A 115343-nucleotide genomic window follows, 5' to 3' on the forward strand; every position below is an offset into this window, starting at 1 on the left:
CGACAAGTTTGTAAATGACGAAATAGAATTAAAAATTGTAGTGAAAGCTAAAAAAGCATAGATTGATAGCTAACTAACCGTAACTTTATTGTTACACAATCTTGAAAAGCATTCACATTTGTGGATGCTTTTTTTTTGTGCGCTTCGATCCCAATAGCTATCGGAATTAAAACTTGAATGTATATCTAAAATTGTCGAACTTCGTTTGGTATTCAAATTGACATCCAAATAAAAATATTAAAAACATCAATACTACAGAAACTCATATCGTTCCTAAATTGCTTACTCCTATTCGACTACAAGAATATGGTGTAGGAATTTTTAAAGCTGCGATAACCAAATCTGCATTAAAAAAAGCACTAAAAAAACAATTCGTAACAGTTAATGATGTTATAGCATCTACTGCAACTTACATCAAAGGTGGAGAATGCATTAGTTTATCTATTTCCGAAGAATATATTCCGAAGAAAAAATTTATCCTTCAACTTAATGTATTATTTGAAGATGATTATTTAGCAGTGATTCATAAACCTGCTGGAATTGTGGTGAGTGGCAATAGATTTAAAACGATTACTAATGCTTTGGTTAGAAATATTAAAAAAAGCAAACATCCTGATGCTACAAAACCACAACCTGTTCACAGATTAGATTTTGCGACCACAGGAATTTTATTAGCTGGAAAAACAAGTAGTAGCATTCGTGCTTTGAATAAATTGTTTGAAGACAAAGCCATTGAAAAAACTTATTATGCTATTACTATTGGCAAAATGGATTCTCAAGGTGTTATTACTCATGATATTGATGACAAGCCATCACAGTCTCATTATAAAGTTTGTGACACTGTGTCTTCTAAACGATTTGGCACTCTTAATTTGATACAATTAGAACCTCAAACAGGACGACGACATCAATTACGAAAACATCTCTCACAGATTGGACACCCAATTTTAGGAGATAAAGATTACGGAATTCAACATCTCATCTTAAATGGAAAAGGAATGTATTTACATGCGTACTCATTAAAATTTGTGCATCCTTTTACAAATGAAGACTTGTTTATAAAAGATGAATTACCAAAGCGTTTCAGAAAAATTTTCTCTCAAATAGACTAAATAAACGTAGTTAACCAAAGTCACGACTTTATAAAACTCAGAGAATTTCATAAACTTGAATTTGTCATAAAAATAGTCGAACTTCGTCTCACTATAATTTTTCAGCATTAAAACTGACTCAATTTAAGCATCTCTTATATTCAATTAACAATAAAAATATGAATAAAAAAACCATCACATCACAAGCATTACCTTTAATCTTTGGTATGTTATTAATACTAAGTAGTTGTAATGATACAAAGACAAAAACGAATACGTCAACTTCAAATAGTACTGATTTAACAGACACTCAAAAACCTGTTTATGCAAGTGATGTCATTCCGTTTTTTGATGATTGGAAATTGATTTTAGGTGATGGCTCAAATGCTGGTATTGCAAATAATTTTGAGAACAAAGATTACTTTTATACAGTAAATGATGATAACAATGATTGGATTGTTTTTAAATCACCAAATGGTGGAGACACGCATGGTACTTCTAACAATACAAGAACAGAGTTGGCTCAAATAAAAAAATGGTATCCAGCAACTGCTGATGATAAATTAACCGCTACATTAAAAGTTATGAATGTATCTACAACTGGAGATGCTCGAGTTGCTGCATCTTACGCTGTAGTTGTTGGTCAAATTCACAGTGCTGATAAGCATGAAAACGAACCACTTAAAATATTCTACAAAAAATTTCCTGGTCATACTAAAGGTTCAGTTTTTTGGCATTATGAGATAAACACTGCAGGTGATGACAATTCTGGAAGATGGGATTTTTCTTCAGCTGTTTGGGGTAATGACTTTTCTGTTGTTGGTACAGATGAAAGTTCATATCCTGAAGAACCTAAAGATGGCATAGCATTGGGTGAAGCGTTTAGTTATGAAATCGTTGTTAAGGATGGTATTATGAATTTAAAATTTACAAGTGAAGGACATGACACTAAAACATTCACTAAAAACTTACTCAAATCTGAATATACTACAACCGCAGATATCCCTGAGCAAACACAAAAATTATTTGTACCAATTGGTCAGGATGGTGTTGAACGTGAAAATGCTTACACTGGAGAAGGTTGTTTTTTTAAGTTAGGTTGTTACAATCAAACTAACGGAAAATCGCCTGAAGTCAATAAAAATTGGTGTTCTGGAGCAGAAACACATGATGGTGATCTTAAAAAACAATATGCAGATGGAAACTATGCCGAAGTTTGGTTTAAAACCGCAAGTATAACTGTGAGTGAAGATGCTGTTTCAAATGAAGGCTATTTCACTAAAAATGATTAAGTAGGTCTCATTTTATTTTCAATAAAACAATTGACATCCTAGTGCATTACACTTTATTTATAGCACTCGAAACGTAAAACATTTAGGTTTAATGCTGATTTTATTCTAGGGAATATTCTGCAACTAATTTCACAAAATCTAAAGAACTAATCATTCCTTTTATTTCGCCTTCATCCATAACAACTATATGATGTACCTTATGTCTTAACATCATTTTGGCGGCTGATTGAGCGCTTGAGTCTACATGTACAACATGAACACTTGATGTAGTCATTACATCATTTAAAGTTGTGTTTTCATTCACATCTTTGCTTAAATCTGTAGCAGTAACAATACCACGAATTGTCATTTCATCGTTTTGTGCATCTTTAGAATATGACACAATTGGAATAGCATTAATTCCTTTGACCTTCATGACTGTTTTAATGTCTTGTACATTATCTTCACCTACTCCTGTAATTACTGGAGTTGACATAAAATCTTTTACTTGTATTCTCATAGACTAGTATTTTTGGTTAGTGATATTCTAAATAAATTTTTAATTTTTAAGAACAAAGTTGATAGGAATACTATAAGGAACATTTACAGGTCTACCACGTTGTTTACCAGGTATCATTTGAGGCAATAAGCCAATAATACGTTCTGCTTCTTCTTCTAATAATTTATCTGGACCTCTACTTTTAATTTTTGCTACATGTCCTGTATTATCAATTACGAATAACACAAACACCTTACCATATCTCCCCAATTCTAGGGCTTCTTCAGGATAATTGAAATTCTTTCTAACATGATTATTTATTGATTTTTTAAAACATGCCAACTGCTCTTCTTTGTCCATATTTTCGCAACCTGGAAATACTGGAATATTTTCAATGACAGAAAAAGGGACTTCAATATCTTCATCGACTTCTTCAACATCTACATCTTCTACTTTAACAATATCAGCGATAATATCTGTTTGATTAGTTTCACTACTTTCTATGATAGTTTCTTCAATTTCAACAATATCTTCAACAACTTTAATGTCCTCAGTAATTGCCGCTAAAGGAGGTGGTGGTGGAGGTGGTGGAGGCGTATTTATATTTATAATTTCTATATCTTCATCAATATAGTCATCAATATTTAGTTTCTCTACAACTAAATCCTCTGTTTTATATGTTTTATGCTCAAACAATAAGTACGTTGATAATAACATTAAATTTAAACCAATAGCAAAATATAAACTGCTGTTTCTACTCACATCTACCTCTGGGTTTTTCTTGACTTGCATAACTTAATTATTTATGATTTACTCTAAGTTATTTAATAACTGTCAATAAAAGAATGACAATTATCATGTAGATAATCATTGAACAGATAGTCAACTCTATCATTATTTATTGCGTATCGTTAAAAAAGTTAGACTTCATTTAAATCAACCAATAAATAATGATAAAATTCTTTAGTAAAATCAGACAAAAATGCTGTCTGAAAATAAGTTCAGTAAATATTTAATTTATACAATAGGAGAAATTACGCTTGTAGTTATCGGCATACTTATAGCTTTGCAAATCAAAAATTTAAATCAATTAAAACAAGATCAAAGTCAATTGAAGGCTTCACTTAAATTTGTAAAACAAAATCTGAAATAAGTTCGTCTAAAAAAGCAATCACCAACGGCACAAAACTGATTAATAAAATTGATAATTATTTAATTGAAAACAACACCCAACACTTTTACAAATTATCCAATTGATTATCACTACCATCCTCACTAATCGTCCAAAAGAAACCTACGAAGAAAAATTGATCTGCTGCTGGTTGTAAAGAGCGTCTCGCAAAATTACCATTAACATCTGGTGTGTTTGCATATTGGTAACCGTTGATGTTTTTAAATGCTAAGGCGTTATTTACAGAGAGGTATAAAATTTGTTGTGGCGAAATTAAATACGCCCAATTTAAACTCACACTATTGTAGCTTTTTGTCATATCTCCTAAAAACTCGCTCGTATTTGGATTTGTAAAAGGACGTCCAGAAGCAAAGGTGTAACTAAATCCTACTTGACTTTTCCAATCTTCTATCCAGTATTTAGCTACAGCGGAAAAGTTATGTGTATTTGCAAAGCTTGGCTGTGCTTGGGTAGGATAGTTTTGGTAATCACGTTCTGTGTCTAAATATGAGTAACTCAACCAATAATCTACGTTTTTAATACTTTTATTATCTCTCCAAAAGATGTCTAAACCTTGCGCAAAACCAGAACCTGAGTTATCAAAATTACTATCAAAACTTTCAAAATCGGTATCATATTTCACCAAGTTATCGTAATCTTTTCTGTAAAGTTCTGCACGAAATAAGCGTCCATCGTTTACAAATTGATAGTTCATGATATAATGATTGGTACTTTGTGATTTAATATCTTGATCAAATTTCAATGCATTACTAGTTGCATTTTGGTAAAAACTACCATAAGCAAGAGATAATTGTCCGTTAGTTGATGTTTTATAAGCTATAGAGGTTCTTGGAGCGATTTTAAATTCATTAGACAATTTATAGTTGTCTGCTCTCACTCCTACTTTAGCAGCGAATTTTTTGCTGAATATAATATCTGACTCGACAAAAAGCGCAGTATTATTACTCGTAAAGCCATAGTTTACAGGTGAGACGATTTCCGAAGAAAACCCTTCATCAAACTTAGTCGTAAAATGCTCTGCTCCAAAATAAAGTTTGAATCTGCTATTAAATCGTTTCTTAAATTTCAATTTGATATGTGCAGAATTCTCGTCATTTTTAATATCATTATCGTCAAACTCTAAATCGGTTTTTGCAATGGTATAACTCAATCCAGTGTTCATTGACCAACCTTTTCCTAAAACACCTTGATATGAGGTGTTAGCATAAAAATTCCTGTTGTTGAGTTTAACTCTAACACCTTCTGCAACATTGATATCCTCTTGAGTGATATCAAAATTAGATGTATCAAATGCTGCATAGAACTTAAGCATTCCATTATTAAATTTTTGACGAAAAACAGCTTCACCTTGAGCACCTTCATAAGGTTTATCCCAAGTATTACGATCTGGAAACAGTCCATTATAAGGTGCCAAATTTATATATGACGCATTGACACTTACAGAGGTTTTATCCCATTTTTCGGTACGACCTAAAGCACCTCCAACGGTCATGATACCAATTTCGGTTTTTTCTTGATCAGGCTCGTCAATAGTATTTAGCAGTAAAACACTTGAGAGAGCGTTACCATATTCTGCTGAATAACCACCAGTAGAAAATGTGATACCATCAAAAAGAAAAGGCGAATAGCGACCACGTGTAGGCACATTATTTGGTGATGGAGAATATGGTGTAAATACACGAATGCCATCAATAAAAATTTGAGTTTCGTTAGCATCTCCTCCTCTAACAAAAAGTCGACCGTCTTCAGATACTGTGGAGGTTCCTGGTAATGTTTGTAATGCTCCAACAAAATCACCCAAAGCACTTGCTGTCGTTACAACATCTAATGGTTTTAGTACTGAAACCTTGGAGTTATCACTAGCTTCAAAAGTACCTGCAGAAATCACAACAGCATCTAAAGACTCCATATCTTCTCGTAAGATAATTTTAAGATCTTTAAATGTAGACACATCTGCAGTGATGGTTTTAGTTTCGTATGATAAAAATGAAACGGTTAAAATTTGTGTTCCGGTTTCTTCGGTTGTGAAAGTGAAATTTCCGTTTTCATCAGAGGTTGCTCCATCGTAAGTTCCGTCTAGATAGACGTTGGCACCAAAAACAGGTTGATTTTTCGTGTCGGTTACTTTTCCGGAGATTGTAATTTGCGCAAACGTCAATGATGAAATGAAGATTGCAATAAAAGTGATTAATTTTTGCATGGTTGATGATTTAAACTGTTCGTTTTTTTTTGCTGAAATGTGCTACAACAAATATTGATAGGTCAAAAATGCAACAGTTAGAGCGTTTTATAAATTTACAGTTACCCAATTGTCAAATATCATTACCGAAATGCATATTTTTGAGAAACCAATAGTTTATGCTTACATTTTCGGGAAAGAAATTTAGTGTTGTTTATAGTTTAATTGTTATTGCAGAGTTAATTACTGGCTCTTCAGAAAGCTTGATGTCATGGCATTACATTTTCAAACCTGCAATCGTTATATCACTATTGATTTTCTTTTTGCTGAAATGTAAAACGCTCAATAAAAAATTGAGATTGATTATAGCTTCTGCTCTTCTATTTTCTTTAGCGGGAGATATTCTCCTCATGTTTGTAAATCAATCTCCAAACTACTTCTTATTTGGCTTGGTTGCTTTTTTATTAGCCCATGTCATGTATGTGATTGCGTTTTTAAAACACAGAAACAAAAATTTAAATCCGTTAGGGTTTATTGCATTTTTAATTATTTATGCTGCAGGCTTGTTTTACCTTTTAAAAGACGGATTAAATGATATGCTTATTCCTGTCATTATTTATATGCTTGTTATTTTAAGTATGTCTACATCTGCTTTTTTACGAAAAGGAAATGTGCCAAAAATGAGTTACACATTGGTATTTTTAGGTGCGCTGTTTTTTATGATGTCTGACAGCATTTTAGCTTTAAATAAGTTTTATGAGCCATTAGCTTTCTCAAACATAAGCATTATGCTTACCTATGCTTTGGCACAATATTTAATTATCATTGGGATTTTGAAGTTAGACCAAGCTTCGCGTTAAGCCTGCCTGTCGGCATACAGGAATGGAAACGACATCCTTTTGTTTTTTTTACAAAAGATATAGTGTAGAGCCTGACCAACCAAAGCTTAAGCGAAGGTTGGGAAGCTGACTACCGTCAGGCAGGTGCGCAAAATCTACTTTTTAAAAGGTCTAATAATCAATCGTGCTGCTTTATCAAAATTGATGTAGTTATACGTCCAATTAAAAAAGACGATCACTCGATTTCTAAAACCAACAAGCGACATTAAATGGATAAACATCCAAATAAACCAAGCAAAGAAACCGCCAAACTTATAGTGTTTTAAATCCACCACAGCTTTGTTTCGACCAATTGTTGCCATAGAACCTTTATCATTATACACAAATGGTTTTAGTGTTTGCTTCTTAATTAATCGCAATAGATTTTTACCAAGAAGTTTGCCTTGTTGAATTGCAGGTTGGGCAACTTGCGGATGTCCTTTTGGATAATTCTCAGTACTCATAGAAGCGATATCGCCAAGGGCAAAAATATTGTCGTAGCCTTCAATTTGATTAAACCTATTTACTTTATAGCGATTTGCTTTGTCTATCATAGACTCAGCCTTAAGTCCTTTAATTGGAGCACCTGTTACACCTGCAGCCCAAATTAAAGTTTGTGTGTTCAGTTTTAAATCTGAATTGGTGGCAACAATTTTGCCATCATAATCTTTTACAATAGCATTAGTGTGCACATGAACTCCTAATTTTACTAGAAATTCTTCTGCTTTTTTTGAAGCATGTTCACTCATTGGAGGCAATACTCTAGTTGCGCCTTCTAGTAGGTGAATTTGCATATCGCTACTATTTAAATCATGATAATCTTTAGGGAGAATATGATTTTTGAGTTCGGCTATTGCTCCAGCCAGTTCAACACCTGTAGGTCCTCCTCCAACGATAACAAAATTTAAATAGGCTTCTCGGTCGCTTTTTGAACTTGCAATGGCTGCTTTTTCAAAATTTTGAAGAATTAAACTTCTAATGTTGAGTGCCTGCGGAATACTTTTCATTGGCATGCTATGCTCTTGAATTGCTTTATTACCAAAATAATTAGTTTTAGTTCCTGTAGCAATAACTAAATAATCAAAATGAAGCGTACCTATAGATGTAATGATTTCATTATTATTTGCATCGATATGCTCTACCTCAGCGAACCTAAAAAATGAATTTCTATGTTTTTTTATAATTTTTCTTAATGGGTAAGCAATAGAATCTGGTTCTAACCCAGAACTTGATACTTGATATAGTAATGGTTGAAATGTATGGTAGTTATGTTTGTCTATTAAAACAACTTGCAAGGCTTTGTTTGCTAGTGATTTTACCAAATTAACACCAGCAAAACCACCACCTATGATTACAATTCTCGGGAACTTTGATTGCGGAATATTCATGTAAAAATTCACTTAAAATGTGAGATTCAAAGATACAATTTATGCGAGTTAAAACCTTATTTTTGAATTAATGTTTAATCACCTGTAACATTTTAAATATTATTACTACTTATAGGTAACTAACTAATGACAATTGAATATAGAACTCGAAAATAATTTTGTAGAATTACTTGAGAAGCATCAAAATATTGTGCACAAAGTATGCAGATTATATACTAATAATCAAGATGCTCACAATGATTTGTTTCAAGAGATAACGATACAATTATGGAAAGCATATCCAAAATTTCGAGGAGATGCAAAGTTTAGTACTTGGATGTATCGTGTTGGGTTAAATACCGCTATTACGTTATACCGAAAGTCGAAACGCACCATCAAAACTCAAGAGTTTGAACGCGTTTCTTTTAAGATAAAAGCAGTAGAATATGATGATACAGAAGAACAGCAACTCAAATTATTATATCAAGCAGTACATCAATTAAATGATATTGAAAAGGCCTTAGTCTTTTTGTATTTAGAAGATAAAAAATATAATGAAATAAGCGAAACCCTTGGTATTAGTGAAGTTAATGCTCGTGTAAAAATGAATAGGGTGAAGAAAAAATTAAAAACAATACTTAATCCGTGATCTTATGGATGAATTAGAATTATTAAAAAAAGATTGGCAAGCAAACAGTTCGCAAGCTGATCAACAAGTATCAGCTGAAGCTATTTACCCGATGATGCAAAAAAAATCATCCTCAATTGTAAAAACACTTTTCTACATCAGTATTGCAGAATTAGTTTTCTGGATCATCCTAAATAGTTACCCTTATTTTGCTTCGGAAGCCTATCGTGCAGAATTAGTTGCCATGTATGGTGGTAACAACAATGTGCTTTTAGCTATAACGATTTTTAGTTACGTCATAATTTTAGGATTTGTCTATTTACTTTATAAAGCACATAAATCCATCTCTGTGACTGACAATGCAAAAAAACTGATGGAGACCATTTTAAAAACTAGAAAAGTCATTAAATACTATGTGATTTATAATTTAGTGGTCGCTTTTTTATCTATGTCCTTTGGCCTGTACTATTCTGTTTACAATAATCCAGAGATTTCCCAACAATTTGCAAAATTCTCTGACAAACAAATGTTTGTAGCAACCTTAATAATGATTCTGTTCACAGCATTATTTATTTTAGTTATTTGGGTGTTTTATCGTCTTATCTACGGAATTTTACTCAAAAGACTCAATAGAAACTATAAAGAACTTAAAAAGCTAGAAGTCTAATTATGAAACCTGTTACATTCCATATTGAAAATAAAGAAATCCAATTTGAAGTGAATTTGATGGGTCGTGAGACTTTAAAAATAGATGGACATCTTGTTTCAAAAAAATGGTCATTTCCAAATACAAAACATACATTTGTATTAGATGTTTATGGTAAAACAGAACCTTTTTACATACAAACCAAACAAGCATTTTCAACAGGAGCCATAACTGTACAATTGTTTCATAACAATGTGCTTATTGATGAAGGTCTCATTGAATTTGATTTTCCTTTAACAAACCATATCAGAAGTAAATCTAATAATGAGATGTTCACTACAGGTTTAATCTTTGTAGTTTTTTCTATGGTTTTTGGTTGGTCTAAATTTTTCTTATTTATTGGGTTGATTATTTTATTTAGTTCATTTTTTGAAGGGTCTAATAAAAAGGAAACCAATAAAGAATCTAGTTCGATACATCCTGATGAATAGCCAAATTAAAAATGGAACTATATTCAGGTATTTTATATTATCCTATTGGTTGGATCTACTTGTGGATTAGATATCGAAATAAAGAAAAAATCAAATCTATTCTTGCCGAAAAATATGAAGACAGCTATCATAATGCTGGAGCACAACTCGTTCTATCTACATTTGGCAAATTGCTTTTCGCACTTTTATTATTGATGTTATTGACAGTAATTGGACGAGCTATATATGAGGTTTTTACTTAATGACATCCTTAACTTCATCCTACCATTGAACACTGCTCACTAAATCTACCAATCTCGCAACTCACGATTTAATCGCTCTTTTTCTTCTAATTCTTCCTGCGGAATTACTTTTAAAAATGAAGGATGTTGCTCAATTGCATATTCAATCTTTTCTACAATAGAATCTACAGATTCATTTTCATAATCTATATCTAATGGCTCTTTAATTTCAAAAGTTTGAAACACATTTTTCTTCTTTACACGCAATCCTTTTTTATCAAACGAACGTCTAAAACCATCAATAACAATTGGTACAACGATAGGCTTATAACGTCTTATAATATGAGCTGTTCCTTTTCTAATAGGTTTAAATGGTGTTGTTGTTCCCTGCGGAAATGTAATAACCCAACCATCTTCTAAAGCTTTTCCAATACTAGAAATATCACTCATTTTAACTTGGCGATTGACATCTTTACCTTCAGATCTCCAAGTACGTTCAATACTTATAGAGCCAACATACGCCAAAATCTTTGGCAATAAACCAGACTTCATAGTTTCTTTGGCTGCAACATAATAAATGTTGAGTTTAGGATTCCAGAGGTATCCAATATTTTTTATAGAATCTTCACGATTACTTAAACTCGCATTAAACACATGAAACATTGAAATCACATCTGCGAAATAGGTTTGATGATTAGAAATAAAAAGCACGTTATTATCCGGAAGGTTTTTGATAATTTCTGAACCTTCAATCTGAAGCTCATTGAAGCCTCTAAATCTACGATGTGTTAGAGCACCCAAGATTCTGATTAACCATTTCTTTACAAAAAGTATATGCCCAAAAGGGTTTCTTTTAAATAATCCCATTCATTTTTATTTGTTAAGCGAAAAACAAACTTACAAAAAACAATATTTTATAGTACCAATTTTAACAAGTCTTTTAATTCACTTAGCATCATCGCTGTCGCTCCCCAAACCACATGACCATTAAGTGTAAATGCCGGCACTTCTAATTCTACTTGCATTGAGGTCATTAGACCTACTTCGACTTCATTAGAGTCATCTAAAAAATGAGATAGTGACACTTCTATCAGGTCTTCAACTTCTTCATCTTGTTTAATAAAATGTGGTGTTTTATTAGTTATTCCAATGTATGGAGAGACTGTAAAATTACTTGGCGGAATATATAATTTTGTCATCGCCTTTAATACTTCAACATCTTTAATTGGCACACCAACCTCTTCATATGTTTCACGCAATGCTGTATATTCCAAATCTGGATCATCAATTTCAAATCGTCCACCAGGAAAACCAACTTGAGCAGAATGCACACCTTTGTACGTTTTTCTCAAAATTAAAATTAAATAGGTTTCTCCAGCTTTATTAGGATAAAACAAAGCCATAACACCAGCTTGTTTGGCATGTTTCATCTTTGCTTTATTAGCCTCAATAAGCTCTTCTCGAAAAGGAGGTGACATTTTAAATTGCGAGTCTTCTCCAGGAAGCTTAATATTTTTTATTTTTGATGCAGATTTTATGAACGTTTCAAAATTCATTCCTTTATGCGGATTTTTATAGTATTGGTAATATGCTTAGTAGTTTTCAATTGTGAAGATAAACAATCTCAAAAGAAAACACCTACGCAAACTATAGATTCTACTCAGGTTAATAAAGATGTTGATATTAAGGAAGTTGATACAATTTCCGAAGTCAATAAAGAAGAATTCCTATTAAACGACAAAAATGTAATGGAGTTTTTTCTCCAATATGACAAAGAACATAAAGAGAAAAAGGTTCGTATTGTCACCGATTTTGGAAACATTGATATTGAGTTGTTTGAGGAAACAAAATTCCATCGCTCTAACTTCATTTACCTCGCAAAAAAAGGGTATTTCAATGACACACAGTTTTATAGAGTGATAGAAAATTATATCATTCAAGGTGGAAGTACAGACAATCGAGACGTGATGAAAAAACGACGTTATATAGGCAAATACCTATTACCAACAGACACAAAACGTGGGTTTCATCATGATCGTGGTGTGATTTCTATGCCAAGTAGCGATATAGAAAACCCATATAAACTCGCCTCTCCTTATGAGTTTTTCATCATGCTAAAAGATGTGCACGAACTGGATGGCGATTATACAATCTTCGGAAAAGTAACTAGCGGTTTAGATGTCGCTGATAAAATTGCAAACGTCGAAACCGATGATGCAGATTGGCCTTTGAAGAATGTGTACATCCGTCGTGTTGAGATTCTTGATTAGTGTTGGGACTTTAGCTTTTGGTTCTTCTGTCTTCTGTCTTCTGTCTTCTTTCTTCTGTCTTCTGTCAAATAAATTAACAAAACCACAACAGCCAACTCCATCATTTTTAACTATATTGAAACTCACAAAATCAATACAAAAATTCAATGATTTCAAAATCCCTAAAAGCTGTATTTGTTTGCAGCATCGTTCTATTTTCTAGTTGTAAGGACGATAAAAATTCCGAAGAAAAAATAGCTATGACTGATACCGAAAATGTATTACTCCAAGAATGGACTGGTCCATACCAAGGACTTCCTGCATTTGACAAAATGAAAGTAAGCGATATTAAAGAAGCTGTCGAAATTGGAATGGAACTTGGTCTCAAAGACATTGATAACATTGCAAATATTAAAGAAGCACCAACTTTTGAAAACACAATTGTGCCTTTAGAAGCTTCGGCAGATAAATTAAATCATGTGTTTACATACTACGGAATTTTAAGTAGTAATATGTCGTCACCAGAATTTAGAGAAATTCAAGGGGAATTAGCACCAAAATTATCAGACTACAGTTCAAAAATATCGCAAAACGAAAAATTATTTCAACGTGTGAAAGCGGTTTATGAGGCATCACAAAAAAATCCGTTACCAGCAGATCAACAACGTGTTCTAGAACTAACTTACAAAGGCTTTGAGATGAATGGTGCTAATCTTTCCGAAGAAAAAAAAGAACGCTACGCAGCCATCAACAAAGAACTATCATCCCTATACACCGATTTTTCTAACAACGTGCTTCATGATGAAGAGAATTATGTAACCTATTTAAATAAAAACCAATTAGGTGGTTTATCTGAGTCTTTTATTAAATCTGCTGCCAAAATTGCGACAGATAAAGGACAAGATGGTAAATATGCGATTACAAATTCGAGATCATCAATGGATCCTTTTCTAACCTATTCTACTGAACGTGCACTTAGAAAAATTGTGTGGACTAATTATTATTCTAGAGGTGATAATGGAGACGAATATGATAATAACCAGATTATTGCAGACATATTAAAACTGCGTAAAGAACGTGTAGGTTTAATGGGTTATGATAATTATGCACAATGGAGACTCCAAGATCGTATGGCAAAAACTCCAGAAAATGCCATGGATTTAATGATGGCTGTTTGGCCTGCTGCTATTGCAAGAGTGGATGAGGAAGTAGCAGATATGCAAGCTATTGCTGATGCTAATAAAGACAAAATTAAAATTGAACCTTGGGATTATCGCTACTATGCCGAAAAAGTGCGTCAAAAAAAATATGATTTAGATAGTGATGAAGTTAAACAATATTTACAATTAGATAAATTAACTGAAGCCATGTTTTATGTCGCTGGTCGTTTATTTAATTACAAATTTACTCCTGTTGAAAAAGAAAATATTCCAGTATTTCATGAAGATGTAAAAGTTTGGGAAGTATCTGATAAAGATTCTGGAAAACACATCGGACTTTGGTATTTAGATCCTTATGCGCGAGAAGGTAAACGTTCTGGTGCTTGGGCTACAACGTACAGAAGTTACACATCATATAAAGGTGAAACCAATGTATTGGCTTCAAACAATTCTAATTTTGTAAAGCCTGCTCCTGGAGAATCAGTTTTAGTCTCTTGGGATGATGCGACCACATTTTTTCATGAATTTGGTCATGCACTACATTTCTTTTCTAGTAACGTAAAATATCCAACTTTAAATGGAGGCGTGAGAGATTATACAGAGTTCCAATCGCAATTATTAGAACGTTGGCTATCTACAGATGAAGTGATTAATCAATTTTTAGTACATCATGAAACAGGTGAGCCAATTCCTGCAACATTAGTAGAAAAAATCAAAAAAGCATCAACATTTAATCAAGGTTTTGGCACTACAGAATATTTAGCATCTGCACTAATGGATATGAAATTGCATCTTGCAGATCCTACAAATATTGATATCGACAAATTTGAGCGTGAAACTTTAGCCGAATTAAAAATGCCTAGCGAATTACCAATGCGTCATAGAACACCACAATTTGGTCATGTATTTTCTGGAGAAGGTTACGCAACTGCATATTACGGTTATATGTGGGCAGATGTGTTGACAAGTGATGCTTCTGAAGCATTTAAAGAAGCTCCAGGTGGATTTTACGATAAAGACGTTGCAGATAAATTAGTGAAATATTTATTTGCGCCTAGAAACTCTATGGATCCTGCAGAAGCGTATCGCCTTTTTAGAGGTCGTGATGCTAAAATAGAAGCATTAATGCGTGATCGTGGGTTTCCTGTTCCTACAGAAAAGTAAATCTTAATTATTATTCTATTTAAAACCTCTTAGCTATAGATGTCTATAATTAAGAGGTTTTTTCTTATTTTTATTTCTGAAATTTTAAACACCCAAAACCTACATCCATGAAAAATACTTTAGTCGTAATACTTTTTTTATTCAGTTTTACACTTTTCGCTCAAGCCGACAGAGGTTCAATACTGAAAGAAAAAGACAAAGCTGCAAATTTCACTGTAGACATGTTAGATGGAACATCAATTACATTATCTGATTTAAAAGGAAAAGTGGTACTCGTCAATTTTTGGGCAACATGGTGTGGACCATGTTTAATGGAGTTCAAAGAAATTCCGAAGGAAATATTAGAGCGTTTTGCAGATGATGATTTTGTTTTTATCCCTATATCTAGAGGAGAAAACAAGTTTTTAGTTGAACAAAAAATGGAAAACCTTAAGAAAAAAGGTATTGATTTTAATGTTGGACTTGATCCTACAAAAGAAATTTGGGATCAATTTGCTACAAAATACATCCCTAAAAATTACTTAATTGATAAAGATGGTGTGATTAGATATATTTCTACAGGCTATTCTGAGGATAGTATGGAGACGCTTGTCAAGGAGATTAAGAAATTATTGTAAGTTTTAGCTTGACCTGAATTATGCTATATTAATTAGTCTAGGTTTGTCATTCTTGCGAAAGCAAGAATCTTAATTGAATAAATCTATGGATTCCTGCCTTCGTAGGAATGACAGTTTATACAATTATTGCTTAATTAAATTAATACTAAATCACTCAACTTCCTTTTTATACAAACTGGGCAAGCTAATCTTAAACTTAACTGCAATCAATCGTATTACAATCACGACGATAATAGCAATGACAAAGATTAAATTGGTATCTGCCATAAATTTCCGAAGTAAAAAATAGGTCAAACCTCCAAGAATACAAGCAGTTGCATATACTTCTTTTCTGAAAATCACAGGGATTTCATTACATAAAATATCACGAATCACACCTCCAAAACAGGCTGTCATAGTTCCAAGTGCAATGCAAATTATTGGGTGAAGACCTGCAACTAAACCGGTTTCTATTCCTACAACAGTGTATAATCCAATCCCAATAGTATCAAACAAAAAGAGAGAAGTTCTTAAATAGTTTATTTTTTTCCGAAGTATAATTGTGAAAATAGTTGTTCCAATGATAACATATACATACGTCATGTTTCGCATCCAAGATACTGGTTCAACTCCTATCATTACGTCTCTCAACGTACCTCCTCCTACTGCAGTTACAAAAGCAATAATGAGCACACCAAAAGGATCCATCCTTTTATTGAGAGCTACTAAAACTCCAGAAATAGCAAAAGCAATAGTTCCTAAAATATCTATGATTTGAAAAAACATGAGATGTTTACTTTTTTGGCAAAGGTAATCTTCAAAATTGGGATATCATACAGCAAAATCAGTATTTATTGACCTAGAAAAAATAGGCTAAATTTAAAACGTCTTGGTATCAAAACTACCTTGCGTATAATAGTTGTAATCCTTTAAAATAGTATCAATAAACTCCAAATCGCTACCATTAAAATCTTTGATTTCAACAACCTGAACGATTTTAGTCCGTAATTTAATAAGCGTTTCATAGTCTCTCGCAGCTTTTGCTCTAACAAATGTATCTTTAATGATACGTGCATCATTATCTGATAATTTAATCACATTAGGATAGGTTGGTTTGTAGCTGTCTTCTAATTCTTCTAAAATAGTATGACTAATATTCACATTATTTTTAAGCGTAATTACAGATGTTCCTGCTGTCATATCTCCCAAACGCTGACTTTTTTTACTTGTCACAATAGCAATTAATGCAACAATACCAGACATCATATTTAAATCTATAATTCTAAAAAACCAACGTACTAAGTAATCTGCGAGAGCTGCTTGATAACCATCAATTTTAACCACTTTAATTTTCATGATACGTTTACCAATAGTTTGACCATCAAGAAAGGTTTCAAAAATTAGTGAGTAAAATACAACAGGTAAATAAAAAGATACAATAATGGCAATTCTAGACCAATCATCCATACCATCAATAAGATCGTCAATGTTAAACAAATTAAACATTATTTGGTAGGTCACGACAGCATAAGCAATTTTTATAATCAAATCAATTATGTATGCCAAGATACGTTCACCAACACTTGCTGCGATGAAATTTATATTGACGTTTTGTGTCGTATTTATTTGTAACTCTACCATTAATTGCTTTAATTTGAATACCTATGAGAGAAGTTGCTTTTATTAAACAAAATAAAGAAAAATGGCTCAATTTTGAAAAAGCTATTTTTGGGAAAACCCTAAAAAATCCTGATGAATTAGCATCACTTTATATTCAGTTAGTAAATGATCTCTCATATGCTCAAACTTACTATCCCAAAAGTAAAACAATTCTTTATTTAAACAACTTAGCAGCCAAAGCATTTCAAAAAATTTATAAAACTAAGAGAGAAGACACGAATAGATTTCTTCATTTTTGGAAGATTGAAGTGCCTTTAATCGTCTATGAATACAGACGTTACGTGCTTTATGCATTTATCATTTTTTTAAGTTTTGTTGGGATTGGCGCACTATCAGCAGCTCATGATGATTCATTTGTGAGATTGATTTTAGGAGACGAATACGTTAACATGAGTTTAGAAAACATAGAAGCAGGTGATCCTGTTGCTGTTTATAAAAGCGGAAGTAATTGGGGAAGTTTCATTGGCATTACACTCAACAACCTTTATGTTGGCATTAAATCCTTTATTTATGGTGTTTTTGGCGGACTAGGAACTGGATTAGTCATGTTATATAATGGTATTATGGTTGGAGCATTTCAATACTTTTTCTACAAAGAAGGTGTTCTTTGGGAAAGTGTTCGAGGGATTTGGATTCATGGATCTATGGAAATCTTCGCGATAGTTATTGAAGGTGCTGCTGGACTCATATTAGGTGCTAGTATTTTATTTCCTAAAACATATTCTAGAATGACCTCTTTTAAAATGGGAGTGAAAAATGGCGTGAAAATTTTAATAAGCACGTTCCCTTTCACTATTGCTGCAGGATTTTTAGAAGGTTATGTGACGAGATATTCTAATTCAATGCCTAATTGGCTATCTGTTGGGATAATTTTAGTAACACTTAGCCTTATTTCATATTATTATTTAATTTACCCATTTATACTAAACAGAAAATTAAAAAACCTACATGCAGTTATATAAATCTAGAGACTTTGGAGAATACTTCCAAGATACGTTTGCTTTTTTAAAGCAAAACGGAAAACACTTGTTTAAGCACTTTTTTATTATCAACGGAATTTTCCTGTTAATACTCATCGTCATAGGTTACTTCTTTAGTAAGTTTTATACAGATATTATTTTTGGTGGTATGATGAATGGTAACACTTCTGTTATTGACGACTACATGAATCAAAATTCTGGTGTCTTTATATTACTAATTTTCGTATTTATAATAATAGGCTTATTAGCTGCAATGATATCGTATTCTTATGTTCCCATTTATTTGAAACTTTACAATCAACACGATGGTAAAGATTTCACAGCAACAGATATTATAAACAGTTACAAAGCCAATATTGGCAAAATTTTAATCTTTTTACTTTGTGGTATCGTTGTCTTTTTCCCAGTAGCAATAGGAGCTGGTGTTCTACTTTTTGTACTCGCTATTACAATTATTGGTATTCTTGGCTGGCCTTTGGTTATTGGTGCTTTTAGTTTATTTTATCAAGGCACACTTATAGAATATCTTGACGGAAAACGTGGTATTTGGGAAAGTTTTGGATATTCTTGGAAAATGATGGGTTCTAAATTTTGGGCAGCAATAGGATGTGTTGGTCTCTTCTTCTTGATGAGTTATATCGCACAAAATGTCATAGCAATGATTCCTTATATTTTTGGTATGGTTGATATTTTTACAAGCATAGAAACCAATACTTCTCCAGACCCAATGGCAATTCAAAAAACGATGACTGTGATGATGATCGCCATTTTTCTATTAACATTTTTAGTGAGTAGCATTCTAAATGTCATCCTACAACTCAATCAAGGTGTCGTGTATTACAGTCTTAAAGAAGACAATGAAAATATCAATACAAAGAGTGATATTGATCTAATTGGATCTAGTGAGTAGATTGTTATACTTACATATCGTCCTTTTTTTCTTCGGAATATCATTACATGCAAACGCAATAAATATTGATGTTACAACATCTTTGCAAACCATGCAAGATTCTGTGTATGTCGATGTAGAACCTATTGATAATCGAGAATTTGAAAACCTCAAAGACAAATATGATAGTAGTGAATTTGTCTATGAACGTACTGTAGAAAATTCTGGATGGTGGACACGTTTTAAACAATGGTTATCAGATTTGTTTAATGATTTGTTTGATTTCAATAGCGATGCAAAAGCTGCAAACTTCACAGATATTGCTTTAAAGATTTTTTATGTGGTCATTTTCCTGCTGGTCGTTTTCTTTATAGTGAAGGCCATTATAAATAAAGAAGGTAATTGGGTCTTCGGAAAATCTAGCGATAAGTCTATTATTCCTGTTACAGATATTGAGAATAATATTTACGAAACCGATTTTAAATCACTCATCGCAGAAGCCGAAAAAGAAAACAACTACAGACTAGCAATCAGATATTATTATTTGTGGTTATTGAAGACGCTTTCCGAAGCCGAAATCATAGATTATGATGTAGAAAAAACCAACAGTGATTACTATTTAGAAATCAAAAACAAAGACACAAAAGAAGAATTTTCATATACCTCATACCTTTATAATTACATCTGGTATGGTGAGTTTGATATTGATGACACTCAATTTGAAAAGGCTAAAAAAGCATTTACTCAATTTTTAAACACAGTTAAGAAATGAGTAGAACATTAAAAATATATGTCGGAATTTTAATACTGCTTTTTGTTGGAATAATCGCCATAGAGTTCTCTACACCTGCTCCTGTAAACTGGCAAAAGACCTACAACGAAACACATAAAACACCTTACGGAACATTTATTTTTTACAATGAGCTAACTAATTTGTTCCCAGACAGTGAAGTACATGAAATTAAAGTAACACCTTACGAGTATTTTGACGAATATTACTCTTGGGAAGATAGCACATACACAACCACTGGAACATATGTTGTAATTGATGAATACCCACATTTAGACAACACATCTGCTCAAGAATTATTAGATTTCGCATCTCATGGAAACGATATATTTATATCAAGTAATTACTTTCCAGATCGTCTTTTAGACTCTTTAGGCTTTAACACAAAAAATGAATATACATTTAAAGGCAAAGCACAATTTTCATTTACAAATCCTGTTTTTGAACGTGATTCTATTTCCGTAGAAAAAGGATTAAACAATATATATTTCTCTGAAATTGATACCTTAAACACAACGGTTTTAGGACATCAAAAATTTGATGATGTGACCTATACTAATTTTATAGAAGTACCTTGGGGAAGTGGATATTTTTACTTGCATTTACAACCTGTAGCTTTCACAAACTATCACATGCTTAAAAAAGATAACCACAAATATGCGTCTAGTGTGATGTCTTATCTTATGGATGATACGATCTTTTTTGACTCTAGAAACAAATCTGTCAAAGAATTAGGAAGCTCACCAATGCGATTTGTTTTAAGTCAGCCAGCACTTCGTTGGGCTTGGTATTTAGCATTGATTACAATTGTATTGTTCATGATTTTTAATGCTAAACGAAGACAACGTATCGTTGAAATTAAAGAGCCATTAAAAAACACAACAGTAGATTTCACCAAAACAATTGGTAATTTGTATTACGAAACAAAAGACCACAACAATTTAATAGAGAAAAAAATTACGTATTTCCTAGAGTATATAAGACGTGTCTATTATTTAGACACTCAAATACTAGATGAAAAATTTGTAAAAAATCTGTCTTTAAAATCTGGAAAAGACAAAGATGATGTTAAAAAATTAATTAACCAGATTGTACATTTAAAAGCCAAAACACATTGTAATGAAGGTGATTTATTACGATTAAACAAAGCGATTGAAGATTTTTATACCACATAAATTATGGAACATTTAGACGACAACAAAAACGAAGATTTAACTCCAAAGACAGATCAGTTTGATGAGTCATTATTAGGAGACACTAATGCAACAGATACTCCTGAAGCTTTACCAAATTTAGACACTACAGTTAGTGATCTCAGTTTTACAAACCGAATAGACTTAAGTGAACTTCAAGAAGGTATCGCGTTAATAAAAAACGAGATTAGTAAAGTTATTGTAGGTCAAAAAGGAATGATAGATATGCTCATCGCATCTATTCTTGCAAATGGTCATTCACTTATTGAAGGTGTTCCTGGAGTTGCTAAAACAATATCTGCTAAGTTGCTTGCTAAATCATTAGATGTTGGTTTTAGTAGAATTCAATTTACTCCAGATTTAATGCCTAGTGATATTTTGGGTACGTCTGTATTTAATATGAAAAACTCAGAGTTTGACTTTAAACAAGGTCCGATTTTTTCAAACATGATTCTTATTGATGAGATCAACAGAGCTCCTGCAAAAACGCAAGCTGCTTTATTTGAGGTCATGGAAGAACGCCAAGTCACTATAGATGGTGGTAAGTATAAAATGGAGTTGCCTTTTATAGTGCTTGCAACTCAAAACCCTGTCGAACAAGAAGGTACATATCGTTTGCCAGAAGCACAATTAGACCGTTTCTTGTTTAAAATAGATATCGATTACCCAAATATTGATGAGGAAGTAGAGATCTTAAATCGAGAACAAAATTTACAAGGAAAAGGCAAAACAGATCAAGTTACTGCGCATTTAAGTGCTGAGAAGATTAACAAATTTCAAACTTTAGTTGAGCAAATCAAAATCGAATCACATCTCATCAAATACATTGCAGATATGATTGTGAATACTCGTAACAATCCGTTTTTATATTTAGGTGCTTCTCCAAGAGCATCGATTGCCATATTAAAAGCAAGTAAAGCATTTGCTGCAATGGACGGACGAGATTTTGTGACTCCAGAAGACATTAAACGCTCTGCAATACCAGTGTTACAACATCGTGTGATTGTGACACCAGAACGCGAAATGGAAGGTGTGACAACCAAACAAATTATTAAGCAGATTATTGAAGCTGTTGAGATTCCTAGGTAAATTAATTTCAGTCGCAGTCGCAGTTAATAGTAGATTTGGCATACTAGAAATATAGATAGATTAAAATTGAATTAACAGAACAGTTCAACAGTAAACAAAGACACAAATACACATTTTTTGAAACGAATAAAACCATTTTTTCTCCAAAACAGATTCTTCTATGCTTGCATAGCCATTATGGTATTGTTTGTTTTGAGTTTTATTTTCCCAAGAGGGTTTGCGATTGTTAAATTGCTTGTTTTGTTGTTGGTTACGCTTACGGTTTTAGATACTATCATTCTGTTTGTTGCCAAAAACGGAGCTAAAGGTCAGCGAGTGTTGCCAGAGAAATTCTCAAATGGTGATGAAAATCCGGTGAATCTAATCATCAAAAATTACTACACTTTCAATGTAAATGTGACGATTATTGATGAAATACCAGAGCAGTTTCAAGTTAGAGATTTTAGTATAGAACGAAAACTAGAGGCTTCAAGTTCTTCGGAAATAGAATACAAATTACGTCCTGTAGAACGTGGTGAGTATCACTTCGGAAAGTTGAACATCTATGTGACTTCTGTCTTCGGACTTATTTCGAGACGGTTCATTTCCGAAGATAATGCAATGGTACCAACCTACCCTAGTTTTATGCAATTGCGTAAATATGATTTGATGGCTATTAGTAATAATTTGCATCAATATGGGATTAAGAAAATCCGAAAAATTGGTCATACCATGGAGTTTGAGCAAATTAAAGATTACGTATTGGGTGATGATTTACGAACGATAAACTGGAAAGCAACTGCAAAGCGAAACCAATTGATGGTGAATCAGTTTCAGGATGAAAAATCACAACCTGTCTACTCTATCATTGATAAAGGTCGTGTAATGAAAATGCCTTTTGACGGATTAACACTACTCGATTATGCCATCAATGCATCGTTAGTGATATCTAATGTGGCTTTAAAAAAACAAGATAAAGCTGGTATTCTAGCGTTCTCTAAGAAAGTAGAAAATATTGTTGTTGCAGAGCGTCGCACCTCTCAAATGAACCTCATTTTAGAAACGCTCTATAATGTGAGTACTGATTTTTATGAAAGTGATTACAGTAGGCTTTACGCAGATGTAAAGCGTAATATCACACAACGTAGTTTAATGCTTCTTTATACTAATTTTGAAACTTTAGACAGCTTGCATAGACAATTGCCTTACTTAAAAGGAATTGCAAAAAGTCACTTGCTCGTTGTGATTTTCTTTAAAAATACAGAGCTTAATAACCTCATCACCGAAAAAGCCGAAACCGTACAGCAAGCCTACGATAAAGTTATTGCAGAGAAATTTGCTTTCGAGAAACGACTGATTGTCAACGAACTTCAAAAATATGGCATCCAATCGATTTTGACGTCGCCTCAAGATTTAACTATTGATACCATCAATAAATACTTAGAAATTAAGGCTAGAGGATTGTTGTAAACACTTTTACTCTCAAGCCAGACAACACAACACTATCTTTTTCAGACAACGGTATATAAGGTTGTCACAATGATACCTTTACTATCATCTAGAGTAATTGAAGATAGAATGCTTTCTTTTTTAATCTTAAAGTTAAATGGTGAAGCCAAAATTTGAATACCACTTTGTTTTTTTAATCTAATGCCTTGCCCAGAAATAATATCAATATTGGGTATAAAATCTCCAACTGGCAAGTGCTCTGTGAGTATCACATATTTAAAATTAAATAGCTTACTTAAAATGTTTTGTGTTTCAGAATTAGAGAGATGCTGTAACACTTGTCTCAATAATACACAATCTCCAATTGGCAAATCATCTACAGCTATATCCAAACATTTAAACTCTAAATTATCTCCAATGAATTTTTCTGTATTATGCGTTATGAGGTTTGGAACGATATCTACAGCAATATATTTCTTAGTGTGTTTTACCAACGTTTTACCTACATTAAAATCTCCACAACCCAAATCACAAACCACGAGTGGGCTTTTAAATGAGGTTAAAAAAGATGTAACAGCCTCTAAATATGGATTTACAATCTTAGGATGATGAGATCCTTCACCAGAATAAAACGGAGTACTATTTTCTCCCCAAAGCTTCCTATCGTAAACCTGTTCCATCGCCTTTTTTGTTGGCCATGGTGTTTTTTTGGTTTTCGATTCTCTTTTTGTGTTACTCATAAATAGGCAGTAAATGTTTGGCATAACGGCTCCGTATATGAAAAGTAACGCCAAAAATAAGCGGTTTCTTTTCGGATAAACACAAGCCGAATTTTTAAATTTTACTTTTATTTTTTATTGGAAATCGTCAAATTTAAAAATTTGGCGACATTCCAAAAATGCCTAAACCAATGTGATAGCAATGACTTACGCTATTTTTCATATACATTGTTGGCAACTTGGCTGTCATTCAATTCCGTATTTTTTAATTATCTCAATTCGTGTTTTTTCATCTGCAATTTTAACACCTGCTTGAGAACCAAAGATTTGATATTCATATTTCTCCCAGCATACTCTGTCAATAAGCATTTTAAGTGTTGTCATACTTATTTCATTATTTTTAACCGCCTCTTGGATAACTGGCAAATATTTTTCCATCATCTCCACGTTTGAATGTTGAATTACTTTCCACATAACATTATTTAGCTTTTTGCCAGTCGCAGAGGTGCCTAGATATGACTTATATTTATTGTAAAGCGAGTCAATGATTTTTTGATTTTTCTTATCAAGTTCTGATTGTTTTGATATATTATTTGCATAATCAGAATTACGGAATTTTTTATCGTCTAGATCAACTTGATTAATAAGTTGAATCAATTTTAAATCATATCCGTATTTATTAGAATAAACAATAGGGTTTAAAGGTTCTACAGTGTCTAATTTTTTCATACACTTTTGTTCCTCTTTTTTATAAAGATCAGGTATGTCCTCACTAAAATGATTTGGAACGTCTTTAAAAGATTTGAAATATTCACATACACCTTTAGATTTAGTGGCTTTCTTAAAAACTATTTCAATATTTTCTTTACTTTCATTTAATGTGCTAAACGCTGTTGCAATATTCCAATAGTGGGTTACGTTGTAATTTTTAATGTCATTTTTCAATTTTTTTCTTGTCTGAGATAATATCATTTCTGCATAATCAAAGTTTTCTTTTGATACTATATCTTTTTGAATAGCTTCATATTTTAGAAATTCAGTGTCAAAGTTCATTTCTGTTAATACTATTTTATTCGATTGCGCTCCAGCGTTAAAAGTCAAAAGAGCTAAAATTATAAAGAATAAGTTCTTCATCTGTGTGTTTTTTATGTTTGTTGCCTACTATCAAATATAATCAATCGGATTAATATAACTTATGGTGAGAGTTTCTTCGGAAATATCTACTGAGTTCATTTTGTTTTATTAATTTAGATGTCATCAGATACGATACAACAACTATTAAAAGCTCAATTACAACTAACAATACAACACAATCATGATTCACCTTATCGTAGGAAACACAGGGTCTGGAAAAACCACTTACGCTAACCAATTAAAAGAAAAAACGAACGGAATTATTTTTTCAATTGATACTTGGAATAACACCTTATTTCTTCCTGATAAAAAACCAACAGATGGTCTTGATTGGTTTCTAGAAAGAATTGACAGAGCTGAAAGCATCATTTTAAATTTAGTTAAGCAGTTAGAACACTCAAAGACAGATGCTATTCTGGATTTAGGGCTTTCAAAATTTGAACATCGCGAGAAATTTAGACGGTTTGCCAAACTGAATGATTTTGAGCTACAACTTCATTTTTTAGATATTTCAAAAGAAACACGCTTTAATAGAGTGATGAAAAGAAATGAAAATAAAGGTGAGACTTTTGAATTTGAAGTTAGTAAAGACAACTTTGATTTTATGGAAACTTGGTTTGAGACACCTACAATAGAAGAGATGAAAGAAGGGATCTTAATCACTAAATAATGCTATAATAAATACAATGTCTGATTTTTTAAGGTTGAAAAATATGTCTTTTTTACATTTCAGTCATAAAAAAATACAATTGGGTAACTCTCTTTTCATAATGGTGTGGTTTCGTTGGATATTTGAATCATCAATAACAAACAAACCATTAAAACCACATATTATGAAATCAACGATTCACGAACTCAAAAAGGAAAATAGAAAAAGTTTGAGTAAAACTTTATTCTTAACAATCGCATTAACAATCATCTCAACTTTAGGATTTGCACAAGAGACAAAAGGTCAAACTATTACAGTAACTATTGAAAACGCAAAAAGCGACGATGGTAAAATAGTTTTAGCTTTAAATACTGAAGATACTTTTATGAAAAAGCAACCCATACAAAGTGCTTCGGCAGATATTAAAGATGGAAAAGCAACTGTAACTTTTGAAAATATTAAGCCAGGAGACTACGCTATTATTGCTTTACATGACTTAAATGGAAACCAAAGCATGGATTTTGAAGCTAATGGAATGCCTAAAGAATCTTTTGGAACATCAAACAACCCAAGAAGTTTTGGACCTCCAAATTATGAAGATGCTAAATTTAATGTCGCTAAAGAAGACTTAGAATTATCAATACGCTTCTAATCTTCCTTTACTATATAAAAATTATAGAAACACATCAATCAATCAAAAAAAAAAGAGCCTCATAACGAGGTTCTTTTTTTATTAAATATCTACCAATACAATCTAAACATGAGATTAGGCGTAAAGCCGATTGAAAATTTATCAATGGTTTCTATATCGCCATTAATATCATTATTACCACGATATTCTCTACTAATAAAATTAGTTTTATTGTACACATTTCGAATTGACAAACCAACTTTAGCTCTCAGCTTTCTATCTTTTGAAAACTTAAATTTATACGTACTAGAGAGATCTAATCTGTGATAATCTGGCAATCGTTTTGTGTTTATCCCATCATTAAACTCTAAACCATCGTCTCCAGATGTAGATTCTGTATAAGGTTTTCCTGTTTGCCATCTCCAACCTAATGCTACTTGAAAATTTGATAACTTATAACTCAATGAGGTAGAAAATGCATGTCTCACATTAGACCTAGACGTAAAATAATCATCATCATTGATATTGTCATATTTGCTTTTAGAATTATTAAACGAATAACTCAACCACGTATTAAAACCATTAAAACGTTTTCTCAAAAACAAATCTACACCATAAATATGCTGCTCTCCTAAATTAAAATTGCTGTTTTCTGGATTTAAAAAACCTAATGACAAGGCAGTAATATGATCTAATTTTTTATAGTAATTATCTATATCAATCGTCCAACCCTTATTTGTATAAATAAATCCTGCGGAAATTTGCTTACTATTAATTATTGGGAATTCTTCACCATTTGCTAAACGCCAAACTCTATTTTCTAATGATAAATCGCTAATTATAGTTTCATCAATTTCACTAATAATTTGATTTTTTACTTCTGCGGAAATTTGAAGTTTCACATGTTTAAAGAGGTTTTTGTAGAGTAATAATCGAGGTTCAAATCTAAACGCTTCTAATTCTTGAAAATACGTAGCTCTTCCTCCTACTTCAACATCAAACAGTTTTGGGTTTTTGTATCCATAATTTGCATACACACTATGTGTTTGAACTACCGTTTTGTCTTCATCTAAAACAAACTGAAGATTCGTTGTATTCAAAAACGCAAAAGCAACATCCTTTAAAACGTACTGATAACCAAAGGTTGCTCTGTTTTTCTTGTTTATTTCCAAATCAAATTCCGTAGATATACCAGAATCAAAAATGATGTTACGCTTTTCAAAATCTGACGTTTGATCACCACCTTCCGAAGTCAAAAAATTATAATTGAGTTTATATTCTGAAAAATATGCAGAGGTATATTGTTTTAAATTAATGTTCCATTTTTTTGTCCAACCCAATCCATAACCTGTATTATTAATAGACATGCGATCATTAAAAGTCGTTAAGGTTTCTGAATCGTTAACCGTATAGTCCAATGTATTATCAATAGAAATTATACTAGCAAACATGGTGTTATTTGCATTTGGTTTATAATTCATTTTAATGTTATAATCCAAAAAGCTAAAGTCATTATTAGGGTTGTCTCCATTTTTAATCTTAGTGCTTTCAAATACTTTGTCTGCCAGTTTGTTGAAGGTAAACGATTGATATGTATTTGCATAACTTGACCTAATAGATGCTTGTATAGCTAACTTATTTTCAATTATTGGCGCTTCAAAATAGGCATCAACGTTTATACCATTAAAACCTAATTGTGCTTTAAATTCATCGTCTATTTTGGTAGTAGTTGTCATAGAAATTACGCTTGACACACGTTCTCCATATCTTGGATTTGAACCCTTATTTATAAAATTGACTTTTTTTGTAGCGTTAGGATTAAAAGGTGAAATCATCCCAAAGAGATGACCTTTGTGATACATATTAATACCATCCCAAATTAATCTATTCTGGTCCATCTTACCACCTCTAACTAAAAAACCAGAGGCTGTTTCATTTGGACTAACAACTCCTGGTAGTAATTGAATACTTTCTAAAATATCTGGTTCTGTGAGTCCAGGTAAAATCCCTAAACTTGCTGGACTAATTTGATAGGATGCATCTTTATTTTTAGTAATACCTTTTGTGAGGTAGCTATTTATAATTATTTTTTCTAACTCTTGAATATTAGAATTAAGCTTTGATGCATTGACCACGATATACCGATTTGCAATAACATCAAAATCTAATTTAGTTTTCTTTTTTATAGCATCTAACAACTCTTGTAATGATCTCTTTTCTTTATTTAACGTGATTTTTATTCCTACTATATTATCATCCTGAAAAGAAAATCTAACATTGTAAACATCTTCAATTTTTTCAAAAGCAATATCTAGATTAGTATCATTGAAAGACATATAATATTTAGCCTCTTCTTGCGAAAAGGCCAAAAACGGTAGAATTAACAAAATGTTGATAATCAATTTCTTCACTTCGTGCTCAAATAGATGTTTCCTTTTTCTTTTTCAATGTATCGTATTTGTAAAGAGTTAAACACTGTTTTTAATGCAATATTTAAATCCTTATGAGTAAAACTACCAGTATATATTAAGTTGCTATTAATCTCTTTAGCTTCAATTGTAATATTGTATTGTGATTCTAATTTTGCAATTACATATTTTAATGGCACACTTTTAAATGTGCTTTCACCATGTATCCATGAAGGGTTAGTATCTGCTGTATCCCATTGCTCTGCTTCATAACCATTAATTCTTCTAACAGAATTTGTAGGTAATAATATATATGTTTCTTTATTTGTTGTGACACTCACTTTACCCTCAAAACAGCTTACTGCAAATAAATCGCTATATGAGTTGACATTAAATTGTGTCCCTAAAACGGTTACGTTACCATTATCTGTTACTACAGTGAATGTGCTGCCTTTTTTAACTTTAAAATACCCTTCGCCTTTAAGACTAAGTGTTCTATTAGTTTCCCAGTTATCTTTATCATAAGTTAAGGTAGATTTGGAGTTTAAGATAACTTCAGAACCATCTAAAAGCGCAATTGTTTTTTGTTCTCCATAATTGGTTTCTATAGTAACTATATCATCTCCAAGGATAAAAAACAATCCAAACAACAAAACAACAGATGCAGCAATACTTAATAACCAACTATTTGAATTTAACTGTCGCACCTTACCTTTTTCTTGTCTTTTGCTTTTAGATATATGATCCTGTATTTTCACAAAAGAAGCATCTGTTGATGATTCTAAAACGTCATACATATCAATACCTTTTCTGATTTTTAAAAACGCGTTATAATCAGCTTCAGACACAAGTGCTCTAAGCTCATCGTCAGAGAGTTCTGCCTCTAACCATTTTGCTAAAAACGTATCATTATTGTTATGTGATTTTTCTTCTTTCATGATTTTCTACTATTAATACAACTACATTACATAAAACCCTACCTCTATTTTTTGAATACATTAAATATTTCCAATTTTTTCTCTTAAAACAACCAAAGCTAAGTGCATTCTCTTTTCTACAGCTTTAACAGAAATATCTAATTGTACTGCAATCTCTTTATACTTCTTTTTCTCAATTCTATTTAATAAAAACACTTCTTTTTGCTTTTCCGGTAATGAGTTTATGGTTCGTTCTAATTTATCCATGAATTCCTTTTCCAGCATTACAAACTCTGGTGATTCTATGTTTTTTTTAATTACTAATGTGTTTTGATGTTTCCTAACAACTTTGTCATGTTTAATTGTATTTAAAAACGTATTAGTCGCTATTGTGTATAAATAACTTTTTACACTCTCATAGTTTACTTTACCACAATTATCCCAAAGTTTAATAAAGGTTTCTTGTAAAATGTCTTCTGCCCTATCTAGATCTTGAGTCTTAAATAAGATAAAACGTCTTAATTCTTTTGAATACTGTTTGTACACAGTTTCAAAAGTTTTCTCCTGACATATTTTTTGTTGATCTTTAGACACTAGTTGGCTTATAATTATAAGTCAAAACTAATTAAAAAATAGTTAGAGAAAAAAGTAGGGTATTTTAAAAGTGTGTTGTCTTAGTTATGATTAATCGCTAAAAAATTGAAATACTAACTCAAAAAAAGAAATTATGAAAAATTTAAAATTAGCCATTATAAGTGTCCTATTTATTGCTTGTTGCTTTACATCGTGTACAAATAATGAGCCTGTAGTAGAAGAACAAAATATCCAAGAAAGCACATCTATCACAACATCCTTAGCGCAACTTAGAACACAATTTGATAGTCAAGGTGATGTTCTCACAGCTAACAATTTAACAGGAAATATAGTATTAGATTTCTGTTTTGATTTCGTATATCCATTAAATTTATCTTACAATAATGGAGTTAGCGTTACGGTTAACAATCTAGATGACTTAATTGAAGTTATGATTAACTCAACAAATAATTTATATATAGATGGAATAGAATTCCCTTTTAATGTTGAAGTTTATAGTGAAACTGAAAATGCAATAGTAGTGACTACAATAAATAACGAAGAAGAATTCATGTCACTTGTTGAGTCTTGTGATTTTGACAATAATACTTCGTGTGAATGTTATGAAGTTTACGATCCTGTTTGTGTCGATATAACAGCACCAGATGGAGTAACATTTTTAGTTACTTACCCAAATGCTTGTTATGCAGAATGCGATGGTTTTACCGAAGCTGATTTTGCAGAAAACTGTCAACAAAATTACAACTATCTAGATGGTACAGATTGTTTTACATTCAATTTCCCTATAGATATCATTACAGATAATAATGAAACAGTTACCATAAATTCGCAAGAAGAATTAAACAATACAATTTATAATTCTTACTATTTTGAATTTGTATACTCTTTTGATATCACTTATAATGATGGCACATTACTTTCAATTGGTAACGAAGAAGCATTTATTGCATTATTAGAATATTGCTTTGATGGTGGCTGTCCATGTCCTGCTGTTGTAATCCCAGTATGTGTTGAAGTAGTCTCACAAAATGGAAATACAGAGATTCTTACATTTTTAAATGCTTGTGAAGCAGAGTGTGCAGGATTTACTGAAGCTGATTTTGTAGAATGTGAGATGCAACAAGGAAATTGTGATGCTCAAGTAGTTACACAATATTTAGCTGAATGTACTTGGTTAGCTAATACGAGTTTACAAAATAATATCCTTGGTTACGAATTCAATACTGATGGTACATTAATAATTACAACAAATACTGCAACTGATGATCCAGTAAATGGTACTTGGAGTATTATAACAGATGAACAAAATGGAAACGTTTACATACAATTTTACATACCTGAACCATATGGATTTATAACTAATTTAGAGTGGACAGTAACCCTCTGTGAAGAAGAACTAATCCATTTAGAATCAGGTAATGAATCTATAATTTTCGAACGTGATTGTGACTTCAATAATCCAAGCGAATGTAGTGAACAAGAAATATTTGGTTATTTATTACAATGTAATTGGTATATAAACACGAGTCTTTACAACACTGTAAATGCTGAGTATGCTCAATTTTATCAAGATGGATCTGTAGAAATTTATAGTGACAATGGAACAAACCAAGCTATAGATGGCACGTGGTGGCTAACCTCTAATCCTTCACAAGGATTCACGTTTATGTCCTTTAATATCCCAAGCTCTCCTCACGAAATATTCTCTGAGTATGATTGGTTTGTGACTCAATGTAGTGAAGATTTCATCTTATTAGAGTCAGGCGATGGAAATGAATTCATTCAACTAGCACGAGAATGTGATTAAAAATATTAAGTTGATTTTTTAATTAATGTCAAAACCCTTTAGAATAGTAATTCTAAAGGGTTTTACTTTTTACATTTAATTCTAAAATTTAAACACTCTCTCCCAACCAAGCTTTCATCATCCAAACCGTTTTTTCTTGTTCAGTAATAAAACCACTCATCATTGAGTTCGTCCCTTCATCATTTGCCTCACCAGAATCATCTAAAATTTGACGCTCTATTTTAAGTAATTCTGAAAGTGAATCTACGATAAGTTGTACTGCTTTTTCATCTACGGAAATGTTCTTCCCAACAGGTACTTTAGCTGCTTTAGAATAATCCTCAAATGTATGCAATGGTGTTGCACCAAGCGTTAGAATTCGTTCTGCAATTTCGTCAACCTTAAGATTTGCGTCTGTATATAATTCTTCAAACTTAGGATGCAATTCAAAAAATCGCTTTCCTTTGATATTCCAGTGAATACCTCTTAAGTTTTGATAATAAATCTGAAAATTTGCCAAAAGTGTATTTAAATCACTTGCAATTTCTTTTGTTTTTTTGGTCTCTAAACCTATACTATTAGTTGTCATATCTATTTATTTTATACTACAAATTTAGTGAGTATTTAAAGGCAATTAGCATAGTTTTTATGAATAGTTTTTATATCTTTATAGCCTAAATCAATACAAATGACAATTACCCAATTAAAATACGTACTAGCAATAGCTGAACATAAAAATTTCACCAAAGCTGCCGAAAAATGCTTTGTGACACAACCAACTTTAAGTACACAAATTCAAAAATTAGAAGATCAATTAGATGTTCAAATTTTTGATAGGAGTAAAAAACCTATAGAACTTACAGATGTAGGACGTAAAATTGTACAACAGGCAAAAAATATAGTTGACGAATCTGAACGCATCCAAGATATTGTTGATCAACAAAAAGGATTTATAGGAGGTGAGTTTAGAATAGGAATCATACCAACAGTAATGCCTACTCTTTTACCTATGTTTCTTAAAAACTTCATCAAAAAATATCCAAAAGTAAAACTCAAAATAGAAGAGTTAACTACCGAAGAAATTATTACTCGTATCATGGATGGTCATTTAGATGCTGCAATTGCTGCAACACCTTTAGAGCACGAATCTATTAAAGAACGTGTATTATATTTTGAACCTTTTGTTGGTTACATACCTAATGACCACAGATTAAAAAACAAGAAAAAAATTGATGTGTCTGATTTAGACTTAAACGACATGCTTCTTTTAGAAGATGGACATTGTTTTAGAGATGGTGTTATCAATCTTTGTAAAGCATTAAAATCTCATGATGATGACCAATTTCAATTAGAAAGCGGTAGTATAGAAACCTTGGTCAAATTATCTAATGAAGGTTTAGGCATGACACTTCTACCCTATTTAAATACTTTAGATTTGAATGAGAAAATGTCAACAATGTTGCATCATTTTAATGATCCATCTCCAGCGAGAGAAGTAAGTATTATTTATCACAAGAATGAATTAAAAATGCAAATCATTGATGCTTTGCACAATGTTATTTCTGGTGTTATTCGTGGTGCAATTGCGTTTCAAAATGTTGAGATTATTAGTCCGTTGCCAAAAAAATAATGCCTCTAATTATTTGAGGTTGGCACATTTCGGCAAAAAACATCACCAAATTCTACTACACAAAAAAAAGCGACAATTACGTCGCTTTTTTTTTATGCTTTTAATAAGATTAAACATTGATCTAATTCGGGGTTTTGTAAAATTAAAGATTTGATGTAAATCTTTAGCTCTTCAATTTCATACGGAAGTAATCTTTGAAGTGCTTTTTGTAATTCTTTACAAAACAATGTGCTGTCAAAACTGACTTTGCTAAGTACAGTTTTAGTGTACTCAAACATTGCTCTTGCCATTCTTTTTAGTTTTAGGTTAAATAAAAGTAGATGTGCTGTATAGGCTTTTGCTTTTTTAATTACACCTAAATGTAGTAAAAAATATGGTTCGAAATTACTTCTAAACAAAAGTTTAACAAAAAAGGCCTAAAAAGTTAAACCTTTTAGACCTTCAAAATTGATTAAGCTTATAATTAATTGATAATCACTTTTTGAGCAGAAACAAAGTTTCCATTTACCATTCTTATGACATAAACACCTGTTGCGATATTTTTAACATCGATAGTATTCATTCCAGGGTTAAGTTGACCTTTAGAAACAATACCTCCAACAACATTATACATTACGTAATCATAAGTATCTATACTATTAGGTATTTTGATATTTAATTTATTTTCTAACACAGGATTAGGGAAAATAACTGGTGTTTGATTATCTGCAACAGTTAATTCATTAACACCAAGAGTATTATTGTTGATACTAATTTCCCACAGTCCACGTCCATAAGTCGCAGCAACTAATTTATCAACTGTGTAGTTGATTTCTATATCGCTAATGTTTACATTAGGTAAACCTTGACCAAGTTTTTCCCAGTTACCTGTACCTACTTTATAGTAAGCTCCAATTTCTGTACCTGCGAAAAGAATTTCGTTAGCACCTTGATTTTGTTTTAAAACAACTTGAGTCATTTTTACATTTGGCAAACCAGCCGAAATGTTTGTCCAAGAGCTTCCTCCATTTGTTGATTTAAATACTTTAGATCCATCAACATAACCACCAACGGTTGCATAAATAGTATTGCTATTGTTTTGATCTAAGGATAACGAATTTAATTTCGCACTAGCTTCTGGTTCAGCAATATTAGACCAAGCTACTCCATCATTACTTGATTTTTTAGCTCCATTTTCACCAATAACTAATAAATTATTACCATGTGTTTCGATATAAGAAATTTGTCCTGCACCAGAATTTAGATTAGACCAAGTAGCACCTTTATCTGTTGTTTTATAAACTTCAGCAAAACCTCCATACAATGTAGTCGAAGTCGTTGTATTCATTTTTAGTGTCCATACAAATGGTGCTCCTGTTGTAGGAGTTGTTAAATCTAATGCTGCATCGTATGTTGGATAACCATTATCGGTTCTACTTAAAGCTCCATTTTGTGCTCCTAAATAACGTATTTGCGGATTATTATAATCTATAGCTGTACATGTACCATCACCAGCTAAAGCAGAAACCCACTGTAAAGTACCATTTTTCATTTCTAAACTATAACCATCATTATCTTGATTACCAATTAATTTATGATCTTCACTTAATGGTGAAATAGCTACGGAATATATTTGAGTAACAATCACACCATCTGAAATATAACTCACAGTAGGTTTCTCATCAGAAATACCTGTGTAATTGAAGTAAATTAATCCACCATCATTAACTGCCCAAAAGTCATAATTAGAACCAGGTTGAGCTCCCATTTCGTGAATATCTGCATGACCATAAGAACCTTCAGAAGAATTATCTTGCCATGAGTTATTTAAGGTCGTGTACCACACACCTCCATTATTATCTGAATTAATAGCATCAACTCCACCAGTTATAATCAAACCGTTTTTTACAACTAAAGCTTGGTTATAAGTACCTTGAGCATTGTAATTTGTAGTTGGAATTCCCAATGCAGTTAGAGATGGAGACGAAGCTGCTGGATTATAAGTAAATACTTGTCCAGCTTCGTTTTGAACATAAAAAATACCAGTTGCAGCATCAGAAGTTGATGCATGTCTAGTATAGTTAGATCCTTGAGTTATTAATTGAGTCCATGTTTCACCACTATCTGAAGAAAACAGTAATCCTCCCCAACTATCACATGCCATTATATTTGTACCGTTTCTATGAAACTTCCCAATAGCAGCATCATCATAAGCATGTACATATTTATTTGTCCATGTAGCACCACCATCAGTTGTCTTTTTAATGTATTTGTTTGTTCCAACTATAACTGTGTTTGCATTGATAACAACCAAGTTTGATGTTGATTCTTGTTCATCTAAAGTAAAAGACAATCCAGTAGATTGATAAGTTTCACCAAAATCTGTAGATTTTAAAACACCAATTGATTTTATATGACCTCCATCATAATCTCCAGTAGACACATATAAACTTCCAGGATTATTAGCATCATCTGAGTGACTATTAAGATCTGTAACACCTATTCCTGCTATTTGATCTAATTTAGCAGACCATGTCGTTCCATTATCTGTAGATTTCCAAATCCCACCAACTGGTGCTGTAACAAACATTACACTTTGTGCTTCTGGTACTTTATTGAATTTCTTATAACTTGTTAGTCTACCCATTTGTGGCGCATTTGGATAACCATTTGCATCTGGAACTGTTTGCGGTCCAACATTTGACCAAGTTTGAGCACTTTGAGTTGATCTACTAGCATCAGTATTTAATGAGGCACTTAATGTTCCGTCTGCATTAATTAATCCAGCATTATAATATCCTAGTAATTCATTTGGAAAATTTCCTTGTAGATCCACACGATCTTTCCAATAAAATGCCCAACGTTCAAATTGTTTAATTTTTTTAATATCTGTTTTAGATGTACTTTGTCTTAGTGGTGCAAGTTCTTGCCTCATTTGATTGACAACGTCAAAATAATTGGTTCCTTTCTTTAAAGGTGCATTTTTGTAATCTATGGTTTGTGCAAAAGACAAAACCGTAAAGATTAAAAATAAAAGAGTAGTTGTTCTTTTCATAATAGTAACTTTATAATTGATTAATAGCTTAAAAAAAATTCAATTACAAATATGATTAAGTTATCCATATTCTGATGCTATAATAACTACGCAAATACTACGCACAAGTATAAAAACCACAATACTAACCCTTGAAAGAGAAATAATTAATTCAAATAAAAAAAGTCCCAATACTCTTGCATTGGGACTAGATAATAAGTTGAAATTTATATTTAATAGAATAATTTAGTCGTTATAATATTTCCATTGTCCAGTTCTGTTTTAACAATTAAGACATTTTGACTTTTTGATAGAGTTTCAACATTAAACACTGAAGCATTAATTGCTTTTTGTTCAAATAACTTTTTACCAAGTACATCATATATGACAACATTGCTAATTGTATGTAGAGAAGACTTTATCTGTAAATGATCAGTACCATCAACAAAAACAGTTACCGAATTTTCAACAACATTACCATGAGTTCCTAAAGTTTCATTATTTACATTAGTCTCCCAAACACCTCTTCCATAAGTTCCAGCTCTTAACTTACCTGTTGGATAATAGATTTCTAAATCTCTAACTGCAGCATTAGGTAAATTAGTCATGAATGGTTGCCATGAACTCACACTGTTATTCGCAATATAAACACCTACATCTGCACCAACATAAATCTCATCAGCAATACCACCATTTCTGTACACAATCGTATTTATAGGTAAATTAGGTAATCCATCAGAGATATTTGTCCATGTTGAACCACCATCTGTAGATTTGAACACTTTATCACTACTGTTATAACCAGAATACGTTACCCAAACTTTATTAGCATTTGTAGTAGAAACAGTTATACTTTTAAATGAACTCGCTGTTGGTAGAGATCCTGTAACATTTGTAAATGATGCACCAGAATTTGTTGATTTAGAAATAGCATCGGTTTGAACCGTATAAATAATCGTAGGATCACTTGGTGCTACTACAAAATCTTTAATACTTCCTGAACCTGATGAAGTACCTAAAGCTGTCCAATTATCACCTTGATCTGTAGAGGTGTATAGCGTTGGTGTACCACCAGAATATATGGTTGTGTGAACAGTAGGATGCATTTTAAAAGGACTATAAAAATCTATACCGCTTGGAAGTCCATTTTGAATTGGTGTAACAGATATTCCTCCATCTGTAGAACGACTATATTTACCCTCAACATATTGAACATAAATGATATCATTATCTGTATAGTCGATGAAACATTCACCACCATCACCACCATTTATGGCATACCAATCATTTACTGTTCCTGTATTTAGTATTGTGCCATTATCTTGTTCTCCTGCGACAATTCCTAAAGGATTATTACTTGACAACCCTAATTTAACGACTTGACCAATAGCTAAATTCCCACTAATGTCTGTCCATTGATTTCCATTATCTGTAGACTTAAAAATACCACCATCATTACACGAGTACATTGTTGAAGAACTATTTGGTTCGTAAGTAATTTCATGTACATCTGCATGAATTTCACCCGAATCCCAAACTGAGACATTTTCCCAAGTAGATCCTCCATCAAAAGATCTCCAATGATTAACACCTCCAATAGTAATATTATCTGGTGCAGTAGAAGAAGCTACTATTGATAAATCATAAAACGCTTGTCCACCACTGTCTGAGCCATCTTCAGCATATGCCAATAAATTTGGAGTTGTTGACATTGTTGTAAAGCTATTACCACTATCGGTTGAACGAAATGTTCCCAAATAAGATTGATCACTTTGCTTGCCAACAAGTGCATACACATAAGCCTCATCACCAGGTGTAACTGCAAGTGCAATACGTTGAACGTTAGTTGTTGGTAAGCCATTTGTAATTTCTACCCAACTAGCACCAAAATCTGTAGATTTAAAAAATTTATCACCAGAAGCATAAACTGTATTAGCATTATTTTGTCCTGGCTTAAACTCCATATCCTTTAAGTTAGGATATGTTGAATTAAAACTATTATATGAGTTAGTTACCCATCCATCTGTTGTATACCATATACCTAAATTACTAGCTACAATCATTCTAAGTGGATCATTTGGATCCATTAACAATTTAGATAATCTCCATGAATTAGATACAGGAAACGCTAAACTTGTAGTATTCCAAGTTGAACCACCATCTGTAGATTTCAGAATTCCCATACTGTTACTATTTCCCTCTAAATCACCAGTTGCCAAATACATGTTTTGTGAATTATTAAAGTCTATTACTAAACTAGAACATCCAATAACACCTAAAAAGTCGGTATTTGTTGTCCATGATATTCCTCCATTAGTTGATTTCCATAAGCCACCATCTGGTGCACCTATATACATAATGTTTGCATTTGTTGGGTCAAAACGTAAAAAGTTTACACGACCTGCACCAGTAGTAGAATAAGGACTGGGACCTGCAGCTGTACCTATTGGACCTAGTTGTGTCCAATTGCTCGTTGCATTAGTAGATCTTTGAGATTGAGCTCTTTCTTGCCATTCCATAAAGTTAGCATAAGTGTTAGAAGGCAAACTCAAATCTCCTGAAGGATAAACTCTTAGTTCCATAAATTCTTCCCAACGTTTAAAAGGCTTATAGCCTTTTCCTCTTGCTACTTCTTTATTTCTCCAATAGTCGTTAAAGTCTTGTTGCACTTCATAAAATGTAGCGCCTTTATTATCTGTCATTTTAGTCCAATCAACCTCAGATTGGATTTCGGTTTGAGATTGCCCAAAAGCTAAACAGCAAATAGACAGCATGAATGCATAAGTAATTTTTTTCATAACTTTTAAGATTTAAGATTTGAGCAAAAATCATTAAATCAAATTTATTTAAAGGAAAATGAATTACTCAATGACTACTCACATTGCATGTTTACCTGAAAATAGTTATAAAAAAAGTGTAAAATATAAGTTCAGGATTTTAAGAATGGAAATTTTTAAAGACATCCTGAAGGTGTTCCGCTAGAGTTGTTTGGTTAGAATTTATATTTATTTTTTTACTGATTCTATAGCGCTTACTTTCTACAGATCGCGTTGAAACATTTAAAAAACTAGCTATTTCTTTGTTTTTAAAACCTGTGAATATGTAATAGCATATAATAATTTCAGAATCATTTAATTGTGGATAAAGATTTTTAATTTCATTGAAAAATTCGACATTTAAGTCATTAATTAGTCCTAAATGACTTTCTCCATTTGTAAGTTCTGTGGTAGATTTAAGGTGAATATTTTTATAAAGTTCTTTTATGTTTTTACGCAATTCTACAGGTTCTGTAGTTGCAGAAATTGACTTTACATCATCTTTGACTTTTAAAATATATTGCTCCAATCCAACAACTTTAACTTTAAGTTTTTCATTGTTAGATTTTAAGTGTTGAGATTTATTCGCATCGTTAATAAATTCTTTAGTTCGCTTTTTATACCTCTTGTATTTAATAATAAATGCTATACCGAGCACACCTAATACAGAACACAGTATTAAAGCTAAATTTCTATTAAACTTTTTTTTATCAGCCTCCTTTTGTATGAGACTTTCAGATTGCTCTAATGAATCATTAATTTTTAAACTAGCTGTCATATTTTTCTCTAATAATTTAGCTTCAAAAATAGCTAGAGAATCAACATATCTCGATTTATTGTCTAGATCTCCAATTTCCTGATAATATTTGGCATACAATTTATAATAAAGTTCAGTATCACTATTACTCATAGCATATTTTAATTCTTTAGCCTTTGTAAGATAATATTGAGTAGAGTCTGGAGATTTCAAATCATGGTGATATTCTGCCAAACATGTATTTAAAGATACTTTATGTAAATCAAGTAAGTATTTAGATATTGTAGTGTCTTTATTTAAAGTCTTTAGCTGTTTGAAATATTTATGTGAATTATTTAAATCTCCTTGATGGATATAATTTGAACTTAACATAAATAAAGCATACAGATAATAATAACCGTCATCTTTTATAGTTTTATATTTTGAAAGATTTTGTAAAAGCAAAGCGTTACTCTTTTCATAATTTTCTTTATACATCTCAACATAAGCGTACATTTGCTCTACCTCTACAAGACCATTGTAATTATTAGCCTTTTCAAAATACACTTTAGCATCTTTCAAATAATCAATAGCTGTAGAGTCTTTACTTTTACTCAAAAAATAGGTGTTGTAAAATAATTCTACAGAAGCTGTTCCTGCGATATCATAGTTCTCTTCAATTTTCGCATATTTCAATGCCATTAAAAAATTTTGAAACAATTCTGCTCTATTATTTAATCTATCACTTATTAACCCTCTTAATTTGAAATAATCTGCTATATGTCCTTTTATATTTATATCAATAGGTTCTGGAATGGAGTCTAGATATGAAGTGGCTAATTGTGCTTGCTTATCATAAGTTGCATAAGCAGAATCAATATATTTCACATAGCCTTTTGCATCTTCATTTTGAGCATGAACAGAAAGATTAAAAAACACTAATAAAGTTGATAATACTATTTTCATATTGTTGATAGCGGACTAAAAAATGTTTAAGTAAATATAAGGCACTTGTATTTCTTAATCTAACAAAACTAAAAAAGGCTATGTTATCAACAAAGCCTTTTTATATTAATATTTTAGTTTAAATAAACTACTTCTTAACCACCTTAATCGTCTCTATTTGAGAGTTTGATTCTAGTTTTATAAAATAAATCCCAGATTTAAGTGGACTCATATCCAGTTGTGTCAATGATTCATTGAAACTTGAGTTGATTATGATTCTTCCATTAATATCATAACATGTTGCTTGGTGTATAGCAGCATCACTTTCAATTGTCAAAATATCATTTACTGGATTTGGATATACTTTAGTTTCAATGAGGTTAAAATCTAAAACACTTAAATCATCTTCAGCAATTTCTGTAGTGTAAGTATTAGTAATTATTGGTGCATTAAAATCAAAATAAATTTCAGCTAGGTTAGTAAACGTATCTCCAAGCACCAAGCTTTCTAAAGTTTTAATTTTATAGAGTACGTAACCATCGTTAGTAACATCATCAAAAGGCAGATTTATATTTTCAAAAATAAACTCAACTTCATTTTGAGCATTTATTCGTGTGTAATAATCATGACTTCCATCAATAGGAATTAGTGTATTGATATCAAATTTTACATCATCAATTGTGTTTTTCACAACAATATTCGTCGCATTTGCAGTTCCAAGATTTTCAAAACGAATTACATAATGCACGTAATCACCTACTCGCTCTGGAGCAATGGTTTCTCCTTCTAAACATGTTATATCGTTAGGGTCAAATGAATTAACCACGATTTGTTTTAAGCCGAAATCGTTATTATTTGGAGTTTCGTCATTTTGTGTTGGATTAATTGTCACATCAAAATTTAGTTCATCGCCTGAATTTAATGGAAAATCCGGATTTGTAGGAGTATTCAAAATGAAATTCACTTCTATTTCTCTAGTTTCAAAAGGTATTAAATTTGTGTAATCCCATGATAATATACTATTGGTATTGGATATTTCCGATGGTATAGAAGATACATATTGCATATAATCACTATCAAAACTATAGTTAAACTCTACAGAACCAGATAACACCACGTTACCTGCATTTCTATAAATGATTTTATAATATGAATCAAAACCAGGAGAAGCCTGAGAGATTGGGATAACATATATTTGTAAATCATTATGCAAGCCATTAGGTATAAAACAAAAATTTTGTAACAAAGGGCTTTGATTTGCTGGGAAATCTACAATAATATTAGGTGGAGAAACAGAAAAATAATCTGGATTCTCTAAATCTGGAGTTATTATATAATTTCCAGATTGAACTGGAATAGAGAAATCTCCTGTTTCATTTGGTACAGTTGCTCCTGTATTTACACCATTATCTATATTTAATTTAAAATTTGGCACTATAGTATCAGCCTCATCACAACCATTTGTATCAAAGTCAAATTTTGTATTACCTTCTACAAGGTAAAATTCGCCTCCTGGAGTAAAATCACATAAAGAATTAACCTCACAATCATAGCCATAATTATCAATCAAACTTTGAACAATACTTTTTTCTGAGGCATCTACACATATATATTCTAAATTAATATTGTTATTAAAGTTCAAAGAATCCTCAGCATTCCCATTAAAAATTCCAAAACTAGCTTCATTTGAACCATTTTTCATAAATAGAGAATTCAAATTATTATTTGAACAAAATAATACCTCCAAATAGATGGAACCGCTCATATCTAAACTACTTAATTGATTGTTTCTACACTGTAACCAAACAATAGAATTAGTCGCTCCAGCATTAAAATTACTTATTTGATTATCGTTGCAATTAATATAAGATTGATTAATGAAATTACTAACATCTAAAGCTGTTATTTGGTTATTATAACAATCAAGTATACTTATATTGTTTAAACCACTCAAATCTAATTCGTCCAATTGGTTGTTATTACATCTCAATTCTTCTAAGTTAATAAATGAATTAATTCCAATTAAAGAGGATATATTTAGATTTGCTACATTGAGTTTCAATACAGCTTCAGCTTCAGTTATTTGAATTTCACCATCATCATTTGTATCAACATCTCCAACATTTTGACCAAACTCGTCAAAAACTGCACAATTAGTATTAACCAATGCATTTTTAAAATTTGCATCAGGAATATCAAGTATTTGAGCATTACTTGCAAACAGAGCAAAGAATAGTAAAAGCGATAGTTTGTAATTCATAACTTATTGTATAGTCTTTAAAAATAAGAAAGGTTATATCTGCACACAACCTTTATTACATATAATTTACAACTTACGATTAAAACCTATTATCTCCATCCAAAATATCACCCAATCCTCCAAGAATACTTCCTTCGCCTTTACTGTTACCTCCTTTTGGTAAAGACGCGAGAACGCGTCCTGCTAATCTACTAAATGGTAACGATTGTATATAAACAACTCCTGGACCTTGCAGCTTTGCATAGAACAAACCTTCACCTCCAAATACAGTGTTTTTGATACCTCCAATAAATTCTATATCATAATCTATATCTTGTGTAAAGCCAATAATACAACCTGTATCTACTCTCAATATTTCTCCAGGTTGCAATACCTTTCTAGCCATCGTTCCTCCTGCATGAACAAATGCCATCCCATCACCTTCTAATTTTTGCATGATAAAGCCTTCGCCTCCAAAAAGTCCACGACCTAATTTTTTAGAAAATTCAATCCCAACACTAACGCCTTTTGCTGCACATAAGAATGCATCTTTTTGACAAATAAACTTGCCTTTATATTCGGTTAAATCAATTGGTATAATTTTTCCTGGATATGGTGATGCAAATGAAACATTTCGTTTACCAGTAAGATTATTGTAAAATGCAGTCATAAATAGGTTTTCTCCTGTGAGAATACGTTTTCCTGCGCCTAATATTTTTCCGAAGAAACCTGTATCTTTTTGTGAACCATCTCCAAAAATAGTCTCCATTTTGATACCATCATCCATCATCATAAAGCTTCCTGCTTCTGCGATAACGCCTTCTTGAGGATCGAGTTCTATCTCGACGTATTGCATTTCTTCTCCGTAAATTCTGTAATCTATTTCGTGTGATGTCATATTACTGTTTGTTGTTTAGTTGTTTGTTGTTATTTGCTAAGTTGTACTCAGGATATAAGTTACAATTTTTCAACTTTTGTTACAAATCTTGAAGTTTTAAAGGTTTACTACTGAAAACTGAGACTGCGACTCTAAACTTTTTACTTTTTATATCGAATATCTAACTTCTAACTTTAAGTGTCCACTCAAAATTAAAATCTGAGACTTGTAAACCTTCTTTATTAATGCCTTTAGAATTTAAACTTACCACTTGTCCTTCTCCAGTTTCAATAGCTTTTGCAATTGCATCGTCTATTTTTTGTCCTTCGTTACAAGTAAACGTGATTCTGCCAGTTGCTTTTTTAGTAAATGAAGCATTATTACTAGCGACGAGCATTGATATTTTTTTTCCGCTTTCTTTTACTTTAGACATTACTAAAGCTCCTGTTGTTAACTCTGCTGCCATACCTTGTACAGCCCAAAACATAGAGTTAAATGGGTTTTGATTAATCCAGCTATGCTTTACCGAAACCACACATGTATTGTCATTTAACGTTTTTGTACGTACTCCACAAAAAAATGCAGATGGTAATTTGAATGCTAAAAAGAAATTAAGTTTTCTGGGCGAAATGTTCATATATACTTGATATTTCAGCTAAAATATCGAAAATAATTGGAACTACAATTTGTTAATATTATGTTAAATTTAAGTACTATGCGTAACATAATACCTTTTTAAAGACATATATTTGTATAAGAAATTACTATATGCTTTTTCATCATGACAACTAATCATCAAAAAAACATCGCAACATTTATTCATTTATCGACCTTTAGTAGGTTTTTAATTCCGTTGGGAAATTTCATAGGACCTATTGTTTTATGGATCATGAATAAAGACAAATCTGAATTTATAGACAAACATGGTAAGCAAGCCATTAATTTTCAGATGAGCATTTTATTATATGCTATAATTATTGGAACGTTAACTATTCCGTTTTTCATTTTTAAAGTTTTTAACGGTTTAGACTTTATTGATTTTAATGGGTTTCATGATTTTCATATAAATGTTAATGAGCCTTCGCCTCTATTATTAATTTCGGGAGGTATTTTAGGATTTCTTGCAGTTACAGGTTTTATTCTAGAGCTTGTTTTTATAGTTGTTGCGAGTTTAAAAGCTAGAGATGGCGAAGTTTATGAATATCCTTTAACTATCAATTTTTTAAAATAATTAAATAAATTAATGCGACTTAATCACTCGCTATTTACAAATACCATCAATCAATCATCAATCAAAAAATGAACAGTTTATTAAAATTTGAATCTCTTCGGAAAATGTCACGTCAGTCTTCACTAGTAGTGTTGGACTCTCAAGATTTACTTCAGGCCAATTTCCGAAGAAATTTGAAAAACATTAGAAAGAATTTATGAAAATAGAAAACACAAAAGCGCAAATGCGAAAAGGTGTCTTAGAATACTGCATTTTATCTGTATTAAAAGATGATGATGCTTATGTAGCTGAAATATTAAGCACACTTAAAGACGCAAAATTACTTGTGGTAGAAGGGACAATTTATCCGCTTCTCACAAGGCTTAAAAATGCTGGATTACTCAATTATCGTTGGGAAGAATCCACATCTGGACCACCAAGAAAATATTATGGTCTAACAGAAACAGGACAGTTGTTTTTAAAAGAATTAACAACAACTTGGACCGAATTACAAAACGCAGTTAACATAGTAACAAGACAAAAAAAACAAACTAATGAATAAAACAGTCAACATAAATTTAGCAGGTATATTCTTCCATATAGATGAAGATGCATACTTAAAATTACAACGCTATCTTGAGGCTATAAAACGTTCATTTACAGACTCTCAAGGTCGTTCTGAAATTATATCAGATATTGAAGCACGTATTGCAGAATTATTTACTGAACGTGTACAAAACGAAAGACAAGTTATTGGTAATAAAGAGGTTGATGAAGTGATTACAATCATGGGACAACCAGAAGATTACCTTGTAGATGACGAGATTTTTGAAGATGAACCGCAACATAAAACGCATACTAGTAATCGTAATACAAAATCAAAAAAACTATTTAGAGATACAGACAACTCTTATGTTGGTGGTGTTTCATCTGGTTTAGGTCATTATTTTGGTATCGATGCGCTTTGGGTTCGCTTAATTTGGGTCTTCCTTATTTTTGGTGCTGGTACTGGAGTATTACTTTACATCTTACTTTGGATATTTGTACCTGAGGCGACTACAACTTCAGAAAAATTACAAATGAAGGGTGAGCAGGTTAATATCTCAAACATTGAAAAAAAAATCAAGGACGGCTTTGATAGCGTATCCAATGCAGTTCAAAATGTAGATTTCAAAAAACATGGCGACAAAATTAAAGAAGGCATAGATACTGTGTCTGATTCCATTTCCGAAGGCGTAAAAAAGGCAGATTTCCCACGTCAAAGTGAACGTATTAAATCATCTTCTAGCTCATTTTTTGAAGCTATAGGTAATATTATTATGTTCTTTTTGAAGTTGTTTGCTAAATTCTTTGGTTTGATTATCATGTTTGTGGGAGCAGTAACCATAATTTCATTGATTATAAGCTTATTTAGCTTGAGCTTCTTAGATAGAGTTCATTTTCCAGGAGTTGATTTCTATAGTGTTACAGATACATCAGGAATGCCAGATTGGTTAATGTCATTATTATTATTCTTTTTCTTCGGAATCATAGCCTTTTTTGTATTCTATTTAGGATTAAAAATATTAATCTCTAATATGAAATCTATTGGTAAAACTGCTAAATACACGTTATTAGGTTTATGGATTATTTCATTCATTGCACTCTCTATAACCTTTATAAAATTTGGATTGAGTTACAAAGAAGAAGGGTCTTCTATTAAAACCGAAAAATTTGCTTCTATAACTGCAAATGATACCTTGACAATTAGAATGACTAACAATGATTTAATCACTAGTAGTTACTCTAGAAGGTTTCATAATTTTAAAACGGCCTATAATGATAATGATGAAAAAATATTATTTAGTCAAGCCATTAGACTTATAGTAAGATCGACTAAAGATAGTGTTGCCAAAATAAGAATTGAGCGTAGTGCGAGAGGTGTAGATTTTGATGATGCTAAAAACAGAGCTAAAAGCATACGTTATAATTACACGTTAGCAAATAACGAATTACTGTTAGACAACTATTTAACCATACCTCTCAACGAAAGTAGAAAAGATCAAAAAATAACAGTGACCGTTTATCTACCAGAAGGATCTGTTCTTTATGCAGATGAAAACACGTATCATTATCATAGTAACGATTATTACTATAATGACATACTTGATCATAATATGGAAGAGCGTCATCTCAAAATCATAAGCAATGGCGTTGAGTGTTTAGATTGCCCAATAGATGATGAGTTTAGAACCGAAGTTAATTATGAGGATGATGAAAACAACGGACTACAAATTAATGAGAATGGCATCAAAGCAAAGTCTGACACTAATCGTTTAGAAATTGATGTAGATGGTATTAAAGCAGAAAGTGAAACTATTAAAGTTAATATTGACGATAATGGAATTAATATAACCACAGACGACGATAACATTTAACAATTCATCCAAATCAATCAACGGTTCAGGTATTCAAAATTTAACTAACCAACCATTTTTTTAATATTTGAACCATAATCATCAATCAAAAATGAAACAGACTATATATTTTATTTTATTGTGCTTCGGAATCGGGCTCAACCTCAATGCGCAAACAGATGAATATGCTGAAGTTTACAAAACCTTAAAAGCTAATGACAGCTTAATATTTGATCGTGCTTTTAACCATTGCGAATTACAACACCTTGAGTTTCTAATTCCTGAAGATTTTGAATTTTACCATGACAAAGAAGGAGTCATAAATTCTAAAGACGTTTTTATAAACGTGATGAAAAACGGAATTTGTAATCCTAATAACACAACTAAATCAACACGAGAATTAGTTGATGGAAGTTTAGAAATATATTTATTAAAAAATAATGGAGAACTCTATGGTGCCATACAAAACGGAATCCACAGGTTCTTTGAAACCACTAACGGAAACAAAGTTGCTGGTAGTACAGCAAAATTTTCTCACTTATGGATTTTAGAAAACAACAAATGGTATTTAAAGCGAGTTTTAAGCTATGACCATCAAATGAAATAACAATAATCATCAATTTAAAACAATCAATCATGACAACACTAACAAAAATCACAATCGCAGTATTAATGAGTTTACTGCTATTTTCTTGCAATTTTGACATTAACTTAAATCCTGGTATTTCAGGAAACGGAAATGTATCAACTCAAGATCGTACGCTATCAGAAGATTTCACTGAAATAGAAGTAAGCAGAGGTTTAGATGTGTATCTCACACAAAGTGAATCACAATCCTTAAAAGTTCAAGCAGATGAAAATTTACATGACATTATTATTACTGAAGTTGAAAATGGAGTATTAAAAATCTATGCAGAAGAGAATATAAAAAGATCAGAATCTAAAAAGATAATGGTTAATGTCACAGATTTAACTTTAATAAGTGCTACAAGTGGTAGTGATGTATATTCTACCAACACGTTAAAAGCAGATACAATTAAACTTAGTACAACTAGTGGAGCAGATCTAGAAATAGAATTAGATGCCCAATCCACAACATTAGCATCTACTAGTGGAAGCGATTTAAGAGTAAAAGGAACAACTAATACGTTAAGTGCATCTGCAACTAGTGGTAGTGATATAGATGCGCAACATCTAATTTCTCAAACATGCTCAGCATCTGTTACTAGTGGTGCAGATATTATTGTACATGCTGAAGAAAAAATCACTGCTAATGCAACTAGTGGTGGAGATATTAAATACTACGGAAACCCTAAAACTGAAAGTGTTTCTGATACTTCTGCAGGACATGTAAGAAAGCAGTAAACATCTAAAAATCAACCAATCACTTGTTTTTTTTAAAACCATTTCAAACTCAAATCAAGTTTGGGATGGTTTTTGTTTTATATTTGTTCTAATAACAAACACATTATAATGAAAAACATTACTTTACTTCTATTACTAACTTTTGGTTTTGGCGCATTTAGTTTTGCTCAAGACGAAGAAAAAATAAAAGGTGATAGAAACTTAACGATAGAACAAACCTATATTGATGGTTTTAAGAAAATCGTTGTTGGAGAAGATTTTGAAGTTGAACTTTACTATAACAAAAAACCTTCAGTAGAAATTGAAACAGATGGTAACCTTCATGAATATATTGATATTAAAGTTGTTGATAGCGTTCTCACTATTACTACAACGCGTGATATTCGTTCCAAGAAACTAAATGTAAAAGTAAATTATGGTGACTCATTTTCTGATATTGAAGTTAAAGATAATGGAGAAATACGTTCATTAACCTCTTTAGAATTAGATAATGCGTCTTTAAAAACTAGTGGTTCTGCCAGAGCTTATCTTAATATAAAAGCGAGTAGCTTTAGTTTTGTAAGTACAGAAAAAACCAAAGTAAAACTTAATATTACTGCTCCTAAAGTCTCTGTAGAAATTAGTGACAACACAAAAATGGATGCGCTTATTAATGCCACAGATGTAAAAATGGATTTATATCAACGTGCAAGCGCAGATCTGGAAGGTACGGTTGCAAACTTAAATCTTAGAACAGATAATAATGCTCAACTAAACGGTAAAAATTTAACAACTAAAAATTGTTCTGTATTAGCAGAAATGGATAGTGATGTGTATCTAGAAGTTTTAGAAACAATAGCAATTGATGCCTCTGGTGCGAGTGAGATTTATCTCTTCGGAAATCCTAAAATCACAATTAATACCTTTACCGGAACAGTTAAACTACAAAAGAAAGAAAAGTAGAGTTATCACATTTCCGAAGTAAGAAAAGTTAACATATAAAAAAATCCGAAGTTTAAAAGCTTCGGATTTTTCTATTTAAAATTATTTCAATGTTTAGTAAACAGGAGTAGAAATCTCAAAATCAGACTCCTTAGCTGCTAGATAACGTTCTGCATCTAAAGCTGCCATACAACCTGTACCAGCTGCAGTTACAGCTTGACGATACACATGATCTGCTGCATCACCAGACACAAATACGCCTTCTACATTTGTTTTTGAAGTACCTGGTTTATTGATAATATAACCTGTTGCATCAAGGTCTAAGAATCCTTTAAAAATATCTGTATTTGGTTTGTGACCAATGGCAACAAAAAATCCAGTTGCAGGAATTTCAAATGTTTCTTTCGTTTTATTATTAAAAGCTCTAACACCAGTGACTACTTGACCGTCACCTAAAACCTCATCTGTTTCTGTATTAAATAAAATTTCAATATTCGAAGTGTTTTTAACTCTAGCTGCCATGATTTTAGAAGCTCTAAACTCATCTCTTCTAACTAACATTGTTACTTTTTTACAAAGCTTTGATAAATAATGTGCTTCTTCACATGCACTATCTCCTGCTCCTACGATAACAACTTCATGATTTCTATAGAAGAATCCGTCACATACAGCACAAGCTGAAACGCCTCCACCAAGTTTTAAATATTTTTGTTCAGATTCTAAGCCTAAATATTTTGCAGATGCTCCTGTAGAAATTATAACCGTTTTGCAGTGAATTTCTTTGGTATCATTTACCCAAACTTTATGTACATCACCAGAGAAATCAACTTTAGTTACCCAACCATCACGTATATCTGTATCAAAACGTTTTGCTTGTGCTTGAAGTTCCATCATCATTGCTGGTCCAGTAATCCCATCTGGATAACCTGGAAAATTTTCAACCTCATTGGTTGTTGTTAATTGTCCGCCTGGCTGTGTGCCTTGATAAAGTACTGGCTCCATGTTAGCTCTTGCAGCATAAATGGCTGCTGTATAACCTGCAGGACCAGAACCTATGATAAGACATTTTACTTTTTCTATTGTATCTGACATGTTTTTATTGTATTCAATTGTGAATAACAAAAGTAGGATTTTTGATGAAAAGCTTACATCAAAGTTATTAACAGTTATAATACCTTTATTAGATTTTTCTATAGTAAAAACCTATCAATTGAGTTAATCATAATAGAGTTAGAGTCAAGACCAGACTATGTTAGAAATTATCTTTGGTTTAATAAAAATTTTAGAATGGGTATTATATCAAAACACGACGACATGATTAAAATATATTATAGTTCTAAGTCTTCTATTGGTAAAAAGACATTAGCATATTTAAAAGCATCGTATAAAGATGTATTAGATATTGATATCAATAAAACTAATGTTACAGGTACACAATGGAAAGAATTAGCTGAGAATCTTGATCTTAAAATAAGTGATTTTGTTGATAAACATGCTTTTGATTTCACGGCATACAAAGATTCTAATACTGATTTAAGTGAATCAGATTGGATTAAAGTTTTGAAAAATAATCCTGGAGTACTTACCTATCCTATTGTTATTTTAGGTAAAGACTTTTATCACATACAAAATCCTTCGGAAATAGTAAAACTACTAGAACCGAACAGTAAAGGAATTGACGAAAAGAAATCTATATAAAGAACCTTTAGAATTCAACACCTATTACTTCTAATGTTTACTAAAGAATTAAACATAAAAAAAGCCTCTAATTAGAGGCTCTTTTTTATTGTATAGTAAATATTTAATCTACAGCATCTTCTACATCATCTGCTACATCTTCTACTGCGTCTTCAACTTTGTCACCAGTTGTTTCTCTACAGCTAGTAAATACTGTTGAAATTGTAAATAATACTAAAAATACTTTTGCTAGTTTTTTCATAATTGATTATTGATTTTAGTTAATGTTTATAATTATTTTTTTACGACACCTTTTAATAAGGAAAGTACAAATAGTACTATAAATATGAAAAATATAATTTTAGCGATTCCTGCTGCTGCTCCTGCAATTCCTCCAAATCCTAATACTCCTGCAATAATTGCTATAATTATAAATGTGATTGTCCAACGTAACATAATTTTGTGTTTTTAAAGTTATAACCAAACTGACTATCAGCTCAGTACATAACAAATATCGTGAAATCAAGTCAACCTATTTAGCTCATTTAATGTCAACATTAACTCTTACACTAATTTCGAGTTACATGCATGATTGTTTGATATTGATCACTGTTAATTATACGATTAAATAACTTAGAGTTTTTATAAAACTGATCTTCTATTGGGTGAGAAATAAATACATAACGTTCATGTGAATTAACTAATGACCTTAAATCTTCAATTTTAAAATCAGAGTTTAACCATGCTTTATGATCTTTTTGTTTTAATATTAAAGGTTTCTGTCTACCTATATTAGGTATATGTTTATACTCAATTCCAGCATCTGTAACTAATAAGGAGCAAGTTAAAAATCCATCATTTATTTTATTGAATATACCAGCAATACAAAATGGCCTATGATTTTTTAAATACACATGATGAGGCTGCAATTTTCCATCAACTAGTTTAGACGTAAAGTAACCATTGACTATAATAAGGCAACGTCTTTCATCTAAAGATTTTGAATAGATCTCTTCGTTTAGATGACCATCATCTATATTAGTATTCAATGTATTTGTAAAACCTTGAAAAGTGTCCCAATCATCTTCATAGCCTTGAGGTAGTAAACCCCAAATTGCAAAATCTATAGATGAAGGTGTTTCCGAAGTTATTATAGGTAAATTTGATTCATTAAAACCATTTATTATAGCTTTTGGCTCATACAAATTAGGATATTTAAAAGGAAGTTTCAATTCGTTTTCAATATCTTGTAATTCGCAAGTATTAGATAGTTTGTAAAACATTTTTTCTATAAAGGAAATGAAATAAATAAATTATGTTTGACTCAAAAAGAATAATAACGTCTTCAAATGAAAAGACACCTTAAAGGTGCCTTGTTCATTAAATAATTATTTAATTATGATTATCTCAAATCTTCTAAGGTTTTAATATTTGATAATCCATTTTCTATTGTACTTTTCTGAGTCGCTAAAATTGATTTTGTTGAAGATGGTAAATTGGTCTCATTTAATACCTCTGCATATTCATCTATTGAAGCTTTCTCTCCTCTTATAGCTTCCTCTAACATGGACTCTTCATCATCTGCAGAAAACAAAGATTTCACATCCATCCAAGCTCTATGCATTGTTCCTGTTACACTTCCTCCTTTATCAATATCTTGATTAAAAGCTTTTAATTCGCTTTTTAATTCATGTCCAAAATTATAACGCTCTTGAGCTTTTTGGTTAAAATATGACTTTAGAGCTGCGTGATCTACATTCTCGGCTGCTTTTTTAAAACCTTTTTCAGCATCATATGTTTTTTCTAATAAATCGTTTAATTTTTTTCCAACTTCTTGTGTGTAAGTACTCATTTTCATCTGTTTTAAATTATACGATAGTTTATTTATTGATGTCCATCGCTTTGCATCACAGTTAATAAATTAACTCTTACTTTCAATGCTAAATTACACTAGTTAGATCGTCTTGATTGATTGGATTAATTCAAGTTTTAACTCAATCCCTACGTTAGTATAATTTTAACTAAATACTAGGTTTATAACTCTTAATAAGTTCTAATACCGAATTTTCTGTAGGTGTTAAATGTGTAGTAATAATAGGTGAAGTTTCAATAGTTGTAAAAATATCATGCAAAGTATTATTCTCATAAGATGATACAATAATAGGATGCACATAATATTTTTTACATACATTTCGAGTATTTCCTAAAGCGTTAGCAGTAGCATCAAAAGCCGCTAAAACATTATGTTTTATTTGTTTTTCTGAAATTGGCCTATTATAAGTCATTAGCGTTTCAAAAAATATGACGCTCGCTGACCAAGTTCTAAAATCTTTAGCAGTAAATGTCTTACCTGTTATGTTTTTTAAATAGTCGTTAACCATCGTACTGTCAATGCGTTGTTTTTCTCCAAATTTATCATAAAATTGAAATAATTCCCAACCAGGAAGATCCTCACATTTGCTAACTAAATTAACGAGCTTTTTATTTCGAAGTGTTATACTGTGCTCTTTCCCTTTTTTTCCAACAAATTCGAATCTCAATCGATCTTTAAATAGATGAACGTGTTTGTTTCTTAATGTTGTTAAACCATACGTTTTATTCTTTTTAGCATAATAATCGTTGCCAATCCTAATATGGGTTTCTTCCATAAGCTTTACAACAAGAGCTAATACTTTCGTTTTGTTCCAATCCTTCTGAATAATATCCTTTTCAACTTGATTTCTAATGTCTGAAAGAGAAGCACCAAACTCTGCCATTTTGAAAAACTTAGTCTGATTTTTTATTTTGTTCCATACAGGATGGTATCGATACTGCTTTCTATTTTTAGTATCTCTACCTGTAGCTTGAAGATGACCATTTGGTAATATCGAAATCTTTACATTATTCCATGCTGGAGGAATGACAAGAGATTTTATTCTTTTTAAATGTGTAGGTTGAGAAATTGATTCCCCATTATTGAGATAGGTAAAACGCTCACCTTTTTTCTTCCGAAGAATGGATAATTGATGGGCATTAACATAGACCAAATCTAACTTTTCTATTGCAGATTCTGGATTTGTATCAATGCTTTTAAGTAATGATGCAGTTAATTTCCTTTCAGCCATGTTCTACCTATGTGATGACATGTATGAATTATAATTTTCTGCTAACTCTAACTTTTGTTTTTCACTTAGCACCTTACCTGATAATTGAAAAAACTTATGCTCTTCATCTTCAAGATGATGTTCAACTTTATGTTTTAAATCTTTAGCAATTTTTAACCAAGCCGAAGAGTCGTAATCTGTTTCCTCTAATTTTTCAACTAACTCATCAATTTCATGGTGCTCTGCAATACCGTGACGTGCTTTGTCTTGCATCATATCTGAGTCAATTAATGGTTTATAATAATGACGCTCTTCTGCATTTGCGTGGATTTCCAACTCTAGTTTTAAGGATTTAAAAATCTCATCACGTTTTTTAGTATCTCCAGAGGTTTCAACTAATTTGTCTAACAATTCTCTTTGAATGTCGTGATCTTTTCTAATAGCTTCAAATATGTTCATAATACAAGTTTTTTTAATTTTTATAAAAACCTCAGTGATAAAATCACTGAGGCTTATCTAACCAATCAATTTATCATCAAATCATTAAACTAAATGACAATACTTAAAATTACTATTTATGTAATGTTTAGAAGTGCTCTATCTCATAAGATATTGACACAAATAAAAAAACTCAGTAATATTTAAATTACTGAGTTTTGCTAACCAACCAACTTCATAAATATTGAAGTGTATCCTACTAAAACAAATATATTTCACTTTAAACCAATTTAAGTGCTCTATTGCTTAAGATTTTGACGTTTTCGGTTATAGAGGGTTAAAAAAATTTTAAACTTATCACACTATAGTTATTTAAGACTAATTTTGTAACTGAGTATTTTGAATTAAACGTAATTAAAAATTTAAAACGACTAAGTCATGATTGAAATTGAAATAATTGCTGAGAGTTCTAAAGACACTTTACATCAAATACAAGATGTTTTGGGTGGTAAAATAACAGAAACATCAAACGAATTTAATCTCATATTTGATAATGAAAATGCAAAAGGGATGATTAAACATATTCCTTTTGATTGGGGAGTTAACCTTCTTGTTTTTGACATTACCTTTTATAAAGAATTTATTTTAAAAATTAAAGCGAGTGAGTTTAATCCAATTCGTTTTATCTACAATTTTAATGGTGACTTCAAACATAGATTTGGAATCAATAATGAAGAGAAATTAGTAGAACAATTTCATTCACTAATTTTCACTAATAAGACTGGAGGATATAATTATGTTCATTTTCCGAAGCATAAAAAACTAGACATTAGCAGTATTCAAATTGTTAGAAAAAACTTCTTAAAAAAGAGAACTACTAATGTGTCATCATTAAATAATCGTTTGCATGAGGTGTTTGTTGATACAGACCACGATAACAGATTTTCTCATTATGGAGCTCTAAATTTAAGAATGTCTGATTATATTAAAAAACTTAAAAAAATTAAGTCTAATGGTATGGTTCGTATTCTCAAAATTGAATCCATCATATATGATATGTTATCCTTACACATAGAGCAACATAACAAATTTCAAAGAGGTGTTCAATTGCCAACTTCTTTATCTAAAACAGAATTAAAAATTGTTAGAAAATTAGGTAATAAGATTATAAAAGAGCCTTCTTATAATTACTCTTTAGATCAATTATCTGTAGAATCGGGTTTATCACAAGCTAAGCTACAAGATGGATTTAAGTTTTTATATAATAGAACCGTTACAGAATATGTGAGACACATAAGATTAGAATCTTCTCGCGAACTTATGCGAATGGCAGATTTAAATGTATCGCAAGTTGTATATAGTATTGGATTTACTAGTAGAAGTTACTTTTCTAAAATATTTAAAGAAAAGTATGGGACCACTCCTAACGAATACAGAAAAAATGCACTTAACAACTTAATTATAGAAGAATCTGCAGCATAAAAGAGTTAGTTGTATTGATATACATAAAAAAAGCACAGACGAAACATCTGTGCTTTTTCAATTCATTTTTAAATGAATTTATTATTTAATTATTTTCTTCAACAACATATAAGAACCATATTTTGAAGCATATTTTAAAACTGTTTGTAACCATTTATTTGGTGCCAAATCATTTGTAATTTCTCCTTTAACGCCTTTAAGCTCTTCAAATGCTATTTGCCGTTCTAAGTTCAATCGTTTAAGATCAAATTCTATATCATCGAATGTTTTATAATCTTTCATAGTTACTCGTCAAAAAATTTATCTCCTACTGAACTTATAATTTTACTATTAATTCTATTTCTAAAAAAATACACTATAAGTGACAGTATTAGAAATATAAATCCAACAATTAGATATCCTAAAGGTAAATTATCTAGCTTTTCTCCAATCGCCATTGCACCTGCAACAGCCATAAATATAAAAGCTAGAGTAATTAAAACTCCAATGACTGCAAATTTTGTTAGAAAACTTAAAGTCAAAGTCAGTTGCTGAAATACCTTGAGTACAAAATAGTCTTTCGAGGTCTTAAGGTACCTTTCAGCAGTGTCTGTTGCTTTGTCTGTTGTTTCGTTTAAAGATTCAAAAACAGTCATGTATTATGAAGTTTTATGTAATTTTTTGTTCTTAGCCTTTAATTCTGCTAGCTTATTTTCTAAGGTTGTAATCACGTCATCAGCTTTATGACTCGCGTCAGACACAATACTTTCAACCTTTTCATCTAAAGTTTGCTTTTGAGATTCTACAGTAGTGGCAACTCTATCTCTTAAATCATTAGCACCTGCAGCTACTTTGTCTTTTAAATCAACAGCTGTAGTTGCTAATCTGTCTTTTTGCAGTTGTGCTTCATCTGCAATTCTCTGTCTAGTATTCACACCTTTATCTGGCGCGAACAAAATACCTAAAGTAGCTCCAATTGCTGTTCCTGCTAATATTCCTAAAACTATATTACTATCTTTTCCCATGATGTTTAAATTTATTTATTGTTTCTACACAAATATCCAACTATACTAATGACTTAGTTGACGCTAATCATATAAATATTAACTTAAACCAAATTTGTATAAAGGTCAATACTTTTCTCTTTTGAGTTAAGCCGAAATTGGACAACTCACTAATTTTAAAATAAAAAATCATGTCAATAATAGAAACCACAAATCCGTACACTAATAACAAGATTAAAAGTTATACTAAGTTCTCTTCAGAGAAAGTAAATTCAATGCTTAAAACAGCTGAAAACACATTTAAGGACTGGAAATTAATTAGCTTAAAAGATAGAGCAAAACTATTAGACAATGTTGCCGATGTGTTACATCAAAATATTGAATCATATAGTCAACTAATAACTGATGAAATGGGAAAGCCCATTTCTGAAAGTAAAGCTGAAATAGAGAAATGTATTATACTTTGTGACTTCTATAGAAAAAATGCCGATTTATTATTATCAGATGACCTCATAGAAACCGAAGCTCAAGAAAGTTTCATTAGTTATGATCCTTTAGGTGTCATTTTAGCAATTATGCCTTGGAACTATCCATTCTGGCAAGTCATGAGATTTGCAATACCAACACTAACATCTGGAAATACTGCATTGTTGAAACATGCTTCAAACGTTACAGGCTGTTCATTAATCATACAAGATATTTTTGAAAAATCTGGATACCCTAAAGGATGCTTTCAAACACTACTTGTAGATCATGATCAAATTGAAAAAATTATTGAAGATGACACTATTAAAGCAATATCCTTAACTGGAAGCGAAAAAGCGGGTAGAAAAATTGCTGAAATAGCTGGTAAAAACTTAAAAAAGGCTGTACTAGAATTAGGAGGAAACAATGCTTGTATTATTCTAGAAGATGCCAATTTAGACAAGTATATGGATACTATTGTCAAATCCAGAATGCAAAATACGGGTCAAAGTTGTATTGCAGCAAAACGCTTTATTGTAGTTGAGTCTATTTATGATAAATTTCTAGAAAGATTTACCTCCAAAATAAAAGATTTAAAGTCTGGAGATCCATCTAACAAAGACACTGATATTGGTGTTTTAGCAAGAGAAGATCTTTCAGACACTTTAGAAAAACAGGTTGAAAAATCAATTAAAAAAGGTGCATATGTTCACTTCGGAAATGTAAAAAAACAAACCTATTATCAACCAACCATTCTCACAAACGTAAAACCAGGAATGCCTGTATTTGATGAGGAGACATTTGGACCAGTAGCATCAATAATAAAAGTAAAAAATAAACAAGAAGCCTACGAAATGGCTTCTGATTCAAAATTCGGACTTGGCACAATGATTTTCACCAAAGATATTGAAGATGCAAAAAAACACATTTCTAATATAGAAGATGGATCATTCTTTATAAACGAGTTAGTGAAATCTGACCCTAGATTACCATTTGGAGGCACTAAGGCTTCTGGTTATGGAAGAGAACTATCCAAAGAGGGCATCTTAGAATTCGTAAATAAAAAGACTATATATATTAATAAATAAAATAAAAACTATGAAATTTATAAAAGAAGAAGAAGAAAAAAGAAGAGATTATTTATTACAAAAAGATGACACCACAAAAGCGACATCAACATTCGTGATCGTTGTATTAGTTGTACTTGTAGTCGCAGTCGTTATATCAGGAGTATATTTCATAAACAATTGATTTTCGGTCTACAGGAACACATTACTCGTGTTTTTTTCGTAAATTTAATGTAATTCACATTTTAAAATCATCTCATTATGAAAGCATCTGTCTTATCACTCCTAATTATGGTATTGATTTTTTCCTGTAAACAAAATTCTGAAAATGAAATTAAAGAAACTCCAATAGAAGCTTCTAAAGTTTTAGTTTTAAACCCATTAGCAGGTGCTTGGGAGCTTGTTGGTTATTACAATTATAAAGATAATAAGGTAATAGACTCCTTCAATACTTCAGAAGGATATAGACAAATCAAAATGTATACCCATAACAAAGTAATGTGGAGTAAACATGTACCATCAGACTCAACAGAATGGTTTGGTTATGGAAAATATACTGTTAATGACACTGAACTTGTTGAAGTTCTTGAATATGGATCGGAAATGATGAGTAAAATTATTGAAGAAAAAAAAGAGTTTAAGCATGAACTTATCATTAATGGTAACACTTTTAGTCAAATAGAAATTGACGAAGATGGCAATAGAATTTATGCAGAAAACTATAAAAGAATAGACTAAAAAAAAGCCTAACTATAAAAGTTAGGCTAAAAAGTCGGGGTGGCAGGATTCGAACCTGCGGCCTCCACGTCCCAAACGTGGCGCGATAACCGGGCTACGCTACACCCCGAATTGATTATCTTTTTTTATCACTAAAAATTTGCGGAGAGACAGGGATTCGAACCCTGGGTACCTATTTCTAGGTACGACGATTTAGCAAACCGCTCCTTTCGGCCACTCAGGCACCTCTCCGTTAAAATATGAACTTAGCATTATATCTCAAATGCGGATGCAAATGTAAGTTTTCATAATCAACAACACAACTATTTTTTTATTTTTTTCTTCGAAATTTATTCTGGATATTCAATTCTTAAATGAAATATGTTTGCCAACTTGGCTTTTAACACTTTCTTTATGGATTGGATCTCTTTAAAAGTAATATTTGCGTTCAAAAATTGACCATCTTCCATTTGCTTATCTATAATAGATTCTACAAATTTATCAATCTTCGTAGATGTAGGTTCTTTTAAACTTTTAGATGCTGCTTCTACACTATCACACATCATTAATATAGCAGTTTCTTTACTGTAGGGTTGTGGGCCAGGATATCTAAAATCTTCTTGTTTAGTCTCATCATTTAAATCTTTTTCTTTTCTATAGAAGTAATAAACTAAACTTGTACCATGATGAGTTCTTATAAAGTCAATCACGCGATCAGGCAAATTGTTTTTCTTAGCTATTTCTATACCATCCAAAACATGATCAATTATAATTTTCGTACTCTCACGTGGTGACAACTCATCATGAGGGTTAATTCCTGTAGCTTGGTTCTCTGTAAAATAAGTTGGGTTTTTCATTTTACCAATATCATGATATAATGCTCCTACTCTAATCAACATAGAGTTTGCTCCAATTTCATTTGCTGATGCTTCAGCTAAATTAGCCACGTTTAGAGAGTGATGAAATGTACCTGGTGCTTTATTGGATAATTCTTTTAAAAGTTTAGTGTTAGTGTCTGAAAGTTCTAATAAAGATACATCTGATACCAAACCAAACAATTTTTCATAAATATATATAAGTGGCTGAACAAATAAAGTCGCAAGTCCACACAAAACAAACAAGCCAAATGTAGATGGGTCTAAGGTTGTAATATTACCTTCTTGAATGACAAAAAAAGCAAAATACGCTATGATATATATAAGTGTTATTTGACCTACAGAAATAAATAAATTTGCACGTTTATATAATTCTGAAACTGTAAGTATCGTAACAATACCTGCTATAATTTGAAGAAACATATACTCATCATTATTAGGTACAATAAATCCCAATAACAACACTGTAAGTACGTGAGCAAACAACCCTAATCGAGCATCAAAAAATGCTTTTAAAACCAATGGTAGAATACATAATGGTACAACATAAACATATTTTGAATTATAATTAATGATTAATGTGGTTAACAAAATCATTAATAAAATATTGAAAAAGATAAAGGTAACTTTTGTGTTATCTAAAAATACTTCCATTCTATATTTCCGTAGAAATAATAAAAGCATCAACAATGCTAAAGCGACAAGTAATGAATATGCAAAAATGATTAAGTTATAATTTGAATCATTCCAAACTTGAGATTCATATTCTGATTCTAAAGATTTTAAAACATCATACTTATCACCCTCAACAATCTCTCCTTTAGAAATAATAAGTGTTCCTTTTTCAATACTTCCTCTAACACTAGATATCAACTCAAGTTTTTCTTCTAAAGCATTTTGAGTTAATGATGAATTAAGCTTTAGATTAGGTTTAATAATATCAAAAAAAATGGAAACAAATGTTGCTTCAAACTGTGATAAATCATTATCATTTAACTCGTTTTCTATGATTTCTCTAAATGCATCAAGTTTAGTAAGATTAGAAAATTGAGTCTCTCCATCTTGGGTTTGCTTATCTACTAGAATTACATTTTTATTTTCTGAATATTCGTAGTCCTCATCTAGAACTCCATATTCATAAATTGAATTTATAGCGTTTTCCCCTACACTAAACAACTTTCGATTCTTTTTAATTATACTGTCTGCAAAAGACGTTTTAAATTTTTCAGAATAAGACTCTAAAACATTATTTTTTATAGATTTATCAATATCAAAATATATTGCACTACGATCTGATGCTTCAATTTTCTCTTGATCAATTTCTTTATCAGACTTTTTTATTGCAAAATCAAAAGGAGCAAGTAGACTCTCTGATTGCCAAGGTTTTCCTTTATCAAAATCGTATTTAAATTTTCCGCTCTTCGGAAATAAATAAACGATCAAAAAAGTCGTACTTAAAAACAAAAGCACTTTATATAAAAGCGCATGGTTACGATACCATTTATTTATTAAATCATTCATTATAAAAAAGTTTAAGCACTTCAAATAAATCAAAAACGCATTTGAACTGAGTGCTTAGACTTTCAAAAGTAAGAAAATATAATAGAACTGATGTTATTGAATCTAAGCTACCAATTAATTAAAAAATGATTAATTTTGCTAATAGAAATTAAATAATATTTAAAATGAGTAGAGAGGTCGTAATCGTATCAACTGCTAGAACTCCAATTGGAAGTTTTTTAGGAGCATTATCAACAATTCCTGCACCAAGACTTGGAGCTGTAGCTATTAAAGGAGCTTTAGAAAAAATAAATTTAAAACCAGAACTGGTTGAAGAAGTATTGATGGGTAATGTTGTACAAGCTGGAACTGGACAAGCTCCTGCTAGACAAGCAGCAATTTATGCTGGCATTCCTGATTCTGTTCCTTGTACTACAATTAATAAGGTTTGTGCATCTGGAATGAAAGCTGTTATGCAAGCTGCTCAATCTATCGCTTTAGGTGATACAGATATTGTTGTTGCAGGTGGTATGGAAAATATGAGTTTAATTCCTCATTACTTACATGCACGCACTGGTACAAAATTTGGACCAGCTACATTAATTGATGGTATGCAAAAAGACGGATTAGTAGATGCATACGATGAAAATGCAATGGGTGTTTGTGCAGATGCTTGTGCTACAGAATATAAATTCTCAAGAGAAGATCAAGATGCTTTTGCTATTCAATCATATAACCGTTCATCTGCTGCTTGGGATGCTGGGAAGTTTGATGACGAAGTTGTTTCTGTTGAAGTACCTCAACGTCGAGGTGAACCTGTTATAGTCTCTAAAGATGAAGAATATAGCAATGTAAGAATGGATAAAATCCCAGCTTTACGACCAGCATTTACAAAAGACGGTACTGTTACTGCTGCAAACGCTTCTACAATTAATGATGGAGCTGGCGCAATGGTTTTGATGAGTAGAGAAAAAGCTAACGAATTAGGATTAAAACCTTTAGCTATAATAAAAAGTTATGCAGATGCTGCTCAAGAGCCAAAATGGTTTACAACATCTCCAGCTAAAGCGTTACCAAAAGCTTTAGATAAAGTTGGAATGACAATAGATGATGTTGATTATTTTGAATTTAATGAAGCTTTTGCTGTTGTTGGTTTAGCTAACATGAAAATCTTGGGTTTAAATGACAGCAATGTCAATGTTAATGGTGGTGCAGTTTCTTTAGGACATCCATTAGGTTGCTCAGGAGTTAGAATTATTATTACCTTATTAAGTGTTTTACAACAAAACGATGCCAAAATAGGTGCTGCTGCTATTTGTAATGGTGGTGGTGGAGCTTCTGCTATTGTAATTGAACGCAACTAAAATATAGTAATGCAATACGGAATTTGTAATCTAAGCATTGTACCTCTTAGAATTGAACCTAGTGATCCTACTGAGCTTGTTTCTCAGATACTTTATGGTGAAATCTTTAAGGTTTTAGAACAGCGTAAATCTTGGAGTAAAATTCGTTTAGCATTTGATAAATATGAAGGGTGGATTGATAACAAACAATATTTAGAAATTACTGAAGACGATTACAAGAATATAAAAAGTCAAAATCATAGATTATCTCTAGATTTAATTGAGTTCGTTCAAGATGCTGATAATAAATTATACACAATTCCTATTGGATCTTCATTAAATGGATTAGAAATACTAAATCATACTTTTGACGGCAACTCGATCGATTCTAAAAAAGACAAATCCAATCTTATAAATACTGCTTTTACTTATCTTAATGCACCATATCTTTGGGGAGGAAAAACGCCTTTTGGTATAGATTGCTCTGGTTTTACACAAATGGTTTATAAATTAAACGGTTATCATATTTTAAGAGATGCTTCTCAACAAGCGACTCAAGGACAAGCATTAAGTTTTATTGAAGAAAGCGAGCCTGGAGATTTAGCTTTTTTTGATAATCAAGATGGGCAAATAGTTCATGTTGGTATTATAATGGAAGATAACTATATCATTCATGCTCATGGCCAGGTAAGAATAGACAGATTAGATCACTCTGGAATTTATAATGCAGATAGACGAATCCATACTCACAAATTAAGAGTCATTAAAAAAATTATATAAAAAAAAGCGATTAGAAATTCTAATCGCTTTTTTTGAGTAGTTATTTTATTTTAGTTTCCTGCTTCTAATGTTTCTAATCTAGCCTTCATCTCTTTATATTTATCAGTTTGTCCACTACCTCTGTAAATATTCATTAAAGTTTGTACTGCTTTAATATCTTTAGGTTTTAACTTTAAAGTTGTTTCTAAGTAAGGTATAGCAGATTCAAATATGGTAGTTCTTTTTGCTCTTAATTCATCATAACGCTTATTATCTGCGCTAGAATTTCCAAGAGAATTCATTTCTTCAACAATAGCACCTTCTTCAGCTAAAATTAAAACTGCCATATTATTATAAGCATCAGCATATGATGGATCTAAAGCAATTGCTTTTTCATAGTACTTCATTGCAGCATCTTTCTCACCTGCTTCTGCAGCAATAACACCCAAATTATATTGTAATTCTGCGTTATTAGGATCTTTAACTGTCGCTTCTTTCATTAATTCTCTAAAACGATCTTTGTTACCCATTTTTAATTGAACATTAGCTTCAGAAATCAATAACCCTAAATCATCTGGATTTTGCTCTCTAGCCAACTTCATTGCTTCAATTGCCTTTTCATTATCACCATTACTTAAATGAATTAATGCTATGTTTTTTACAATCTCTGCAGACTTAGAATCAGTTTTCTTTTCTTTAGGTGCTGTGTGAGTACCAGCTCTTACAGAAATGTCTCTTAATGATTTACTATTAAAAGTTTCTACTTCACCAGATTCTTTATTAACAGCATTATATTCTGTTCCAATTCCTGTAAAACCTAAATCTTTAAGTTCTTCATAGTATTTTAAAGACGTACTATAATCTTGACCTGTCACTGCTGTAGATGCTGCGTAATAAAGATATAGTGTGTCTTTCGGAGACATACGATATGCTTTTTCAAAACCTGAAGATGATGCTGCATAATCTTTACTTTGTAAAGCCGCATTAGCTTTAGTTAGGAAATTATTAAGCATTTGAGATTTTAAATCCTCAATTGTTGAACCATACTTTCCTTTAGAAGACCCTTCAACTTCTTTCACCATGTTAAAACTCTCAATTGCTTGATCAATATCTGAATTAGAACCTGTACCATTAGCATATAATGCTTGTCCTTTAAGAAAATAATATTTAGCTTTTAATTTGTCATCTGCGTTAGCTATTAGCGACTCTGCAGATTGAATTGCTGATTTTGCATCTGCAAAATTACCTGATTTAATTGCTTTCTCTGCTGATTTAAGCTCGCTCTTTTGTGAAAAAGAAAGCGTACTTACTAACAGTGCGATTGCAACAATAAATTGTTTTTTCATTATTAGTTATTTTAAGTGTTAATGTATTTATTCTTCTTCGTTAGAATCAAGAGTTGTGCCATCTTCGTTAACGTTCTGAATATCAGTATTTTCATCATCAATTTCTTCTTCTTCATCTTCTTTCATCACCTTTGCTACTGCTGCGATAGAATCATTGCCTTTTAAGTTAATGAGTTTTACACCTTGTGTTGCTCTTCCCATAACTCTCAAATCTGCTACTGCCATTCTAATAGCTATACCAGATTTATTGATAATCATTAAATCATCTTCATCTGTTACTGTTTTAATAGCTACTAAGTGACCTGTTTTTTCGGTAACAGAAATTGTTTTTACTCCTTTTCCTCCACGATTGGTAATTCTATAAATTGCTTCTCCATCTTCTGGATCATCGATATAGCTTCGTTTTCCGTAGCCATTTTCAGAAACAACTAAAACAGATTCTTCTTGTGGATTCTCAATAGCAATCATACCAACAACTTCATCTTTATCGCTGCCTAATCTAATTCCTCTTACACCAGAAGCATTTCTACCCATTGGTCTTGTTTTCTCTTCTTCAAATCTAATGGCTTTACCAGATTTTAAAGCAAGCATAACCTGACTATTCCCTGTAGTCAATTTTGCTTCTAGTAATTCATCATCTTCCTTAATAGTAATAGCATTAATACCATTAGTACGTGGTCTAGAATATTGCTCTAAAGATGTTTTCTTTACTTGACCTTTTTTAGTAGCCATTATGACATAGTGACTATTGATATACTCTTCATCTTTTAAATCTTGAGTACAGATGAAAGCCATGACTTTATCATCTTGCTCAATATTTATTAAATTTTGAATTGCTCTACCTTTTGAAGTTTTACTTCCTTCTGGAATTTCATAGACACGCATCCAGAAACATTTTCCTTTCTGTGTGAAGAACAACATATATTGGTGATTTGTACCAACAAATAGATGTTCTAAGAAATCTTCGTTACGAGTTGTTGATGCTTTTTGACCAACACCTCCTCTATGTTGTGTTTTATATTCTGTAAGTGACGTTCTTTTAATATATCCTGCGTGAGAAATAGTAATGACTACTTGCTCGTCAGGAATCATATCTTCAATACTTAAATCACCACCAGCATATTCTATTACAGATCGACGATCATCACCATATTTATCTTTAATGACTAAAAGTTCTTCTTTAATAATTTCATAACGACGATCTACTTTATCAAGAATATCTTTTAAATCTTCAATGGTTTTCATCAACTCATCATACTCATTACGAAGTTTGTCTTGTTCTAAACCTGTAAGTTGACGTAATCGCATTTCAACGATTGCTTTTGCTTGAATTTCTGATAGTTGAAAACGCTCAATTAATTTAGCTCTAGCTTCATCAGCATTAGATGATGCTCGAATAAGAGCAATTACTTCATCAATATTATCAGATGCTATAATTAAACCTTCTAAGATATGTGCTCTTTCTTCCGCTTTGCGTAATTCATATTTGGTACGTCTAACAATAACTTCATGTCTATGCTCAACGAAATAATGAATCATTTCTTTAAGATTTAATAAACGAGGACGTCCATTAACTAAAGCAATATTATTTACACTAAAAGAAGACTGTAATGCTGTATACTTATACAACATGTTCAATACAATGTTTGGAATCGAATCACGTTTTAACACATAAACGATACGCATCCCGTTTCTATCAGATTCATCTCTTATAAGAGAAATACCATCTATCTTCTTATCATTAATTAAATCGGCAGTTTTTTTAATCATGTCTGCCTTATTGACTTGGTAAGGAATTTCTGTAACAATAATACTTTCTCTTCCTTGTACTTCTTCAATTCTCGCTTTACCACGAATGACAATTCGTCCGCGACCTGTTTTAAAAGCTTCACGAACACCATCATAACCATAGATTGTTCCACCTGTTGGAAAATCTGGAGCTTTAACATGCTGAATTAATTCATCAATCTCAATATCGTTATTTTCTATGTATGCAATAGTACCATCAATAACTTCAGACAAGTTATGAGGTGGCATATTAGTTGCCATACCTACTGCAATACCTGATGCTCCATTAACTAATAATCCAGGAATTCTTGTTGGTAATACTGTAGGTTCTTGTAGTGTATCATCAAAATTCAACTTATGATCTACAGTTTCTTTATCGATATCTGCTAACATTTCTTCAGATATCTTCTTCATTCTAGCTTCAGTATAACGCATTGCTGCAGGACTGTCACCATCAATAGAACCAAAGTTTCCTTGTCCGTCAACTAGCATGTAACGCAAACTCCATTCTTGAGCCATACGAACCATTGCGTCATAAACAGATGTATCTCCATGTGGATGATACTTACCTAAAACTTCACCAACTATTCTTGCCGATTTCTTATGAGCAGTATTTGATCTAACACCAAGTTCATGCATTCCATAAAGTACGCGTCTGTGAACTGGTTTCAAACCATCTCTCACATCTGGTAATGCACGTGACACAATGACCGACATTGAATAATCAATGTAGGCTGATTTCATTTCATCCTCAATGTTGATAGGGATCAATTTCTCTCCTTCTTCCATATATTATATAAATTAGATTTTTTGTAGGTTTTCAAATCAGGCTAAGATAACGATTTTCATAGTGTTTAAGCGTCTTATTCATTCTAAATTTAGAACTATTTATTAACAAATTTCTTGTATATTTTTAATAAGTCTTTTGTTAAAAACTTTGAATTTGTAAAGTTTTTTTACTCTATTAGTAGCAGTCCTTTATTTAAGGAATAGTTTTTGCCTTTTTATAGGTAGATTTTATTATTTTTAATGCAGAAAGAGATTACTATGGATGATAATTTTTCCCCAAGAGTTAAAGATGTAATTGCATATAGCAAAGAAGAAGCATTGCGATTAGGTCACGATTTTATTGGCACCGAACATTTAATGTTAGGGTTACTTCGTGATGGCAATGGTAAAGCAATAGATATATTAAATGCGTTGGACGTTGACTTAAACCACTTAAGAAGAAAGGTTGAGATTTTAAGTCCTGCAAATCCAAATACTACTGTGTCTTCTAACGAAAAAAAGAATTTACATCTCACAAGACAAGCAGAACGAGCTTTAAAAACCACTTTTTTAGAAGCTAAGTTGTTTCAAAGTACATCAATTAATACTGCACATTTACTATTGTGTGTTTTAAGAAATGAAAACGACCCAACTACTAAACTTTTAAATAAGCTGAAGATAGATTACGATAATGTAAAAGAACAATTCAAATTTATGAATACAAACGATGACGATTATTTAGATATTCCAAAAAGTGAGTCATTTTCTGATGACGAACCTAATCAAGAAGACGAAGCAAAAGAAAATCCTTTTGGACAATCCACAGGTAAATCTACCAAAAAATCTAAGACTCCTGTTTTAGATAACTTCGGAAGAGATCTTACCGTAATGGCAGAAGAGGGTAAATTAGACCCTGTTGTTGGACGAGAAAAAGAAATACAACGCGTCTCACAAATTTTGAGTCGACGTAAAAAGAATAATCCTTTATTAATTGGTGAACCAGGTGTAGGTAAATCTGCAATTGCTGAAGGCTTAGCACTCAGAATTGTAAAACGTAAAGTTTCAAGAATACTTTTCAATAAACGCGTTGTTACTTTAGATCTAGCAAGTTTAGTTGCTGGCACAAAATATCGTGGACAGTTTGAAGAACGTATGAAAGCGGTCATGAATGAGCTTGAGAAGAATGATGATATTATTCTTTTTATTGATGAAATACATACCATTGTAGGTGCAGGTGGAGCAACAGGAAGCTTAGATGCCTCAAATATGTTTAAACCAGCATTAGCCAGAGGAGAAATTCAATGTATAGGAGCTACCACTTTGGACGAGTACAGACAATACATAGAAAAAGATGGTGCTTTAGAGCGTCGTTTCCAAAAAGTAATTGTTGAGCCAACTACAGTAGAAGAAACTATTGAAATTCTAAATAATATAAAAGGCAAATACGAGGAGCATCACAATGTCGATTATACAGATGCAGCTATTGAGGCTTGTGTAAAATTGACCAATAGATATATGACTGAACGTTTTTTACCAGACAAAGCTATTGATGCTTTAGATGAAGCTGGTTCTCGTGTTCATATTACTAACATTACTGTTCCTAAGCAAATTCTTGAATTAGAACAAAAATTAGAAGAAGTAAAAGAAACTAAAAATACTGTTGTCAAAAAGCAGAAATACGAAGAGGCAGCTAAATTAAGAGATGACGAAAAACGTCTTGAAAAAGAATTAGCAATTGCTCAAGAAAAATGGGAGGAAGAAACCAAACTGAATAGAGAAATAGTGTCTGAAGATAATGTTGCAGACGTTGTTTCCATGATGACTGGTATTCCTGTAAATAGAATAGCTCAAACCGAAAGTAATAAATTAGCCCAATTACCAGAATTAATTAAAGGTAAAGTTATTGGCCAAGATGAAGCTGTTGCAAAGGTCGTTAAGGCTATTCAGCGTAATCGTGCAGGATTAAAAGATCCTAATAAGCCAATTGGTTCATTTATCTTTTTAGGTCAAACAGGAGTTGGTAAAACACAATTAGCAAAAGTATTAGCTCGTGAGTTATTTGATAGCGAAGAAGCACTTGTTAGAATTGACATGAGTGAGTACATGGAGAAATTTGCTATTTCTAGATTGGTTGGAGCACCTCCAGGATACGTAGGTTATGAAGAAGGTGGTCAATTAACAGAGAAAGTACGTCGTAAACCTTACGCTGTAATTCTTCTAGATGAAATTGAAAAAGCACATCCAGATGTCTTTAATATGTTATTACAAGTATTAGATGATGGCTATTTAACCGATAGTCTTGGACGTAAAATTGATTTTAGAAATACAATCATAATTATGACCTCTAATATTGGTGCTAGAAAACTTAAAGATTTTGGTCAAGGTGTTGGTTTTGGCACATCTGCTAGATCTGCTCAAATCAATGACAATACAAAAAGTATTATTGAAAATGCACTCAAAAAAGCATTCGCTCCTGAGTTCTTAAATAGAATTGATGACGTCATGGTCTTTAATGCTTTAGAACGAGAAGATATTAATAAAATTATTGATATAGAATTGGCTCACCTTATGAAGCGAATCAAAGATTTAGGATATATACTTAAGTTAACTAAAAAAGCTAAAGATTATATAGCCGAAAAAGGATTTGATAAAGAGTATGGTGCAAGACCTTTAAAAAGAGCGATTCAAAAATATATAGAAGATGCTCTAGCAGAAGAAATTATTAATTCTCAGTTACAAGAAGGAGATACTATACATATGGATTTAGATAGTAAATTAGATGAATTAACGATTAAAATTGTTAAAGCTGAAACTAAAACAGAATCCTAAATTATAATACATTTAAAAAAAGCCTCTTAATATTTAAGAGGCTTTTTTTTTGTTCCTATACTTAAGAATGAGTAACTTTAGATATGACAGATCAATTATTACTTGATTTTTGCAAAATTCACATTTATGATAACTTCATGGTCGTTAACATAAATACTGGAGTTAACATTACTTCATCTCACAACAATGCATTAACAACTATTGCAAACTCATATTTTAAGAATAAGCAATTTGTCTACATAACACATAGAATAAACTCGTATTCTATAGATCCAGCAATCTATAAAGAAGTTTCAAAGATTGATAATTTAGCAGGATTTAGTGTCGTATCAAAAAACTTTATGGCTAAGAGTACAGCACAAATTGAAAAACTGTTCTTAGATAAACCTTTTGAGATTTTTGACACTCTACCAGAAGCTATTGATTGGGCTCAAAATTTATTGAAGTAAATTTCCTTTTCTTCGGAAATTATAAAATTCACCACATTTCAAAATCTTACTATCATTTCGCTAATCTTTTTCCATGTTTTATTCGGAAATATTAAACATACATCATCTATTTATTAATAAGATTAATTATTAATGCGTAATAAAAAGGCACAAAAAAAAGGCAGCTATAAATAGCTGCCTTTAATATATACCCTTAGAGAATTTCTCTCTAATTATTTATCTATTATTACTTCTTTCCAGAAGCAACAATTTTCTTAGTTACTTTACCTTGACTAGTTGTCAACGTTACATAGAACATCTGGCTTGAGTATCTAGATAAATCAAACGTTGTTTTATCCTTAGATCCTGCAACATAATTCTTGTTAGTTGTGCTAAAGACTTGTAAGCCTTTAGTATCAAATAACTCAATAGTTACATCTGTATCAAACTCAAATGAGTAAGCAATGTTTACTTCGTTATCAAATGGTACTGGATAAGCAGTAAAGTCGATTTTTACATCTTCATTAGCTACTACGTCTCTAGAACCTACTGTGAAAGCAAAGTCTTCATCCCTAGTAGTATCTTGTCTTGCTGAACCATTTGATTCAGTACTCCAAGTATACTCAACAGAACACTCACCAACATTACCACAATCGTCTTCCGCATAGAATGTACGTGTAAATGAGTAATTAGTTGATGAACTAAATTGTGCACATTCTACTGTGAACGCTTTGTTATGTCCATCTTCACTTATGAAATGCCAGAAATCATCACATGATGGTGGGTTGATTCCTGATGCTCCTCCATAACCTACTGATTCTCCATTTTGTAGAATATCATAGTCTTCAAATTGAAAGTTGTATACCATTTCAAAGCTACCATAACCTTCTAAATAATTACCTGAGTAATCAGTAACATATCCTGAAGAATAATCTGGTCCTTCACCGAAAGTTAAGATATACCCTTCTTCAAAAATGAATCTAAACTCAGTTCCTGTTTGTACAAAATCACCAGTTGTAACAGCAATATCACTATCAGTAAATACTTGTGTTTGACCTCCTGCATTTCCTTCATCTGTATAAGGTGCTGAAGTTGCAAATGCTGTTGGAGCTACTTGCACAATACCAAAGTCTTGACCTTCTGGACACTCTAATACTGGAGCAACTTCGTCACAAGCTTCTTCACAAGTTACAGATAACTCATAATCACCAGTATAACCACTATATCCAGTGACATAGACTTGATATTCTTGTCCTATAACAGATACGAATTCAACTTGAGAATGAAGGCTACTATGCGTACAATTTGTAGCATTTGTAGTATCGTCATCACCTGTAACGCAAGTAGCAGCTTCATCTGTAAAGACACCTAACTTAGTATCATACGTTGTATTAGCACTACATGTAGATACTGTAACAAGATCTCCTGTACCAATAAAGGTATAGAAATTACCTTGTCTATCTGATAAACTAGTACCACAGTAAGGTAGGCCAGTATTAACGTCAGAATCATCAGTGTTACCATTTACAACGTCTCCACAAGCAATATCTGTGTTCTCTTCAATAGACCATGTATAAGTTACATCACATGTAGCTGTGTTACCACAACCATCATTAGCTGTGAAAGTACGTACTAAAGTAAAGTCTTCAGTAGTTGTTGAACTCTCACAAGAAATATCAAGCGTTTCACAATCAGGATTTATATCTGTCCAATCTGCAATATCACAAGATGGTGCAAATGTTGCCACATTACTCACCGCAATGATTTGACTTCCTACGTTTTGAAGTTCCCATCTATTGTTAATAGCATTGAAGATCAATGAGTAAGTTGCAGTTTGAGGTTGAACATTATCGTACAAATTATATCCATTTTCATCCGTTCCTGTAGAAGCTTCAAAATTAATTATAAATGGACTACCAAGGAATAGGCAATCAAATGTAATTCCATTAGTACTACCACCCTCATTAATCACAGAAGTCAAATTATCAGAGTAATCTGTAGTCAAACCAGATCCTTGACAGTTATCTGCCCAAGGCGCTTTATCAGCAAATCCTGATGGAGTTTCTGTTACTACACCATAATCCTGACCTTCTGGACACTCTATTACAGGTGCAGTATCATCAACGATGATAAATGTACATGTAAATGGCTCAGAAATGTTTTCACAGTTATCTTCTACTTCAAAAGTAATAGTTAACGTTTTAGAACAATCATCTCCTGTCACACCTTTATCTGTTACTCTATAAGTTAATTCACTTACATCTGCACAGTTATCTGTGAAACATGGTACTAAAGTTCCGTTCATATCAGCGATTGTTAAACCTGCTACTGACCATGAGTTATCTCCTGCAGTAATTTCATCTCCTATTTCTAGAGAGATTGAAGCATCTGCTGGACAAGTTGCACCCATTTCTGTTCCTATTGTCATAACTTCATTATCACAAGTACCTGTTGGCTGAGGTGCAGTATCATCACCACCTGAATAAGTGATTTTGATTAATTCTGCCATGTTACCACAAACATCTTTTGCAGTGTACTCAAATACTTTGATCCACTCACAATCTGATCCTATAGATAACTTCTCAACTTTCACAACTGAAACAACGCTACAATTATCTGTATATAATGCTGCAATATCTTCTGCAGATGGCTCACCTAAGTCACCATCTTTACAAGCATTAATAGAATTAACTACTATAGGAGGTGTTTCACCAACTAATACTGGAGCCATTGTATCAGCACCACTATTAACGATTACTACATCATCAGCAAAGTTTCCACAAGAATCTTTTACTTTGAAAGTATAAGTAGCAGTCCATTCACAATCATCACCTTCAATTGAAGGCTCTAATGCAGTAACTATTACTTCACCACAGTTATCAGTATAAAGAGCTTTAATCGCACCTGCTTCTGGAGCACCTGGATTTTCGCTTAAACACTGTAATCCTGTTGTACCTTCTGGTAATTCTCCTTCTAATACTGGAGCAGAAGCATCACCACCATTGTAAGCTATCTTAACTGGTGTTGCATAATTACCACAATCATCTTGAACATCGTATCTAATTACAACTGCCCATAGACAATCTGTGTTCTCAGCTGGTGAGAATACTGTCTTAGTCACGTTTACATTTCCGCAGTTATCAGTAAATAAAGCAGCAACTTCTTCTATACTTGGTCCTTCTGGTGCATCAGCAAAACATGCATTTACATCAGATTCTCCCATTGGTAACTCTCCTACTAATACTGGAGCAGTTTCATCAATTACAGTTACTAATTGCTTAGCAGTAATTGTACGTCCACAATCATCTGTGAAAGTAAAATCTACTTCAAAAGTTCCACAGCTTCCTTCGAAAGCTTGAGCTTCACCTTGAACAGATCCTGCAATTAAACAAGCTTCTGTTCCACCATTTGTATATGATAAGAATTCTGCCTCATAAGATGCTAAATCTTCACATGCTATTGTTGCATCTTCGATGTCATCAAATGCTGCCATTGGTGCTGGCTCAACTGTAATAGTTTGGCTAGCCTCAATTGTTCTATCACAATCATCAGTGTATGTCCAGTTTACTGTGATAGTTCCACCACACTCTGTATAGTTTGGAGTTGCTTCACCGTCTACTGATCCTGAAATCTCACATGCTCCAGTTCCACCATTAGTATACCCTAATGAACTTGCTACGAATGAATTTGCTTCTTCACATGAAATTGTCATGCCTTCTACGTCATCAAATGCTGCCATTGGTGCTGGCTCTACTGTAATCTCTTTCTTAGCTGTGATAGTTCTGTCACAATCATCAGTATAAGTCCAGTCTACGTAAAGTGTTCCTCCACATTCTGTGTAAGATCCACTTAATTCTCCTGGTACTGATCCTGAAATTTCACATGCTCCAGTTCCTCCATTAGTATACCCTAATGAACCTGCTTCAAATGAATTTGCTTCTTCACATGAAATTGTCATGTTTTCTACGTCATCAAATGCTGCCATTGGTGCTGGCTCAACTGTAATAGTTTGGCTAGCCTCAATTGTTCTTTGGCAATCATCAGTATATGTCCAATTTACTGTGATAGTTCCACCACACTCTGTATAGTCTGGAGTTGCTTCACCGTCTACTGATCCTGAAATCTCACATACTCCAGTTCCTCCATTAGTATACCCTAATGAACTTGCTACAAATGAATTTGCTTCTTCACATGAAATTGTCATGTCTTCTACGTCATCAAATGCTGCCATTGGTGCTGGCTCTACTGTAATCTCTTTTTTAGCTGTGATTGTTCTATCACAATCATCAGTATAAGTCCAGTCTAAGTAAAGTGTTCCTCCACATTCTGTGTAAGATCCACTTAATTCTCCTGGTACTGATCCTGAAATTTCACATACTCCAGTTCCTCCATTAGTATAAGCTAATGAACCTGCTTCAAATGAATTTGCTTCTTCACATGATATTGTCATGTTTTCTACGTCATCAAATGCTGCCATTGGTGCTGGCTCAACTGTAATAGTTTGGCTAGCCTCAATTGTTCTTTGGCAATCATCAGTATATGTCCAGTTTACTGTGATAGTTCCACCACACTCTGTATAGTCTGGAGTTGCTTCACCGTCTACTGATCCTGAAATCTCACATACTCCAGTTCCTCCATTAGTATACCCTAATGAACTTGCTACAAATGAATTTGCTTCTTCACATGAAATTGTCATGTCTTCTACGTCATCAAATGCTGCCATTGGTGCTGGCTCTACTGTAATCTCTTTCTTAGCTGTGATTGTTCTATCACAATCATCAGTATAAGTCCAGTCTACGTAAAGTGTTCCTCCACATTCTGTGTAAGATCCACTTAATTCTCCTGGTACTGATCCTGAAATTTCACATACTCCAGTTCCTCCATTAGTATAAGCTAATGAACCTGCTTCAAATGAATTTGCTTCTTCACATGAAATTGTCATGTTTTCTACGTCATCAAATGCTGCCATTGGTGCTGCCTCAACTGTAATAGTTTGACTAGCCTCAATTGTTCTATCACAATCATCAGTATAAGTCCAGTTTACTGTAAGTGTTCCTCCACATTCTGTGTAAGACCCACTTAATTCTCCGTCAACTGATCCTGAGATTAAACATGCTTCGTTTGAAGCTCCGTTTGTATAACCTAATGAACCTGCTACAAATGAATTTGCTTCTTCACATGAAATTGTCATGTCTTCTACGTCATCAAATGCTGCCATTGGTGCTGGATTAACTTTGATTTGCTGTCTTGCTGTAATTGTTCTTTCACAATCATCAGTGTAAGTCCAGTCTACAAATAATAATCCTCCACATTCAGTATACTCTCCACTTAATTCACCATCTACTGATCCTGAGATTAAACATGCTTCATTTGAAGCTCCGTTTGTATACCCTAAAGAACCTGCTACAAATGATCCAGCTTCATCACATGATATTGTAATGTTTTCTACTTCATCAAATGCTGCCATTGGTGCTGGCTCTACTGTAATAGTTTGGCTAGCCTCAATTGTTCTTTCACAATCATCAGTATAAGTCCAGTTTACTGTAAGTGTTCCTCCACATTCTGTGTAAGATCCACTTAATTCTCCTGGTACTAATCCTGAGATTAAACATGCTTCATTTGAAGCTCCGTTTGTATAACCTAATGAACCTGCTGTAAATGATCCAGCTTCTTCACATGAAATTGTCATGTCTTCTACGTCATCAAATGCTGCCATTGGTGCTGGCTCTACTGTAATCTCTTTCTTAGCTGTGATTGTTCTATCACAATCATCAGTGTAAGTCCAGTCTACGTATAATGTTCCTCCACATTCTGTGTAAGATCCACTTAATTCTCCTGGTACTGATCCTTCTATTAAACATGCTTCATTTGAAGCTCCGTTTGTATAACCTAAAGAATCTGCTTTGAATAATCCAGCTTCTTCACATGAAATTGTCATATTTACTACTTCGTCAAACGCTGCCATTGGTGCTGGCTCTACTGTAATAGTTTGGCTAGCCTCAATTGTTCTTTCACATTCATCAGTATATGTCCAGTTTACTGTAAGTGTTCCTCCACATTCTGTGTAAGACCCACTTAATTCTCCGTCTACTGATCCTGAGATTAAACATGCTTCACTTGAAGAACCGTTTGTGTACCCTAATGAACCTGCTGTAAATGATCCCGCTTCGTCACATGAGATTGTCATGTCTTCTACATCATCAAATACTGCCATTGGTGCTGGTGATACTGTAATTGTCTTTCTAGCTGTAATTGTTCTATCACAATCATCAGTATAAGTCCAATCTACATATAGTGTTCCTCCACATTCCGTGTAAGACCCACTTAATTCTCCAGGCACTGATCCTTCTATTAAACATGCTTCATTTGAAGCTTCATTTGTATAACCTAATGAACCAACTTCATATTGACTTGCTAAGTAACAAGCAATAGTAATGTCTTGTACATCATTAAATACTGCCATTGGTGCTGGCTCTACTGTAATCTCTTTCTTAGCTGTAATTGTTCTATCACAATCATCAGTGTAAGTCCAGTCAACTGTAAGTGTTCCTCCACATTCTGTGTAAGATCCACTTAATTCTCCTAGTACTGATCCTGAAATCTCACATGCTCCAGTTCCACCGTTTGTATAAGCTAAAGAACCTGCTTCGAATGATCCAGCTTCTTCACATGAAATTGTCATGTTTTCTACTTCGTCAAACGCTGCCATTGGTGCTGGCTCTACTGTAATAGTTTGGCTAGCCTCAATTGTTCTTTCACATTCATCAGTGTATGTCCAGTTAACTGTAAGTGTTCCTCCACATTCTGTGTATGATCCACTTAACTCTCCGTCTACTGATCCTGAGATTAAACATGCTTCACTTGAAGCTCCGTTTGTATACCCTAATGAACCTGCTGCAAATGAATTTGCTTCTTCACATGATATTGTCATGTCTTCTACGTCATCAAATGCTGCCATTGGTGCTGGCTCTACTGTAATCTCTTTCTTAGCTGTGATTGTTCTATCACAATCATCAGTGTAAGTCCAGTCTACGAATAATGTTCCTCCACATTCTGTGTAAGACCCACTTAATTCTCCGTCTACTGATCCTGAAATCTCACATACTCCAGTTCCACCATTAGTATAAGCTAAAGAACCTGCTGTAAATGATCCAGCTTCGTCACATGAGATTGTCATGTTCTCTACTTCATCAAATGCTGCCATTGGTGCTGGCTCTACTGTAATAGTTTGGCTAGCCTCAATTGTTCTTTGGCAATCATCAGTATAAGTCCAGTTTACTGTAAGTGTTCCTCCACATTCTGTGTAAGACCCACTTAATTCTCCTGGTACTGATCCTGAGATTAAACATGCTTCATTTGAAGCTCCGTTTGTATAACCTAATGAATCTGCTTCAAATGAATTTGCTTCTTCACATGATATTGTCATGTTTTCTACTTGATCAAATGTTGCCATTGGTGCTGGCTCAACAGTAATCTCTTTCTTAGCTGTGATTGTTCTATCACAATCATCAGTGTAAGTCCAATCTACGTATAATGTTCCTCCACATTCTGTGTAAGATCCACTTAATTCTCCGTCTACTGATCCTGAAATTAAACATGCTCCAGTTCCACCATTAGTATAAGCTAAAGAACCTGCTACAAATGATCCAGCTTCATCACATGAGATTGTCATGTTTTCTACTTCGTCAAATACTGCCATTGGTGCTGGCTCTACTGTAATAGTTTGGCTAGCCTCAATTGTTCTTTCACATTCATCAGTATATGTCCAGTTTACCGTAAGTGTTCCTCCACATTCTGTATAAGATCCACTTAATTCTCCGTCTACTGATCCTGAGATTAAACATGCTTCAGTTGAAGCTCCGTTTGTATAAGATAAAGAACCTGCTACAAATGAATTTGCTTCTTCACATGAGATTGTCATGTCTTCTACTTCGTCAAATGTTGCCATTGGTGCTGGCTCAACTGTAATAGTTTGACTAGCCTCAATTGTTCTTTGGCAATCATCAGTGTATGTCCAGTTTACTGTAAGTGTTCCTCCACATTCTGTATAAGATCCACTTAATTCTCCGTCTACTGATCCTGAAATTAAACATGCTTCGTTTGAAGCTCCGTTTGTATACCCTAATGAACCTGCTGTAAATGATCCTGCTTCTTCACATGAGATTGTCATGTCTTCTACTTCGTCAAATGCTGCCATTGGTGCTGGATTAACTTTGATTTGCTGTCTTGCTGTAATTGTTCTTTCACAATCATCAGTATAAGTCCAGTCTACAAATAATAATCCTCCACATTCAGTATACTCTCCACTTAATTCACCATCTACTGATCCTGAGATTAAACATGCTTCATTTGAAGCTCCGTTTGTATAAGATAAAGAACCTGCTACAAATGATCCAGCTTCATCACATGATATTGTAATGTTTTCTACTTCATCAAATGCTGCCATTGGTGCTGGCTCAACTGTAATAGTTTGGCTAGCCTCAATTGTTCTTTGGCATTCATCAGTATATGTCCAGTTTACCGTAAGTGTTCCTCCACATTCTGTGTAAGATCCACTTAATTCTCCGTCTACTGATCCTGAGATTAAACATGCTTCATTTAAAGCTCCGTTTGTATAACCTAATGAACCTGCTGCAAATAACCCAGCTTCGTCACATGAAATTGTCATGTCTTCTACTTCGTCAAATGCTGCCATTGGTGCTGGCTCTACTGTAATCTCTTTCTTAGCTGTGATTGTTCTATCACAATCATCAGTGTAAGTCCAATCTACGTAAAGTGTTCCTCCACATTCTGTGTATGATCCACTTAATTCTCCTGGTACTGTTCCTGAAATTAAACATGCTTCATTTGAAGCTCCGTTTGTATACGCTAAAGAATCTGCTTTGAATAATCCAGCTTCTTCACATGAAATTGTCATATTTTCTACTTCGTCAAACGCTGCCATTGGTGCTGGCTCTACTGTAATAGTTTGGCTAGCCTCAATTGTTCTTTCACATTCATCAGTATATGTCCAGTTTACTGTAAGTGTTCCTCCACATTCTGTGTAAGATCCACTTAATTCTCCTGGTACTGATCCTGAGATTAAACATGCTTCATTTGAAGCTCCGTTTGTATACCCTAATGAACCTGCTGTAAATGATCCTGCTTCGTCACATGAGATTGTCATGTCTTCTACGTCATCAAATGCTGCCATTGGTGCTGGCTCAACTGTAATAGTTTGGCTAGCCTCAATTGTTCTTTGGCACTCATCAGTATAAGTCCAGTTTACTGTAAGTGTTCCTCCACATTCTGTGTAAGACCCACTTAATTCTCCTGGTACTGTTCCTGAGATTAAACATGCTTCACTTGAAGCTCCGTTTGTATACCCTAATGAACCAGCTGTAAATGATCCAGCTTCCTCACATGAAATTGTCATGTTTTCTACTTCGTCAAATGCTGCCATTGGTGCTGGCTCAACTGTAATAGTCTTCTTAGCTGTGATTGTTCTATCACAATCATCAGTGTAAGTCCAATCTACGTATAATGTTCCTCCACATTCTGTGTAAGATCCACTTAATTCTCCGTCTACTGATCCAGAGATTAAACATGCTTCACTTGAAGCTCCATTTGTATACCCTAAAGAACCTGCTGTAAATGATCCAGCTTCGTCACATGAAATTGTCATGTCTTCTACTTCATCAAAAGCTGCCATTGGTGCTGGCTCTACTGTAATAGTTTGGCTTGCCTCAATTGTTCTTTGGCATTCATCAGTATATGTCCAGTTTACTGTAAGTGTTCCTCCACATTCTGTGTAAGACCCACTTAATTCTCCTGGTACTGATCCTGAGATTAAACATGCTTCATTTGAAGCTTCGTTTGAATAACCTAATGAACCTGCTGTAAATGATCCAGCTTCTTCACATGAAATTGTTATTTCTTCTACTTCGTCAAACATTGCTATTGGTGCTGGCTCAACTGTAATAGTTTGGCTAGCCTCAATTGTTCTTTCACATTCATCAGTGTATGTCCAGTTTACTGTAAGTGTTCCTCCACATTCTGTGTATGACCCACTTAATTCTCCTGGTACTGATCCTGAAATTAGACATGCTTCGTTTGAAGCTCCATTCGTGTAACCTAATGAACTTGCTGTATATGATCCTGCTTCGTCACATGAGATTGTCATGTCTTCTACTTCGTCAAATACTGCCATTGGTGCTGGCTCAACTGTAATAGTTTGGCTAGCCTCAATTGTTCTGTCACATTCATCAGTGTATGTCCAGTTTACTGTAAGCGTTCCTCCACATTCTGTGTAAGATCCACTTAATTCTCCGTCTACTGATCCTGAGATTAAACATGCTTCACTTGAAGATCCGTTTGTATAACCTAATGAACCTGCTGTAAATGATCCTGCTTCGTCACATGAGATTGTCATGTCCTCTACTTCGTCAAAGGTTGCAGGAGGTGCAGGCTTAACTGTGTATGTTACCTTCTTAGTGATTGTTCTGTCACAATCATCAGTAAATATGTAATCTACGTAAAAGGCACCTCCACAAATTGTAGATTGATCTATTATTACACCTTCAACTGAACCTGCAATTAAACAAGCTTCATTTAAAGCGCCATTTGAATAAGATAATGGTTCTGGCACAAAAGCATTTGCTTCTTCACAAGTTAAATCATCTCCTACTATATTATCAAATGTTGCTGCTGGTGCTGGATCAACTGTAATCACATATGGTCCTGCACTTAATGTACGACCACAAGAATCAACTCCATTATATGTAATAGTTATTTCACCACCACATCCTGTATATTGTGCACTTACTTCTCCTTCAATAGAACCATTAATAGAACATGCTCCTTGTGAAACTCCATTACTATATGTAGCATCTGGTGCTAGAAAAGCTGCTACTTCTTCACATGAAATATTTGTTGGTAATTCTGGAGCTACAATAGTAGATTCAGGTGCTGGCAATACAGTGATTGTTTGAGTTTCAGAAACTGATCTACCACAATCATCTGTAGCTGTATAAGTTCTAATTATAACACCACCTTCACAAGCATCTCCTAATCCACTAGTATCATCAGATGAAGATACTGATACTTTTGAAGCACAGTTATCTGACGCAAAAATAGTTTTAGATCCAGGTGATGGAATTTCATCAACACAATCAACAGTGATATCACCTGGTACTCCAGATAATTCAGGGTTTTCTAAATCTCCACCATAATATTGTAATACAATAGATTCAGCAAAATTATTACAATCATCTTTAATTGTATAAGTATATTCTGCCATCCATTTACAATCAGTTCCTTTAGAAACAGATTGTTTTTCAACAATTACATTTCCGCAATTATCAGAAAACAATGCAGCAATATCTTCAACTGTTGGTCCTTGAGCTTTATCAGAAAAACATAAGTTTAATCCTGTTTCACCTGTTGGGATAGTTGCTCCTTTATTAAGGTAAGGTGCTTGACTATCTCCTCCATTATATGAAACTATTAAATCTGATGCCATGTTTCCACATCCATCAACAATAGAATAAATATAGTCTACAGACCATTCACAATTACCTCCTGAAGGCGTACCTGACTTAGTAACAATAACTTCACTACAGTTGTCAGTATACAAAGCCGCAATACTTGCAGCAGTTGGACCTACAGGGACATTGTCAAAACATAAATTAAGGTTTTGACCACCTCCAGGAACTTCCGCTCCTTCATTTAAAGTTGGTGGAGTATTATCTCCTCCAAAGTAATCGATTTTGAATTGCTCCTCAAAATCACCACATTTAATATCATAGGTGATTTCTTTGGTCCAATCACAATCATTACCATCCTGTAAGACTGTAATAACTACTTCTGGAGTTAAATCTCCACATTCATTAGCATAAAGAAGGGCTACTTCTCCTTCAGAAAATCCATTAGGCGCGTCTGATAGACAACCACTAATAAATGTACTTCTTGCTGATTGTTGTGCAATCATTGAACTGACACTAAACGCGAAAAGCATGAAAAAGGCCATAGCCTTCATGCTGAAATTTCGTTTAGTAAATAGATCAATGCTACAACACGATAAATTCGTGATGGATTGCCAAATTTTGGCGCGTCCACCGCTTCGGGTAAAATTGCTCATAAACATAACATTTGGTTTAAATTAAAATTATCTTAACATTTATATTGACAATACACGTATTGTCGGCAAAACGCAAATACAAAATTTGCGTGTAAGCTTAAAATCAAATATTGACGTACTGAATACACAGAACACCAACTAGAATGAAATCATTCTAAATCAATAAATGCTAATAATCAATTGTTGTGCTATCAAACAATTTTTGGGTAAGAATAACAGATTAATTTGCTATTAATTTAACCTATTATTAAGTACAAAATGAATATAAATCACCTCTACTTAAAATCAAAAATAGATTATAATATACTGTCTGCCAAATAAATTTAACCTTTTTTTAAGTATTAAACCGTTGAACATTTTTTTCTGCATTTAATCGAAAAGTAAGTCATTTTCGATGTAAAAATCATCGATAAAAAACTGTGTTTTCATCATGAGTTTATAAAAAACTTTGTCTTCTGCGACGAATTGAACTTCAGATCTATAACTTTTTAGAAAAGAATTTATTAGAGCCGAAGATTTTAATGGTTTTCTAAAATAAAGTGCCTGTGAAGCGTTTAATAATTCAATTGCTAAAATACGCTCAACATTATTGACAAGACTATAACATTGTGTCGCAGCATTTGCTCCCATACTAACATGATCTTCTTGACCATTACTAGACACTATACTATCTACACTTGCAGATGTTGCTAGTTGTTTGTTAGCACTCACTATACTTGCTGCTGTATATTGTGGTATCATAAAACCAGAATTCAAACCTGGGTTATCAACCAAAAAGGCAGGAAGCCCTCTTAATCCTGAGATTAACTGATAGGTTCTTCTTTCAGATATACTCCCTAACTCAGCAACTGCAATTTTCAAATAATCTAAAGCTAATGCTAAAGGTTGACCATGAAAATTACCTCCAGAAATAATTTCATCTTCACCAACAAAGATGTTTGGATTATCGGTAACTGCATTAATTTCGGTTTTAAAAGTTTTATGCACAAAATCTAACGTGTCTTTTGTTGCTCCATGAACTTGAGGCATACATCGAAAAGAGTATGGGTCTTGCACATGAGCTTTTTCTTGAGTAATCAATTCACTACCCTCTAGAAATTCTCTAATACGCTTTGCCGTTTTTAATTGACCGTTATGTGGTCTAACCAAATGTACTAATTCATTGAAAGGTTCAATCCTTCCATCGAAAGCGTCTAATGAAATACTTCCAATTAAATCTGCGAAATAAGAAAGTTTATATGATTTCAAAAGCAAATGAATTCCGTAAGCACTCATAAATTGAGTGCCGTTTAATAATGCAAGCCCTTCTTTTGACTGTAATTCAATAGACTTCCAATTGAACTTTGATAAGATTTCATGTGATTCATAAACTTCATCCTTATATATAACCTCACCTTCAGCAATTAGTGGCAAAGCTAAATGCGCTAATGGTGCTAAATCTCCAGAGGCTCCTAACGAACCTTGAGTATAAACTATTGGAAATATATCATTATTATAAAAATCTATGAGACGCTGTACTGTTTGAAGCTGAACTCCACTATGACCATAGCTTAAGGATTGAACTTTGAGGAGCAACATTAGTTTCACAACTTTATTAGGAACACGCTCACCTACTCCACACGCATGAGACATTACCAAGTTTTCTTGTAGTTTGGTAAGCTTATCATTAGAGATTTTTACATCACATAATGACCCAAAACCTGTATTGATACCGTAAATAGGTTCATTTTCCTTTTTTATTTTCTCATCTAAATACTCTCGACAAGCTTTTATTTTTTCAATTGAGCCTTCTGATAGCTCTATTTTTTTATTCTGAAAAAGGATATCTCCAACAGTTGAAAGTTCTAAAATTTCCGAAGAGATAATATGCGTTGTACTCATAATTAGATTTTATAGGTTCAAAATTCAGAATAACATTTAGACTATGCAACAAATGTTAATAATTAATAAAATATGACACTAAAAAATTGATAATCTGTATTTTTACAGCACTAAAACAATTAAAACAATATGAAAAGATTAATTATTGCTCTTGTTGCACTATCAATATTTGCTTGTAAGCAAGAACCAAAAGTTGATTACGCTGTAATCACAGGGAAAATTGAAAATTCTAAAGCTAAAAAAGCGATTGTAAAAAACGCTGAATTCAATGCTGAAATAGCAATTAATGAAGATGGTACATTTGCTGACACGCTTCGTATACCTGAAAACGGTTTTTACACAATGTCAATTGGTAGAGAGTTTACACCTATTCACTTAGGGTTTAATGACATTCTAAATATCTCTTTAGATGCAAATAAGTTTGATGAAACCATTAACTACACAGGTGAAGGTGCTATTGAAAATAATTATCTGGCAGCAAAAACCTTAAGTAATGTTAAAGCTACTGCAAATGAAGCTGAATTATACTCATTAGGAGAAGATGATTTTAAATCTAAAATTTCTGAAATAAAAACAGCAAACGAAACGCTTTTAAACGGCTTAACCAATGCTGATGAAACGTTTATTTCTTCGGAAAAACAAAATCTTGTTTATGACAATTATGCTTTGTTGAACAAATATGAACAAGGACACGCTTATTTTACTAAGCAGAAAGATTTTAAAGTGTCTGAAAACTTTATCCCAACCGAATTAAAAGACATGGTATTTGATGATTCTAAGGCATACAAATCATCTAGTTCATATAAGGATATTGCTTTTAGCAAGGTCTTAACTGGTGTGTTTGAAAATTTAGGTGATGATATTTCATCTGTAACTACAGACGATTTAAAAGATGTTTCTGATATAAAGATTCCAGCATTAAAAAATGATGTTATTGATTATTTGTCAAGCTTTTTGGTATCTCCTAGTAATGAAAACATGGAATCTGTTTATAATTTCTTTATAAATCATTCTACCAATGAAGACACAAAAGAAAAACTAACAAAAACGTTTGAAAAAAATAAAAACCTAATAAAAGGAAAGCCTTCACCTCAGTTTGTTAATTATGAAAACCATAAAGGTGGTGAGCTATCACTTACAGATTTAAAAGGAAAATATGTTTATGTAGATGTTTGGGCAACTTGGTGTGGTCCATGTATTAGAGAAATTCCTTCTTTAAAAGAAGTTGAAAAGAAATTCCATAGCGAAAACATAGAATTTGTAAGCACTTCTATAGACCAAGCAAAAGATCATAGTAAATGGGTAAGCATGGTAAAAGATAAAGATTTAGGTGGTGTACAATTAATGGCAGATAACGATTGGTCTTCAAAGTTTGTAAAAGATTATGGAATCCAAGGTATCCCAAGATTTATTTTAATAGATCCAAATGGAAATATTGTTAGTGCTGATGCACCTAGACCATCAGATCCTAAATTGGTAGAATTATTAGAAAAAGAACTTAAGATGCAACCTTAAACACTTTTCAATTATCATAACAAAAACCACTTCAAATGAAGTGGTTTTTTATTTTAGTTCTATATAGTTCTTATTGCTTTTTATCGTCAGGTTCTTGTACTTCAACTGGTTGCTGCTCAGGCTGCTGAAACAGATCAATATATGCTTCACCTAAAGCATCGATAATATGACTTGCTGTTAAACTTTGATAACCCAAATCTTCAATGGCAATATCTGCTGCTTTACCATGTAAATAGATACCAAAAACTGTTGCTCCTAATGCATCATAACCTTGTGAAATTAATCCTGTAATCACACCTGTTAAAACATCACCAGTTCCTGCAGTCGCCATTCCTGGATTCCCTGTTGTATTTACATATAGTTTTTCATTGTAAATAGTAATTGTATTTGCGCCTTTTATGACCAGAACTACATTATACTTTTTAGAAAAAGCTTTAGCTTTTTTAAGCTTATCAAAATCATCTTTCCACTTCCCTATTAAACGTTCTAATTCTTTAGGATGAGGTGTTAAAACAGACATTTCTGGAAGCAGTTTTAAGAGCGTCTTTTTCTTTGATAATATATTGAGTCCATCTGCATCGATGACCAAAGGTGTTTTATTTGTTTTTAGAAACTTTTCAAGAGCAGAAACGGTTTCAGCATTTGTACCCATTCCAATACCTACACCAATAACAGTTGGTTCAATATCAAATTTAATATCAGAAATCATAGTTTCATTGTCATCAGTAATAACCATACCTTCAGGAAATGCAGTTTGTATAATTTGGTATCCACATTTAGGTATAAAAGTTGTTACAAGTCCGGCACCAATTGACAATGTAGCACGACTAGACAGCAAAGCAGAACCTATTTTTCCGTAGCTACCACCAATTATTAAACTGTGACCATAATCACCTTTATGAGAAAACTTTTCTCTAGGTTTATAAATTGGTAGCACTTCATTTTTACCAATTAATTCGCTTTCAGTTTCTGTAGTGAATAAAAACTCTCTATCAATACCAATATCTAAAACTTCCCATTGCGTAGAAAACTTTGCAGTTTCTGGCAGAAAGAATATGAGTTTTGGCGACTGAAAACTAAGTGTATAATTTGCCCAAACAACTCCATTTTCATCTTCAACAACTTTATCTGTATAAATGCCAGATGGAATATCAATAGATAGTGTAAATGCTTGACTCTTTTTAAAGTGTAAAAACAAAGATTTCACCCAATCATTTACTGGTCTATTTAATCCAATTCCAAACACAGCATCGACAATGATATCGTCTTTATGAAACTCAGGGAAATCTGCTTCACAAGCAAGCATATCTGGCCACTTTTTAGTCGTCTGTTTTATAAGGTCATAATTGATTAAAAAATCTTTGGTTCTCTTATCGCTACAATTCACCACATAAGTTTTAACGTTATAACCATGAGTTATCAAATGTCTTGCAACTACTAACCCGTCACCTCCATTATTACCAATTCCACAAAACACATGAATTGGCACTTGAGCACCTTGCATGCGTACATGAAGCCAATTAAATATTTGAATTCCTGCACGCTCCATTAACTCGGTTGAAGTGATGTTTTGTTTTTTTGCTGTAAGTTGATCGCCTTCGTAAATTTGTTCTTTTGAAAATATCTTCATGAATACTGTTTATATTGATAACGAATTCCTTGTTTTTATAAACAAAAACGAAGAATTATTGAATAGATTCGATTAAAAGTGAAAAATGCGCAAAACATCTTTCAAAATTTTTTTATTACTGTAAAAATAATACATTTGATATGTATAGGCTTAAAAAAATGACAAACCTAAATCAAAATATTATTCAAATTGACATCTCTACATCTTTTGGGATGACTTTAGGTATGATTACCCTTTGGGGTTTTTAACTATATATCTTCAACAAACTGAATGTCTTTTCATAAAAAGACTTAAACACAAAACTCACACTTAAACTTCTTAAAATGAATGTTTTAAAATTTGGCGGAACATCTGTAGGATCTGCAAAAAACATAAATAAAGTCATTTCAATACTCGGAAATTATTCAAAAAATGACCGAGTTATTTGCGTGGTTTCAGCTGTTGGAGGAATAACAGATAAGTTATTAAAAGCTGCAGAATTAGCACAAGCAAAGAATCAAGATTACATTTCAGAATTTGATGCTATTTCAGCTAAGCATCATGAGATTTTAAAGGAATTAATACCTTTGGAAAACACAGAAGTTTCAACACATTTAACTGATAAATTACAAGAGTTAAAAAGTCTTTTGGACGGCATATTTTTGATTAATGAATTATCTCCAAAAACATCTGATAAATTAGTCAGTTTTGGAGAACTTTTATCTTCTTTTATTATTGCCGAAACAATGAAAAGCAGAGGCATGGATTGTACAAGAAAAAACAGTCAAGAATTGATTGTCACTAACTCTAATTTCACAAAGGCAGAAGTACAATACCAACAGACCAATACGAACATAAAAAGTTACTTTTCCGAAGCTAAACAACAAATTACAATTCTCCCAGGATTTATATCAAAATCAATACTCGGAGAGATAACTACCTTAGGTCGTGGAGGTTCTGATTTTACAGCAGCCATCGTTGCTGCAGCATTAAATGTGAATTCTCTTGAAATTTGGACAGATGTGAGTGGTATGTTTACGACTAATCCTAAATTGGTAAAACAAGCATTTCCTATTCAAAACTTATCGTATCAGGAAGCTATGGAATTATCTCATTTTGGAGCTAAAGTTTTATATCCTCCAACAGTACAACCAGTGTTAGATTTAAAAATTCCAATTCATATAAAAAACACCTTAGAACCAGATGCGATTGGCACTAAAATTTCGAATGATATTATTGAAGATTCAACAACTCCTGTTAAAGGAATTTCTAATATAAATAACATTGCTTTATTAACGCTTCAAGGTAATGGTATGGTTGGAATTCCAGGGTTTTCAAAACGTCTATTTGAGACCTTAGCACAAGAGAAAATTAACATCATTTTTATCACTCAAGCCTCTTCAGAACATTCAATTTGTTTTGGTATTGACGAAAAAGATTCTCAACTCGCAAAAACAGCAATTGATACAAGTTTTGAAAATGAAATTTCATTACACAAAATAGATCCTATAATAGTAGAAACTGGTTTATCAATTATCGCATTGGTAGGTGATAGTATGAAAAGCCATCAAGGTATTAGTGGTAAAATGTTTAGCACATTAGGTAAAAACAATATTAATATAAGAGCAATAGCACAAGGTGCTTCAGAACGTAATATTTCAGCAGTGATTGTAGAAAAAGATGTCAAAAAAGCTCTAAACACATTGCATGAGCGATTTTTTGAAGATAAAAACAAACAACTCAATGTGTTTATAACAGGTGTTGGTAATGTTGGAGAACATTTGGTAGATCAAATACATCAACAAAAAAAATATCTAAAAGACCAATTAAAACTCAATATTAAAGTCGTTGGCTTATCCAATTCTAGAACCATGATTTTTAATGATTCTGGACTTAACTTAAAAGACTGGAAACAACAATTACCAACTGGAGAAAAAGCATCATTAGAAGGCTTTCTAGAACGTGCCAAATCATTTAATTTACGTAATAGTATTTTTGTTGATGTGACTGCAAATGAACATGTTTCTAAATTATATGGTGACTATTTAAAACACAGTATAGCAGTTGTTGCTTGTAATAAAATTGCGTGTTCAAGTAGTTTTGAAAACTATAGCGAACTCAAAAAATTATCACTTAAATATAATGCTCCATTTTTGTTTGAAACCAATGTTGGAGCAGGATTACCAGTTATAGATACACTTAACAATTTAATAGCTTCTGGAGATAAAGTGACATCTATCCAAGCCGTATTATCTGGTAGTTTAAATTTTGTTTTCAATAATTTTGATGACACAACCAAGTTTCATGACGTGGTCAAGCAAGCACAAAAAGAAGGTTACACAGAACCAGATCCAAGAATTGATTTGAGTGGTGTTGATGTGGCTAGAAAAATTCTAATTTTAGCTCGTGAAAGTGGCACAAAAATGAACCTCGAAGATATAGAAAACGATTCGTTTTTAACCAAAGCTAATTTGGAGAGCGACTCTGTTGATGATTTTTATAACACTTTAATTGATGAAGAAGCCCATTTTCAGAAGTTATACGCATCAGCAAAATCTAATGATTGTCAGTTAAAATATGTCGCTGAATTTAACAATGGTAAAGCCAAAGTCGGATTAAAAGAAATCCCTAAAGGCCATCCTTTTTACAATCTAGAAGGGAAAGATAATATCGTCATGTTTTATACACAACGTTATCCAGAACAACCTATGATAATTAAAGGCGCTGGAGCTGGCGCAGAAGTTACTGCTTCAGGATTATTTGCAGACATTATTCGTGTAAGTAATAAGTAAAAAGTAAAAAGTAAGTAGTATTCAGTTTGCAGTTTGCAGTACTTACTCAGACGAAACTAAAGTTAATAAATAACTAATTTTCTTCGGAAAAATAGAAACTAAAAAATTTCGCATTTGCGGAAGATTAAGATATGAACGAGATAAAAATTTTCTCTCCAGCAACAGTGGCTAATGTTTCTTGCGGATTTGACGTGCTAGGCTTTTGCCTTGACACTATTGGAGATGAAATGATCATTAGAAAAACTGACAAAAAAGGAATTCATATCACTAAAATTGAAGGTTACGATTTACCATTTGAGGCAGAAAAAAATGTGGCTGGTGTTTCTGCTTTAGCAATGCTAGAGGATGCAAATCCAGATTTTGGTTTCGAAATCGAAATCTACAAAAACATAAAACCAGGAAGTGGTGTTGGCAGCAGCTCAGCAAGTGCAGTTGGTAGTGTTTTTGGGATGAATGAGCTTTTAGGCAAACCATACAACAAAACACAACTCACCAATTTCGCCATGAAAGGTGAAGCACTGGCGAGTCAATGTGAGCATGCAGATAATATTGCTCCTGCTATTTTTGGCGGATTCACATTAGTAAAATCTGTTGCACCTCTTGAGGTATTACAATTGCCTACTCCAAAAGATTTATTTGCAGTAATTATTCATCCACAAATTGAAATAAAGACTTCAGAGTCTAGATCAATCCTTCCGAAGCAAATCGCATTACAAGATGCCATTACGCAATGGTCAAACGTTGGGAGTTTGGTTCATGCATTGCACACCAATGATTACGAATTGTTGAGTAGATCATTGACGGATGTCGTTGTAGAACCTCATCGCAGTCAATTAATTCCGCACTTTGGAGACGTTAGAAAAGCTGCTCTTCAAAATGGTGCTTTAGGTTGTGGAATTTCGGGATCTGGACCATCAATTTTTAGTTTATGCTACGGAAATGAGAACGCTCAAAAAGTCGCTAAAGCCATTAGAAATGTGTATTCAAAGACAGGAATTCCTTTTGAAGTTTATGTTTCGAAAATTAACACAGAAGGGATTAAGATTATTGGATAAAAAGGACCGAAGACAGAGGACGGAAGACCATAGGTCGAACTAGAAAGACCTATCTTTTAAATTAAAAATGATAATAACATGAATAAATTCAAGTTTGAAAAGTTAATTATTTGGCAGAAAGCAATGGATTTCGGAGAAGAAATAGATCAAATAACTGAAAATTTTCCTGCTAAAGAAAAATTCAATTTATCATCTCAAATTAGGAGAGCAACAGATTCTATTGCCTTAAATATTTCTGAAGGTTCGATTGGTCAATCCAATCCAGAACAACATAAATTTGTTGGTTATTCAATAAGATCATTAGCAGAAGTTGTCACCTGTTTATTCAAAGCAAAACGAAGAAATTATATTACAATCGAGCGATTCGATTCATTTTATTTACAATCTCATTCACTAATGAATATGATGATTGCTTTTAGAAAAAATTTAAAATAAAAATCCGAAAACTTAATGTCGAAACCTTTTTAACTTCGGTCTTCCGTCTTCGGTCCTATTCCTATGAAATATTACAGTCTTAACAGAAAAGCTCCAGATACAACTTTTGAAAACGCAGTCATCAAAGGACTTGCACCTGATAGTGGTTTATACTTCCCAGAGGAAATAAAACCTTTGCCAAAGTCATTTTTTGAGGATATCGATAACAAATCATATCCAGAAATTGCGTTTGAAGCAATTAAACAATTTGTAAGTCCGGAAATTCCTGAAGACATTTTAAAAACGATTATTGAAGAAACGTTGTCGTTTGATTTTCCGGTTGTAAAATTAGATGAGAATATCTCAACGTTGGAGTTGTTTCATGGTCCAACGATGGCTTTTAAAGATGTTGGCGCACGTTTTATGGCGAGATGCTTGGGCTATTTTAATCAAAACAACACGAATGAAGTGACGGTTTTAGTTGCCACTTCTGGAGACACAGGAGGTGCAGTTGCTAACGGATTTCTAGGCGTCAAAGGCGTGAATGTTGTGATTTTATATCCTTCTGGGAAAGTGAGTGATATTCAAGAAAAACAATTTACAACGCTTGGTCAAAATATTACTGCTTTAGAGGTTGATGGTGTTTTTGATGACTGTCAAGATATGGTCAAAAAAGCATTTTTAGACGAGTCGATTACGAGCAAAATGCAATTAACGTCTGCCAATTCTATCAATGTGGCTCGCTGGTTACCGCAACTATTCTATTTCATGTTTGCATACAAGCAATTGCATAAGCAACATGATGAGATTGTGTTTTCTATTCCTAGTGGTAACTTCGGAAATATCTGTGCAGGAATGGTAGCGCAACAAATAGGATTACCTATCAAACATTTTATTGCGTCTAACAATGCCAATAATGTGGTCACAGAATATCTAAAAACAGAACATTACAATCCAAAACCATCTGTAGCAACAATTAGTAATGCGATGGATGTTGGAAATCCTAGTAATTTTATTCGTATTCAAGAGATTTACAAAAACGATTTTAAGCGTTTACAAGCCAATTTATCTTCGTTTAGCTATACCGATGAACAAACGAAAGAAGCGCTTTTAGAGATTTATAAAACTTACAATTACGTAGCAGATCCTCATGGAGCTGTTGGTTATTTAGGCTGTAAAGATTATTTAAAAACGAATCCAAATGCGCATTGCGTATTTTTAGAAACAGCGCATCCAACTAAGTTTTTAGATGTGGTTGAAGACGTTATTGAAACTAAAGTTGAGTTACCTTCTCAAATTGAAGCCGTAATGGGTAAGAAGAAAGTGGCTTTGCAAATTTCTGACCATGAAGGGTTAAAAGGTTTTTTGTTAGGTAACTAAGCTTGACTTTCTAAAAAAAATAGTCGAACTTCGTTTAACTGCTGATATCTACAATTAAAACAGTCGATATACAAAGGCATTAGCTATAATACTTTACTTATACTCAATTGGACAATTTTATTAATAAATATATCTCAATTTCAAATGAACTTTTTCAATTCTCTAATGTGCAATTGGAAAAAACAATTGAATTTATACACGGAAAAGAAGAAAAATTCACTACAAGAGAAATTGGAATTTTAAAGTTAACTAAAAATTTAATCGAATGTTTTAGTGTACTTGAACATCTTCTAAAAAATCATTCCCTTCAAGCAATTCTATCAATGCATAGAACTATTATTGACAATTATTCAGTTTTGTATTTGATAACTGAAAAGGGAACACTATTAGAAAAAGATATTAGATATAAATTATTTCTATTAGATGCTATTAATTCTAAACATGAAGTCGTAAATAAATTCAAAAAAGATTCAGAAAAAGATCCAAAGAAATACAACCTTGAAGATAATAATAAGGCAATTGAAAAAGATTTAAGAAATAAAAGAAAATTCAATTTAGATTTAGAGAAATTTGTGAATAATAAACAATTAGCAAAGAATATTTTAACTCAAAACAATTGGAAATTCAAGGATATTTTAAATAATGGGAAACAACAGAACAAGAATAGATATAATTGGATAGATTTATATCAAATTGCTAGAATCCCTGAACATCATTCCTTTGTTTTCCAAAAATATTATTCTTCATTCACTCATGGTTTAGGATTATCAATTTTTACAAGAGAAGAAAATGAAATCCTTCCTTTCATAGCCACAACATATACAACTACTGCTCTAATTGGAACAATAACCATTGAGATGTTGATTAAGCATTTTAAAATAAATACAAGAAAAGCTAATCTTTCTAAAAATCTAGAGTCCAGTTTTGTATATGCTAATAAATTATGGCCAAGTACTAATAGCTAACAACGTGTATAATCAATTGCTAGTCTGTGTGTACTCGGAAAATCCTACGGATTTTCCTCTGGTTCGTTTTCTATTGCTAACCTAGTTCTAACCAACACAACTATCCATACAAGAACACGTTAAACGAACCTACCTAATCAAACCTCCAAATCCTCCATACCCCAAGCATCCAAACCTCGTAAAACGGTCTCAAGAGATTTTCCTCGCTTACTTAAACTGTATTCTACTTTAGGAGGCACAACAGGAAAAACTTTTCTTAAAACGAGTCCGTCTTTCTCTAACTCTCTCACAGTTTGGGTGAACATCTTATTAGAAATACCTTGAATTTTCTTTTGTAAGATTCCTGATCGCATCTCGCCTTCTAACAAATGAAATAATATTAAAGGCTTCCATTTTGTTCCTATTAAATTCATAGTATAATTTAACGGACAATCAATTACTTTACTCAAAATTATAATTTTAATGTATTGATATTCATTATTTTACTCGTTTAGGTAACTATACTACTTTTTAGTAAGTTATTGCCTATAAAGCAAATATAAATTATTTTTGCATTCTAAATAAAATCACATGAAAAATTCTAAAAATTACCCTAAGTCCTTTTCTCATATTGGGCTTACTGTCCCAGATATAAAAAAGGCTGTAAAATTCTACTCAGAAGTTATGGGTTGGTACGTTATTATGAAACCATCTACAGTTAAAAAAGAAACTGAAACTGCTATTGGTCAAATGTGTATTGATGTCTTCGGAAACGATTGGACCGAATTTGAAATAGCGCACTTATCAACTTCAGATGGCATAGGTATTGAATTATTCTCATTTCCGAATGGAATAAAAGAAGCTCCAGAATTCAACCCATTTAACACAGGTCTCTTTCATTTTTGCGTACAAGACCCAAATATTGAAGACCTTATTGAAAAAATCCTGGCTTATGGTGGCAAGCAAAGAATGCCAATTAGAGAATATTATCCAGAAGATAAGCCCTTTAAAATGTGCTATGTAGAAGATCCTTTTGGGATTGTGTTTGAAATTTACACACACAGTTATGAATTGACGTATTCATCTGGAGCGTATTCAAAATAAAAAATAATGATGTTAAAAAGATAAATTTATTTTGTCTTTTTAACTATTAATCGTAATATTGCAATGAACAAATGAAACAAACATGGGATTAGCCAAAACCGAAATATTTACAGACCTACAAAATGAAATTGCTTTATACGCTAAAGTCTTTGGACATCCTGCGAGAGTATCAATTTTACAGCATCTATTTAAAATTAACAGTTGTGTTTGTGGAGATTTGGTAAACGAAATAGGATTGGCACAACCCACAATTTCACAACATCTTAAAGAATTAAAGCATTTAGGTTTAATCAAAGGAAATGTTGAAGGCACAAGTGTTTGCTATTGTATAAACACCGAAAATTGGACAAAAATGAAAGAAGTCATGACCCAATTTTTAGATCAAGACATTTCTAAATCAGATTGTTGCTAAAAAAAATTTAAACACATTAATCGTATAATCGCAATAAACAAATAATAATATTATGAAACTTTCAGATGTAAAAAATAGACTGCATGAATTGGAAACCATCTCATTTAAGTTACCAAACGGAGAATTAGTTCCTAGCCACTTTCATGTTACCGAAGTTGGTAAAATCACAAAACACTTTATTGATTGTGGAGGAACCGTAAGAAACGAAGAAGTTGCAAACTTCCAACTTTGGAATGCAAATGACTATGATCACAGATTACATCCAGAGAAATTACTGAACATTATTGAGCTTTCTGAAAAAGTCTTAGGGATTGGAGATTTAGAAATTGAAGTCGAATATCAAGCTGATACTATTGGAAAATTCGGATTAGAATTTGACGGTACAAACTTCCTATTAACTTCAAAGCAAACAGATTGTTTAGCAAAAGACCAATGTGGAATACCTGCGGAAAAACCAAAATTACAATTCTCTGAGATTCAATCAGAAAACTCTTGTACTCCTGGAGGTGGTTGTTGCTAATTCAAACTTTTATAAAAATGAACACAAATAAACCAACCTTATTTTTAGGAATAGAAATCCTAATCAAAAGTTTACAACCTGAGACGATTTCCGAAGAAAGAAAAGCTGTTTTGCAACCATTAATTGAATTTATTCAGTCAAAAGTTTCTAGTAAGCAAGACATCAGAATCAATTTTATTTGCACACATAATTCTCGAAGAAGTCATTTATCTCAAGTTTGGGCACAAACCATGGCATACCATTTTAATATTAAAAATGTGTTTTGTTATTCGGGAGGAACAGAAGCTACAGCATTGTTTCCGATGGCTGCAAAAACACTTGAAAATTCTGGGTTTGAGGTTAGGAAGATTTCCGAAGGAAAAAATCCAGTATATAGTATTAAATATGCAGCTAACGAGCATCCTGTAATTGGATTTTCTAAAAAATTGGATGATGATTTTAATCCGAAATCTGAATTTGCAGCAATTATGACCTGTGATTCTGCAAATGAAGCTTGTCCGTTTGTTTCTGGTGCTGAAAAACGTATTCCGATAACGTTTAAAGACCCAAAAGCATTTGACAATACACCACAACAAGCAGAAAAATACAATGAACGTAGTCTGCAAATTGCTACAGAGTTATTTTATATTTTCTCAAAAATAAATGCATAAAAAATGGCATCAAAAAAATTAAGTTTCCTCGATAGCTACTTAACACTTTGGATTTTTATTGCGATGGCAATTGGAGTTGGAATTGGATATTTTAATCCATCATTTCCAGACTTTATAAATTCTTTAAGTAGTGGCACAACCAACATCCCAATTGCCATAGGCTTGATTTTAATGATGTATCCACCTTTGGCAAAAGTGAATTATGCGCTCTTGCCAAAAGTATTTAGAAACACAAAGATTCTTTCTATTTCATTGATTCTTAACTGGATTATTGGTCCTGTTTTAATGTTCATTTTAGCCATTACTTTTTTACGTGATTATCCAGAATATATGGTCGGACTTATATTGATTGGTCTGGCACGCTGTATCGCTATGGTTTTAGTTTGGAACGATCTTGCTGAAGGTAGTAGCGAATATGGAGCAGGTTTAGTCGCTTTAAATAGTGTTTTTCAAGTATTTGCATACAGTTTTTATGCATGGCTTTTTATAACCGTACTTCCACCCTATTTTGGATTTGAAGGCGCTATAGTGGATATTTCAATAGGCACAATTGCCGAAAGTGTTGCCATTTATTTAGGAATCCCGTTTGTGATGGGAATTTTAAGTCGATTGATTTTAGTAAAACTCAAAGGCGAAGAATGGTACACTAAAACGTTCATCCCAACCATTTCGCCATTAACCTTAATTGCATTGTTATTTACCATTGTCATTATGTTTTCGCTCAAAGGCGAATTGATTGTTGACATCCCAATGGACGTACTAATTATTGCAGTTCCACTATTAATATATTTCAGTGTAATGTTCATTATAGGCTTTTTCTTTACCAAAGCTATGGGAGCAGACTATGACAAAACTGCAGCTGTGGCATTCACTGCAGCTGGAAACAATTTTGAATTAGCTATTGCTGTTGCTATTGCTGTTTTCGGGCTCAATTCTGGACAAGCATTTGCAGGAGTTATTGGACCTTTAGTTGAAGTACCAGCTTTAATTTTATTAGTTAGAGTATCTTTTTGGCTTCGGAAAAAGTATTACTTGAAAACATAACATTTCCGGAGAAAACTGCTCTACTACTATTTAATTAATAAAAAAGCTCCACCTAAAGATGAAGCTTTTGAATATTTTATTTCTCAATACACTATTTAACTACTAGTTTCTTGATTGCTTTATTATATTCTCCATGAAATTCTAAAATATAAATCCCAGAATTTAACTCTAATTTCATCTCATTAGAACCTGCTTGAAGATGTTTTGTCATAATTAATTTGCCCTCAATACTGTAGACATTCATATGATTAAAAGAGGTGTTTTGATCTAAATGTAGTTGACCATAAGTAGGATTAGGATACATTGCCAATTGATCAAAAGCTAAATCTTCTACACTTAAAAACGCACAATCTACAGGATCAAATGTTACTAAACCTAATGAAGGATCATCATTTTGATGAGAAATAACGGCTTCGGCATCTGCAAGTGTGTTTGGCGCATTAGCTTCGTCCCAACAATTATGCATTGCCATTAATGGATTAGGAGTATTGTTAAAGAGCGCATAGGTTGCTCCTCCATTTCCGTTTTCAGAGAACACATTTTGCCCAACATTGCCAACATTGTCACCCAAGTTTATCATAGACTCTCCTTGAAGCGTAATTCCCCATAAATTTCTACGAATTTCATTACCACTTGCAATAATGTTATTACCTTCAATTGATGCAATCAATGAAATACCACTTCCACCTTGTAAGGGCACATCTTGCGTATTATTATCTTCAATTACATTATTTCTAACAAATGCAGAAACATTGTTACTTTGCATTACGATACCGTAACGATTATCAGTTATAATATTGTCATCAATTACCGCATTGACAACACCTGCTCCCAATAAATCTGAAACAGAAATTCCTCCTACCAAAGTTAAATTGCGATCACCTTTTATGGTATTCTGAATTATTTGAATAGGCTCATCAACCAAAGTTATAGCCATATTTATTTGAGGTCTATTTGAATTGGCTTGATTATTTCCTTCTATATAATTATTAAAAATATAAGGAGATACTGCTGTATTTGCTCCAGAGCTTATTGCTGCGGTTTGATTAAAGGTGATGGTGTTATTTGTGATTTGTGGCATACCTCTAGAGAGAGAGATAACACCACCTGTTGCTACACCTGATACATTATTAGTAACTAAACAATTATTAATTGTAAACGTCTCAGTTAGTACACGTAAACCACCACCATATTGTATTGTAGCATTTTGAATATTAATAACAGAAAACTCCTCAAAACGAAAACCATCATAAGGTGCTGCTGTATTTATAGCAGTAAACATAGCATTGTTGGCAGTAACGTTAAATGTCCCAAAAACTGTAATTCTTTTATCTGCGCCAATTTCTAGAGTCACGTCAGTACTAATGATAAGAGCATCTGATGCAGAAATTGTAAGATCATCTACTAAAGTATATGTTGTTCCTGTCACTGAAATTGTTGAAGGACTTAACGCAACAAGGTCATCTAAAGTGTAGGTCATATTAGTATCTGGTGTAATATAACCTTGTGCAGAAAAGATTCCTACGACACCAAATGCAAGTAATAAATTGAGTAATTTTTGTTTCATAAAGCTATGATTTTTGAGTTTCATTAAAATTAAAAAATAATGAGATTAATGACTGTTAAAAATCATTTTTTATGATAATTTGGTGTGATGTTTAACATATATCGAAATGCTAAACGGGTGGCATTTGACTTTCTTAAATAAATAGTCGAACTTCGTTTGACTGAGAATATTGACGATTGAAACTATCGATATTCAAAGACAATGTAGCTAATTAGACTAAAAATGATAAAAGCATTAATACGTCGACTATTTTTTATGTCTGACAAAAAAAGAGATGAAATTATAAAAGACTTGAGTAACAGTCCTAACTTCAGAACAAAAGAAGACATTCAAAAGCATGGAACTGGATCTGACCATATTTTGGAAGTTACGTTGGAAAAAGGAAAAGTTGAATCCATTTTTGCCCCTGATTTAGGAAATCAAAAAGGTTTGATTCTGACAAAGTGGTATTTTAAATCTGGTGATATTGTCAAAAAAGGAGATATTGTTTGTGATATCGAAAATGAAAATATTTCAATGGAATTCGAAAGCTATTTCAGTGGTAAAATATTATTAACCAGTAGTCTGAAAGCTAAATTAACAAGTGGAACGGAAATATTTAAAATAGAAGGAATATAAAAACTAGGCATAACATGTTCGCTGGTAAAACTCATTAATTTTCCCTAATGCATTTCTGTAAGTCTCCTCAAACTAGTGTTCTTTTGTACGAGTGCATATTTGATTAACAAAAAAACAATGAGATTACTATTTCCACAAGAATTAATTAATCCAAATCTGGCAATTCTAAACCATTCAAAGCACTCTTCTCTTTCATCAACTTTTCAATTTCCGAAGAGGTTCGAGGTGCTTCCGCAGATAAATTTACTGGTCCGTTTTCTGTGATTAAGATATCATCTTCAATTCTCACAGCAATACCATGCCATTTTGGATCGCAATCACTCCCAATTGGAATATAAATTCCTGGCTCTACGGTAATCACCATATTGACTTGTAATTGCCCATAAGTTCCAGGATCATGAACATCTAAACCAATGTGATGTGAAGTACCATGAGGGAAATACTGTCTGGCTTCACTTGCGTTTTTTGCAATCCCTAAATCTATCAAACCTTGATACACAACTTTTCGTGCAGCTGTATCTGGAGATTGCATCGTATTACCAATAACGGTTGCCTTTATACCAGCTTCTTGTGCGTCATAGACAATATCATAAATGGCTTTTTGCTCGTCACTAAATTTTCCGTTTGCAGGAATTGTTCGTGTCACATCTGCTGTGTAGCCATGATATTCTGCGCCTAAATCCATAAGTACGAGATCGTTTTCTACTTTCATTTTAGAATTCTCAACGTAATGAAGCACACAACCATTATTACCAGCACCAACAATACTTGGGTAACCTTCATACTCGCTGCCATATTTTTTGTAGATGTATTCGTGGACACCTTGCACTTCGGTTTCAGACATTCCAGGATGCATTGCTTTCATGATTTCACGTTGTCCCATGGCAGAAATTCTAACCGCTTTTTTAAGCAATACCAATTCATCTGCAGTTTTTATTTCTCGCAAACTTGCCATTAACGTAGACAAGCGTCTGGTATCTGTTTTTACAGTTTCGGCTTGTATATTTGCATTTGCATTGACTTCAACATCGTCTGTTTTATTTTCAATGGTGTAATTATCAATGAGTTTAATTTGCGTTTTAAATGACTGAATCAAACTATATAAATCTGCTGGATTTCTTGTATCTCTATAATCATCCCTAAAATCTTCGTACATCACCTTATCAAAAGACGTGAAATCAATACCAGATTCTAAAAATTCGATTCCGTTATAGGCATTATCAAAACCAAGTTCTGTTTTTGCGCCTTCAGTACCAAGTCTACGACCTGTCCACTGCTCTGCTTGAGCGTTTCGTTGTTGTACGTAAAGTCTTTCGTTATAGGGTTTTTCTTCGGAAATGTGCTGAGTTTCAGAAAAGATCACCAAAACAGCATGCGGTTCTTTATAACCTGTGAGGTAATAAAAATTAGGATCTTGATGATAGACATAATCCACATCATTTGCACGATTTCTTACCGGATTAGCAAAAAACACAGCCACACTATTTGCTGGCATTTTTGCTCGTAATGCGTCGCGTCGTTCTTTATGAAATGCTGCACTTAGATAATCTTCTGGTGTTCCGTTTTGGGCAAAACTTCCGAAGAAAAATAAAATCGTAAAAATTAATGTAAATAAAAGTCTCATGGTTTTTTAATAAGCATTGAAAATAAAGAATTATCTCATCCTTCCGAAGAAAACTTTTTAATATTAACATATTTTTAATCTGTTTTTATACTGAAACACCTTCTTCATAACAGATAATTTTCGATACATTTGTGTCACAATTTTTACTGAATTCAAAAATAATCGTAATGAAAAATACAGCCTTAACAGCAACTCACGAAGCGCTTGGTGCCAAAATGGTACCATTTGCAGGATATAATATGCCAGTACAATATGATGGTGTCAATGTAGAACATGAAGCGGTACGAACTGGTGTTGGTGTGTTTGATGTATCGCATATGGGAGAGTTTTTAATTGAAGGACCAAATGCCTTAGATTTAATACAAAAAGTGAGTAGTAATGATGCGTCAAAATTAACAATAGGTAAAGCACAATACAGCTGTTTACCTAATGATGATGGTGGAATTGTTGATGATCTCATCATTTACAAAATTAAAGAAGAAACGTACCTTTTGGTCGTTAACGCAAGTAATATTGAAAAAGATTGGAACTGGATTTCGTCTAAAAATGATGTTGGTGCTGAGATGAAAGATTTAAGTGAAGATTACTCTTTACTTGCTATTCAAGGTCCAAAAGCGGTTGAAGCCATGCAAGCTTTAACGACTCATGATCTTTCTGAAATTAAATTTTACAACTTCGTAGTTGGCGATTTTGCTGGAATTGATAATGTAATTATTTCTGCGACTGGTTATACAGGAAGTGGTGGTTTTGAAATCTATTGCAAAAACTCTGAAGTCAAGCAAATTTGGGATAAGGTTGTTGAAGCTGGCGCAAAACCAATTGGACTTGCGGCTCGTGATACCTTACGTTTAGAAATGGGATATTGTCTCTACGGAAATGATATAAACGACACAACTTCACCTATTGAAGCTGGTTTAGGATGGATTACAAAATTCTCAAAACAATTTACAAACTCTGAAGCTTTAGAACATGAAAAACGTCGTGGACCAGAACGTAAATTAGTTGCTTTTGAAATTGATGAGCGTGGTATTCCACGTCAAGGATATGATATTGTTGATTCTAGCGGAAAAAAAATTGGAGAAGTCACATCTGGAACGATGTCACCAAGTTTAGGTAAAGGTATTGGTTTGGGTTATGTTCCAACAATTTTTACAGATGTTGGTAGTAAAATTCATATCCAAATTCGAAAAAACTCAGTGCCTGCAACTGTAGTTAAATTGCCTTTTTATAAAGGGTAAGTTTACATAGCTGAGGGATTAATGAAGGAGTTTTCTAACAAACATCGCATCTTAATTTTAGGTGCTAGCGGATTTATAGGTAATGCCATTTACAAAGAACTGTTGGGTTACTTTAGGACGTTTGGTACGTATAGGATTCCGAAGAAAATATATGAAGATAACCATCAGTTTTTTCAATATAACGTTGAAGAAGATGATGTGTATGAAATTCTTGAAGCAACAAAACCTACCATTATCATTTCTTGTCTACGTGGCGAATTTAGAGCGCAAACGATAGCTCATCAACATATTGCAGAATATCTTCTAGTCAACGAATGCAAACTCATATTCTTATCGTCTGCTAATGTATTTGATGCTTACAGTAAATATCCAAGTTACGAATTAGACAAAACCTTAAGCGGAAGCGTTTATGGTCATTTTAAGATTAAGATTGAAAACATGTTGCTACGTCTTCCGAAGAAAAAAGTAGCAATCCTTAGATTACCAATGGTTTTGGGTTCTCAATCTCCAAGACTTAAAGAATTAAAACAACATTTGGAGGATAAAACTGCGATAGAGATATTCCCGAATATCATAATGAATGTCACCACAGACTCAAAATTAACGCAACAAATACATTACATCATCAACCAAAACAAATATGGGATATTCCATTTAGGAAGTACAGATTTAGTGCATCATGATGATTATTTCAAAGATATTGTTACACAAATTTCTTCAAAAAATGGTGTCATTTATAAACATGTGTACACGACTAATGAAGATCGCTATTTAGCAGTTTTACCAAAATTCAATAAGCTTCCAAAACATTTAGATATCACCAGTGCAGAAGTGCTAGAAGACTTAACTAAATAACAGTTTACAGTAAAAACTTATCTGTTTATCTTTTTTTATAGATTGAAAACTTAATTACACCTATTTTACAGCAAAAATATGCTACTTTTAAGTAAAAAATAGAGTTATGGGTTTGTTAACAGACGAAAATATAGAAAAACGATTACTTCGCTTTCCAGATTGGGAATATAGAAATAATGCATTATACGCAGAGTTTGAGTTTGATAATTTTAAAGATTGCTTTAGCGCAATGAGTAGAATTGCATTTGAGTGTGAAGCGCAACACCATCATCCAGAATGGACTAATGTTTACAACGTACTTAAGATTTCATTATCAACACATGATGCAAATGGTGTCACAGAAAAAGACTTTAAATTGGCAGATGCTATTGAAGCCATAGTTGAAGTTGAAGATTAAATTGGTTCAATATTTGTTGTTCTCACTTCAAGACACTCTATTTAAAACATATATGCTAAAAAATATACGTCCGTTTTTATTATTTTCTTTCATTTCTTTTTTTGGTTATAGCCAAAATGAAGCTGTTTTTTGCGATCAAGTCAAAGCTTTGAAAACAGTTGTAGAGCAAAATCATTATCAACCCAAAATTATTGATGATAGCTTATCAACACATGTGTTTGATTTATTTGTACACAATCTAGATGAAGACAAGCGTTTACTAACAATAAGTGATGTGACGATTTTTGAGAATGACCGTTTTTCAATTGATGATTACATCAATAACAATAGTTGCGATTTCATAGATAAATACGCTACGGTTCTAAATGAACGCATAGAAAAATCAAAAAAAATCATAACGAGTTTAGAGTCCGAAAATTTCGACTATTCGGGTAAAGACACATTACGTTTTACTCCTCAAGCAAAGTTTATTTATTTTAAAAATGAAGACGCTATAAAACGCTACTGGAGTAAACGATTGCGCTATAATATTTTATATACACTTGTAGAAAATGATTCTGTTTTAGCGCATATTCAAAGTGATTTCAAAACACTTGAAAGCGAATTAAAGCCTAAACTCATTCAGAAGGAATTATGCAAACTTGAAGAACTTCAAAATAGATTAGGAAGCGTTGACCATTTTGTAAAAGAAGCCTTTTTAAATGCGTATGTGCATTATCATGATCCTAACTCTTCATTTTTTAATGCTTCGGAAAAGGAACTATTTGAAAACTCGTTGTCTAATGATCAATTGTCATTTGGTATTATTACTGCTAAAAATGATGATGGAGATATTACCATTGTACACATAACTCCAGGAAGTTCTGCTTTTAACAATGGTAATTTTGAAGTTAATGATGTTATAAAATCACTGCATTCAAATTCTGAAACATTAGAAACGTATTGTGTATCTAATCAAGACGTGATGTCTTTTACAAGCGATCAAAACCACAATACAGTGACGTTTAAAATTAAGAAGCAAAACGGAACACTTCAAAGTATTGAGCTCACAAAAACCAAAACAAAAACAGAGGAAAACACAGTCTCAGGTTATATTATAGAAGATAAATCTAAAGTTGGATATATTAGTATTCCTAGTTTTTATTCTGATTTAGAATCTCCTAATGGACTCGGATTAGCAAATGATGTTGCTAAAGAATTATACAAGCTACAAAAAGAAAGCATAGAAGGCCTAATCCTTGACTTACGTTTTAATGGAGGTGGATCTATGAAAGAAGCGGCAGATTTGTCTGGTATGTTTATTAATAAAGGTCCTTTATCTATTTTGCGGTATCCTAATGGAGAAACCTACACGATTAAGGATATGAATAGAGGTGCTTTATTCACAAAACCAATTGTAGTTTTAGTAAATAATTATAGTGCATCAGCATCTGAGTTTTTTGCAGCCTCAATGCAAGATTACAATAGAGCTGTTATAGTTGGTTCTACAACACATGGTAAAGCTTCTGCACAAGTAATTTTACCTTTAGATATAGATGGTAGTTTAGGATTTTCTAAACTTACTGTAGAGAAATTTTATCGCGTGACTGGTAAAAGCCATCAAGCACAAGGTGTTGTACCAGATATTATATTGCCTAATCTGTATGATGGATTTAATACTCAAGAAGAATTTTCAGATTATGCACTTAAAAATGATTCTATTGCTGGTAAAAATTATCCAAAGCTTAAGCAACTACCAATAAATCAATTAAAAAAACAGAGTCTTGCTCGAGTTAATAACAATTCGACTTTTGAAGCGGTTAAGAAACTTAACCAATTGATCATAAAAAATTATTTTGAATTGGAAACAGAATATCCAATAACATTAGATAATGTATATCGCGAAATGACTACATACAGAAATGAATTTGAAACTATAAATTCACCTCTTAAAAATCATAGTTCGGGTTTTACAATTGAAAATACTGTATACTCAAAAGAAGTTATAAGTTATAATGACGACAAAAAAACAATAAATCAAGCCATTCTAAAAGATCTTAAAAATGATCTTTATATTGAAGAAGCCCAAGCTATACTTCAAGATTTACTTAACCTAATTCCTCTAAATTAAATATGAAAACTACTACTTTAAAATTAACCTTAGCCTTTTTATTTCTAGCGACTTCAATCACTGCTCAAAACTTTAATAATGCCTCAGAATATTTAGATTTTGTGGCTGAAGAGCAGGAAGAAATCACAAAAAACATGTGGAGATATACCAAAGCAGTAGCACACAGTAAAAGTGATAGAAGTATTGATGGTAAACGAAAAAAACTACTTAAAACAATAGATGAAGCCATTGCTAAAATCACAAAAGCAGATGGTTTTGAAGACGATGACTACAAGAATAAAGTATTGAGACACATGACCTTCAATAAAGATTTATTGAATCAAGATTATGCTAAAATCATTGATATGAAACAAGTAGCAGAACAATCATATGATGCCATGGAAGCATACATATTAGCTCAAGAATTAGCAGATCAAAAAATGGAAGAATCTCAACAAGAATACGAGAGAAACTTTTATGAATATGCTGCTAAACACAATATTCAAATTATAGAAAGCGAGTCTGATTTAGGTAAAAAAATGAAAATCTCCAATGAGGTTTTTGAACACTATCATGATATGTATCTTACGTATTTCAAAGTATACATCAACGAGGTTTACCTTATGGATGCTATTGAAAAAAATGATGTAAGCGCTATTCAACAAAATGCAAATGCACTTGCAGCGGCTGCAAAAGAAGGTTTAGAGATTTTAAAAACGAAAGACACTTACAAAAAGGATAAATCTATTATTGAAGCGACAAAAAAGGCTTTTGAATTCTTTATTGATGAAGGTGAAAACCAAATCCCAAAAATCACTGAGTTTTTAATTATCAACGAAGACTTTGAGAAAATAAAAACGACACTAGAACAAACTAATGAGCGTAAACGTACAAAGGAGCAAATAGACAATTACAATAAAAAAGTTAAAGAAGTAAATAAAGGTGCAGATACTTACAACAAAGTCAATACGCAACTTAACACCAATCGTCAAAACGCAATCAATGGTTTAAATAACACGAATGCTAACTTTTTGTCTAAGCATATTCCAAAAGATTAATTCAGTTATTAATTCGGAAATATGCCAACCACAATTATTGTCAATTCCATATAATTTCGATAATTTTGAAATTAATTACAACTACATAACAACTGATTCCCATTTTCATGGGAACTAAAAAATAAAATTTAGATGGGAAGAGCTTTTGAATTTCGTAAAGCAAGAAAAATGAAACGATGGTCTGCAATGAGCAAAGCCTTTACTCGTATAGGTAAAGACATTGTAATGGCAGTAAAAGAAGGTGGACCAGATCCAGATTCTAACTCTCGTTTACGTGCTGTAATTCAAAATGCCAAGGCAGTAAATATGCCTAAAGATAATGTAGAGCGTGCTATTAAAAAGGCTAGCGAAAAAGATCAAGGCGATTATAAAGAAGTTCTTTTTGAAGGGTATGCACAGCATGGTATTGCAGTTCTTATAGAAACAGCAACAGATAATAACACGCGTACAGTAGCAAACGTACGTTCTTATTTTAACAAAACTGATGGTAGTTTAGGAACCTCAGGTTCAGTTGTTTTTATGTTTGATCATACGTGTAATTTCAAAATTAAAGGAGAAGATTTAGATTTAGAGGACTTAGAATTAGAACTTATAGATTTTGGTGTAGAAGAAATTTTTGAAGACATTGACGAAGATGCAGATGGTAATGAAGAAAAAAGCGTCATGATTTATGCACCATTTGAAAGTTTTGGAAACATACAATCCTATTTAGAATCTAATAATTTAGAAATCATCTCATCTGGCTTTGAACGTATACCACAAGTTACAAAACCACTATCTCCAGAAGAAGCTCAGGACGTTGAAAAACTACTCGAAAAATTAGAAGAAGATGATGATGTACAAAATGTATATCATACGATGGAAGAATCTACTGAGGAGTAGTTTTTGCTAAAATCTTATTTTGTCATTCTAAAGGATCCCGATAACTATCGGGAGACTGAAGAATCTTTAATTAAAAACTAGATTCTTCGCTTTGCTATGAATGACAGAAATCTCAGGAATTCTTTGCCTCAATCCACTTACTCATATATTTCGTACTTTGTAAGGTGTGATGCTGTAATATTTGACCGATAAAATTGTGTTGTCTGTGTGCTTTCAAATTAGCTACTATATCTAATAATCGCTTTTTAAACTCACTTTCAAAATGAGACTTAGAAAATTGCTCTTCTAAAATCTCAAAACCTAAATTTTGTTGTTGCCTCCAAGTAGAAGTATCTGTATATAATTTTATAGAATAATTGATAAATTCTTCCGAAGCATCACAAACAAAATCCAGATTTACATCATCAACGATCCCTTCTACTCCAACAGACGTTGATACAAAAGGCGTTCCGTTTTGCATAGCATCAAAAAGTTTCCCTTTCAATCCTGCACCAAAACGAATTGGAGCCAAAAGCACTTTAGAGTGTTGCATCACTTTATTCACATCCTCAGCAAAACCTTTGATAAAAAACCCTTCTTTTTCGTTGTGCAACTGATTCACTTTTTGCGATGCATACGATCCATAGTTATGTAATTGAGCATTTGGCAATTTGGCTCTAATGCCTTTCCAAATAGTTTCTTTTAAATAGAGTAATGCATTGTAATTAGGTTCATGGAGAAAATTACCAATAGAAATAAAATGCTGTCGTTGGTCATAACTAGGTAAGGTTTTCTTTTGTGCTTCGGAAATCGCCTCAACAAGAAATGGCAGGTAAAATAATAACGAGCTCTCTATTTTAAACGTGTTTTGGAGTAGGCTCATTTCCGCAGTAGAAATAATTAAACTCAAATCACAACGATAGATACTTGCAATTTCGCGTTTTGATGTATCGTTAAATAAATCATCATTTGTAACCTCTACTTTGTCTTTAAACGCTTGCTGTCTCGCACGTCTTAAAAAGTGAAGATCTTCTGTATCTAGGATTTTAATAGCATTGGGACAATGTTGAGAAACGCGCCAACCAAATTGCTCCTCTGTCATAAATCGATCAAAAAGAACGATGTCTGGTTTCTGTTTTAAAATAAAATCATTAAAACTAGAATGGTTGAGCTCTATCGTTACTTTTTCTACGTCTATTGTGGATAAATCAAAGGCATTATCACTTTTAGCACAAGCACTTGCAAAGGTTATTTGATACTTTTGAGATTGAAAAAACGAAATCAGTTGCATCATCCTGCTTCCTGCTGCAGAACTCTTGGGCTCTGGCCAAAGGAAACCAATGATTAATAGTTTTTTATCCAAGGGTTGTCTATTCAGCTTTTAGTTGCTCTTGATAATTTGCTCTCACTCCTTTTCCCCAAGCAACAACTGCTGCGATTTGCTCATCGGTAAGATTTGCATCACCATGTGTGTAAGTATATGACTCTAGAGGCATATTTTTTTCTTCAACCTCTTCTATAAGCTCATGTATTTTATGCTCCTTCTTCTTTAAATTGTAACCATCCCAAGCAGAGATATTAAAATGCTTTTTACCATCTTTAACATGATCTGCCAACCAATAATTTACAGGTGTTATTTTGTTGTACCAAGGATATGTTGTGACATCAGTATGACAGTCATAACAGGTCGTTTCTAAAATATGTTTAACATCACTTGGCGGATTTGTCTCAGCAATAAAAGCATCTACAGTTACAATATCACCTTCATTTCTTTCTGGCCCAAAAAATTGCATAATTATAAATACAACTAATAGAACAACCAGAATTTTTTTTATAATTTTCATTTTTGTTAATTTTAATGATATAAAAATACGAAATCAACGTGACTACCAAAGAACTTTATGAAGAATTAAATTATGTGAATCACTCACGAGAAAAACGTTTGTATTATGCAAATTTAGTGATTGACAATCCAGATTTGATTCCGAAGTTATTAGATATATTATTTATGGTTGATGATAAAATTTCTTGTCGAGCAGCTTGGGTTTTTGAATTTATGTGTGGCGAAAAACTAGAAACGATCATCCTATATTTAGATCAATTTACTGAGCAAATGCATCGTGTTCATTTAGACCCAGCAGTGAGACCAGTTGCTAAAGTTTGCGAGTATCTTGCTAAAGCTTATTACGGAAATTATGAAACACTTATAAAATCTGCATTGCTCCCAAAACACAAAGAAAAAATTGTAGAAGCTTGTTTTGATTGGATGATAAACGATGAAAAAGTGGCTCCAAAAGCCTACAGCATGAGTACATTATTTCTCTTCGGAAAAGATATAGACTGGATTTACCCAGAATTAAAAATTATTTTGGAGCGTGATTTTCAAACTCAAAGCGCAGCATTTAAAGCTAGAGCAAGACAAATTTTAAAGAAAATTAATAAGTAAAAGTTGTAAGTACAAGCTTCTATCTTCGGTCTAAAAAAACTATCTTTACCCCTTTTAATTTTTGATACAAAACACACAACCAATGTCAATATCATCACTTAATGCCATCTCTCCTATTGATGGTCGCTATAGAAGTAAAGTTAGTAATCTTGCACCTTATTTTTCTGAAGAAGCTCTAATAAAATATAGAGTACTTGTAGAAATTGAGTATTTCATTGCGCTTTGCGAAGCAGATTTACCACAACTAGCAGGAATTAACAAAACAGTATTTGATGATTTGAGAGCTATTTACACGTCGTTTTCTTCGGAAGATGCACAAGCTATAAAAGATATTGAAGCGATTACAAACCATGATGTAAAAGCGGTTGAGTATTTCATAAAAGAAAAGTTTGACGCTTTAAAATTAGAAAAATATAAAGAGTTTATCCATTTTGGATTAACCTCTCAAGACATCAACAACACAGCCATCCCATTAAGTATTAAAGAGGCTATGAATGATGTTTATGTCCCTGAATATTTTGAAGTGCTTAATAAACTAAAAGCACTTGCTAAGGATTGGGCAGACATCCCAATGCTAGCAAGAACGCATGGTCAACCTGCTTCGCCAACACGTTTAGGAAAAGAAATAGAAGTTTTCGTAGTACGTTTGGAAGAGCAGTTTAATTTGTTAAATGATATTCCAAGTGCTGCAAAATTTGGTGGTGCTACAGGAAATTTCAATGCTCATAAAGTAGCCTACCCAAAAATGGATTGGAAAGCGTTTGGTTCAAAATTTGTTCAAGAAAAATTGGGTTTACAACACTCATTCCCAACGACTCAAATTGAACATTACGATCATATGGCTGCATTATTTGATGCTTTAAAACGTATCAATACGATTCTTATTGATTTAGATCGTGATATTTGGACCTATGTGTCAATGGAATATTTTAAACAAAAAATCAAAGCAGGTGAAGTTGGAAGTAGCGCAATGCCACATAAAGTAAATCCGATAGATTTTGAAAACTCTGAAGGTAACTTAGGTCTTGCAAATGCTATTTTTGAGCACTTATCTGCAAAACTACCTATTTCTAGATTACAACGTGATTTAACAGATAGTACTGTACTTAGAAACGTTGGTGTACCTTTTGGACATACCATCATTGGTTTTAAATCTACGCTGAAAGGCTTAAACAAGTTATTACTTAATGAGCCTAAGTTTGCTCAAGATCTTGAAAACAATTGGGCTGTGGTTGCTGAGGCGATTCAAACTATTTTACGTCGTGAAGCATATCCTAATCCTTATGAAGCATTAAAAGGCTTAACGAGAACTAATGAAACGATTAACGAACGTTCAATTTCAGAATTTATTGATACCTTAGATGTTTCCGAAGCTATTAAAACAGAATTAAAAGCCATTAACCCAAGCAACTATACAGGAATCTAATAGTATGAAAATGCCAACTAGAAATACATTAACATTGTTGTCTTCTGGACTTATTGTGCTTTGTTTTTTAATTTTTGGTATTTTAGATATTCTAGATTATGTCATTGTAAAAATCATCTTGTTTTCTTCATTTGCACTATTAGCGGCTTATTTAATACGTATTGTGCTTAAAGATTCTGAGACTGAAGAACACAGCAACTCTCAATAAATTTATTTTTCCCTTCGGAAAATCGCTTACAAAAAAACCACTTCAAGTGGTCAGACCTGAAGTGGCATATGCTACCAAATAAATTTCTAAATAATCGATTAAATTTGTTTCTTTTTCCTTTTTATTTAAATATAAAATAGAACCTTAACTAAGGCTATGCTTAGATTTTCTATTTCCTAAAAAGAAAGAATATTTCAAATTTATTAACTATCATTTCAATATTCATTTGGTATTAACATTTAAATCAATATTAAATATTGGTTTAAATCAAGAAGTCATTTAAAATCACTTCTCTATGTGATAAGCTTTAAAGGCTTATTTAAAAAATCCTGAAAACTTTTCTAATGGTGAGTTTTCAATATCAGACTCTTGTAATACTTTAGCTAATTCTGCAATTTTATTGAAATTCATATCGTCTCCTAAAACTCTAATAACTCCAAATCCTGCAGTGTTAGAATTTCCGAAGAGAATAAACTCCTCAATATCATCTCCTTCTCCTATACATTTGATGACGAATTTTCCGTCGGTTGAATTTCCACCACGCATCAATTCTTCATATTTAGGATTTTTAAGAATCGTATTTACTTTAGCATACTCAATATCCATTTGTTCTTGGTTATTGTCATCTAAAACAAAAGCAATTAAGCTTAATTTCTCAATAGATTCATAGGCTTCCAATTGCTCCTCAGTAAGGGAATCTTCATCTATATCTAATATACTAACAGGCACATCTAGAGATGTAAATCCTGGTGCTAATTCATTGTCAACGTAGTACGTTTGCAATGTTAAATCTTGGTTGCAACTTTGTAAAGTCACAACCAAAATTAACATAGTGATTATTGATTTGATTGATGTGTTCATCTTAGTTTCTTTTACCTACTTTCTCTAAATTCTTTCCTCCAGGTACATTCATTGTACTTGTGATTTTAGAGATTTCTCTTAAATCGATATCTCCAGTTATCGAAACTACTACAGTTTCAAACTCACGTTTTTCGCCATTAATTGTGATACTCTTATCTTTAGTAAGCTCTTGTAAACCACTAATAAGCATGAACAATTCTTTTACATGGTTCTCATCTTTACCTTCTTTCACATAGAATTTCACGGTTTGATCACCATCTTTAAAACGCATTAATTCACTTAAGTTTGCTTTGTTGATATGACCTTCGGCATCTGCTTTCATATTTGCAGAAATTTTAGAATTACCAGTACTTAAAATTTTGACACTTTCAATTTTCTTTACCATCTCCATAAATTTCTGTGCATCTGGATCATCTAAATCAATGTCTATGGTAGCAAGCAT

100 protein-coding genes and 2 tRNA genes (2 of these 102 only partly in view) are annotated in these 115343 nt (G+C 32.4%); 56 read left to right on the top strand and 46 right to left on the bottom strand.

Translation table 11 applies throughout. From position 1 onward, the window contains the following. The 3 genes from WNY78_RS04310 to WNY78_RS04320 form a co-directional block, all read left to right on the top strand. Positions 1-61, top strand: the 3' end of a protein-coding gene (locus WNY78_RS04310; protein ID WP_342871957.1) for a YceI family protein. Its footprint begins 614 nt before the window's first position; only the last 61 of its 675 coding nucleotides appear in the window; its start codon lies beyond the left edge, outside the window; it ends in the stop codon at positions 59-61. 217 nt (positions 62-278) lie between these two features. Continuing rightward, on the top strand, positions 279-1112 hold the full coding sequence (locus WNY78_RS04315) for an RluA family pseudouridine synthase (RefSeq protein ID WP_342871958.1): 834 nt from the start codon (positions 279-281) through the stop codon (positions 1110-1112). Positions 1113-1270: 158 nt separating this feature from the next. Continuing rightward, entirely contained in the window at positions 1271-2383 is a 1113-nt protein-coding gene (locus WNY78_RS04320) for a polysaccharide lyase family 7 protein (RefSeq protein WP_342871959.1), read from the top strand. Positions 2384-2483: 100 nt separating this feature from the next. Here the strand turns inward: WNY78_RS04320 and WNY78_RS04325 are convergent, their stop codons facing one another. The 3 genes from WNY78_RS04325 to WNY78_RS04335 form a co-directional block, all read right to left on the bottom strand. Beyond that, on the bottom strand, positions 2484-2882 hold the full coding sequence (locus tag WNY78_RS04325; RefSeq protein ID WP_342871960.1) for a CBS domain-containing protein: 399 nt from the start codon (positions 2880-2882) through the stop codon (positions 2484-2486). A gap of 39 nt (positions 2883-2921) precedes the next feature. After that, positions 2922-3653, bottom strand: a complete 732-nt coding sequence (locus WNY78_RS04330; RefSeq protein WP_342871961.1) for an energy transducer TonB — start codon at positions 3651-3653, stop codon at positions 2922-2924. 446 nt (positions 3654-4099) lie between these two features. Beyond that, a complete protein-coding gene (locus WNY78_RS04335; RefSeq protein WP_342871962.1) occupies positions 4100-6253 on the bottom strand; it encodes a TonB-dependent receptor in 2154 nt (717 codons plus the stop codon). Between the two features lie 158 nt (positions 6254-6411). On the opposite strand from WNY78_RS04335, the gene WNY78_RS04340 reads away from it, so the two are divergent. Beyond that, complete coding sequence (locus WNY78_RS04340) at positions 6412-7092, top strand: lysoplasmalogenase (protein WP_342871963.1); 681 nt, start codon at positions 6412-6414, stop codon at positions 7090-7092. 134 nt (positions 7093-7226) lie between these two features. Here the strand turns inward: WNY78_RS04340 and WNY78_RS04345 are convergent, their stop codons facing one another. Further along, the gene (locus WNY78_RS04345; protein WP_342871964.1) at positions 7227-8498 is read right to left on the bottom strand and encodes an NAD(P)/FAD-dependent oxidoreductase; all 1272 of its coding nucleotides are present in this window, start codon (positions 8496-8498) and stop codon (positions 7227-7229) included. Between the two features lie 133 nt (positions 8499-8631). On the opposite strand from WNY78_RS04345, the gene WNY78_RS04350 reads away from it, so the two are divergent. The 4 genes from WNY78_RS04350 to WNY78_RS04365 are packed head-to-tail and all read left to right on the top strand — an operon-like array spanning position 8632 to position 10484. Continuing rightward, positions 8632-9126 (top strand): RNA polymerase sigma factor, encoded by a 495-nt coding sequence (locus WNY78_RS04350; protein WP_342871965.1) that lies wholly within the window; start codon positions 8632-8634, stop codon positions 9124-9126. Positions 9127-9130: 4 nt separating this feature from the next. Continuing rightward, positions 9131-9772, top strand: coding sequence for a hypothetical protein (locus WNY78_RS04355; protein WP_342871966.1), 642 nt, complete (start codon positions 9131-9133; stop codon positions 9770-9772). Between the two features lie 2 nt (positions 9773-9774). Next, positions 9775-10242, top strand: a complete 468-nt coding sequence (locus WNY78_RS04360; RefSeq protein ID WP_342871967.1) for a hypothetical protein — start codon at positions 9775-9777, stop codon at positions 10240-10242. An 11-nt stretch (positions 10243-10253) separates the two neighbouring features. Next, positions 10254-10484, top strand: a complete 231-nt coding sequence (locus tag WNY78_RS04365; RefSeq protein ID WP_342871968.1) for a hypothetical protein — start codon at positions 10254-10256, stop codon at positions 10482-10484. A 45-nt stretch (positions 10485-10529) separates the two neighbouring features. Here WNY78_RS04365 and WNY78_RS04370 read toward each other — a convergent pair whose 3' ends face one another. Continuing rightward, positions 10530-11330, bottom strand: coding sequence for a lysophospholipid acyltransferase family protein (locus WNY78_RS04370; RefSeq protein ID WP_342871969.1), 801 nt, complete (start codon positions 11328-11330; stop codon positions 10530-10532). A gap of 47 nt (positions 11331-11377) precedes the next feature. Further along, entirely contained in the window at positions 11378-12019 is a 642-nt protein-coding gene (locus tag WNY78_RS04375; protein WP_342871970.1) for a CoA pyrophosphatase, read from the bottom strand. Positions 12020-12025: 6 nt separating this feature from the next. Here WNY78_RS04375 and WNY78_RS04380 point away from each other — a divergent pair, with 6 nt between their 5' ends. From WNY78_RS04380 to WNY78_RS04390, 3 genes are all read left to right on the top strand, one after another. After that, a complete protein-coding gene (locus tag WNY78_RS04380) occupies positions 12026-12733 on the top strand; it encodes a peptidylprolyl isomerase (protein WP_342871971.1) in 708 nt (235 codons plus the stop codon). Between the two features lie 146 nt (positions 12734-12879). Further along, positions 12880-15036, top strand: a complete 2157-nt coding sequence (locus WNY78_RS04385; RefSeq protein ID WP_342871972.1) for a M3 family metallopeptidase — start codon at positions 12880-12882, stop codon at positions 15034-15036. 107 nt (positions 15037-15143) lie between these two features. Continuing rightward, positions 15144-15653 (top strand): TlpA disulfide reductase family protein, encoded by a 510-nt coding sequence (locus tag WNY78_RS04390; protein WP_342871973.1) that lies wholly within the window; start codon positions 15144-15146, stop codon positions 15651-15653. Positions 15654-15803: 150 nt separating this feature from the next. Here the strand turns inward: WNY78_RS04390 and WNY78_RS04395 are convergent, their stop codons facing one another. Further along, positions 15804-16418 (bottom strand): trimeric intracellular cation channel family protein, encoded by a 615-nt coding sequence (locus WNY78_RS04395; RefSeq protein WP_342871974.1) that lies wholly within the window; start codon positions 16416-16418, stop codon positions 15804-15806. A 93-nt stretch (positions 16419-16511) separates the two neighbouring features. Then, on the bottom strand, positions 16512-17273 hold the full coding sequence (locus tag WNY78_RS04400; protein ID WP_342871975.1) for an RDD family protein: 762 nt from the start codon (positions 17271-17273) through the stop codon (positions 16512-16514). Between the two features lie 23 nt (positions 17274-17296). On the opposite strand from WNY78_RS04400, the gene WNY78_RS04405 reads away from it, so the two are divergent. The 6 genes from WNY78_RS04405 (at position 17297) to WNY78_RS04430 (ending at position 23702) form a co-directional block, all read left to right on the top strand. Continuing rightward, positions 17297-18274 (top strand): stage II sporulation protein M, encoded by a 978-nt coding sequence (locus WNY78_RS04405; protein ID WP_342871976.1) that lies wholly within the window; start codon positions 17297-17299, stop codon positions 18272-18274. After that, positions 18261-19202, top strand: coding sequence for a hypothetical protein (locus tag WNY78_RS04410; RefSeq protein ID WP_342871977.1), 942 nt, complete (start codon positions 18261-18263; stop codon positions 19200-19202). Before WNY78_RS04405 ends, WNY78_RS04410 begins: the two co-directional genes overlap by 14 nt. Beyond that, complete coding sequence (locus WNY78_RS04415; RefSeq protein WP_342871978.1) at positions 19195-19953, top strand: DUF4129 domain-containing protein; 759 nt, start codon at positions 19195-19197, stop codon at positions 19951-19953. Before WNY78_RS04410 ends, WNY78_RS04415 begins: the two co-directional genes overlap by 8 nt. After that, a complete protein-coding gene (locus tag WNY78_RS04420; RefSeq protein ID WP_342871979.1) occupies positions 19950-21146 on the top strand; it encodes a DUF4350 domain-containing protein in 1197 nt (398 codons plus the stop codon). The genes WNY78_RS04415 and WNY78_RS04420 overlap by 4 nt, the downstream gene beginning before the upstream one ends. Before the next feature lie 3 nt (positions 21147-21149). Beyond that, positions 21150-22253, top strand: a complete 1104-nt coding sequence (locus WNY78_RS04425) for a MoxR family ATPase (protein ID WP_342871980.1) — start codon at positions 21150-21152, stop codon at positions 22251-22253. A gap of 117 nt (positions 22254-22370) precedes the next feature. Next, positions 22371-23702 carry a DUF58 domain-containing protein gene (locus WNY78_RS04430; protein WP_342871981.1) on the top strand — a complete coding sequence of 444 codons (1332 nt, stop codon included), beginning with the start codon at positions 22371-22373 and terminating at the stop codon, positions 23700-23702. 41 nt (positions 23703-23743) lie between these two features. Here the strand turns inward: WNY78_RS04430 and WNY78_RS04435 are convergent, their stop codons facing one another. Continuing rightward, a complete protein-coding gene (locus tag WNY78_RS04435) occupies positions 23744-24421 on the bottom strand; it encodes a class I SAM-dependent methyltransferase (RefSeq protein ID WP_342871982.1) in 678 nt (225 codons plus the stop codon). Positions 24422-24646: 225 nt separating this feature from the next. After that, positions 24647-25534 carry a hypothetical protein gene (locus WNY78_RS04440; protein WP_342871983.1) on the bottom strand — a complete coding sequence of 296 codons (888 nt, stop codon included), beginning with the start codon at positions 25532-25534 and terminating at the stop codon, positions 24647-24649. 181 nt (positions 25535-25715) lie between these two features. Between WNY78_RS04440 and WNY78_RS04445 the strand changes: the two genes are divergently transcribed. Together WNY78_RS04445 and WNY78_RS04450 are read left to right on the top strand one after the other, a co-directional pair. Further along, positions 25716-26204: an ATP-binding protein gene (locus tag WNY78_RS04445; RefSeq protein ID WP_342871984.1), complete on the top strand. Its 489-nt coding sequence runs from the start codon at positions 25716-25718 to the stop codon at positions 26202-26204. A gap of 163 nt (positions 26205-26367) precedes the next feature. Beyond that, complete coding sequence (locus WNY78_RS04450; protein WP_342871985.1) at positions 26368-26835, top strand: DUF2141 domain-containing protein; 468 nt, start codon at positions 26368-26370, stop codon at positions 26833-26835. A gap of 89 nt (positions 26836-26924) precedes the next feature. On the opposite strand, the gene WNY78_RS04455 is transcribed toward WNY78_RS04450, so the two are convergent. From WNY78_RS04455 to WNY78_RS04465, 3 genes are read right to left on the bottom strand one after another with little or no spacing between them, the layout of a single operon-like run. After that, on the bottom strand, positions 26925-29183 hold the full coding sequence (locus WNY78_RS04455) for a TonB-dependent receptor (RefSeq protein WP_342871986.1): 2259 nt from the start codon (positions 29181-29183) through the stop codon (positions 26925-26927). Positions 29184-29221: 38 nt separating this feature from the next. After that, on the bottom strand, positions 29222-30160 hold the full coding sequence (locus tag WNY78_RS04460) for a FecR family protein (RefSeq protein ID WP_342871987.1): 939 nt from the start codon (positions 30158-30160) through the stop codon (positions 29222-29224). Positions 30161-30220: 60 nt separating this feature from the next. After that, positions 30221-30733, bottom strand: a complete 513-nt coding sequence (locus tag WNY78_RS04465) for an RNA polymerase sigma-70 factor (protein ID WP_342871988.1) — start codon at positions 30731-30733, stop codon at positions 30221-30223. A 133-nt stretch (positions 30734-30866) separates the two neighbouring features. On the opposite strand from WNY78_RS04465, the gene WNY78_RS04470 reads away from it, so the two are divergent. After that, positions 30867-32540 carry a hypothetical protein gene (locus tag WNY78_RS04470; protein ID WP_342871989.1) on the top strand — a complete coding sequence of 558 codons (1674 nt, stop codon included), beginning with the start codon at positions 30867-30869 and terminating at the stop codon, positions 32538-32540. Positions 32541-32628: 88 nt separating this feature from the next. On the opposite strand, the gene WNY78_RS04475 is transcribed toward WNY78_RS04470, so the two are convergent. Then, a complete protein-coding gene (locus WNY78_RS04475; RefSeq protein ID WP_342871990.1) occupies positions 32629-33108 on the bottom strand; it encodes a Dps family protein in 480 nt (159 codons plus the stop codon). 99 nt (positions 33109-33207) lie between these two features. Here WNY78_RS04475 and WNY78_RS04480 point away from each other — a divergent pair, with 99 nt between their 5' ends. Next, complete coding sequence (locus WNY78_RS04480) at positions 33208-34149, top strand: LysR substrate-binding domain-containing protein (RefSeq protein ID WP_342871991.1); 942 nt, start codon at positions 33208-33210, stop codon at positions 34147-34149. 92 nt (positions 34150-34241) lie between these two features. On the opposite strand, the gene WNY78_RS04485 is transcribed toward WNY78_RS04480, so the two are convergent. The 7 genes from WNY78_RS04485 to WNY78_RS04515 form a co-directional block, all read right to left on the bottom strand. Next, positions 34242-34439, bottom strand: coding sequence for a hypothetical protein (locus tag WNY78_RS04485; protein WP_047547574.1), 198 nt, complete (start codon positions 34437-34439; stop codon positions 34242-34244). A 173-nt stretch (positions 34440-34612) separates the two neighbouring features. Continuing rightward, the gene (locus WNY78_RS04490; RefSeq protein ID WP_342871992.1) at positions 34613-37183 is read right to left on the bottom strand and encodes a T9SS type A sorting domain-containing protein; all 2571 of its coding nucleotides are present in this window, start codon (positions 37181-37183) and stop codon (positions 34613-34615) included. Positions 37184-37395: 212 nt separating this feature from the next. Further along, positions 37396-39960, bottom strand: coding sequence for a hypothetical protein (locus WNY78_RS04495; RefSeq protein ID WP_342871993.1), 2565 nt, complete (start codon positions 39958-39960; stop codon positions 37396-37398). Between the two features lie 139 nt (positions 39961-40099). Beyond that, a complete protein-coding gene (locus WNY78_RS04500; protein ID WP_342871994.1) occupies positions 40100-41680 on the bottom strand; it encodes a LuxR C-terminal-related transcriptional regulator in 1581 nt (526 codons plus the stop codon). A gap of 127 nt (positions 41681-41807) precedes the next feature. Then, entirely contained in the window at positions 41808-43919 is a 2112-nt protein-coding gene (locus tag WNY78_RS04505) for a T9SS type A sorting domain-containing protein (RefSeq protein ID WP_342871995.1), read from the bottom strand. 79 nt (positions 43920-43998) lie between these two features. After that, positions 43999-44796: a TIGR00266 family protein gene (locus WNY78_RS04510; RefSeq protein ID WP_342871996.1), complete on the bottom strand. Its 798-nt coding sequence runs from the start codon at positions 44794-44796 to the stop codon at positions 43999-44001. Between the two features lie 160 nt (positions 44797-44956). Continuing rightward, complete coding sequence (locus WNY78_RS04515) at positions 44957-45412, bottom strand: DUF4442 domain-containing protein (protein WP_342871997.1); 456 nt, start codon at positions 45410-45412, stop codon at positions 44957-44959. A 144-nt stretch (positions 45413-45556) separates the two neighbouring features. Here WNY78_RS04515 and WNY78_RS04520 point away from each other — a divergent pair, with 144 nt between their 5' ends. The 6 genes from WNY78_RS04520 to WNY78_RS04545 all read left to right on the top strand — a co-directional run bounded on the left by WNY78_RS04520 (position 45557) and on the right by WNY78_RS04545 (position 50688). After that, positions 45557-46006 (top strand): DUF4870 domain-containing protein, encoded by a 450-nt coding sequence (locus WNY78_RS04520; RefSeq protein ID WP_342871998.1) that lies wholly within the window; start codon positions 45557-45559, stop codon positions 46004-46006. A gap of 196 nt (positions 46007-46202) precedes the next feature. Then, positions 46203-46547: a PadR family transcriptional regulator gene (locus WNY78_RS04525; RefSeq protein WP_342871999.1), complete on the top strand. Its 345-nt coding sequence runs from the start codon at positions 46203-46205 to the stop codon at positions 46545-46547. Further along, entirely contained in the window at positions 46540-48402 is a 1863-nt protein-coding gene (locus WNY78_RS04530) for a PspC domain-containing protein (RefSeq protein ID WP_342872000.1), read from the top strand. Before WNY78_RS04525 ends, WNY78_RS04530 begins: the two co-directional genes overlap by 8 nt. Positions 48403-48493: 91 nt before the next feature. Continuing rightward, the gene (locus WNY78_RS04535; protein WP_342872001.1) at positions 48494-48988 is read left to right on the top strand and encodes a nuclear transport factor 2 family protein; all 495 of its coding nucleotides are present in this window, start codon (positions 48494-48496) and stop codon (positions 48986-48988) included. A gap of 29 nt (positions 48989-49017) precedes the next feature. Next, positions 49018-49746: a head GIN domain-containing protein gene (locus WNY78_RS04540; protein WP_342872002.1), complete on the top strand. Its 729-nt coding sequence runs from the start codon at positions 49018-49020 to the stop codon at positions 49744-49746. 108 nt (positions 49747-49854) lie between these two features. Then, positions 49855-50688 (top strand): DUF2807 domain-containing protein, encoded by an 834-nt coding sequence (locus tag WNY78_RS04545; RefSeq protein ID WP_342872003.1) that lies wholly within the window; start codon positions 49855-49857, stop codon positions 50686-50688. 93 nt (positions 50689-50781) lie between these two features. Here WNY78_RS04545 and trxB read toward each other — a convergent pair whose 3' ends face one another. Continuing rightward, on the bottom strand, positions 50782-51759 hold the full coding sequence (trxB, locus tag WNY78_RS04550; RefSeq protein ID WP_342872004.1) for a thioredoxin-disulfide reductase: 978 nt from the start codon (positions 51757-51759) through the stop codon (positions 50782-50784). 222 nt (positions 51760-51981) lie between these two features. Between trxB and WNY78_RS04555 the strand changes: the two genes are divergently transcribed. Then, positions 51982-52365, top strand: coding sequence for a hypothetical protein (locus tag WNY78_RS04555; protein WP_342872005.1), 384 nt, complete (start codon positions 51982-51984; stop codon positions 52363-52365). Positions 52366-52468: 103 nt separating this feature from the next. Here WNY78_RS04555 and WNY78_RS04560 read toward each other — a convergent pair whose 3' ends face one another. The 6 genes from WNY78_RS04560 to WNY78_RS04585 all read right to left on the bottom strand — a co-directional run bounded on the left by WNY78_RS04560 (position 52469) and on the right by WNY78_RS04585 (position 55886). Next, positions 52469-52606, bottom strand: a complete 138-nt coding sequence (locus WNY78_RS04560; protein ID WP_321228202.1) for a hypothetical protein — start codon at positions 52604-52606, stop codon at positions 52469-52471. 32 nt (positions 52607-52638) lie between these two features. Continuing rightward, positions 52639-52800, bottom strand: a complete 162-nt coding sequence (locus WNY78_RS04565) for a DUF1328 family protein (protein ID WP_342872006.1) — start codon at positions 52798-52800, stop codon at positions 52639-52641. 113 nt (positions 52801-52913) lie between these two features. After that, positions 52914-53627 carry an SOS response-associated peptidase family protein gene (locus WNY78_RS04570; protein ID WP_342872007.1) on the bottom strand — a complete coding sequence of 238 codons (714 nt, stop codon included), beginning with the start codon at positions 53625-53627 and terminating at the stop codon, positions 52914-52916. 119 nt (positions 53628-53746) lie between these two features. Continuing rightward, complete coding sequence (locus tag WNY78_RS04575; RefSeq protein ID WP_342872008.1) at positions 53747-54196, bottom strand: PA2169 family four-helix-bundle protein; 450 nt, start codon at positions 54194-54196, stop codon at positions 53747-53749. A gap of 169 nt (positions 54197-54365) precedes the next feature. Then, a complete protein-coding gene (locus tag WNY78_RS04580) occupies positions 54366-55448 on the bottom strand; it encodes a DNA topoisomerase IB (protein WP_342872009.1) in 1083 nt (360 codons plus the stop codon). Positions 55449-55451: 3 nt separating this feature from the next. Beyond that, positions 55452-55886, bottom strand: a complete 435-nt coding sequence (locus WNY78_RS04585; RefSeq protein WP_342872010.1) for a hemerythrin domain-containing protein — start codon at positions 55884-55886, stop codon at positions 55452-55454. Positions 55887-56303: 417 nt separating this feature from the next. Here WNY78_RS04585 and WNY78_RS04590 point away from each other — a divergent pair, with 417 nt between their 5' ends. Continuing rightward, positions 56304-57347, top strand: coding sequence for a helix-turn-helix transcriptional regulator (locus WNY78_RS04590; protein WP_342872011.1), 1044 nt, complete (start codon positions 56304-56306; stop codon positions 57345-57347). Between the two features lie 81 nt (positions 57348-57428). On the opposite strand, the gene WNY78_RS04595 is transcribed toward WNY78_RS04590, so the two are convergent. The 3 genes from WNY78_RS04595 to WNY78_RS04605 are packed head-to-tail and all read right to left on the bottom strand — an operon-like array spanning position 57429 to position 58351. Continuing rightward, positions 57429-57629, bottom strand: a complete 201-nt coding sequence (locus WNY78_RS04595) for a hypothetical protein (RefSeq protein ID WP_342872012.1) — start codon at positions 57627-57629, stop codon at positions 57429-57431. Between the two features lie 2 nt (positions 57630-57631). After that, a complete protein-coding gene (locus WNY78_RS04600) occupies positions 57632-57982 on the bottom strand; it encodes a hypothetical protein (RefSeq protein WP_342872013.1) in 351 nt (116 codons plus the stop codon). Positions 57983-57985: 3 nt separating this feature from the next. Beyond that, positions 57986-58351 carry a YtxH domain-containing protein gene (locus WNY78_RS04605; RefSeq protein WP_342872014.1) on the bottom strand — a complete coding sequence of 122 codons (366 nt, stop codon included), beginning with the start codon at positions 58349-58351 and terminating at the stop codon, positions 57986-57988. Positions 58352-58521: 170 nt separating this feature from the next. Here WNY78_RS04605 and WNY78_RS04610 point away from each other — a divergent pair, with 170 nt between their 5' ends. Continuing rightward, positions 58522-59883 (top strand): NAD-dependent succinate-semialdehyde dehydrogenase, encoded by a 1362-nt coding sequence (locus WNY78_RS04610; RefSeq protein ID WP_342872015.1) that lies wholly within the window; start codon positions 58522-58524, stop codon positions 59881-59883. 240 nt (positions 59884-60123) lie between these two features. Then, positions 60124-60600, top strand: coding sequence for a hypothetical protein (locus WNY78_RS04615; RefSeq protein ID WP_342872016.1), 477 nt, complete (start codon positions 60124-60126; stop codon positions 60598-60600). A gap of 34 nt (positions 60601-60634) precedes the next feature. Here WNY78_RS04615 and WNY78_RS04620 read toward each other — a convergent pair. The 3 genes from WNY78_RS04620 to WNY78_RS04630 all read right to left on the bottom strand — a co-directional run bounded on the left by WNY78_RS04620 (position 60635) and on the right by WNY78_RS04630 (position 62975). Then, a tRNA-Pro gene (locus WNY78_RS04620) sits at positions 60635-60709 on the bottom strand. A 33-nt stretch (positions 60710-60742) separates the two neighbouring features. After that, positions 60743-60831: transfer RNA gene (locus WNY78_RS04625), tRNA-Ser, on the bottom strand. A 98-nt stretch (positions 60832-60929) separates the two neighbouring features. Then, positions 60930-62975, bottom strand: a complete 2046-nt coding sequence (locus WNY78_RS04630) for an HDIG domain-containing metalloprotein (RefSeq protein ID WP_342872017.1) — start codon at positions 62973-62975, stop codon at positions 60930-60932. Between the two features lie 164 nt (positions 62976-63139). Between WNY78_RS04630 and WNY78_RS04635 the strand changes: the two genes are divergently transcribed. After that, positions 63140-64318: an acetyl-CoA C-acyltransferase gene (locus tag WNY78_RS04635; RefSeq protein WP_342872018.1), complete on the top strand. Its 1179-nt coding sequence runs from the start codon at positions 63140-63142 to the stop codon at positions 64316-64318. 9 nt (positions 64319-64327) lie between these two features. Then, positions 64328-65077, top strand: coding sequence for a C40 family peptidase (locus WNY78_RS04640; protein ID WP_342872019.1), 750 nt, complete (start codon positions 64328-64330; stop codon positions 65075-65077). Positions 65078-65127: 50 nt separating this feature from the next. Here WNY78_RS04640 and WNY78_RS04645 read toward each other — a convergent pair whose 3' ends face one another. Next, positions 65128-66402, bottom strand: coding sequence for a tetratricopeptide repeat protein (locus tag WNY78_RS04645; protein WP_342872020.1), 1275 nt, complete (start codon positions 66400-66402; stop codon positions 65128-65130). 27 nt (positions 66403-66429) lie between these two features. Further along, entirely contained in the window at positions 66430-68979 is a 2550-nt protein-coding gene (gene gyrA / locus WNY78_RS04650; protein WP_342872021.1) for a DNA gyrase subunit A, read from the bottom strand. Positions 68980-69237: 258 nt separating this feature from the next. Here gyrA and WNY78_RS04655 point away from each other — a divergent pair, with 258 nt between their 5' ends. Then, positions 69238-71787, top strand: coding sequence for an ATP-dependent Clp protease ATP-binding subunit (locus tag WNY78_RS04655; protein WP_342872327.1), 2550 nt, complete (start codon positions 69238-69240; stop codon positions 71785-71787). 83 nt (positions 71788-71870) lie between these two features. Beyond that, entirely contained in the window at positions 71871-72236 is a 366-nt protein-coding gene (locus WNY78_RS04660; RefSeq protein WP_342872022.1) for a hypothetical protein, read from the top strand. 226 nt (positions 72237-72462) lie between these two features. On the opposite strand, the gene WNY78_RS04665 is transcribed toward WNY78_RS04660, so the two are convergent. After that, a complete protein-coding gene (locus WNY78_RS04665) occupies positions 72463-84333 on the bottom strand; it encodes a T9SS type A sorting domain-containing protein (protein WP_342872023.1) in 11871 nt (3956 codons plus the stop codon). Between the two features lie 369 nt (positions 84334-84702). Further along, positions 84703-86214, bottom strand: coding sequence for a histidine ammonia-lyase (hutH, locus tag WNY78_RS04670; RefSeq protein ID WP_342872024.1), 1512 nt, complete (start codon positions 86212-86214; stop codon positions 84703-84705). 129 nt (positions 86215-86343) lie between these two features. Here hutH and WNY78_RS04675 point away from each other — a divergent pair, with 129 nt between their 5' ends. Then, positions 86344-87729, top strand: coding sequence for a TlpA disulfide reductase family protein (locus WNY78_RS04675; protein ID WP_342872025.1), 1386 nt, complete (start codon positions 86344-86346; stop codon positions 87727-87729). Between the two features lie 70 nt (positions 87730-87799). Here WNY78_RS04675 and WNY78_RS04680 read toward each other — a convergent pair whose 3' ends face one another. Continuing rightward, entirely contained in the window at positions 87800-89359 is a 1560-nt protein-coding gene (locus tag WNY78_RS04680) for an NAD(P)H-hydrate dehydratase (RefSeq protein ID WP_342872026.1), read from the bottom strand. A gap of 323 nt (positions 89360-89682) precedes the next feature. Here WNY78_RS04680 and thrA point away from each other — a divergent pair, with 323 nt between their 5' ends. The 5 genes from thrA to WNY78_RS04705 all read left to right on the top strand — a co-directional run bounded on the left by thrA (position 89683) and on the right by WNY78_RS04705 (position 95944). Next, entirely contained in the window at positions 89683-92130 is a 2448-nt protein-coding gene (thrA, locus tag WNY78_RS04685) for a bifunctional aspartate kinase/homoserine dehydrogenase I (protein WP_342872027.1), read from the top strand. A gap of 131 nt (positions 92131-92261) precedes the next feature. Then, entirely contained in the window at positions 92262-93185 is a 924-nt protein-coding gene (locus WNY78_RS04690; protein ID WP_342872028.1) for a homoserine kinase, read from the top strand. Positions 93186-93263: 78 nt separating this feature from the next. Beyond that, positions 93264-93620, top strand: coding sequence for a four helix bundle protein (locus WNY78_RS04695; RefSeq protein WP_342872029.1), 357 nt, complete (start codon positions 93264-93266; stop codon positions 93618-93620). Positions 93621-93683: 63 nt separating this feature from the next. Then, complete coding sequence (gene thrC, locus WNY78_RS04700) at positions 93684-94979, top strand: threonine synthase (protein ID WP_342872030.1); 1296 nt, start codon at positions 93684-93686, stop codon at positions 94977-94979. A 173-nt stretch (positions 94980-95152) separates the two neighbouring features. Beyond that, a complete protein-coding gene (locus tag WNY78_RS04705; protein WP_342872031.1) occupies positions 95153-95944 on the top strand; it encodes a hypothetical protein in 792 nt (263 codons plus the stop codon). A 137-nt stretch (positions 95945-96081) separates the two neighbouring features. Here WNY78_RS04705 and WNY78_RS04710 read toward each other — a convergent pair whose 3' ends face one another. Further along, the gene (locus tag WNY78_RS04710; protein WP_342872032.1) at positions 96082-96393 is read right to left on the bottom strand and encodes a helix-turn-helix domain-containing protein; all 312 of its coding nucleotides are present in this window, start codon (positions 96391-96393) and stop codon (positions 96082-96084) included. A 121-nt stretch (positions 96394-96514) separates the two neighbouring features. Between WNY78_RS04710 and WNY78_RS04715 the strand changes: the two genes are divergently transcribed. The 5 genes from WNY78_RS04715 to arsB all read left to right on the top strand — a co-directional run bounded on the left by WNY78_RS04715 (position 96515) and on the right by arsB (position 99653). Then, positions 96515-97027 carry a VOC family protein gene (locus WNY78_RS04715; protein ID WP_342872033.1) on the top strand — a complete coding sequence of 171 codons (513 nt, stop codon included), beginning with the start codon at positions 96515-96517 and terminating at the stop codon, positions 97025-97027. Between the two features lie 82 nt (positions 97028-97109). Beyond that, entirely contained in the window at positions 97110-97439 is a 330-nt protein-coding gene (locus tag WNY78_RS04720) for a metalloregulator ArsR/SmtB family transcription factor (protein WP_342872034.1), read from the top strand. A gap of 52 nt (positions 97440-97491) precedes the next feature. After that, positions 97492-97959 (top strand): DUF6428 family protein, encoded by a 468-nt coding sequence (locus WNY78_RS04725; protein ID WP_342872035.1) that lies wholly within the window; start codon positions 97492-97494, stop codon positions 97957-97959. A 17-nt stretch (positions 97960-97976) separates the two neighbouring features. Further along, positions 97977-98609 carry a protein-tyrosine-phosphatase gene (locus WNY78_RS04730; RefSeq protein WP_342872036.1) on the top strand — a complete coding sequence of 211 codons (633 nt, stop codon included), beginning with the start codon at positions 97977-97979 and terminating at the stop codon, positions 98607-98609. Between the two features lie 3 nt (positions 98610-98612). Next, a complete protein-coding gene (arsB, locus tag WNY78_RS04735; RefSeq protein WP_342872037.1) occupies positions 98613-99653 on the top strand; it encodes an ACR3 family arsenite efflux transporter in 1041 nt (346 codons plus the stop codon). A 91-nt stretch (positions 99654-99744) separates the two neighbouring features. On the opposite strand, the gene WNY78_RS04740 is transcribed toward arsB, so the two are convergent. Then, the gene (locus WNY78_RS04740; protein ID WP_342872038.1) at positions 99745-101220 is read right to left on the bottom strand and encodes a T9SS type A sorting domain-containing protein; all 1476 of its coding nucleotides are present in this window, start codon (positions 101218-101220) and stop codon (positions 99745-99747) included. Positions 101221-101442: 222 nt separating this feature from the next. Here WNY78_RS04740 and WNY78_RS04745 point away from each other — a divergent pair, with 222 nt between their 5' ends. After that, the gene (locus WNY78_RS04745) at positions 101443-101838 is read left to right on the top strand and encodes a biotin/lipoyl-containing protein (protein ID WP_342872039.1); all 396 of its coding nucleotides are present in this window, start codon (positions 101443-101445) and stop codon (positions 101836-101838) included. 145 nt (positions 101839-101983) lie between these two features. Here WNY78_RS04745 and WNY78_RS04750 read toward each other — a convergent pair whose 3' ends face one another. Further along, positions 101984-103462 (bottom strand): aminopeptidase P N-terminal domain-containing protein, encoded by a 1479-nt coding sequence (locus WNY78_RS04750; protein ID WP_342872040.1) that lies wholly within the window; start codon positions 103460-103462, stop codon positions 101984-101986. 167 nt (positions 103463-103629) lie between these two features. Between WNY78_RS04750 and gcvT the strand changes: the two genes are divergently transcribed. The 6 genes from gcvT to WNY78_RS04780 all read left to right on the top strand — a co-directional run bounded on the left by gcvT (position 103630) and on the right by WNY78_RS04780 (position 109981). Then, positions 103630-104700, top strand: a complete 1071-nt coding sequence (gene gcvT, locus WNY78_RS04755) for a glycine cleavage system aminomethyltransferase GcvT (protein ID WP_342872041.1) — start codon at positions 103630-103632, stop codon at positions 104698-104700. 21 nt (positions 104701-104721) lie between these two features. Further along, positions 104722-105555 carry a sugar nucleotide-binding protein gene (locus WNY78_RS04760; protein WP_342872042.1) on the top strand — a complete coding sequence of 278 codons (834 nt, stop codon included), beginning with the start codon at positions 104722-104724 and terminating at the stop codon, positions 105553-105555. Positions 105556-105661: 106 nt separating this feature from the next. Continuing rightward, positions 105662-105952, top strand: a complete 291-nt coding sequence (locus tag WNY78_RS04765; protein ID WP_342872043.1) for a 4a-hydroxytetrahydrobiopterin dehydratase — start codon at positions 105662-105664, stop codon at positions 105950-105952. Between the two features lie 52 nt (positions 105953-106004). Beyond that, entirely contained in the window at positions 106005-108062 is a 2058-nt protein-coding gene (locus tag WNY78_RS04770; protein ID WP_342872044.1) for a carboxy terminal-processing peptidase, read from the top strand. A 2-nt stretch (positions 108063-108064) separates the two neighbouring features. Then, entirely contained in the window at positions 108065-109099 is a 1035-nt protein-coding gene (locus tag WNY78_RS04775; protein ID WP_342872045.1) for a hypothetical protein, read from the top strand. Between the two features lie 132 nt (positions 109100-109231). Beyond that, entirely contained in the window at positions 109232-109981 is a 750-nt protein-coding gene (locus tag WNY78_RS04780) for a YebC/PmpR family DNA-binding transcriptional regulator (protein ID WP_342872046.1), read from the top strand. Positions 109982-110093: 112 nt separating this feature from the next. Here the strand turns inward: WNY78_RS04780 and WNY78_RS04785 are convergent, their stop codons facing one another. Both WNY78_RS04785 and WNY78_RS04790 read right to left on the bottom strand, forming a co-directional pair. Continuing rightward, positions 110094-111323 (bottom strand): glycosyltransferase, encoded by a 1230-nt coding sequence (locus WNY78_RS04785; RefSeq protein ID WP_342872047.1) that lies wholly within the window; start codon positions 111321-111323, stop codon positions 110094-110096. A 7-nt stretch (positions 111324-111330) separates the two neighbouring features. Continuing rightward, the gene (locus WNY78_RS04790) at positions 111331-111804 is read right to left on the bottom strand and encodes a heme-binding domain-containing protein (RefSeq protein ID WP_342872048.1); all 474 of its coding nucleotides are present in this window, start codon (positions 111802-111804) and stop codon (positions 111331-111333) included. 38 nt (positions 111805-111842) lie between these two features. Between WNY78_RS04790 and WNY78_RS04795 the strand changes: the two genes are divergently transcribed. From WNY78_RS04795 to WNY78_RS04805, 3 genes are all read left to right on the top strand, one after another. After that, positions 111843-112406: an adenylosuccinate lyase gene (locus tag WNY78_RS04795; protein ID WP_342872049.1), complete on the top strand. Its 564-nt coding sequence runs from the start codon at positions 111843-111845 to the stop codon at positions 112404-112406. Positions 112407-112488: 82 nt separating this feature from the next. Continuing rightward, positions 112489-113832 (top strand): adenylosuccinate lyase, encoded by a 1344-nt coding sequence (gene purB / locus WNY78_RS04800; RefSeq protein WP_342872050.1) that lies wholly within the window; start codon positions 112489-112491, stop codon positions 113830-113832. 4 nt (positions 113833-113836) lie between these two features. Further along, the gene (locus tag WNY78_RS04805) at positions 113837-114040 is read left to right on the top strand and encodes a hypothetical protein (protein WP_342872051.1); all 204 of its coding nucleotides are present in this window, start codon (positions 113837-113839) and stop codon (positions 114038-114040) included. A 315-nt stretch (positions 114041-114355) separates the two neighbouring features. On the opposite strand, the gene WNY78_RS04810 is transcribed toward WNY78_RS04805, so the two are convergent. After that, complete coding sequence (locus WNY78_RS04810; protein ID WP_342872052.1) at positions 114356-114901, bottom strand: DUF4252 domain-containing protein; 546 nt, start codon at positions 114899-114901, stop codon at positions 114356-114358. 1 nt (position 114902) lies between these two features. Beyond that, positions 114903-115343, bottom strand: partial view of a DUF4252 domain-containing protein gene (locus WNY78_RS04815; RefSeq protein ID WP_342872053.1) — the 3' portion only. 129 nt of this gene lie beyond the right edge of the window; only the last 441 of its 570 coding nucleotides appear in the window; the start codon falls outside the window, past its right edge — the gene reads right to left on this strand; the stop codon is at positions 114903-114905.

This window comes from Psychroserpens sp. AS72, from assembly GCF_038900375.1.
Taxonomy (GTDB): domain Bacteria; phylum Bacteroidota; class Bacteroidia; order Flavobacteriales; family Flavobacteriaceae; genus Psychroserpens.

Excerpts from the sequence above, each read along its gene's own strand:
- WNY78_RS04320 (WP_342871959.1), top strand. The coding sequence starts at position 1,271 with ATGAATAAAAAAACCATCACATCACAAGCATTACCTTTAATCTTTGGT.
- WNY78_RS04325 (WP_342871960.1), bottom strand. The coding sequence starts at position 2,882 with ATGAGAATACAAGTAAAAGATTTTATGTCAACTCCAGTAATTACAGGA.
- WNY78_RS04330 (WP_342871961.1), bottom strand. The coding sequence starts at position 3,653 with ATGCAAGTCAAGAAAAACCCAGAGGTAGATGTGAGTAGAAACAGCAGT.
- WNY78_RS04335 (WP_342871962.1), bottom strand. The coding sequence starts at position 6,253 with ATGCAAAAATTAATCACTTTTATTGCAATCTTCATTTCATCATTGACG.
- WNY78_RS04340 (WP_342871963.1), top strand. The coding sequence starts at position 6,412 with ATGCTTACATTTTCGGGAAAGAAATTTAGTGTTGTTTATAGTTTAATT.
- WNY78_RS04345 (WP_342871964.1), bottom strand. The coding sequence starts at position 8,498 with ATGAATATTCCGCAATCAAAGTTCCCGAGAATTGTAATCATAGGTGGT.
- WNY78_RS04355 (WP_342871966.1), top strand. The coding sequence starts at position 9,131 with ATGGATGAATTAGAATTATTAAAAAAAGATTGGCAAGCAAACAGTTCG.
- WNY78_RS04360 (WP_342871967.1), top strand. The coding sequence starts at position 9,775 with ATGAAACCTGTTACATTCCATATTGAAAATAAAGAAATCCAATTTGAA.
- WNY78_RS04365 (WP_342871968.1), top strand. The coding sequence starts at position 10,254 with ATGGAACTATATTCAGGTATTTTATATTATCCTATTGGTTGGATCTAC.
- WNY78_RS04370 (WP_342871969.1), bottom strand. The coding sequence starts at position 11,330 with ATGGGATTATTTAAAAGAAACCCTTTTGGGCATATACTTTTTGTAAAG.
- WNY78_RS04375 (WP_342871970.1), bottom strand. The coding sequence starts at position 12,019 with ATGAATTTTGAAACGTTCATAAAATCTGCATCAAAAATAAAAAATATT.
- WNY78_RS04380 (WP_342871971.1), top strand. The coding sequence starts at position 12,026 with ATGCGGATTTTTATAGTATTGGTAATATGCTTAGTAGTTTTCAATTGT.
- WNY78_RS04385 (WP_342871972.1), top strand. The coding sequence starts at position 12,880 with ATGATTTCAAAATCCCTAAAAGCTGTATTTGTTTGCAGCATCGTTCTA.
- WNY78_RS04390 (WP_342871973.1), top strand. The coding sequence starts at position 15,144 with ATGAAAAATACTTTAGTCGTAATACTTTTTTTATTCAGTTTTACACTT.
- WNY78_RS04395 (WP_342871974.1), bottom strand. The coding sequence starts at position 16,418 with ATGTTTTTTCAAATCATAGATATTTTAGGAACTATTGCTTTTGCTATT.
- WNY78_RS04400 (WP_342871975.1), bottom strand. The coding sequence starts at position 17,273 with ATGGTAGAGTTACAAATAAATACGACACAAAACGTCAATATAAATTTC.
- WNY78_RS04405 (WP_342871976.1), top strand. The coding sequence starts at position 17,297 with ATGAGAGAAGTTGCTTTTATTAAACAAAATAAAGAAAAATGGCTCAAT.
- WNY78_RS04410 (WP_342871977.1), top strand. The coding sequence starts at position 18,261 with ATGCAGTTATATAAATCTAGAGACTTTGGAGAATACTTCCAAGATACG.
- WNY78_RS04420 (WP_342871979.1), top strand. The coding sequence starts at position 19,950 with ATGAGTAGAACATTAAAAATATATGTCGGAATTTTAATACTGCTTTTT.
- WNY78_RS04425 (WP_342871980.1), top strand. The coding sequence starts at position 21,150 with ATGGAACATTTAGACGACAACAAAAACGAAGATTTAACTCCAAAGACA.
- WNY78_RS04435 (WP_342871982.1), bottom strand. The coding sequence starts at position 24,421 with ATGAGTAACACAAAAAGAGAATCGAAAACCAAAAAAACACCATGGCCA.
- WNY78_RS04440 (WP_342871983.1), bottom strand. The coding sequence starts at position 25,534 with ATGAAGAACTTATTCTTTATAATTTTAGCTCTTTTGACTTTTAACGCT.
- WNY78_RS04445 (WP_342871984.1), top strand. The coding sequence starts at position 25,716 with ATGATTCACCTTATCGTAGGAAACACAGGGTCTGGAAAAACCACTTAC.
- WNY78_RS04450 (WP_342871985.1), top strand. The coding sequence starts at position 26,368 with ATGAAATCAACGATTCACGAACTCAAAAAGGAAAATAGAAAAAGTTTG.
- WNY78_RS04460 (WP_342871987.1), bottom strand. The coding sequence starts at position 30,160 with ATGAAAGAAGAAAAATCACATAACAATAATGATACGTTTTTAGCAAAA.
- WNY78_RS04470 (WP_342871989.1), top strand. The coding sequence starts at position 30,867 with ATGAAAAATTTAAAATTAGCCATTATAAGTGTCCTATTTATTGCTTGT.
- WNY78_RS04475 (WP_342871990.1), bottom strand. The coding sequence starts at position 33,108 with ATGACAACTAATAGTATAGGTTTAGAGACCAAAAAAACAAAAGAAATT.
- WNY78_RS04480 (WP_342871991.1), top strand. The coding sequence starts at position 33,208 with ATGACAATTACCCAATTAAAATACGTACTAGCAATAGCTGAACATAAA.
- WNY78_RS04485 (WP_047547574.1), bottom strand. The coding sequence starts at position 34,439 with ATGGCAAGAGCAATGTTTGAGTACACTAAAACTGTACTTAGCAAAGTC.
- WNY78_RS04490 (WP_342871992.1), bottom strand. The coding sequence starts at position 37,183 with ATGAAAAGAACAACTACTCTTTTATTTTTAATCTTTACGGTTTTGTCT.
- WNY78_RS04495 (WP_342871993.1), bottom strand. The coding sequence starts at position 39,960 with ATGAAAAAAATTACTTATGCATTCATGCTGTCTATTTGCTGTTTAGCT.
- WNY78_RS04500 (WP_342871994.1), bottom strand. The coding sequence starts at position 41,680 with ATGAAAATAGTATTATCAACTTTATTAGTGTTTTTTAATCTTTCTGTT.
- WNY78_RS04505 (WP_342871995.1), bottom strand. The coding sequence starts at position 43,919 with ATGAATTACAAACTATCGCTTTTACTATTCTTTGCTCTGTTTGCAAGT.
- WNY78_RS04510 (WP_342871996.1), bottom strand. The coding sequence starts at position 44,796 with ATGACATCACACGAAATAGATTACAGAATTTACGGAGAAGAAATGCAA.
- WNY78_RS04515 (WP_342871997.1), bottom strand. The coding sequence starts at position 45,412 with ATGAACATTTCGCCCAGAAAACTTAATTTCTTTTTAGCATTCAAATTA.
- WNY78_RS04520 (WP_342871998.1), top strand. The coding sequence starts at position 45,557 with ATGACAACTAATCATCAAAAAAACATCGCAACATTTATTCATTTATCG.
- WNY78_RS04525 (WP_342871999.1), top strand. The coding sequence starts at position 46,203 with ATGAAAATAGAAAACACAAAAGCGCAAATGCGAAAAGGTGTCTTAGAA.
- WNY78_RS04530 (WP_342872000.1), top strand. The coding sequence starts at position 46,540 with ATGAATAAAACAGTCAACATAAATTTAGCAGGTATATTCTTCCATATA.
- WNY78_RS04535 (WP_342872001.1), top strand. The coding sequence starts at position 48,494 with ATGAAACAGACTATATATTTTATTTTATTGTGCTTCGGAATCGGGCTC.
- WNY78_RS04540 (WP_342872002.1), top strand. The coding sequence starts at position 49,018 with ATGACAACACTAACAAAAATCACAATCGCAGTATTAATGAGTTTACTG.
- WNY78_RS04545 (WP_342872003.1), top strand. The coding sequence starts at position 49,855 with ATGAAAAACATTACTTTACTTCTATTACTAACTTTTGGTTTTGGCGCA.
- trxB (WP_342872004.1), bottom strand. The coding sequence starts at position 51,759 with ATGTCAGATACAATAGAAAAAGTAAAATGTCTTATCATAGGTTCTGGT.
- WNY78_RS04555 (WP_342872005.1), top strand. The coding sequence starts at position 51,982 with ATGATTAAAATATATTATAGTTCTAAGTCTTCTATTGGTAAAAAGACA.
- WNY78_RS04560 (WP_321228202.1), bottom strand. The coding sequence starts at position 52,606 with ATGAAAAAACTAGCAAAAGTATTTTTAGTATTATTTACAATTTCAACA.
- WNY78_RS04565 (WP_342872006.1), bottom strand. The coding sequence starts at position 52,800 with ATGTTACGTTGGACAATCACATTTATAATTATAGCAATTATTGCAGGA.
- WNY78_RS04570 (WP_342872007.1), bottom strand. The coding sequence starts at position 53,627 with ATGTTTTACAAACTATCTAATACTTGCGAATTACAAGATATTGAAAAC.
- WNY78_RS04575 (WP_342872008.1), bottom strand. The coding sequence starts at position 54,196 with ATGAGTACTTACACACAAGAAGTTGGAAAAAAATTAAACGATTTATTA.
- WNY78_RS04580 (WP_342872009.1), bottom strand. The coding sequence starts at position 55,448 with ATGGCTGAAAGGAAATTAACTGCATCATTACTTAAAAGCATTGATACA.
- WNY78_RS04585 (WP_342872010.1), bottom strand. The coding sequence starts at position 55,886 with ATGAACATATTTGAAGCTATTAGAAAAGATCACGACATTCAAAGAGAA.
- WNY78_RS04590 (WP_342872011.1), top strand. The coding sequence starts at position 56,304 with ATGATTGAAATTGAAATAATTGCTGAGAGTTCTAAAGACACTTTACAT.
- WNY78_RS04595 (WP_342872012.1), bottom strand. The coding sequence starts at position 57,629 with ATGAAAGATTATAAAACATTCGATGATATAGAATTTGATCTTAAACGA.
- WNY78_RS04600 (WP_342872013.1), bottom strand. The coding sequence starts at position 57,982 with ATGACTGTTTTTGAATCTTTAAACGAAACAACAGACAAAGCAACAGAC.
- WNY78_RS04605 (WP_342872014.1), bottom strand. The coding sequence starts at position 58,351 with ATGGGAAAAGATAGTAATATAGTTTTAGGAATATTAGCAGGAACAGCA.
- WNY78_RS04610 (WP_342872015.1), top strand. The coding sequence starts at position 58,522 with ATGTCAATAATAGAAACCACAAATCCGTACACTAATAACAAGATTAAA.
- WNY78_RS04615 (WP_342872016.1), top strand. The coding sequence starts at position 60,124 with ATGAAAGCATCTGTCTTATCACTCCTAATTATGGTATTGATTTTTTCC.
- WNY78_RS04630 (WP_342872017.1), bottom strand. The coding sequence starts at position 62,975 with ATGAATGATTTAATAAATAAATGGTATCGTAACCATGCGCTTTTATAT.
- WNY78_RS04635 (WP_342872018.1), top strand. The coding sequence starts at position 63,140 with ATGAGTAGAGAGGTCGTAATCGTATCAACTGCTAGAACTCCAATTGGA.
- WNY78_RS04640 (WP_342872019.1), top strand. The coding sequence starts at position 64,328 with ATGCAATACGGAATTTGTAATCTAAGCATTGTACCTCTTAGAATTGAA.
- WNY78_RS04645 (WP_342872020.1), bottom strand. The coding sequence starts at position 66,402 with ATGAAAAAACAATTTATTGTTGCAATCGCACTGTTAGTAAGTACGCTT.
- gyrA (WP_342872021.1), bottom strand. The coding sequence starts at position 68,979 with ATGGAAGAAGGAGAGAAATTGATCCCTATCAACATTGAGGATGAAATG.
- WNY78_RS04655 (WP_342872327.1), top strand. The coding sequence starts at position 69,238 with ATGGATGATAATTTTTCCCCAAGAGTTAAAGATGTAATTGCATATAGC.
- WNY78_RS04660 (WP_342872022.1), top strand. The coding sequence starts at position 71,871 with ATGACAGATCAATTATTACTTGATTTTTGCAAAATTCACATTTATGAT.
- WNY78_RS04665 (WP_342872023.1), bottom strand. The coding sequence starts at position 84,333 with ATGAGCAATTTTACCCGAAGCGGTGGACGCGCCAAAATTTGGCAATCC.
- hutH (WP_342872024.1), bottom strand. The coding sequence starts at position 86,214 with ATGAGTACAACGCATATTATCTCTTCGGAAATTTTAGAACTTTCAACT.
- WNY78_RS04675 (WP_342872025.1), top strand. The coding sequence starts at position 86,344 with ATGAAAAGATTAATTATTGCTCTTGTTGCACTATCAATATTTGCTTGT.
- WNY78_RS04680 (WP_342872026.1), bottom strand. The coding sequence starts at position 89,359 with ATGAAGATATTTTCAAAAGAACAAATTTACGAAGGCGATCAACTTACA.
- thrA (WP_342872027.1), top strand. The coding sequence starts at position 89,683 with ATGAATGTTTTAAAATTTGGCGGAACATCTGTAGGATCTGCAAAAAAC.
- WNY78_RS04690 (WP_342872028.1), top strand. The coding sequence starts at position 92,262 with ATGAACGAGATAAAAATTTTCTCTCCAGCAACAGTGGCTAATGTTTCT.
- WNY78_RS04695 (WP_342872029.1), top strand. The coding sequence starts at position 93,264 with ATGAATAAATTCAAGTTTGAAAAGTTAATTATTTGGCAGAAAGCAATG.
- thrC (WP_342872030.1), top strand. The coding sequence starts at position 93,684 with ATGAAATATTACAGTCTTAACAGAAAAGCTCCAGATACAACTTTTGAA.
- WNY78_RS04715 (WP_342872033.1), top strand. The coding sequence starts at position 96,515 with ATGAAAAATTCTAAAAATTACCCTAAGTCCTTTTCTCATATTGGGCTT.
- WNY78_RS04720 (WP_342872034.1), top strand. The coding sequence starts at position 97,110 with ATGGGATTAGCCAAAACCGAAATATTTACAGACCTACAAAATGAAATT.
- WNY78_RS04725 (WP_342872035.1), top strand. The coding sequence starts at position 97,492 with ATGAAACTTTCAGATGTAAAAAATAGACTGCATGAATTGGAAACCATC.
- WNY78_RS04730 (WP_342872036.1), top strand. The coding sequence starts at position 97,977 with ATGAACACAAATAAACCAACCTTATTTTTAGGAATAGAAATCCTAATC.
- arsB (WP_342872037.1), top strand. The coding sequence starts at position 98,613 with ATGGCATCAAAAAAATTAAGTTTCCTCGATAGCTACTTAACACTTTGG.
- WNY78_RS04740 (WP_342872038.1), bottom strand. The coding sequence starts at position 101,220 with ATGAAACAAAAATTACTCAATTTATTACTTGCATTTGGTGTCGTAGGA.
- WNY78_RS04745 (WP_342872039.1), top strand. The coding sequence starts at position 101,443 with ATGATAAAAGCATTAATACGTCGACTATTTTTTATGTCTGACAAAAAA.
- WNY78_RS04750 (WP_342872040.1), bottom strand. The coding sequence starts at position 103,462 with ATGAGACTTTTATTTACATTAATTTTTACGATTTTATTTTTCTTCGGA.
- gcvT (WP_342872041.1), top strand. The coding sequence starts at position 103,630 with ATGAAAAATACAGCCTTAACAGCAACTCACGAAGCGCTTGGTGCCAAA.
- WNY78_RS04760 (WP_342872042.1), top strand. The coding sequence starts at position 104,722 with ATGAAGGAGTTTTCTAACAAACATCGCATCTTAATTTTAGGTGCTAGC.
- WNY78_RS04765 (WP_342872043.1), top strand. The coding sequence starts at position 105,662 with ATGGGTTTGTTAACAGACGAAAATATAGAAAAACGATTACTTCGCTTT.
- WNY78_RS04770 (WP_342872044.1), top strand. The coding sequence starts at position 106,005 with ATGCTAAAAAATATACGTCCGTTTTTATTATTTTCTTTCATTTCTTTT.
- WNY78_RS04775 (WP_342872045.1), top strand. The coding sequence starts at position 108,065 with ATGAAAACTACTACTTTAAAATTAACCTTAGCCTTTTTATTTCTAGCG.
- WNY78_RS04780 (WP_342872046.1), top strand. The coding sequence starts at position 109,232 with ATGGGAAGAGCTTTTGAATTTCGTAAAGCAAGAAAAATGAAACGATGG.
- WNY78_RS04790 (WP_342872048.1), bottom strand. The coding sequence starts at position 111,804 with ATGAAAATTATAAAAAAAATTCTGGTTGTTCTATTAGTTGTATTTATA.
- purB (WP_342872050.1), top strand. The coding sequence starts at position 112,489 with ATGTCAATATCATCACTTAATGCCATCTCTCCTATTGATGGTCGCTAT.
- WNY78_RS04805 (WP_342872051.1), top strand. The coding sequence starts at position 113,837 with ATGAAAATGCCAACTAGAAATACATTAACATTGTTGTCTTCTGGACTT.
- WNY78_RS04810 (WP_342872052.1), bottom strand. The coding sequence starts at position 114,901 with ATGAACACATCAATCAAATCAATAATCACTATGTTAATTTTGGTTGTG.